This is a genomic window from Flindersiella endophytica, assembly GCF_054779015.1.
Genome location: NZ_BAAGYY010000042.1, coordinates 57,672 through 173,014, shown reverse-complemented (window position 1 = coordinate 173,014; position 115,343 = coordinate 57,672). Strand labels below are relative to the sequence as shown.

Genomic DNA, 115,343 nt, shown 5'->3' with positions numbered 1-115,343 from the left:
ACACCGCAACCACCGTTCGACATCTCGCTCGAGGCCGTGGTCCGGCAACGCGACCGGCGCCGGATCGCCGCCCGCACGACCATCGCCGTCACGGCGGCCGCCGCACTGCTGGCCGCCTTCGCAGGCCTGCCGGCGCTGCTGCAGCGCGGCACGCTGATCCGCGTGGCGGAGGCCACCGACAACCTGAGCGTCGAATACCACGGCGCCACGTTCAACGCTCCCGCCGGATGGCGGCTCGACGAAGAGCCGGCGTGCGGCCTGCCGGCCAACCAGAGCGTCATCTTGGGCACCCGGTCGTGGCCCACGGCGGCCTGCCCCGTGCCCGCGCCCAAGCAGGCGCCCACCTGGGTCTGGTTCACCAAGATCCCTACGGGGATCGACATGTCGGGCCTCGACACGACGTACGCCGGAAAGCCCAGCCCACGCAAGATCGACATCGACGGTCAGCCGGCATACCTGCAACAGCAGACCAGAGGCAACCTCGGATACGTCGTCACCTTGCCGTGGCTGGGAGTGCGGGCCGAGATCAGCTCGCCCTCCGACAAGACCGCGCGTCAGCTGCTCGGCCGGATCTCGGCGGCCGCGACGGAGAAGAGTCTGGCGGTACCCGAAGATGCCGACACAGTGGTGCTGCAGTCGTTCGACGACGGGGGACGGGCCAAGGCCGCCCGCCAGGTGACGGTCACCGGCCGGAAGGCCGCGGCCATCCTCGAGGAGCTGCGTGGTTTGAAGATCAGGCAGGAGTCCGACTCGCACTGCACGCCGGCAGCAGACCCCGGCAGGGTGCAGCTGACCGCCTACGGCCCCAGTCTCGAGCACCGTACCTACACCGTCCGTGGCGGTAACTGCACGGAAACCTACGCCGACACGGGCGTCGCCGGTGCCACGACCTCGACGCTGCGAGCACTGATCGCCCAGCAGCTGAAGTAACGTCCCTGGGCCCTGACCCCAGGGACTCATGGACAACGCGAAACGTGCCGGCCAGCTACACTCGATGCTCAGCTATGCGACTGCGCAGGTGCTGTTGTCGAGCATGAAGCTGGTCGGTTTCGCGTTGGTGTTGCCTGACAGGTTGGCCAGGAAGCCGAACGACTGCGACCCTCCTGGCGAGATGGTGCCGGTGTAGCCGGCATTCGTCACGGTCAGGTTGGCGCCGCTTTGTGTATAGGAGCCGCCCCACATCTGGGTGACGGTCTGGCCGTTGGCGAAGGAGAAGCGCAGCGTCCAGCCATTGATGGGAGCCGTTCCGGTGTTCTCGATCTTCACGTCACCCTGGAACCCAGAGCTCCACTGCCCGGCGATCGAGTACGTGACCCGGCAGCCACCAGGCTGCGGGGTCGGAGTCGGCGTAGGTGTCGGGGTGGTGGGCGTCGGCGTCGGTTCGGTCGGTGTTGGTGTCGGCTGGCCGCCGTTGCGGTCGGCGTAGAGGATGCCGCGGCCGTTCGTACCGAGGTAGACCCTGCCCCAGACCCGCGGGTCGCCGGTCAGAGCCTCGCCCATGTTGCCGTACTGATGCTGATCGTCGTTGATCCGCACCCAGGACGAGCCGCCGTTGTCGGAGCGGAAGACGCCCTTGACGCCGTCGATGGTCGCGACCGTGAACACCGCCGGATACGTCGAACCCGGTGCTGCCGCGCCGAACCCCACGTTGAGTGCATCGCCGGTCACGCTGGCCACCTTGGTGAAGCTCGCACCGGAGTTGGTCGAGTGGAACAAGCCGGTGCTGCCCGCGAGCCAGATGTCGCCCTCACGCCCGCGGACGGCCTTGAACTTGCCGCCGCTCGGCAGCCCGGAAGCCGCCGTCTGCGTGAAGGTCTGGCCGCCGTTGGTGCTGACGTAGAACTGGCTGCCGGAGAATCCGTAGAACTTCATCGGGTTCACCCGGTCCGACTCGACGATCGCGTTGGTCGGCAGGCCCTGGGCCTGCGACCACGAGGTGCCGAAACCAACGGAGTAGACCGGAGTCTGGTCCTTCGGAGCCCAGACGAACCGGCTGCCGTCGGCCGCCGCCGCGATCGTGCCGCCCTCGTTGATCCCGCCCGGCTCAGTGCCCTGGAACCAGTTCGCGCCGCCGTCGGTGGAGAACGCGGAGTGGCTGTCGTTCGGCCGGTCGGAGTCGGTGAAGTTGCCGGCCCGCACCATGATCGACGGGTTCAGCTCGGCGTAGTCGAGGCTGGTCGTCGTGGTGAAGATAGGCTGGGTGAACATCGCCGGCGGAACGGCGTCCAGGTTGGTGTGCCGGAAGCCGCCGATGTCGCCGAGCCCGGACACCAGCGGTGCGCCGGACGGCGGGCTGATCAGGTCCAGCACGGCGGTCTCCTCGAGCCCCGCTGCCATCGGCCGGATCGTGAACTGTGTGTTGCTGTCCCAGTTGGTGAGGTTGGTGGTGCCGTAGATGGTGGCACCCGTCCCGTACATCATCCGGTTGGAGTTGAACGGGTCGATCTCGAGGCCCTCGGTCATCCAGCCCAGCTTCGGCGTGACTTCCGGAGGCTGCGGGTTGGTGCCGAACGTCAGCCACGGTGAGGACGAGATGTCCATGGTGTAGCGGAACGAACGGTTCGGGTACGACGTCCAGTCCCACACCCTGGTCCACGTGGCGCCGGCGTCGGTGCTGCGGAAGAAGATGACGTCCGGCCACCAGGAGATCTGGGTGGCCACCATGATGGTGTTCGGATGTTGCCGGTCGATCGTGAGACCGCTGTAGCCGAAGTAGTCGTCCGCGCTGCTGGACGGGATCGGGCTGATCTGCGTCCACGCACCGGTCGAGGTGTTGTACTTCCAGACGTCCCCCTTTGCGCCGTCGTACGGCCCGCCGGTGTCGGAGGTGGTGATGTAGAGCACGTGGTTGACCGGATCGAGAACACCCTTGTGGGCAAGGTAACCCGTGGGCTGCCCCGCGATCCGTTCCCAGCTCGTCCCGCCGTTGGTCGAACGGTAGACGGTGTTCTGCTTGTCGGCGACACCGACGTAGATGCCCTGTGTGGCGTTCCCCGACGTGGCGGTCGACTTGTCGAACGCCACCCAGACGACGCCCGGCTGGTGGCTCAGGTAGCCGTTCGGATCGTTCGGGTCCTGTGCGTAGTTTCCGGCGTTGGGGAAGTTGGCGACCTTGGCCCAGGTGGCTCCGAAGTCGGTACTCCGCCAGAGCCCGTTGCCGTTCGGCGCGCCGAAGTAGACGACGCTGTTGCGGTTCGGGTCGACGGCGAGCCGTTCGCCCATCCCGCGGCCGGGCATGTTGCCGCCCAGCTTGAACGGCAGCGTCGTGGTCTGCCAGGTGTTCCCCTTGTCGGTCGAACGCAGGATCGCGCCGTTGTTGGGATCCCAGCTGTTGGTGTACATGCCGACCGCCGCGTAGACGCGGTTGGTCTGTACGGGGTCGGTCGCCATGCTGTGCACGCCGTTGTAACCCCAGTTGTTCCAGCCAACCCAGTCCAGCAAGGGAGTCCAGCGCCCGGTGCTCTGGTTCCAGCGGTACGCACCACCGATGTCGGTGCGGGCGTAGATGAGGTTCTGTTCGGTTTGGTTGAAGATGATCGACGGCACGAAACCGCCGCCGGCGATCTGGACGTTCTTCCACGTATACGCTTCGGACGGCGCCGCCGCTGCCGTGCGCGGCGGGGTGACGACCTGACTCACGGCCGCCACCGTTCCCGCCAGCACGACAGCGGCCACCGCACCGGCCAACTGCCGTCGTACAGACCTTTCAGTCAACAGGCCCTCCTTGCTTACAACCTCAGCGCGGGCCTATCCCGTGCTGCAGGTTTGACCATTGAGCGTGAAGCTCGCCGGACGTGTGTTGGTGCCGGTGTGGCTGCCGTTGAAGCCGAGGCGGACCGAGCTGCCCGAACCGATGACGTTGTTGTACGGCAGGTTGATGGCCGTGACGGCGGCACTACCGGTCGGCTGTGCCCAGGTGGCCTCCCAGCCGTTGGTGACGCGTTGACCCGACGGGAAGGTGAACCCGAGCGTCCAGCCGTTGATGGGAGCCGTGCCGGTGTTGGCGATCGTGACGCTCGCCCCGAAGCCGGTGTCCCACTGGTTGGTGACGGCGTAGGTCACGCGGCAGGAGACCGGAGCTTGCGTCGGCGTCGTCGTCGGACTCGGCGTCGGGTCGCCACCACCGGAGATCGCGATGAGGTACGGATCCAGGTAGGCCTGCTTGGCGGTGTTGACGGTCGTCCAGTCGCCGTTCAGGATGCCGCCGGTGTCACCGGAGTTGGGGTTCCACGACCAGAACGTGAAGCTCATACCGCCGCTGCCGGATCCGAGGTACTGCATGAGCATCCGCAGCCAGGTCTGGTCCTTCGGGTCGGCAAGCGTCGTGCCGAACTCACCGAGCATCACCGGCGCGATGTTCTCCTTGTGGATGTAGCCCCAGTTCTTGTCCCAGTGCGGCACCAGCGTGTTCGGGAAGTCCGGACTGGTGAACCACGGCTGGTTCGGGAACACCGACATCGCGTAGTCGTGCGGGGAGTAGACCAGCCGGTTCGCGACGTTCAGCCGCACGGGTGCGGTCCGTACGCCCTGCAGGTTGCCGCCCCACCAGTTGCCGTCGCCGTTGTAGTTGTCGACACCTTCGACGATGATCAGCCAGTTGGAGTTGACGGACAGGATCGCGTTGCCGGCGCGCTCGGCGGCCAGCCGCCAGTCGGTCGCCTGGTCGCCACAGCCCCAGCAGGCGGGCGCGTGCGGCTCGTTGTGCAGGTCGGCGCCGATCACCGTGGTGTTGCCGGCGTAGCGCCGGGCCAGCATCTGCCAGTCGCTGATCCATCGCGTCTCGGGGTATTGGCTGGTGTACCACAGCGCGGACTGGCTGCCGGAGTCCGGACGGTGCCGGTCGAGGACGACCTTCATGCCGATCTGGCCGGCGTAGTCGATGATCTTGTCCATGATCTGGATGCCGGAAAGGCCTTGCAGATCAGGGTTCTTGTTGAAGTCGATGCTGTTCGGCGTGCTGCCCGCATCGAAGAGCTGGCTGGCGTACGGCAGGCGAAGTGTGTTGTACGAAAGGCTCTTCATCTGGTCGAGCATGTCGCGGTAGCCGCGGGTCCAGAGGCCGTGCGGAACGTAGTTCGACGTCTCGAAGCCGAACCAGTTGATGCCTGTCATGCGTACGGGCTGGTTGGCCGCGTCGAGCAGCTGCCGGCCGTTGGTGTGCCAGTAACCCGCACCGGCGGCCGCCGCCGGCTTGGCGTGCTGGACGAACGGTATCAACGCCAGCACCAGCAAAGCTGGAAGCAGTGCGATCAGGAGCGCCCGGCGCCCCCGGGCCGCTTTCGCGTTCATTGACAAGACCTCCGGGTCCCGGTGAGTGCGACGGGCCGGGCGACGTGCCGCCCGGCCCGCCGGCTGGCCTACTGCGTGGTGCAGGTGGTGCCGTTGAGGGTGAAGGCGGTGGGGTTGGTGTTGGTGCCGGTGTGGGTGGCGTTGAAGCCGATGCTGGTGGTGTTGCCGGGGTTGATCGTGCCGTTCCAGGACAGGTTGGTGGCCGTGACGTTGGCGCTGCCGGACGGTTGGGTCCAGGTGGCGGCCCAGCTGTCGGTGATTCGCTGGCCGGAGGGGAAGGTGAACGCCAGGGTCCAGCCGTTGATGGCGGTGGTGCCGGTGTTGGCGATCGTGACGGTGCCGGTGAATCCGTTGTTTCCGCCCCAGTTGTTGGCGGAGTAGGTGATGCGGCAGGTGCCGGTTGTGCCGCCGCTTTGGGTGGTGAACGTGACGAGCGCGGAGTTGCCGGACAGGTTGCCGGCGCCGTCGCGGGCTCTGACGTAGACCTGGTACTGCGTGTTGGCGGTCAGCCCGGTCAGCTGGATGCTGTTGGTCGCAGCCGAAGCAAGCTGTGGATCGGTGGTGCCTTGTTCCCGGTAGACGTTGTAGCCGGCGAGCCCGCTGCCGCCGGTGTCGGTCGACGCGCCCCAGGTGAGGTTGGCCGTCGAACCTGTGATGCTCGATGCCGTTGGCGTTCCCGGCGTCGACGGCGGCGTGGTGTCGGTGGTGTTACCACCGCCGAGTGCCGTGTTGATCGTCGCGTACGCGGGCTTCTGCTGGTAGTTCTCGTTCCACGGCAGCGCCGCGCCCTCGCCCGGGAACGTGCCCGGAACCCAGGAGTACTTGTCGGTGAAGCCCCAGATCGTCACACCCGTGCAGCGCGTGACCGCGAGGCAGGCCCTGAACACGTTGCCGTAGTACGTCGCCTGCGTGGCGAGCTTGGTGGAGTCGCTCGGCGTCTGCATGCGCACGTCGAGCTCGCTGATCCGGACATCCACGCCCAGGTTGGCGAATCGCTGGAGGTTCTGCTGCAGGTCGTTCGGGAAACCGAACTGGATCGACAGGTGGCCCTGGAAGCCGACACAGTCGATCGGGACGCCCTGCGACCTCAGCGAGCTGACCAGGTTGAACATGCCCGTGCTCTTGGCGTTGACGCCCTCGACGTTGTAGTCGTTGATACAGAGCTTGGCGTTGGGGTCGGCCGCGCGGGCGAAGCGGAACGCGTCGGCGATGTAGCTCTGCCCCATGGTGTTGAGCCAGAACGACTGCCGCAACGAGCCGTCCTCGTTGAACACCTCGTTGACGACGTCCCAGGTGGCGATCCGGCCGGCGTAGCGGCCGACCACCGTGTTGATGTGGTTCTGCATCGCCGACCGCATCGCCGTCGCGGACAGGCCCTGCACCCAGCCCGGCGTCTGGTTGTGCCAGACCAGCGTGTGGCCGTGCACGGCCTGGTTGTTGGCCTGGGCGAACGCCATGATCTGGTCCGCGCCGCCGAAGTTGAACTGGTTCTGGTTGGGTTCGGTCGCATCCCACTTCATGGCGTTCTCGCCGACGACCAGGTTGAACTCCTGCCCGGCGAGCGTCCGGTACTGCGCCTCGTTCGACAGTTGAGCGGTGGCGACTGCCGTGCCGATCTGGAAGTTGCGTGCGGAGGCGCCGTCACGCAAGGCGGCAGCGGCGGGCGTTGCCGTCACCACCGCGGCGGCCAGACAGCCCAGCAGCAACCCGAACCCGGCCAGCGGGCTGATTACCTTCCTGTGCATGTGCTTGCTTACCTTTCTGCCCTCCGCGATTTCGGTGTAGCCGTGAACTCGCTAACCAGTCGTGCAGACCTGGCTGTTCAGGGTGAACTGCGCCGGCACGGCGTTGGAGCCGCCGTAGCTCCCGTTGAAGCCGAGCGTCCAGCTGCCGTTGGTGGGCAGGCCTGTGTTGCCGCTCGGGTTGGTGGCGGTCACGTTCCGGCCGCTCTGCGCCCAGGTCGCGCTCCAGCCCTGGTCGACCTGCTGGGTGCCGGAGAACGCGAACCCGAGCGTCCAGCCACTGATCGGCGGACCCAGGTTGGTGATGCTGATGTCGGCGGTGAAGCCGCTGCCGTTGCCCCAGTCCCGGATCGTGTACTGCACCCGGCACGCGCCGGTTCCGGTGGCGGAGGTGGTGAACGAGACCGGCGTGGACGGCGGCGAGCTGTTCCGGCCGCCGTCGCGTGCCACGACGTAGAACGTGTACATCGTCGACGGGCTCAGGCCGCCCAACTGGAACGAGGTCGTGCTCGGGCTGCCGAGCAGGACATCGGTCGCACCCGCCTCGCGGTAGACGTCGTAGGCCGTGACGCCCGTGTTGTCGGTCGACGGCGACCAGCTCAGCGTCGCGCCGACCGAGGTGACGTTCGACGCCGCCAGCCCGCCGGGCGTCGACGGCGGTGTCGTGTCGTCGTCCGGCGGCTGCTCCTCACCGGGAGCGCTGCCGTAGATCAGCGTGCTGCCGGAGTAGAGCGTCATGTTCCGTACGGTGACCGGCGTCGATCCCGGTGTCTTCGCGACATCGGCGTACGACCAGTCGTTGGCCGGGTCCCACGTGCCCGAGCTCGCGATCCGGAACTGCACCTCGCGCCGTGACTCCGACTGTCCCGCGGGTGCGATGTTCTGGCCCGAGCAGTTGATCGTGACGTAGTAGACGTTGCCCGAGAACTGCGTCGGCCCGGCCGGTGCCGTGCACTGGTTGTAGGCCGACGACAGGGTGATCTGGCTCGGCGTGGTGGCACCGTCGAGCGTGAAGTAGTAGCGGAACGCGCCGTTCGACAGCGAACGGGCCGGCCACGCCGAGTGGTTCACGACCAGTGTCTTGATCTCGGTGTAGTTGGTCCCGGACGAGTTGACCGAAGCCTGCAGATAGATCTCGGGGCCGTCCGGTGTCTCCGCTGCCGGGAAGTTCGCCAGCGGCGTACCACCGAACTCCGAGTACAACCGGGCAACCGCGCTGGTGAAGCCCGCGTTGTAGTCGGTCGCGACCTCGTTCTGCACGTAGTCGTTGCGGCTGTCTGTGTAGCCGTCCGACTGGTTCGGCCCGCCGACCAGCGCGCCGTACAGCGTGTGCCTGGTCGCGGTCGGCTCGTTGATGCTGTTGGACCACGAGCCGTGTGCCGTGCGGTGGTGGGGGCTGCGCGGCGAGTTGGCGCCGAAGCCGATGACGTAGGAGGAGCTACGCGGATTGTCGCCAAGTGCGTAGTCGATCTGCCGTTTGGCGAAGTCGTGGTAGCGCGTCTTGCGGGTGGCGTCGGTCGTCCAGTCGGAGTAGACCAGCGCGGCGAACGAGGTGTTGGCGGCATACCGCAGTGCGCCCCAGCTGTCCAGCCAGGCCAGGCCGCCGGGGGAGTAGGTCACCTTCGACCCGTTGAACCCGACAGTCCACCAGTCCAGCCAGCGGTTGGCGTCGTCGACGTACTTCTGGTTGCCGGTCAGCTTCGCCAGCAGGACATAGCAGCCGTACGACTTGTCGTCCCACGCGAGCGTCCACTTGTACGAGCGGTACGGCTCCTGCCCCTGCTTGCCCAGCAGGTCGTACTCCGTCTCGGCCTTGGTGAGGAACGAAGCCTCGTTGGTCGCGCGGTACAGCCAGATCGCGCCCCACACCAGCTCGTCCTGGTATCCGCTCCACGACTGGTAATAGCCGGCCGCGTCGGTGATGCACTCGCTGTACTTGCGGCGAACCGTGTCGGCGAAGGAGTACAGCTGCCGCGCGTGTGTCAGCAGCGTATTGGCGTACGTCGGATCGGTCGGCCGGAACACCATCGAGGAGGCCGCCATCGCGGCAGCCGTCTCGGCCGCCAGGTCCGAACCTCCGCAGGTGGCGTCGATCCGGTACGCCGGCCGGGTCATCGGCATCACCTCTGCCGGCCCCCACCACGCGTGGTCGGTCCCGCCGTTGCCCACCTGGCCGTAGAGCACGTTGGCCGACGGGTGCGCCTTGATGAAGTAGTCGTTGACGAACCTGAGGTTGTTCTGCAGCTCGTCGAGCTGGCCGGAGGCGCTGTAGGCACTGCGATACTCCACCGCACCCCACGCCAGCATGGTCGCCGAGAACGCCATCGGGAAGCCGAACTTCACGTGGTCGCCCGCGTCGTACCAGCCGCCGGTCAGGTTGACGCTGCCGCCGTCCGACATGCCGGAGTCACCGCGCCAGCCGACGCGGTTCCAGGCCGGCTTCGGTCCCGACTGCTGGGCTTCGTAGAAGAAGAACGACTTCTGCAGAACCTCGCCGTAGTTGAACGTCGCCGCCTGGGCGGGCGGTGCCGTCGCTGTCGTCATCCCACCAAGGACGCCGAGGGCGACCGTGACGGCCGCCCCCAGCGCTGCGTACTTGTACTGACGCATAATGCTCCGAGTTCTCTGTTATCCGAAGAGCCGGCCGTAGTCGGCCATGGCCAACGCGATGTCGGCCTGCGCCCAGAACCGGTGGTACCGGAAGCTGGGAACGGTTCCGTTGGTCAGGTAGGTCTGTACCTTCGACCACTGCGGATCGGACTGGTACCAGGAACGCAGCGACATGAACGTCGAGCTGCTGTTGATCGGGTCGCCGTTGGACATCGTTCCCGTGAAGTTCGACGGCACGAAGACCGGATCGTCGAATCGGTTGTAGTCGGAACGGGTCTCGGTGACCGTGACGCCGGCGGTGTCCTGGTTCGGTGCTGCCCACATGGCGTCGAGCAGGTTCTTGGCCAGGTCACGCGACGCGGTGTCGTTCGCCCGCGCGGCGTAGTACATCAGCGCCTTGGCGGTCGCCGCGGTGACGCCGACATCGTTGCCACGGTTGCGAATCGTCACGTGCAGGCCGGCGTTGGAGCCCGGAGTCGACGGGTTCCAGGTGTCGGGTGCGCCGGACCAGTCGAGCTCGTTCGGGATCTGCCAGGTGCCGGCGGCCACGTTGACCGTCGTGTTGGCGCGCACCCAGGCGGACCACTTGTCGAGCACGGCCTTGGCCGTCGCGTTACCCGTGACGTTGTAGTACTCCGCCACGCGTTCCATCGACCAGGCCTGCATACCGAACCACTGGTTGCTCGGTGGATCGTGGTAGACGGGCTGCCAGTCGTAGAACATGCCGTAGAACGTGGGCGTTCCGGTCGGCGGCTGGGCGTAACGTCCGGCCCAGCTGTTGCTCGCACCACCGGCGATGCCCCCCTCGGCGGACTGCAGCCAGCGGTAGAACTCGATCTGCCGTTGCAGGCTGCCGGTCCAGTCGGCGACCGCGGTCGGCGACTGCGGCCGCAGAGCGGCCGTGTTGACCAGCGCGTACGCCGCCATCGGGTTCTGGTAGCCGAAGTGCGCCTGGCCGGAGCCGATCCGCCAGGCCCAGCCACCGTCGACGGCGCCGCCCCACGCGTAGTACCACGTGAGCAGCTGGGTCGAGGCGTTCTTGCCGGTGCCCGCCGCACAGGTGGTCGGACCGACACAGTTGCCGACCTGCTTGAAGTACTTGTCGTAGAAGGAGTACCTCAAGTAGTCGCCGAGCTTGGCGGCCTTGGCCACCGTGGCCGCGACGTCGGCCTGCTTGCCCTGCTGGGTCGCCCAGGTCTGCGCCCAGTAGGCGGCCTGGATCGCGCGCGCGTCGGCGTCTGGCGCGTCGGTGTAGCGCCACTGCCGCGCGTACTGGCTGTCCTGAATGAACAGTGGCAGGAAGCCGTTCGGACCGCCCTGGCCGCTGTTGAACGGCTCCCAGGACGGCTGCGGGACGGTCTCCCACACCGACTCCTGCGGGCCGCGCTGGAACGTGTTGATGTAGGACGGGCTGCCGGTCCGGTTGCCGCGCCGCCCGTACCCGTACTTGTTGTCGACGTCGAGCAGCCAGTGCATGCCGTAGATGTCCCGGGTGCCATAGGTGCTCTGCAGCTCGCCGGCCAGCGGGTCCGGCCCAGTCTGGACGTTGTTGTCCAGCGGGACGGGATACTGGCTCGGCAGGTCCTGCTCGGGTGCGTAGGTCGCGGTGTCGGCCGGGTTGTACGCGGCGTTGCTCGGCTGGTCCGCGTTCGTCGGGATGATGTGCGTCTCCATCGACTGCCACGCCGTGTTGAAGCGGCTCCAGTCCTGGGTGGCCTGGCCGTAGGCGGCCTCGAGCCAGATCCAGTAGCTGTAGGCCTCGGATGTCGTGACGTGCCCGTAGTCGGGCGCCTCGACGATCAGCGTCTCGATGGAGTGATAGGGGATCGGCGGGCTGTGGCTGCTGAAGTAGCCGTTCCCCGGAGCCTTGATCTTGTTGTACTGCTGCATGAACCGCTGCGCGTAGTCGGACAGGTCGTTGTCGGACTCGGTGGCGGCGATCGGCGCGGACGTCCAGCCGGTGGCGCTCGAGGTGAACGTCGCCGTGCCGTTGGCGCTGTCGGTGTCCTCGGCCGCGGCCAGCGTGACGGTTTGCGGGGTGTTCCAGTTGGCGGTGGTGAACGTGCGGCTCGCTCCGGCCGACACGGTCAGGTCGGTGTCGCCGGCGGTTCGCGCGGTCGCCACGGTGACACTGGCGGTGGGCTGCTGAGAGAGCCGGATGGTGACGTTGGCCGTACTGCCTTCGGGCACGTTGGTGGCGGCGGGCTCGGCGATGATCGCCGGGCCGGTGTTCGGCCGGACGGTCACGTCGACCGGTGCCGACGTCGTCGACGCCCCGCCGTTGTCGAACGCGCGGGCGGTGAGTACGTAGCTGCCTTCGGCCACGTTGTTCCAGGCCGCGCTGTACGGGCTGGAGGTGTCGGTGCCGACCAGCGTGTTGCCGGCGTAGAACTCGACCCGCGAGACGGTGCCGTCGGTGTCGGCGGCGTTCGCGTTGATCGTGACGTTCTGGCCCGCGGTGAACGAGGCACCCGAGGCGGGCTGGGTGATCGCGACCGTGGGCGGCTGGTTGGCTCCGTTGCAGGTGTTGCCGTTGATGGCGAACGCGGTCGGAGCCGCGTTCGTACCGCTGTAGGAGCCGTTGAATCCGATCGTCTGGGACTGGCCGGTCGGGATGCTGCTGTTCCAGCTGAGGTTCTGAGCACTGACGTTGGCACTGTTAGCGGGCTGGTTCCAGGTCGCGCTCCAACCGCTGGTGACGCGCTGGCTGCCGGGGAAGGCGAACGTCAGCGTCCACCCGTTGATCGGATCGCCGAGGTTGTTGATGACCGCCTCGGCCGTAAAACCGGTGTCCCACTGGCTTCGTATCGTGTACGTCACCGAGCAGGCCGGCGCGGCCTCCGCCGGCTTGGCCGGCAGGCCCGCCGCGAACGGGGCAAGCAGCAGACCCAGCAATGGAACCAGGTATGGGAGCGCTCCCAAGCGCCTCCGTCGTTTCATTGTGACCATCCTGTCTGGCTGTGCCTGGCGTGTGCCTGGACTGTTCCTGGTCGGCGCCCGATGTCGACGGTCGGCGCGGCCGGCGTGAGCAAGGTGAGCGACCACACCCCGTGGTGTTGGGAGCGCTCCCAACTTCGCTATGAACAGTGTGTTAACAGCCCATCACCCGGCTGTCAAGGGGCCGGACCGTCTCCACTTGTTGGAGGTATCTCGGCTTAGAGGCCGAGATACCTCCAACAGGTCACGAAACGGGTGAAACGACCGGCCGGGCGAAGGAGGTGGGAAGGGCGGTTTTGCGACCTTCGCCCGGCCGGAGCCCTCAGCACAACCGAGGCGGTCAGAGTGGCGGGTAGGCGTTCCGCACCAGTTCCTGGAACTGCGCGGAGAACCAGTGACCGGACAGCGGGGCGTTCGGCAGTGCGCCGCTCATGTTCCAGCGGTTGCGTGCGTTGCCCTCGTAGGTCGGGTCGCACATCCGGTCGAAGCCCTTGCCCTCGTCGTTCGGGATCTCCTCGCTGGAGCCGTCGGACTCGCCCGGAGGCTTGATCCACACGTACGCGTCGACGCCCGTCTCCGGGTTGGCCCGCGGCCGCTCGCCGAGGCCGGCACCGGACTGGTTGCACCAGTTGCCGAGGTGGATCCGGCGGTCGGTCTTCGACTCGTTCACGAACGTGTTCGGGTCGGTCGACGTGCTGGCGCTGGTCGGACGATCCGCTCCGCCCCAGCCGTTGCGCGAGGTGTCGATGATCATGCTGACCGGGTGCCCGAGTGCGGACGCCAGCGTGGACTTGTACGCCTGCACGTACGAAACCTCGTCCACGTAACGGTTCCAGTCGATCCAGTCCGTGCCCTCACGGACGGGACGGCCGCCGACCACGGTGTTGGCGTTGAAGAACGGCTCGTGCAGCACGCCGTAGTTCGCGACGTTGGACGCGAAGCCGTGGATGTCGGCAGGCGTCGCGCCGTTGGCGGTCGCCGTCTGGCGGACCAGATCGGCGAACGGCTGGAAGTTGTCGTCCCAGCCGAGCCAGCCGTGGTGGCCGATGTCGATGTAGTTGTAGACGTTCGACGCGCCCAGCGTGCCGAGCGCGTAGCCGACACCGTTGACGTAGTTGCCGTTGGCCTTCATCACGTCGCACTCGGGCGTCGCGGTGTCGCGGCTGCCGGTGTTGGTGACCAGGTTGGGCAGTGAGTCGATCTCGACGATGTTGACGATCCGCAGGCTCGCGTACGCCGGGTCGTGCTCGATCTCCGCGATCGGGTCGATGTACTCCGATTGGTAGCGGCCGATCTCGGTCGGGCCGAGCTCGCCGTTGGACGCCAGTGCGGAGCAGTCGCGGCCGGGCAGGTTGTAGATGACGACCTGGATCAGGTTCGCGCCCTGTTCCAGCGCCGTGTCGAGGTGGTCCCGCAGGCCCCGCGCGCCGGTCGTGCCGTCGATCGCGGCGATCCGGTCCATCCACACAGCCGTCGGCTGGTTGGCGATCGCGCTGCCACCCGGCTCGGCCGCCGCCTTGGCCGACCAGTCGGGGTTGACGTAGACCTGCGCGCCCGCATACGGGTTGGCCAGGTCGCCGGCCGGCTCGATCGAGCCGGACCGTTCCGTGCTGACCGCGGCGCCGGCCTGGTTGCCCGCGAACAACAGGGCGAACCCGGCGACAGCAGTCGCGGACGCGAGGAATGCCTTGCGTCTACTCAGTTTCATGTGAGGTTGCTCCTCTCGAATCCTCGAGTGGTCAGGCTTCGAACAGCCGCGCGTACTCCGCGAGTGCGATGGCGATCTCGGCTTGCGCCCAGAACCTGTGGTAGCGGAACGACGGCGCGTCGCCGCCGGAAAGGAACGCCTGGACCTTCGGCCAGTTCTCGTCGTCCTCGTAGAAGGTCCGGATCGAGCGGAACGTCGACTGGCTGTTGATCGGGTCGCCGTTGGCCATCGTTCCGGTCCAGCCCGGTGGGATGTAGACCTGCTGGTCGAAGCGTTCGTAGTCGCCGCGCGTCTCGGTGACGGTGACGCCGGCGTCATCCTGGTTCGGCGTCGCCCACATCGCGTCCAGCAGGTTCTTGGCCAGGTCGCGGGCCGCGGTGTTGCCGGACGCGGCGGCGTAGAACGTCAGCGCGTGCGCGGTCGCCGCGGTGACGCCGACGTCGTTGCCGCGAGAAGTGACCGTGACGTGCAGGCCGGCGTTGCCGCCGGGGTTGGACGGGTTCCAGGTGTCAGGGGCGCCCGACCAGCCCAGCTCGCTCGGGATCTGCCAGGTGCCGGCGGCCGCGTCGACCGTCGTGTTCGCGATCACCCACGGAACCCACTTGTCCAGCAGGGCTTTCGCGGTCTGGTTCTGGAACGTGTAGTAGAGCTGCGCGACCCTGGACATCGACCACGCCTGCATGCCGAACCACTGGTTGCTCGGCGGGTCGTGGTAGACCGGCTGCCAGTCGTAGAACATGCCGTAGAACGTCGGCGTGCCGGACGGGGGAGTGCCGTACCGGCCGGCCCAGCTGTTGGTCGCGCCGCCGGCGATGCCGCCCTCGGCCGACTGCAGCCAGCGGTAGAACTCCAGCTGCCTTTGCAGGCTGGTGTTCCAGTCCTGCACGGCCGTCGGCGACTGCGGTCGCAGCTGGCTGACGTTCGACAGGACGTGCGCGGCGAACGGGTTCTGGTAGCCGAAGTGGGCGTAGCTGCTGCCGATCCGCCAGGCCCAGCCGGCGCTGGTGTCGGTCGCACCGCCCCAGGCGTAGTACCACGACATCAGGTAGTGCGCGCTGCTCTTGCCGTTGCCGGGTGCGCACTGGTTCGCGCCGACGCAGTTGCCGATCTGCTTGAAGTACTTGTCGAAGAAGGAGTACCGCAGGAAGTCGCCCATCTTCGCGGCCTTGGCGACCGTCGCGGAGACCTGCGAGGCGTTGCCCTGCTCGGTCGCCCAGGTCAGCGCCCAGTAGGCGGCCTGGATGGCGCGGGCGTCGGCGTCGGGCGCGTTGGTGTAACGCCACTGCCTGGCGTAGCTCTGGTCCCTGATGAACAGGTCGAGGAAGCCGTTCGGCCCACCGTCGTTGAAGGTTTCCCAGGATGGGTGGGTGACGGTCTCCCAGACCGACTCCTGCGGGCCGCGCTGGAACGTGTTGATGTACGACGGCGCCGAGGTGCCGTCGCCACGGCGGCCGTAGCCGTAGGTGTTGTCGACGTCGATCAGCCAGTGCATGCCGTAGACGTCCCTGGTGCCGTACGTGCTCTGCAGCTCGTTGGCGATCGGGTCCTGGCCCTCGTTGATGCTGGTGTCCAACGGAGTGGGGTACTCGTTGGGCGTGTCGAACTCGGGCGCGTACGTCGCGGGACTCGCCGGGTTGTAGAAGGAGTTGGTGGGCTGGTCCTGCGCGGTCGGGATGATGTACTGCTCCATCACCGACCAGGCCCGGTTGAACGGTGCCCAGTCGCCGGCCACTCGTCCGTAGACCGCTTCCAGCCAGAGCCAGTAGCTGAACGCTTCGGACGTGGTCTCGTGCCCGTGGTCGGGCGCTTCGACGATCAACGTTTCGACTGCGTGGTAAGGAACTCCCTGTGCGGAGAAATACCCGTTGGCCGGGTCCTTGATCTTGTTGTAGAGCTCGAGGAACCGTTCCTGGTAAACGGTTGTCGTGATGTCGCCCGCGCGAGAACGGATTGGAGGTTCTGCTCCGTTCGCCGCGCGGCTCAAGCCGGCGTGAGCCGCGGCGACAAGGGGCGCCATCAGCAAAGTTCGTCGTTTCACCGTGCCTCCAAATGCCTCTGCTGCCTGTGTGGCAAGGCAAGAGCTGGTACGGGCGACGCGAGCTTCGAGGTCGTCGTCCGTCAGATGCGGATGCGCGTGAGGGCGGCTGGCTTGTGAGGTGCCGCTGGTGCCACCCCCGGCAGAAGCCGGCGTCCCGGCGCTGCCCTGCCGACTCGCTCGGAGTCGGCTCGATGTGTGGCTGTCTATACGGGAGGCGACCCCCGCCCCCGGACTCCGGGGAGGTGGGAGCGCTCCCACTGCTGTAACACCGGTTTAACAGACCTCTGCACTTCGTGTCAACACCGAAAGTCCGTATGCGAATGGATGGGATCTCAGCGCTTCCGCGCACTTCGGGACCTCGGGCCCGCACAGGATCAATCCGGGCGATCCTGGCCGGGGCTGGACTCGATCGGGAGAAAGTTCGGTTCAAGCCTTGACAGGAGGGGGTCGATTCTGGCTTGCTAATGGGAGCGCTCCCACCCGTCGGCGGTGCGGTCACCCGCCGACGGGTGGTCCAACTGCCACAGCGGTGAGCGCGGGCCGGCCGGGCACCATGCAGCATTCGCACTTTCTGGGTTGGAGCTCCGGCGCGGCTCGCCACCGGTGGGCAGGGGCGGCAGGGACATCGCTGGAGGGCGGACGAAGACGTGGGCGAGACAGGTGACACACAGGGACCGACAGGGCAGGCGATGAACGGCGAGCGGAACGGGATGCGAGCGTTTCCCCCCACCTTCGTGTGGGGAGCGGCCACCTCCTCGTACCAGATCGAGGGCGCGGCGCAGACTGACGGCCGCGGCGTCTCGATCTGGGACACCTTCGCCCGTACGCCAGGCAAGGTGCTCGGCGGTGACACCGGTGATGTCGCCATCGACCACTACCGTCGTTATCGCGACGACATCGCGCTGATGGCCGGGCTCGGGCTCGAGGCCTACCGGTTCTCGATCGCCTGGCCGAGGATCCAGCCGACCGGCAGCGGTCCGGCTGACCAGCGCGGAATCGACTTCTACCAACGGCTGGTCGACGCGCTCCTCGAGGCGGGCATCCAGCCGTGGGTCACGCTGTATCACTGGGACCTGCCGCAGGCACTGGAAGACGCCGGCGGCTGGCCGAACCGGGATACGGCACTACGTTTCGCCGACTACGCCTCGATCGTGCACGACGCCCTGGGCGATCGCGTACGGGCGTGGACGACGATCAACGAGCCGTGGTGTGCGGCGTTTCTTGGATATGCCTCCGGTGACCATGCGCCCGGCCGGCACGACCCGGCGGCATCGATCCAGGCCGCACACCACTTACTTCTCGCGCACGGCCTGGCCGTCCAGGAGATGCGCGGGCAGCGTCCGGGCAACCGGTTCGGGATCGCGCTGAACCTCTACGCCGTCTCGGCGGCGTCCGACAACGAGGCCGACCACGACGCGGCCCGCCGGATCGACGGGTTGCAGAACCGGTTCTTCCTGGACGCGATCCACCACGGCAGCTATCCGATCGACGTGCTGCGCGACCTGGAGCCGTACGACGCGATGCATTGCGTCCAGGACGGCGACATGGACGCGATCAGCACCCGGCTGGATCTGCTCGGCATCAACTACTACACACGGCACACGGTGAGCGGGCAGCGCGAGCTCGGCGGCGAGGCGATCTCCTCGCCGTTCGCCTCCGCGTCACCGTGGCCGGGCAGCGAGCACGTCAGCTTCGTCTCCGCGGGACGACCCGTGACCGAAATGGGCTGGGAGATCGATCCCGGCGGGCTGCAGGAGACCCTCGTCCGGGTCGCGGCCGAGTATCCGCGGGTGCCGCTCTATGTCATGGAGAACGGCGCCGCGTTCCCCGACAAGCTGACGCCCGATGGGGTGCACGACCCGGATCGGCTCGACTTCATCGGCCGGCACCTGCTGGCCTGCCATGAGGTGATCGAGTCCGGAGTGCCGTTGCAGGGCTACTTCGCGTGGTCGTTGCTGGACAATCTCGAATGGAGTTGGGGCTACACGAAGCGATTCGGACTGGTGTACGTGGACTTCGAAACGCAGCGCCGTGTGCCCAAGAGCAGCGCGCTCTGGTACTCCTCCGTCATCCGGCAAGGAGGCGTGCACGCTCCCATGGAGTGACTCATCCGATAATTTCGTAGAGTGACGGGGATCGCGGATCGGATCGAGGAGCACGCGATGGACGGTCGGCCAGTCGAGAACTGGGTTACACGGGCGAACAATCGACCAACCCTGGAGGCCGTTGCGGCGCGCGCCGGGGTCGGGCGGGGCACTGTGTCCCGTGTGATCAACGGCTCGCCCAAGGTGAGCCAGAGGGCACGTGAGGCGGTCGAGCGTGCCATCAAGGAGCTGAACTACGTGCCGAACCAGGCCGCTCGCAGCCTGGTGACCCGGCGTACGAACACGGTCGCGCTGGTGGTGTCGGAGTCGGAGGACCGGCTGTTCGGGGAGCCCTACTTCGCCGGCATCATCCGGGGGATCAGCTCCGGCCTGTCCGACACCGGGTTCCAGCTGCTGCTGGCGATCGCACAGTCCGACGACGAGCACGCACGGCTGGAGCACTACCTCACCGGGCAGCACATCGACGGCGTACTCCTCATCTCCCTGCACGGCGACGATCCGTTGCCGCGCCACCTGGAGGACAGCGGCGTGCCGACGGTGCTCGGTGGCGCGCCGTCCGGGGTGGACCCCGTGGCGTGTGTCGACGCCGACAACCGAGGTGGGGCGCGGCAGGCGGTGTCGCACCTGCTGTCGCGCTCGCGTACCCGCATCGCGACCATCGCCGGGCCGCAGGACATGCGGGTGGGCATCCAGCGGCTCGAGGGGTACCGGGAGGCGCTGGGGCACTCTGGGCTTGGTGTGTCTGATGATCTGATTGCATTTGGGGACTTCTCCGAGGCCGCCGGCGCGGCGGCGATGCGTTCGCTGCTGGCGCAGGACCCGTTGATCGACGGTGTCTTCACCGCGTCCGACCCGATGGCGATCGGCGCGATGCAGGTGCTCAAGCAGGCCGGCCGGCGGATTCCCGAGGACGTGTCGGTGGTGGGCTTCGACGACTCGAGCACGGCGCGGATCTCGGACCCGCCGCTGACGTCGGTGCACCAGCCGCTGGAGGCGATGGGCAAGGCGATGGCTCAGGTACTGGTCTCCCGAATCCGCGGCGAAGAGGTGCCGGTCCGCCTGATGATCCTCGACACCCACCTGGTCGTCCGCGCCTCGTCGTAGGCCGTACTCACCTGCGACCGCTTCGGCCTCCGCGGACGTGACTGATCACCGCGCGCAGGTCGTCGAGCTGTGCCCACGGGTCGATGATCTGCCGGGGCGAGCCGGCGCCGGCGCCCCAGCCGCGGCACCTTGTGTCCATTTCGTTGACGGCGGCTCTGTGGCTCCGTAGGTTCCACGGCGAGAAAACGATTACTCGGTCGTGGCTCGGCTGGCTCTTTCGGAGGGTGAGTGGCCTATGCGTGCCTTTCTCGGGTTGGTTCTGGGCTTGCTCCTGGCGGTCTTTCCGGCCGCCGCCGGCTCGGCCGCCTCGCCGCCGTCGGAGACTCGTTCGGCTGGATCCGCGCCGTCCGAGTCGTCGCCGGGGAGCGCGTTCTTCTCGACCGTCGACCTGGAGTCGCACGCGTCGGCGAGCTCGGCGAGTGACGGCGACCTCTGGCCGTCGTGCTGGGCCGACGACGACAACCTGTACGCCGCCAACGGCGACGGCAAGGGGTTCAGCCTGGACCAGGAGCCGTCCGACGTCGCGGTCAGCCGGATCAGCGGCCTGCCGGGCTCGCTCGCCGGTACGACGATCGCCGCCGGCGACGAGGTGGGGCAGGTCTGGACCCGCGACCACACCCGCAAGCCGACGGGAATGGTCTGCGTCGACGGCGCGATCTACCTCGCCGTGCAGGATCTGGCGTTCGACTTCGACGACGCGCCGGCCGCGACGATCGCCAAGTCGACCGACCACGGGCAGACCTGGACGTGGGACCGTTCGGCGCCGATGTTCGGCGGCAGCGTGTTCACCACGATCATGTTCCTCGACTACGGCAAGGACAACGCCGACGCGATCGACGGCTACGTCTACGCCTACGGGCTCGACCACAACTGGCGCGACTCGTTCAGCAACCGCGTGCCGGATCCGGTCGACGTCTATCTGGCGCGGGTGCCGAGGACCGCGATCCAGGACCGTGGTGCCTGGGAGTTCTACGCGGGCACCGACAGCGCCGGCTCCCCGCGGTGGACGCCGGACATCGGCGGCCGGGTCGCGGTGCTGCACGACGACCGGCACATCTACCAGAACGTCTACACCACGGGCCGGGCCCGGGACCTGACGGTCGTCAGCCAGGGCGGAGTGGTCTACGACAAGCCGCTGAACCGCTACCTCTACACGTCGTGGACGGAGTACACCTTCGAGTTCTACGAGGCGCCGACTCCGTGGGGACCGTGGAAGCAGTTCGCCACGAAGGACTTCGGTGGCTATCCGTGGACGCTCACCAAGCATGGCGGTTACGCCACGACGATCCCGTCGAAGTTCATCAGCGCCGACGGCAAGTCGGTGTGGTTGCAGTCCAACGTGTGCGGTTGTGGCGGAGGCGGCATCTCGGTCTACGACTACGCGCTGCGCCGCATGCGACTGGAGCCGTACGCCGCGACCGTGCCGGACAATCCACCCGACGCCACGCGGAACCTCGCCCGCGAGCCCGGCACCGTGCCGATCGAACGGGTTGCTCACTTCGGGAATGTCGCGTACTACAACGACGGCGACCGCGCGCAGAACGAGGACGACTGGAACGACGAGCAGAAGTCGGCCAGTTGGTGGGGATACACCTGGCCGCGCACGTACGACCTGGATCAGGTGGTCTACACCACCGGCACGATGTTCGGCGACGGCGGCTGGTTCGCCGAAGGGCTCAGAGTGCAGGTCCGGCGCGACCACGAGTGGACCGACGTCACGAACCTGAGCATCTCCCCGGCGTATCCTTACGACAGCTCGGCCGGCCCGAATCGCACGTACACGTTGAGCTTCGACCAAGCGACGGGAGACGGCGTGCGCGTCATCGGGCGGCCCGGAGGCACGCGGACGTTCACCTCGATCGCCGAGCTCGAGGTCTATCACGGCGGCGCGCGATGAGTCGCCGGTTGACCGCGCTGGTCCTCGCCGGCGCGGTGGCAGTCGCTGCCGGTACGGCGGCGACGACGACCAGCCCGGCGCCCGCCGAGGCGGCACCACAGGCCGTGACAGCCCTTGCGGACAAGGGAACGGTGGGCTGGGAGACGTACCGGCGGCTCGACCGCCTGCCGTATCTCGCCTCCGGCGTGCAGAGCCTGCAGGTCGCGGGCACCGACGCCGGCGGTGGCAACATCGACGACGGCAACACGCGCCCGTGTCTCGCCTCGGGCGGAGCCGGCTGCGTGCTCGCGGAGGACCGTGGGGCTGGTGAGATCGCCTCGATCTGGGCGACGCGCTATCCCGACGGCAACGTGACCGGCGTCGGTACGTTGCGGATCGAGCTCGACGGCGTCACAGTCGTCGACGCCAACTTCCAGGACGTCGTGACCGGCCGGCTCGGCACGCCGTTCGTCTATCCACTGGTGGCGAGCTCGGCCCAGTCGTCGGGCGGTGTTTACATCAAGGTTCCGATGACCTACCGCACGTCGATGCGGGTCAGCACGCAGACCTCGCCCGGCTTCTACCACGTCGACTACAAGCACTATCCGGACGCTGAAGGCGTTCCGGCCTTCGACGGTGCCGACCAGGCGCAGGACGTCCTCGCGATGCTCGGCGCGGCGGGCACGCGGGACCCCAAGCCCGCGGCCCCCGACGCGCAGACGACGACCCGGACGGTCGACGTCCCGGCCGGTGGCAGCGCGACGCTCGCGCAGCTCGCCGGCCCAGCGAGCGTGTCCGGCTTGCGGATCAGGCTTCCAGGCGTCCCGTCGGCCGCCACCCTGTCCGGGCTGCGGCTGCGGATCAGCTTCGACGGTCAGGCGACCGTGGACTCGCCGGTCGGTGAGTTCTTCGGCAGCGGGCTCGGCGCGAGCGACGTACGCGCCCTGCTGTACTCCGCGGACGACGCCGCCGGCTCGTGGTACTCCACGTGGTGGCCGATGCCGTTCGCGCAGAACGCCGTTGTCTCGTTGGCGAACACCACAGGTGGCGCGGTCACGGGCGTTGCCGCCGAGGTGACGATCGACCCGGACACGCAGTGGACGGCCGCGCTCTCCGACGGGTCGGCCGGCTACTTCACCGCGCGCTCACGGTCGGGCGCCGTGACCGACGGCCGCGACTGGCTGTTCGCGGACGAGTCCGGCCACGGCAAGTTCGTCGGCGTCAACCAGACCGTCCGTGGCTCCGTGCCGTTGAGCCGCGAGTATCTCGAGGGCGACGAACGCGTCCACGTCGACGGCTCGCTGACGCCGTCGTGGTACGGCACCGGCACCGAGGACTACTACGAGTCGGGCTGGTATTTCGTCAACGGCCGTACGCGTGGCCCGTTCGCCGGTAACCCGGTGTTCCTGAACGGGACGGGCGGCTGCGCCAACGTGTGCGACGCGATGTTCCGCCTGATGCTCGCCGACGCCATTCCCTATCGAACGGCGCTGCGGTTCGGCATCGAGCACGGGCCCGACAACAACCTCCCGGCGACCTACGGGTCGACCGCCTTCCTTTACCAGCAAGCGACTTCGGCCACCCGCCGGACGGACAGCATCGAGGTCACCGACGCGGCCAGCCGGACCGCCCACGCCTACACCGACTCCGGCGCGAGCGAGGCCGACGTGCTGAGCGCGTACGAGGGCGACGACGACAACGTGCCGGTGCTGCGGCGTGTCCGTTCGACGACGCAGCCGCTCAGCTTCCGGCTGACGGTCGACGGCGCCAACAGCGGCGTGCTGCTACGGCGTACGTCCGACCAGAGCCCGGCCTACCAGTCGGCCTCTGTGCAGGTCGACGGTGTGGCTGTCGGCACGTGGCTTTCGCCGCTCGGCAACGCGCGGCAACGGCAGCGCGCCGACACGTTCGCACTGCCGCGAGCCGTGACCGCCGGCCGGACCGCGGTCATCGTCACGCTGACCCCGAACGCCGGATCCCTTGCCTGGAACGCCGGCCGCTACGACGCCGACTCCCTCGTGCCGGCCTATGTGGACACGGCCGGGCCTTCGGGAGTGTCGGGCCTTCGGGTGATCGGCACGCGGCACGGCATCCGGCTGTCGTGGTCCGACGCGGTTGACAACGCCGTGGTGCGGACGTACCGGGTGTACTCCTCGACCCGATCGGACGTGCCGATCTCCGACCAGACGCTGATCGGAACCGTGCGTACGCCAGGGTTCGTGCACGCGGGCCTGCCGGCCGGGCAGGCCAACTACTACCGGGTGATCGCGGTCGACGCGGCCGGGAACACCGGTGGGCTGTCCGGATCGTTCGCAGGCACGACGACGAAGTGGCTGCGGTCCGACCTCGACCGCGACGGCCGCGACGACGTGCTGACGTTCACCCGGGGGACCGCGGCGGATGTGTTCGCGGCGACGTCGACCGGGGTTGGGTTCGTCGGCGACAACGTGCGCTGGCACGACGACTTCGCCCGCGGCTCGGAGATCCCGCTCGCCGGCGACTTCAACGGAGACGGCCGTACCGATGTCGTGACGTTCACGCGTGGCACCGCGGCCGACGTGTACGTCGCGCTGTCGAACGGCAGCGCGTTCACCGGCACCGGCGCGTTGTGGCACGACCACTTCGCCGTGGGGGATGAGATCCCGGCGGTCGGCGACTTCAACGGCGACGGGCGCGACGACATCGTGACGTTCGTCCGCGGCAGCCAGGACGACGGTCCCGGGCCGGCCGGCGACGTGTTCGTCGCGCTGTCCGACGGCTCGCGATTCATCGGAGACGCGATCCGCTGGCACCTCACGTTCGGCTTCGGCGCCGAGGTGCCGCAGGTGGGCGACTTCAACGGCGACGGTATGGACGACGTCGCCGTCTTCACGCGCGGCTCGGCCGCGGACGTCTACGTCGCGTTGTCCACCGGTACGCGTTTCACCGGGAGCGGCGTGCTGTGGCACGGCTCGTTCGCCGGCGGGACGGAGAAGCCGGGCGTCGGCGACTTCAACGGCGACGGCCGCGACGACGTGGTGACGTTCACCGGTGGCACCGCGGCCGACGTCTACGTGGCGCTGTCGAACGGCGGCGCGTTCACCGGCACCGGCGGGTTGTGGCACGGCTCGTTCGCCGGCGGAACGGAGGTCCCGGGCGTCGGCGACTTCAACGGCGACGGGCGAAGCGATGTGGTCACCTTCGCCCGCGGCGACCAGGGGCGGGTGTACGTCTCGCTGTCGGACAGCGCGCGGTTCGTGGAGAACGGGTGGCTGTGGCATTCACACTTCGGCGTGCTGTCGGAATGGCCGCTGCCGAGCCTGCTCACGCCGGCCATCTCCGCTGCATCTACCTCGACAGCCGACTCGACGTCGACGTCGGCCCGGCCGAAGCGGGTGCTCACCGACCCGTGGCGGCCGTACCGGGTCGGTTCGTCGCCTAGTCGAAGTACGTCCTCATCGTCAGGAACTCGGTGAGGTCCGGTGCCCAGTCGAGGTCGTTGACCATCAGCCAGAACCGCCAGTAGGTCCGGAACGGCTCGAACCTCGGGAGCGGGAGGACTTCCTCGTACCCTCGGCGGAAGTCCTCCGGCCGCCGGAGGCACAGCTCGGCTGTCGTGAGCTCGAGCTCCCGGGGACCGGCTACGTAGGAGTCCAGGTCGACGACGCCGGCGATCCGCCCGTCGCGGTAGACGAACTGGTTGCCTGAGACGTCCGGCATGATCGGCGCCGGTGCGTGCTGGGCGAGTGCGTCGGGTTTGGCCGTGGCGACCCGCCGTTCGAAGAAGTCGACGACCTCGGGCCGGTGCGTCCAGTAACTGCTGACGATGGTGGCCATGCTTGCGTTCGCCCGCGCGATCAGCTCGCTCTGGTCGTACGGCTGGTGCGCGAGCGTCCCGAACCCGTCGAGCCGCTGTGTGTGAAGCTGAGCGAGGTAGCCGCCGAGCTGCTCATGAATCTCCGGCGAGTCGGGAAACTCGTCCGGCTCCCACGCTTCGCCGTCGACCCACGTGAAGACGTACGCCGTGGTGCCGTCGAACGCCCCACTCGCGACTGGCTGAGGCGCGCCGAGAATCCCGTCCCGCCCAATCTGCTCCGCGAGCGGCTTCACGTGGGCGAGCTGAGCGCCGTACCGCATCCCGAACGTGTCCCGCAGCTGCTGCCAGAACGCCGAAAGCCGATCCGGCCGCAGCAACGGGATCCGCAGCGAGTAACGATCGCCGGCGGCGGTGGTGACCCGGAAGACATCGTTCGAGCTCCGCGCGATCTGCTCGACCTCGGCGACCGGCTCACCGATCAACCGCTCCGCGAGCTCCCGTACGTCCGCATCTGTCACGCCCGGCACGTTACTGGAGCCGCTGTGCCGCCTGCAGTATCCCCGTCCCATCCAGGATCGTCGTGGTCTCCGCCACGCCGAGGTCCGGCCAGGCGAGCCAGAAGCGAACCTCGCCGGGTGGTGGCAATGGCGCCAGCCTCAGCTCGGTCTGTCCTCTGGAGTATCGGCCTCTGGGTAACCCGGGGTCACCACCCTCTCTCGACCGGACTGCAGGCGACCTGCCGTCGGAGAAGACGAAGCCGAACCGCGGTGTCAGGATCCGGCCGTCGACGTACGGCCCCGACCTCCGGAACATCTGCGGGATCGCCATCACATAAGGCGAACACCGGTCCGTCGTCCACGGCGTGATCCACTCGACCTCCAGCATGCACCACGCCCGGTGGACCCGGATGGCGTGGACGGCGACGGCCAGCCGGCTGGAACGCGCGACGACCTTACTGACCGGGACGATCGCGCTGATCGCGTCCTCCGACGGGTCTCCGAACAGCGGTCGCGGCCCTCTCGGTGGGGCGTCCGGTGTGCCCACGGCTTCCTCGATGCTGCCCGGCGGCGCGTCGTCGGCCGCGGACCCGAGTGTGAACGGGCGGACCTTACCGACGGCTGCCCGGATCGGCGTCGTGTCCAGCGCGACGGACGTACCGTCTGGGATCCCCGCACCCGGCCAGGCGATCGTGAGGTGCAGGTCACCGGGCGGAGGCAGCGGTCGCACGGAGACTCGGTAGCCGCCGAAGCCTTCCGACCACTGCAACAGCGGCACCTCGACACCGGGGTTGGCCATCATCTCCGCCACCCAGTCATGCCCGCTCGACCGCCCGTCCGCGAACCGCACGCCGGTCACCCGCAGCCCGTCCACGTCGTTGCTGGACAGCGGCTCCGACTCCAGGTCGATGACACAGCGATCGCTGTGGACGCGCACGGAGCTGACCACGACCTTCGCATCCGAAGCGGCGGGGACGACTTGCTCGTACGGAACGACGGCGGCGAGCTCAGGTTCCGGCGAACGGCCGCGCCGGCGGATCAACTGGCGCAGGACCTCGGTCCGCGGGTCGGCGGCGTTGCGTTCGGCCTGCTGCTTGAGCTTGGCCCAGCTGCTGAACCCATGGTCCCGGGCGACCAGGAGCTGCGCCGCGGTCAGCGACGGTTCCTTGCCGATCTCGTAGAACCGTTCCAGGCAAGGCACATCCCCGTCGAGTGCGGCTTCGAGGAGACGCTTCGCATCCCGGCGCAGCTCGTGCAGCAGGACGTGCGGTGGAAGCGAGTACGCGTTCACAGTGGCTGCACCCGCCTCGCCGCCTGGTTGATCGCGGTCGCGTCCAGGATCGTGACGACGTTGTGGATGCCGAACTCCGGCCAGTCGAGCGTGATACGCAGCTCGCCCGAAGGCGGCAGCGGCTCCAGAGCTGGACTCGCATCGCCATGTGACATCGATGTGGAGCCAAGGACCCCGCCTGCGAAGTCAGGAAGGATGCTTCCATCGGCGAGTTCAGCGATGCAGCGCAGCCGGCTGAACTCCGGGTCGCCCGCGTAACGTCCCTGGAACTGGTAGTCGATGTCGTCCGCGACGTGTTCCTGCCAAACCTTCAGCTCTTCGGGCGTGCGGCGCAGAGCCCAGGTCATGTCGAACTCGCAGTGGTCGCTGTAGACGTAGATGGCGCTGAGGTCGATCGTGGCCTTCGGCGAGTTCGCGAGGAACGTCTCGACCGGTAGGACGGCAGGCAGCTCACCGGCACTCATCGCGCACCTCCGGGAAACCGCCGGACCCGCCTCGTTGCCGCGTGGATCGCGGTGGCGTCCAGGACCGCGCGCAGGCCGCGGGCGCCGAACGCCGGCCAGTCGAACGTGAGCCGGAGCTCACCGGGCGGAGGTAGCGGCCACAGCAGGAGATCGCGCCTGGAGTACCAGGCTGTACCGCGGTGGTCGCGGGCGCCGCCGGAGCCCCGCGGCTGGGAAAACCGTGGTTTCGCCAACCAGGCATGGGCGTTCTCCAGGCCGGCCCAGTCGTCGCTCCGGTTGCTGGCAGATGCTCCGTCGGCGTACTCGACCGTAAGTGTCGCCGGCTCGACCCGGGCTTCGGGGCGTGGGAAGAACGGGTTGGTGAACAGCCACATGGTCCACCACCGCCACGCCTCGTCGGGCTCGGTGGTGCGCCGGTTGACCCAGCTCAGGTCGACTACGTAGCAGGTGCTGTAGACCCGGACGGCGCACACCGCGAGCGAGAACGCCGGCAGTCTCGCGACGACCAGCTCCACGGGTACGACCGCGCACCCCTCGTCGGATGAGATCTGGCCGCGATACCGGCGAGCCAGCCGGATCTCGCGGTAGTTCGGATCGGCCGCATTGCGTTCGATCTGCTGCCTCAGCTTCGACCAGCTGGCGAACCCGAACTCCCGGGCGACGAGCAGCTGGGCCGCGGTGCGGGAAGGGTGTTTCGAGATCTCCGCGAACCGCGCGAGAACGCCGGGTGCGCCCGCTTCCGCAGCGCGCAAGAGGTCCTTCGCGTACTGATGAACGTCGCGGAGGTCCACGTCGGGTGGGAGAGGATAGGTGTTCACAGTTGCCGCACCCGCTTCGCTGCTTCGTTGATGGCCGTCGCGTCGAGGACGGTGGTGGCGTGGTGGAGGCCGAACGCCGGCCAGCCGAACGTGAACGACAGCTCACCCGCCGGTGGCAGCGGAGAGAGGTACAGGTGCGTCGTCGCATAGTGGGCCGCGTCGTCCTCGGCCGACGAGCTGCCGCCGCCGACAGTGCGCAGGATCGGTACGTCGACGTCCGGCTCGGCCTGTGCCCGGCGAATCCAGTGGGCCGAGTCGCTGCAGACCTCGCGCCCGTCGGCGTAGGTCAGGGCGAAGAACGGGCGGCTGCCGCCGGTGTACTCCTCCCAGCCCGGCCACGGATCGGCCAGGTTGCAGAAGACGGTGCGGCTCAGCCCGCGCCACACGGCCGCGCTCTCCACGGTCCTGCGCGCCACCCAGTCGAGGTCGATCAGGCAGCAGTTGCTGTGCACCCGGATCGAACGGATGGCGAGCGTGAACCGGGGCGTGTCCGCGACGAACGCGCCGACCGGCACTACCGCCGGCAGCTCCTCCCGCGGTATGCGCCCGTCGCGCTTGCGGGTCCGCCGGACGGCCGCGCCCCCCGGGTCGGCCTCGTTGCGCTCGACGTGCTGCCTGAGCTTCGCCCAGCTCGCGAAGCCGAACTCACGTGCGACCAGCAGCTGTGCCGACGTCAGCGACGGCTCCTTGGCGAGCTCGGCGAACTTCGCCAGCACCCCCGCGTCGCCGGAGGCGGCGACCTTGGCGAGGCCCTTGGCGTACTTGCGAAGCTCACTCAGTCGTACGTCAGGTGGAAGCGAGAACGGGCTCATGGCTTCTCCCAGCACGGCCTGCGGTTCGCATCCAGGCCGAGGAGAAGTCACGGCCGGTGAGACTCATGCTGCTGTGAAGGTGGACCCAGTCCTATCCGCGAACCCGGAGGCGCCCTTCCGCGCGACGCTGCTCAGCGTACCTCCGTTTCGGCCGGCTTGACTCCCGGACAATCGGCGAGCTACCTTCATAAGTAATTGCTTTTGAAAGGAGTCAGTTATGGTTGAGCTCACCGCCGACCTCTTCGTCTCGCTCGACAACTTCGCCGGTGCGGTCAACGGCGAGGCCTACTTCGGCTTCTACGGACCGGATCTCGAACGCCAGATCGCCGACACGATGAGCACTCCACACGCGATCCTGATGGGCCGCGTGACGTACGAAGCGCTCGCGCCGATGGCCTCCGACGACGACAGCGGGATGAACGAGACCCCGAAGTTCGTGCTGACGAACACGCTCGAGGAGCCGCCGGCCTGGCAGAACACCCGCCTGATCAGGGGCGAGCCGGCCGAGGCGGTCCGGGCGCTCAAGCAGGAGTCGGAGCTCCCGCTCCGTACGATCGGCAGCCTCAGGCTGATCCGGGGCCTGCTCGAAGCCGGCTTGGTCGACCGGCTCAAGCTCACGGTGTTCCCGATCGTCCTCGGCGACGACGGGCGCGAGCCGTTCTCGGTGGGCAAGGCCCGCGGCGGTCTCGAGCTGCTCGACACCAAGGTGCTGGACAACCGGCTCGTCGTGCTGGAGTACCGGCCCGCGAAGGCCGGGCAGTGACGGCGCCCACCGACCCGCTCAGCCTGGTCTTCGGTGCGCTCGCCGACCCGACCCGGCGCGCGATCCTCGCGCAGCTCAGCCAGGGTGACGCCACGGTCGGCGAGCTCGCCAGGCCGCACGCCGTCTCGCAGCCGGCGATCTCGCAGCACTTGAAGGTGCTGGAGAAGGCCGGCCTGATCACCCGGCATCGCCACGCGACCGCCCGGCTGAGCCATCTCCAGGCCGAGCCGTTACGCGAGGCGACCGCCTGGCTGGCGGCCTACCAGCGCTTCTGGGATCTTCGACACCAACGGCTCGACGTCCTGCTCGCCGAGCTGCAAGCCGTCGACCGGGAAGAGCAGTAGCCATGAACATGACGCAGATCACCGCCGACCCCGGCGTGCCGCTGATCATCATCACGCGGCGGTTCGACGCCCCGCGCGATCTGGTCTACCGGGCCTACACCGAGCCGGAGATCCTCGCCCAGTGGCTGGCCGGCTGCGACGCGACGATGACGATCGAACGCTACGACCTGCGCGACGGCGGCCGCTGGCGCTACCTCAGCCACGATTCCGACGGAGGCGTCCACGCGTTCCGGGGTGTCTTCCACGGAACTCCGTCGCCGGACGGCATCGTGCAGACCTTCGAGTACGAAGGCAGTCCGGGCCACGTGTCGCTCGACACCACGACGTTCGACGAGCTCGGCGGGGCCTGGACGGAGGTGCGGTCGGTCTCGTGCTTCCAGTCGGTGGCGAACCGCGACCGCATCGTCGAGCAGGGCGCGGAGCTGGGCGCCCGTGCCTCCGCCGAGCAGCTGGCCCGCGTGCTGGCCCGGCTGCAAGCCGGCAACGACCAGGAGCCCTAGCCAGGTGACGCGGTGCACGGCACGCCCGCGCAGGTGTCGACGAGCTCGCCGGTGTCGAGGAAGTGGGCGATCATCGCGCGGATGGCGGGGGAGTTGCGGGGATGGCTGTGCGGGTCCGCGCCCTCGCGTGGTGGCAGGTTGGCCGGCGGGGGGAGCGGCGAGCCGCTGTCGACCATCACCAGGGCGCTTCCCGCGTACGGCGTCGCCGGCACCGGCGAGATGCCCCAGAACGGCGACACGTCCAGGCTGCGTCCCGGCGCCACCGCCGGTTGACGCACCCGCGCTCCAACGGTTCGCGCCTCGACCTCCGTTGCGGCGTTCGCCACCTGGTGGTCGCCGAGGGCCTCGATCAGGAGGACGCGGTGCGACGGAGTACGCGGGAGCGGAGCCGACGTCATATGTGCCGCATAGCCGTTCGCCTCGCCACGGTCCCAGACCATCTGCATGAGCGCGAACACGACCTGCTGGTCGAGCCGGTCCGGGTACGCCGGGTCGAAGACGGCGCGGAACTGGTCGAAGTCGACGCTGCGGTTGAGCAGCGTCGAGTAGTTCATCCCGGGTACGCCGAGCGCTGCCCGCCGGAAGTCCTGGGACACCGCCGTCAGCGCACCACCGAGGATGCCGCCCTGACTGTTGCCCAGGTACGCCAGATCCCGCCCCACCAGGGACCGACCCGAAGCGTCGGCGAACGCAGGCGACGCCACGAAGCCGCTCGCGTGAACGGCGGCCCGCCCCAGGAACAGGAAGTTCAGGAAGCCCTGCTGCGTCCGATCCGGAACCGACGGAAACCGCGACACGTCGGCCAGCGACGCGATCACGTTCGGGATGTCCTCGCGCGCCATCCCGATCCACGGCGTCGCGCACAGCATGGTGTTCGCCTCGAGCATGTAGCTCTGCAAGGCTCCCGAGTCGATCTCACTCGGGTCACCCAGCAGCCCGTGGCCGTACAGGACCGGCTTGGCCGGAGCGGCAGCACTCGCCGAACGCGGAATGCTGCAGACGAACCCCGCCAGTTGGACGTTCCCGGGCAGGTGTGCAGGCCGTCCCGACGCGTCGAGCAGCAGCCGGCTGCCGGGCGGACCCAACGGCAGGTTGAGGTACGACGGCACACTCAGCGTTCCCTGCACCTGCCGGGCGATCCGCGGGTTCTGCTCGGCTGTGTAGTCGGTCACCCGGTCGACCGTGAACGCGGGTGCCTGATCGCCCAACGCGGAGAACGCCTGGTCGCGCATCGACAGCATCCGCCGGGTCAGGCCCTGCCGGCTGGCGACCGTGAAGTCCCAGGCCAGATAGAGACCCGACGTGCCTACCCGCGCCTGGCGCAACGACAGCAGTGCCCGCTGCGTGTAGGCCCAGCGCTTCAGCAACGACCGGTCCGAAGGCGGTGTCCGGCTCAGCAACGCCGCGAACACCGGATTGGGGGAGAGCAGCTCGCCGGTCGCGGACCGGAGGTTCCGCAGCGCGACGACGTACCGCGCGCCTTCTCGCAGGTTGCGGGCCGGCCGGATGATCAGCGCTCGGTGCTGCGGATCGGACGCGTCGAGCTCGGCCCAGTACGGCGCCCGCTCGCCGGTACGGGCATCCAGCAGGACGATCGGCGCGTCAGCGGCGAGCGACCGCCCGATGTCGGTGACCGGAGCCGCGCCCGTACGCGCCAGGTCGATGCCCGGCACGTGGGTCAGCAGCATCGAACCCGGGCTGAAGCCGTCGGACCGGTTCCACTCCGTCGGGTCGATCGGCAGCCCGAGCGCGTTCCTCGGCATCGCTGACAGCGCGAAGTCGACGCGGACGCCGGTCGCGGTCGATCGGGAGGGAACGGTGAAGTAGTCGTTGGGGAACGGCAGCAGACAAGCCGCGGGATCGACCGGATCGCACGCGGGCGCCGCCGCGCGGACGGAAGCACCGAGCGCGGCGACCGGATCGCCCGTTCGCGCGGCACCCAGACCGGGCCCCGGACCGGCCACTGCCGAACCTGGCACGAGCACCGCGCCGAGCAACGCGGCGCTGAACAGCGCGACCCACCAGCGGACAACCGAACGGCGCATGCGTCCCCTCCCAAACCACGCAGCCGAGCGGCCTCGCCGGGGCGGCGCTCCCGATCAGTTGTGGACGGAAGCGGTGCTGTCGCGGACGATGAGCTCCGTGGCGAGGTCGACCCGCGGACTCTCCACAGTTTCGCCCTGCGCGAGCCGGAGTACAGTCCTGGCCGCGAGGCGTCCCATTTCGGCCAGCGGCTGCCGCACCGTGGTCAACGGCGGCGACGTCCAGCGCGCCTCCGGCAGGTCGTCGAACCCGACGACGCTGATGTCCTCCGGCACTCTCAACCGCCGCTGCCGCAGCGCCTCGTAGACGCCGAACGCCATCTGGTCGCTGGAGGCGAAGATCGCCGTGGGCGGCTCGGAGTGGGAGAGCAACGCGTTCGCGCCCTCGAACCCGGACTGGTGGTAGAAGTCGCCCTGGAAGACCAGCGAGTCGTCGATCTCGAGGTCGGCGGCCTCCAGGCCGGCGCGGTAGCCGTCGAGCCGGGCGCGGCTGCACCGCAGCAGCCGCGGGCCGGCGATCAGCCCGATCCGGCGATGCCCGAGCGACAGCAGGTGCTCGGTCGCCGACAGGCCGCCCGCCCAGTTGGTCGCGCCTATCGTCGGAACTTCCAGCGCCGGACTGCCGACCGGGTCGACCACGACCGTGGGGACGTTCAACCGGTCAAGCTCGGCTTGCAGCTGCGGGTCGGGAGCGGAAGCCACCAGGATCACGCCGTCGCTCGCGCGGGCGCGGAGGTTCTGCAGCCACTGCCGTGCCGACCGGGACTTCCGGTGGATCGCCGAGACGACCGTTCCGACGAACTCCGCGTGCGCGATGTCCTCCACGCCACGGATGATCTCAACGGCCCATGGGCTGTCGAGGTCGTTGAACACCAGGTCGATCAGGCTCGCCCGGTCACGGGACCGCGCGCTACGCCTGCGGTAGCCGTGCCGCCGGAGCAGCTCCTCGACGCGTTCCCGGGTCTTGGGTGAAACATCCGACCGGCCGTTGACCACCCGGGACACGGTCGGAACGGAGACGCCGGCTTCTTCGGCGATAGCGGTGATGGTCACCCGCCGGTTCTCGTCTGTGGCCACGGGCGCCTCCTCGTGTTGCTGGGTTTCCCCCAGGTTTGAGCACTGTTGAGCACAGGTAGAGCAATGGTTTCTCGCTTCCCGGCTCATAGCGTATGGCTTGACGCTACTGAAGCGGAGTTCTACGGTGCGAGATACCTTCCGGAAACATTCCGGAAACCATCTCTGCTCAGGCTACCTGAGCTTCCCAGGGAGGGAATCACCAATGACTCCGACTCGCCGCTTCGTCGTCGGCGCAGCGCTGCTTTCTTCGGCTGCCGCGGTCGCGCCGGCCGCGCCCGCGGCCGCCAGCACAAGGTCCGGTGCCCGTACGAACGACCGGGCCGGGACCAACGACCGAAGCCGGACGCTTGGGGAGCTCGGCAGCCGGGTTGGCCTGCGGATCGGAACCGCCGTCAACATGACCGCGCTGGAGGACGACCAGACCTACCGCGAGTGGGTCGCCAGGGAGTTCTCGTCGCTGACCGCCGAGAACGTCATGAAGTGGGGCCCGCTGGAGCCGCGGCGCGGTGAGTACGACTGGGCCCCGGCCGACGCGCTCGTGCGGTTCGCCCGGGCGAACCGCCAGGCCGTCCGCGGCCACACGCTGCTCTGGCACAACCAGCTGCCGGAATGGCTCGTTGCCGGCATCGCCGACGGCACGATCGGCGCCGACGAGCTGCGGCAGCTGCTCCGCAAGCACATCTTCGACGTCGCCGGCCACTTCCGGGGCAAGCTCTACCAGTGGGACGTCGTGAACGAGGTGATCGACGACAACGGCAACCTGCGCGACACGCCGTTCCTGCGCCTGCTCGGGCCGGACTACATCGCCGACGCGTTCCGCTGGGCGCACCAGGCCGATCCGAAGGTCAAGCTCTACCTGAACGACTACAACGTCGAGGGCATCAGCGCGAAGAGCGACGCGTACTACGCGCTCGTCAAGCAGCTGCTCGCCCGGCGGGTGCCGGTGCAGGGCTTCGGGGCGCAGGGCCACCTTGGCGTGCAGTACGGCTTCTACCCGGCCGAGGCCGTCGCGGAGAACCTGCGGCGGTTCGAGGCGCTCGGCCTCGAGACCTCGCTCACCGAGGTCGACGTCCGGATGGTGCTGCCGAACGACACCGTGAAGAACCAGGCGCAGGTGCAGGGCTACCACACACTGATGCAGGGCGCGCTGCTCGCCGATCGCTGCCGGTCGTTCACGGTCTGGGGCTTCACCGACAAGTACTCCTGGGTGCCGGGCGTCTTCGACGGCCAGGGCGAAGCCTGCCTGCTGGACGTGAACTTCCAGCCCAAGGCGGCACTCGGCGGGATCCGCGCCGACCTGATGCTGGCCGGGGGACACCGCTGACCCGGTGCAGGAGCCGGACCTGAAAACAGGAATGGCCGAGGCGCTGGGCGGCGCACTCGGCCTGGCCCAGATGCGACCGACTCGCTGCGGAGGGCGGTCGACAGGCGAGTCGGTCGCGGTCTGGGCGTTAACCCTGAAGGAAGGGTTCTGCGAAACTTTTCGGCAATCTGCCGATAACTTCCGCCACCGCTGACGTTACGGCCTCGCGAACTCCGGGTCAAGCGGTTCGGCCCTGGTTCCCGCCGTCATCCGGCGGTCAGCTCCGACGACCCGCTCCGGACCGGTGAGCCGGGCCCGCACCACGTGCCGCGCCTCGCCGCTCGACGGCCCCAGCCGCAGCTCGATGTCGCCCGGCTCCACGACCCGCCGGCCGCCCCGACCGGTGAACGAGGTCAGGTCGGCGTGCACCTCGAACGTCACCAGCCGGGCCTCGCCGGGCTCCAGCGTGACCCGTGCGTACCCGATCAGCTGCACCACCGGCCGGCTCACCTGCGCCACCGGATCGTGCAGGTAGAGCTGGACGACCTCGGTCCCAGCCCGCTCGCCGGTGTTGCGTACGACGACGGAGGCCGTGAGCGATCCGTCGGTCGGGATCTCGACGACCTCGGCCGGATCCGGATCCGACGGCGGAGCCTCCCATGCGAACGACGTGTACGACAGTCCGTGCCCGAACGGGAACAGGGCGGTGGGGTCGATGTTGCTGACGTCGGTCCGCCGACCGAGCCTCGGGGAGAGGTACGGCGCCGGCTGACCGCCCGGCACCCGCGGCACGCTCACCGGGAGCCGGCCGGACGGGCAGCTTCGGCCCGACAGCACCCCCGCGATCGCCGGACCGCCTTCCTCACCGGGGAAGAACGTCTGCACGATGCCCGCGAGCCGCCCGGCGAACGACCCGAGCGCGTACGGCCGGCCCGCGAGCAGCACCAGCACGACCGGCGTTCCGGTGGCCAGCAGCGCCTCCAGCAGCTGCTCCTGCTGGCCCGGCAGCCTGAGCTCCTCGGCGTCGCAGCCCTCGCCGGACGTACCGTTCCCGAACAGGCCCGACCGGTCGCCCAGCACGGCGACGCAGACCTGTGCCGCCGACGCCGCCGAGACCGCCTCGGCGATCCCGGCCTCGTCGATGCTCTCGACCGTTCCGGCCGCGACGTGCTTGATCCCGGCCGCGGGAAGCTCGGCTCGCAGCGCCTGCAGCACCGACGGGATGTCGACGCCGAGCGGCACCTCGGGGTGGTGCCGCTGGACGTGGCTCGGGAGCGTGTAGCAGCCGAGCATCGCCATCGGCTCGTCCGCGACCGGCCCGACCAGCGCGATCTCGGCGTCCGGTGCCAGCGGCAGGCCACCGTCGTTGGCCAGCAGCACCACCGACTCCTCGGCGAGCCTCCGAGCCAGCGCGCGGTTCTCCGGCGGGTCGAGGACGATCGGGCCGTCCGGTGGAGCGGCCGACTTCGCCCAGTCGGGGTCGAGCAGGCCGAGCTCGCACTTCTGCAGCAGTACGCGGGTGGCGGCGCGGTCGACCAGCTCCTCCGATGCCGCGCCGGAGCGGACGGCCTGCAGTAGCGGCTCGCCGTAGCACCGCATGGTCGGCAGCTCGATGTCGACGCCGGCGGCCAGCGCCAGCGCGGCGGCCTCGTCCGTGCTCCCCGCCACGCCGTACAGGACCTCGAGGAACGAGATCCCGAAGTAGTCGGCGACCAGCGTTCCGCTGAAGCCCCAGTCTTCGCGCAGCAGGTGGGTCAGCAGCTCGAGAGCGGCGTGGGCCGGAACTCCGTCGACGTCGGTGTAGGCGGCCATGACCGAGCGTGCGCCACCCTCGCGCAGCGCCAGCTCGAACGGCGGCAGCAGTACGTCGGCGAGCTCGCGCGGCCCGAACCCGGTCGGCCCGTGGTTGCGGCCCGCGCGGGACGCGGAGTAGCCCGCGAAGTGCTTCAGCGTCGCGATGATCCCGGTCGACTCCAGGCCGCGGACGTAGGCCGCACCGATCGTCCCGACCAGGTGCGGGTCCTCACCGATCGTCTCCTCGGTCCGGCCCCAGCGCGAGTCCCTGGAGACGTCGACGACCGGCGCCAGGCCCTGGTGGATGCCGACCGCGCGCATCGCGGTGCCGATCTGCTCGGCCATCTTCTGAACGAGGTCGGGGTCGAACGTCGCGCCCCAGGCCAGCGGCGTGGGATACGTGGTCGCCTGCCAGGTCATGAACCCCGTCAGGCACTCCTCGTGTGCGACGGCCGGTATGCCGAACCGGTTGGCCGCGGCGATCTCCGTCTGGGTCTTGGCCAGCACCCGGGCGCCGACGGCCGGATCGACCGGCGCGGTTCCGAACGGGCGGGTGAGCTGACCCAGCCCGCCGGCGATCACCGCCTGCCAGTCCAGATCGGGGTCGGACAGGTCGTGCTGGTGAGGTGCGACCGCTTCGCCGTCGGCGTCCACGCCGACCCACACGCCGTAGAGCTGGGAGACCTTCTCCTCCAGCGTCATCCGGGACAGCAGATCGGCAACTCGTTGCGATGGCGGGAGCGAGGTGTCCTGCCAGGGTTCGTGCGGCATCGAATCGGTCCCGTCCTGTCGGGTCTTCGTGAGGTAGGACTTACGGAAGACTTCCGGAAATTGTCGGAGCTGCCGCCAGGGTAGCCGCTCGGGGCCTGCCATGGTGCATCGCGACCAGGAGTTGGCCATGAGTGGGCATACCTGGCCTGGCATGGAAATGCGGTCGGGTGCTCGGGCAAAGCGGCGGTATTGTCCCGGCGTATCAGTGCGAGTACCAGTGCATACGTATGGAAAGGCCTTGGAGGCAGCGTGGTTGATGCGGCAGCGGTCGGTGAATGGCTCGGGCCGGGAGACGAGTACGCCGCCTGGGTGGCCGGGCTGGCCGGGAACAAGGAGCCGCGCCCGGTGCGCCTGCCGCAGGGCGAGGAGTTGCGCGCGCTGCTGGACCGGATGGCCGTACGCCCGGACGACGCCGAGGACCTCGTGGAGTCCCTGCCCTCGCCGGAGCGCGATCCGGAGCTGTGGTGGTTGCTCGAACGCACCCGCGACAGGCTGACCGGCTCGATGGGGCTCGGCCGCGGCGACCTCTGGGGCCCGGCGATGCCGCACCTGCCGGAGAAGCTCGGCGCCAAGGGCCGGTTCTTCTACGCGTACGTGATGCTGGCCGCCCTGCCGGACGTGCTGGCGTACTTCGGCGGGCGCGGCATCCCGGACGACATCGTCTGGGCGACCTTGGCCGATTTCGGTCGTCAGATCGCGATCTACCGGCGGATCCACGGCCGCGGCGGGCTCGACGTGCAGTTCTGGTTCGCGCTGCACTTCCGCGGCAACATCTACGACTTCGGCCGCCTACAGCTCAACCGCCAGCAGATCCGGAGCGACGACCAGGCCAAGGCCGGTGCGCCGTACGGCGAGGGCGACTACGTGCTCGGCGTCCACATCCCCGAGTCGGGCCCGATGACACCGGAGGCGTGCGACGAGTCGTTCCGGCGGGCGAAGGAGTTCTACGCGACGTACTTTCCGGAGGAGCCCTACCGCTACGCCAACTGCTCGTCCTGGCTGCTCGACGACCAGTTCGCGGAGTACCTCCCGGAGGACTCCAACATCGTGCGGTTCCAGCGCCGCTTCAAGCTGCTCGACGGCGACCACGAGGGCGACAGGGCGGTGTTCCAGTTCGTGTTCCGCAAGCTCGACCCGGTGATCGACGAGCTGCCCCAGCAGACGACGCTGGAGCGCGCGATCGTCCGGCACCTGAAGGACGGCCGGCACTGGAAGGTGCGTACCGGCTGGCTCGAGCTCTAGTCAGCCGACACTGACCGTGGTCATTGCGGGTCAGTCCGCGCGGGAGCGCGTCGACAGCGAGTCGCAGCTCTTCTCGTCGGGCAGCATCGGGCGGAACGACAGGACGTAGGTCGCCTCGCCGCTGTACCACGTGTCGCCGGGTGCTGCCCGTTCCGCCTCTCTCGCCACCGTCTGGACGTCGTTGCCGCGGTAGATCACGCAGTAGGCGCCGTCGATCCGAGTCTTGTCGATGCGCAGCGGGCCGAGTGGCCAGGTCCGGTCGGGCTGGCCGTCGATCGGGGTGGCCAGCACCGCGATCGCCGAGATGGGGTAGCGGGTGGCGTTGGGGTTGGCGGCGTACTCGAGCATCGTCTCGCGCAGCTCGCCGAGGTCGCCTCCGACCTTGGGGCCCAGCTCGGAGGTGCCCGAGCGCTCCTCGGCCGTCAACGTCATAAGGGAGATCGGTGCGTCGGGCGCGATGTCGGTGCCGGCCTCGCGTTCGTCGAGTACGTCGGCGTCGATCGCGTGGTCGACCAGCTGCTGGACGCGTTCCTTCGGCAGCCGGAGCTCGCGAAGCTCGGGCATCAGCCCCGTGCCGCGCGGTGCCAGCATGATGGTCCGGCCGTCGCCGTACATGGTGAACTGCGGAACGATCGATGCCGGCTCACCTGGCTTTAGGTAGCCCTGGATCTGGGTGAGTCTGAGCACAACCTGGTCAGCTCCGGTGGGGTAGTTGGGTCCGCTCTGGGCGCATCCAGTCACGATGAGCCCGAGCGCCGCCGCAGCGGCAACCACCTTGGCGCGGCCGACAATGCGCATGCATCCCTCGCTTCGCCGAGTGTCTCCCTGGTTGCGTTCAGCGTAATGGTTTTCGGCGCCGATCTGAGCCCCAGAACCGCCGCAATACACTTGCCGCATTATGAATTCTCCGTTCGGGCGTGTGCTGATCATCGGAACCGGCCTGATGGGCACCTCGGTCGGCCTCGCTCTCCAGGCGGCTGACGTCGAGGTGCTGCTGACCGACGCCGACGCCTCTCACCTGCGGCTGGCCGTCTCACTCGGCGCCGGCATCCCGTTGTCCGACGACTCGCCGGACCCCGACCTGGTGATCGTGGGCGTACCGCCGGCGCTGCTCGGCCGGATCGTGGCCGACGCGCTGCACCGCTATCCGAACGCGATCGTCACCGACCTCGGAAGCGTGAAGGCGCAGGCGGCGGCCGACGTACGCACGCTGGCCCCCGACGCCTCCGGCCGCTACGCCGGCGGGCACCCGATGGCCGGCAGTGAGCAGTCCGGGCCGCTCGCCGCGCGCGACGCGCTGTTCGACGGCCGCGCGTGGGCGGTGACGCCGCACCCCGGCAGTGCCGACCGGGCCGTCGAGACCGTCGAAGCGCTCGCGACGATCTGTGGCGCGTTCCCCGTCCGGATGACCCCCGCCGAGCACGACGAGGCCGTCGCACTGGTCTCGCACGTTCCGCAGGTCGCGGCGTCGGTCGTCGCCGGCCTGCTGACGACGGCGGCCGAGGACCACCTGCTGCTGGCCGGCCAGGGCCTGCGCGACGTCACGCGGATCGCGGCCGGCGATCCCGCGATGTGGACACAGATCCTGTCCGCGAACGCCCGTCCGGTGGCGCGCCTGCTGCACGAGGCCGCACAGGACCTGCAGCAGCTCGCGGTGACGCTCGACAAGCTCGACGCCACCGCGGCTGCGACCGCTGCCGCGACCCCTGCCGCGACTCCCGCCGACGACGACATCGACCCGCTGCGCGGCACCCTCGAACGCGGCGGCACCGGCGTCCGCCGGCTCCCCGGCAAGCACGGCGCCCAGCGTGAGGCGTTCGCACTCGTGCCCGTTCTGCTGCCCGACCAGCCCGGCGAGCTGGCCCGGCTGTTCGCGAACGTCGGCGAGGCGGGCGTCAACATCGAGGACATCCGCATCGACCACAGCCCGGGCACGCCCGCCGGTCTGGCCGAGCTGGCGGTCGCACCGAGCGCGCTGCCGAAGCTGCTGGAAGCCCTCGAGGAGCACGGCTGGTCAGTCCACGGGTAGGACGCCCGGCCGCCCACAGGTAGTCTCACCCAAACGATTGGAAGGGTGCGAAGTTGTCGCGGATCGTGATCGCTGTGGACGGGCCGTCGGGGTCGGGCAAGTCCAGCACTGCCAGGGGCGTGGCCGGCAAGCTCGGCCTTCGTTATCTCGACACGGGTGCGATGTATCGCGCCGCGGCCTGGTGGATGCTCAACGCAGGCGTCGACGTGCACGACGCCGAGGCGGTGGCCGCACATGCCACCGAGCCGGAGCTGTCGTCCGGCACCGACCCTGACCACCCGACGATCGCGGTCGACGGGCAGGACGTGTCCGGCCCGATCCGTTCGCGCGAGGTCACCAACGCCGTCAGCGCGGTCGCGGCAGTGCCTGCCATCCGCAAGCAGATGGTCAAGCTGCAGCGCGAGCTGATCGGCGAGGGCGGCATCGTCGTCGAGGGCCGCGACATCGGCACCGTCGTCCTCCCCAACGCCGACCTCAAGATCTTCCTGACCGCCGATCCCGGCGAGCGGGCCCGGCGTCGTTCGGCCGAAGGGCTGGCCGGCGTCCAGGTCGAGGTCCAGCAGACGCTGCAGGAGATGGCCCGCCGCGACCAGCGCGACTCCCAGCGCGAGTCCTCGCCGCTGAAGCAGGCCGACGACGCGATCGCCGTCGACACCACTGTCATGAGCCTGGACCAGGTGGTCGACCACATCGCGGGCCTGGCCGCCGAACGCGGAGCATGAACCTCTCGACGTACTGGCGGGACGCGCCAGGCCCGCCCCGGCACGGTGCCTGGCTGCTCGGTCCACTCGGCAAGGCCGTGATGCGCACCGCGTGGAACCTGCGGGTGCACGGCCGCGAGCTGATGCCGTCGAGCGGGCCGGTGATCCTGGCGTCGAACCACACAGGGTTCCTGGACGGGCCGCTCCTGTACGCCACGATGCCCCGTCCGGTGTACGCGCTGGTGAAGATGGAGATGTTCCACGGCGTGGTCGGGCGCGCGCTGACAGCCCTCGGGCAGATCTCCGTCGACCGCTTCCAGGTCGACGTGGCGGCGGTGCGGTCCTCGCTGGCCGTGCTCGAGCGCGGCGACCTGCTCGCGATCTACCCCGAAGGCGCCCGGGGCGCGGGCGACTTCGCCCAGATCAGGTCAGGGCTCGCCTACCTCGCGTTGTGCACCGGGGCGCCGATCGTCCCGGTGGCGTGCCTCGGCGTCCGGGCCGCCGGCCGGTCGACCGGCTCGGTGCCACCGCTGCGGCAGCGCCTGGACGTCGTCCTCGGTGAGCCGATCCGGCTGCCGCGGACGCCGTGGCCACGCCGGCAGGACACCGTGCGCGAACACACTTTGCAGCTGCGTGACACCCTGGTTGAGCATGTGCGGCGCGCCTGTGAGCTGACCGGGCGCGCTTTGCCGGGATCCGTCCACTCAGGGAAAGAACAGGCCAGTGAGCATTGACGACATTGAGGGCTTCGACGCCGGCGCGGTCGATGACGCGGGCGTGGAGCCTGACGCGCCGGTGGTCGCGGTCGTGGGCCGGCCCAACGTCGGCAAGTCGACGCTGGTCAACCGGATCCTGGGCCGGCGGGAAGCCGTGGTCGAGGACGTTCCGGGCGTCACGCGCGACCGGGTGGCCTACGACGCCACTTGGCGCGGCCGCCGGTTCACGCTCGTCGACACCGGTGGCTGGGACCCCGACGCGACGGGGTTCGCGGCCCGGGTGACTGCGCAGGCCGAGCTCGCGGCGGGCGCCGCCGACGTGGTCCTGTTCGTCCTCGACGTGACGGTCGGCGTGACCGACGCCGACGAGGGCGTGGTGCGAGTCCTGCGTAAGGCCGGCAAGCCGGTCGTGGTCGCGGCCAACAAGGCCGACGACCAGCGCGGCGACATGGAGGCCGCGGCGCTGTGGTCGCTCGGCCTCGGCGAGCCCGTGCCCGTGTCCGCGATCCACGGGCGGGGCAGCGGCGACCTGCTCGACGCCGTGTTCGACGTCCTGCCGGAAGCGCCGCAGGAGCGCGATCCCGAGGTCGGAGGGCCGCGCCGGATCGCGCTGGTCGGGCGGCCGAACGTCGGGAAGTCCAGCCTGCTCAACAAGCTCGCCGGCGAGGAGCGGGTCGTCGTCGACTCCGTGGCCGGCACCACCGTCGACCCGGTCGACGAGCTGGTCGAGCTCGGTGGCCGCACCTGGCGGTTCGTCGACACCGCCGGCATCCGGCGGCGGGTCAAGGACGCGTCCGGCCACGAGTACTACGCCAGCCTGCGCACGTCCGCCGCGGTCGAGCGGTCCGAGATCGCGGTCGTCCTGCTCGACGCGTCCGAGCCACTGGCCGAGCAGGATCTGCGGATCATCTCCTCGGTTTCCGAGGCCGGCCGCGGGCTGGTGCTGGCGTTCAACAAGTGGGACCTGCTCGACGACTACCGCCGCTCGCAGCTGGAGAAGGAGCTCGACCGGCAGCTGGTCCAGGTGACCTGGGCGCCGCGGGTCAACATCTCGGCGCGCACCGGCTGGCACGTCGACCGCCTCGTCCGCGGGATCGACGCGGCGCTCGAGGGCTGGTCCACCCGCGTGCCGACCTCGGAGCTCAACGGCTTCCTCGGCCGGCTGGTCGCCGAACATCCCCACCCGATCCGGGGCGGCAAGCAGCCGCGCATCCTGTTCGGCACGCAGCCGCAGAGCAGCCCGCCGAAGTTCCTGCTGTTCACGACCGGATTCCTGGAGGCGAGCTACCGCCGCTTCATCGAACGCCGGCTGCGTGAGGAGTTCGGCTTCATCGGCTCTCCGATCGACATCCAGCTGAAGATCCGGGAGAAGCGCAAGCGCAGCCGCTAGGTCGTGTTTCAGAAATAGGGCCGGTCAAGCGCGCGGCGCATGGCGCCGCGCTACCGGTTCCGTGGGCCGATGCTCGTGTCCGGCATACTCGCGAGGCGCCGCGGGGCCGGCAGCGTGGATGCCAGCCACGCGCCGGAGGCGCAAATTCAATAGAGCGCGTCCGACGAAGTCGCGTCAGGCGATATTGATGAAACACGGCCTAGACCTGGGGGTTGATCCCCAGGTCCGGTTGCCAATCCACGATCCAAGAATTTCTTCCAACGACATTTGAACCCTCGGCCACGCGCCCTCCGTACGGGAGGGCACAACGGCAAAGCTTCAGCACCGAGGGGATGTCATGTCGAAAAGCAGGTTCGTCCTACCGCTCGCCGTCATCGCGGTCGTGATCAGCTTGACCGTCGCCGCTGTCGTACTGGCGAAGGTGAACCAGCCCGGATCCGGCAACCAGTTCAAGTCGGTGCTGGGTACGGTCGACCGGCCGGACATGGGCGGCGACGAGCACGCGGCCCACGGTGGGGACAAGGGTCCGACCGAGCCGGTGATCGTGCAGGCCGCGCCGAACCGCAGCGATGTCTCGTTCTTCCGGGCGGAGCTCAGCGGTGACGAGGAAGTCCAGGAACAGGGCGGCCCGAAGGTCGGCGACGACAACGGCAGCGCCACCGCCTGGCTCCGGGTCACCGGCAAAGAGGTCACGTTCGCCCTTTCCTGGAAGGGAATCCAGGCGCCGACAGCCGCGCATCTCCATCTGGGCAAGGCCGGTCAGAACGGCGACGTGAAGGTGCCGCTGTTCGCCTCCAAGCTGCCGAACGGTGTCAAGGCTGTGACGGGGACGCTCACCGCCGATGCTGCCGTCGTGGACCAGCTGGTGGGTGACCCGGACGGCTTCTACGCCAACGTGCACACGGCCGAGTTCCCCGGCGGCGCCGTACGTGGCCAGCTGCGCCCGCTGGACAAGGCGTTCGACTTCAACAGCGTGCTGCAAGGTGGACCGCTCACCTCGCTGGACGACGGCAAGCAGGAGATCGCGCCGAAGGACGGCAAGGCCGCCGGCGACCCCGACGGGCACGCCACCGCGCTGGCCCGCGCTTGGGGCAACTGCGTGGCCTACTCGTTCAGCTGGTCCGGGATCCAGCCTCCGACCGTCGGCCACATCCACAAGGGAACGGCCGGAAACAACGGTGACCCGGTCGTCCCGCTGTTCGAGGCCACGCCGAACGGCCTGCCTCGCACGATCACCGGCATCGCCGGCCAGATCGAGGGCATCGACCCGGCGATCGTCGACCGGATCAACGCCAACCCCTCGAACTACTACACCAACCTGCACACCGGTGAGTTCCCCGGCGGTGCGGTACGTGGCCAGCTCTTCCGAGCCGGCTGACCTTTACCCGAACCAGCTTCCGAAAGGCCAACCATGCTTACGAAACTGCGGACCGCGGCACTCGTCTCCGTCGCCGTCATCGGACTGCTCACCGCCGGATGCGGCGCTGCCGACAAGCTCACCAGCTCCGCCAACGCCAACCAGCAGAAGGCCGCCTCGCCCTCGGCGTCCGCCGCCGACGAGCTCACCGCGGCACTGGGTACGGCCAGCAACGACCGGCTCGGCGACATCGTCACAGACGAGCAGGGTCGTACGCTCTACCGCTTCGACCAGGACACCAACAACCCGTCGGCCACGAACTGCGTCGACGCCTGCGCCGAGAAATGGCCGCCCGTCCTGGCCGGCGAGAAGGTCAACGTCGACGGCATCGAGGCCGATCTGGTCGGCACCGTCGACCGGCCGGACGGCAGCCAGCAGGTCACGCTGAAGGGCTGGCCGCTGTACCGCTTCGCCGACGACAAGCAGGCCGGTGACATCAAGGGCCAGGGCGTCCAGGGCACGTGGTTCGTCGCCGCGCCGGACGGAGCGAAGGCGCCGGCGGCCCAGCAGAAGCAGGACGACAAGCAAGACGACAAGCAGGAAGACAAGCAGGACGACCAGGGTAACCAGGACGACCAGGACAACCAGGACGATCAGCAGGACGACGATTCGGGTTACGGCTACTGATGGCACCAACCCCGGTGGACGTCGTACGATCTGCAGGCATGCCGCGGCTCGTACGACGTCCGGCTGTCGACGATGACCAGTTGATGGCTGCGCTGTATCGTCAATATCACGCCGGCCTGCACAGTTTCGTACTCCGACTGGCGGGCGGGGACCGCGCGTACGCCGAAGATGTCGTCCAGGAGACGATGGTGCGCGCATGGCGCAACGCCGCGCGGCTGGATCTGACCGGACCTTCGCTGATGCCTTGGCTCGCGACCGTCGCACGCCGTATCGTCATCGACGATCAACGACGTCGCCAAGCCAGGCCACCGGAAGGGGGTGACGGTCCGTTGGAGAACCTGCCCGTGCCCGACCAGACAGAGCACTTGCTGCGTTCGGTCGTGGTCGCGGACGCTCTCAACGAGCTGTCGCCCGCCCACCGCGAGGTGCTGACCGAGACGATCCTGCGCGACCGAACAGTCAACCAGGCATCCGAGGTGCTGGGAATTCCTTTGGGTACCGTGAAATCACGGGTCTACTACGCACTTCGTGCACTTCGGGTCGTACTCGAGGAAAGGGGCGTGACGTCGTGACGAGCAACGTCCAACACACAGATGTCGGCGCCTACGCCCTCGGGCTGTTGGAAGAATCCGACCGGCATGCGTTCGAGGCGCACCTGGCGACCTGCCCGGCGTGCCAGGCGGAGTTGCGTGAGTTCGGTGAGATGGCGCAGCTGCTGGGAGAGGTCCGGCAGAACCCTCCGCAGGCACAGCATCCCGAGCAGAGCGAAGTCTCCGGAAAGCACGTGGGCCCGGGCCCTACTGGATCCGGCGTTGCTGCTGACCCGCGGTCGGCGCCGGTGGTCGACCTGTTGCGCCGCAAGGCCACGGCTGACCGTTCCCGCAGGCGGGGGCGGGTGGCGCTGGCGATCGCCGCGGGCGTGGTGCTGGTGGCTGGTGGCGGCGCGATCGGCGTGGTCCTCGGCGGTGACGAGCCGGCCGGGCAGCACGACGTCGCCGGGCCGACCGGACCGGCCGAGCAACTGCTGATGACCGGTGCCCGGACCTCCGCGACCGATCCGAAGACCAAGGCCGCCGGTGTGATCGCGGTGGAGACGAAGCCCTGGGGCACGCATGTCGCGCTGCAGCTCGAGAACGTCCGCGGGCCGCTGGAGTGCGAGCTGGTGGCGGTCAGCACGTCGGGTGCGAAGCGAGTGGTCACCGGGTGGGCCGTCCCGCCGAAGGGGTGGGGTGTCCCAGGCTCACCGAAGCCGGGCATGCTCCACGGCGGCACATCGTTCAAGCGCGACCAGATCGCCCGGTTCGACGTCATGATCCTCGGTGGCGAGCGCGACGGTGAACGGCTGCTGAGCATCCCCGCCTGACCAGGACCGGGCATCCCGGGCAGGACCGGACCGGAATCCGGGAGAATCGGTCTCGGACGAGTGGTCGCGGACGCGTGGGAGGCGGCGGGATGCCGGTCAGTGTGGTGTACGAGCCCGCGTGGATCGACTGGCCGGTGTGCGTGAACGCGCGTGACCTCGGCGGGCTCCCGACCGCCTCCGGCGGCGTGATCCGGCGGGGCGCGCTCGTACGCACCGACGACCTGCGGCACCTCACGGCCGCGGGCAAGGCCGCGGTGACGGCGTACGGCGTGCGCCGCGTGGTTGACCTGCGCAACGTCGAAGAGCTCGAGCGCTGGCCGAACCCGTTCGCCGGCGACGCGTCGATGTACGCCCACCGCGCCGTCGCGCCGACCCAACAGGCTCCGATCGAGGACCTCGCGGCCGACTACGTACGGATGGTCGACATCCACGCCGAGCTCTTCGCCTCGGCGGTCGCCGCGATCGCGTCGGCGCCGGCAGGTGGAGTCGCGGTGCACTGCTCGGGTGGCAAGGACCGCACGGGTGTGGTGACGGCGCTGGCGCTGGCCGTGGCGGGCGTCGACGAGGCCTACCAACTGGCCGACTACCTCGCGACCGGCGACCGGCTGCACCTGATCAACGAGCGCAACTTCCCCAAGAACGACCCGCGCGGCCTGGCCCGCGCGGAACGGCTCCACGGCCGGATGGACGCGGCCGTCCTGACCGGCGTGCTCACCCACCTCCGCCGGAAGTACGGCGGCGCCGAAGGCTATCTCCGCCACGGGGGACTCGGTGCTGCCGACCTGGACGCGCTGCGGGCCCGCCTCGTCCAGCCGGGCTGACCGGCGAGACGAAGTGGCGCTCCGGCAGCGCCTGCCGCTGCCGGAGCGCCATCTCGCGAAGGCGGACGACGGGTATCGCTTGTCGCGGGTTGCCGGCGGCCGCTACGGGCTGGTGCAGGCAAGGGTCGGGATCGTCGGCGTACTGCCTGACGCCACGAAGCCGACCGTGGCCGTGCCGTTCGGTGCGATCGTGCGGTTCCAATCGGCGTTCCGCACGGTCACCGTACTCGCGGTCTGTGAGTACGTGCCGTTCCACAAGGAGTTGATCGTCTCACTGTTGGTGTACGACCAGCTCGCGGTCCAGCCGCTCATGGCTTCCGTACCGGTGTTGCGAACGGTGACCTCGCCCTGGTAGCCGCCGGACCAGGGGTTCGTGATCCGCATCGTCGCGCTGCAGGCGCCAGGTGTCGGGTCGGGGCCCGGTCCGGGGCCTGAGCCCGGTCCGATGCCGGTGACTTCACCGTTGCCACCGTCGAAGGTGACATCGGAGCAGCTGAAGAAGTTCTCGCTGCTGTCCGAACGCACCCAGCGCATGTAGATGATGTGCCGGCCGCTCTTACCGGACGGCAGGTTCCCGTTCCACCAGTAGTAGGTGTCGGCGTTACCAGGCCCACCGGTCGCCGGCGGGTTGGTGGCGGTGCCGAACTGCTCCAGGTCGCTCCACTTCAGACCCTGCGACGGGGTCCAGCCGTTCCGGGTCACGTACATGTAGAACGTGCCGGGGTGGTTGGCCCAGTTGTTGTACCTGAACTGCCAGGCCGCGCCCGAGGTCAGGTGGGTCAGCGGCCAGTCGTCGCGGTTGGCGTTGAACCCGGTGAAGTCGTACGGCCCACCGGTTCCGCCGCTGCACAACTGGTTGTCGGGGATGAACCCAGTCGTACGGCCGGCGGCGTCCGAACGGAGGACGGCGAACCAGTTGTACAACGGGGTGGCCCCGGTCTGGGAGATCGCGGCCGCGCATGCCGGGTTGTTCGGGACGATCTGACCGCTCTGCGTCAGGCCGTCCTTCCAGCACAGGTACGTGCGGCTGCCGGGTGAGACCGGCGTGCCGTGCGCTTGCGCGGACGGCGCGGCCCAGAACACGGTTGCGATCAAGGCGAAGAGGATGGCGGAAAAGCCGAGCACACGCCGCTCTCGCTTCCTCACAGCGCCTCCCTTCGATGGTTTCGATAGGTGAGGACCCTTGCTGACGCTGTATTGATCAAGTGTGTGGGAGCGCTCCCAAGTCGGAGTGTAGTGCGTCTGAATTCTTTTGTGAACGGTTTGTATCCGTCGAACCAAGGGTTGGCTTCGGGCCTTCGGGCAGGCGTTGGTCCGGATCGGCCATTCGCCCGTATTGCGCGAAACTCTCGCGACGGCGAACCTGGGGCGGTGGCTACCTCTGACTCTGTTTCTGACGCTGCCTCTGTCTCCAGCCCGGTCCAGCCGTGGCAGTGGGACGAACCGACCTGGCGCGGACACGTCGACCGCGTACGGGCGGGCCGCTCGCTGGCGCCGCCGGCCTGGCCGGGTGGCGCGCGGGTCGCGGTCGCGCTCTCGTTCGACCCGGACCACGAGACTCTTCCGCTGCGAGACGGTGAGACGTCGCCGGGCAAGCTGTCGCAGGGGGAGTACGGCAGCCGGGCGGCGGCGCCCCGGATCCTGCGGCTGCTGGAGGCCCGTGGCGTACGCGCGTCGTTCTACATGCCGGCGGTGTCGGCGCTGCTGCATCCGGCCGAGGCGCGGGCCTATGTCGCGGCCGGGCACGAGCTCGCGCTGCACGGGTGGATCCACGAGCGGAACGTCCAGCTGTCGGCCAAGGACGAGCGCGAACTGCTGTTCCGGTCGGCCGACACGCTGGAGCAGGTCGCAGGCGTACGTCCGGTCGGCATCCGTACACCGTCCTGGGACTTCAGCCACCACACGCTCGACGTGATCCGTGAGCTCGGCCTGCTCTACGACTCCTCCCTGATGGCCGACGACGACCCGTACGAAATCCTCGCCGACGGCGTGCCGACCGGCGTCGTCGAGATCCCGGTCGAATGGATCCGCGACGACGCCCCGTACTTCGTGATGGACCGGTTCACCGGCTCCCGGCCGTACACACCACCGCGTGCGGTGCTCGGCATCTGGCGGGACGAGTTCGACCAGGCGTATGCCGAGGGCGGGCTGTTCCAGCTGACCCTGCACCCGCACGTCAGCGGCCACCGTTCCCGAATGGTCGTACTCTCCGAGCTGCTCGACCACATCGCCGCCCACGAAGGCGTCTGGTACGCGACCCACGCGGAGGTCGCGGAGTACGTCAAGTCAGCCGCCGCCGGCTAGGCCGAGCACCTCCGGGCTCGGTCGGTCAGGTCTTGACGCTCGCGGATCGGCGCCGGTAACGTCGACCCCCCTTCGCAACGAGGCCTTCGTCGCTGACGGGTGGGGATTCACATCCACCACTCGCTCACCGGAGGCCAGGTTGACCGGCGACTTTCGCCTTCTCCTGTTCGGCCAGACCGCCAGCCAGCTCGGCGCGCAGGTCAGCGCTATCGCGATTCCGCTGCTGGCCGTGCTCACCCTGCACGCGTCCCCGCTGCAGCTCGGACTCCTCACGGCGTCCGGCACGCTCGCGTTCGCGGTCATCGGGCTGCCGGCCGGCGCCTGGATCGATCGCCACCGCCGCCGTCCGATCCTGATAGCCGCCGACCTGGCCCGGACCGCCTTGCTGGCAAGCATTCCGCTCGCCGCGATCCTCGGCGTCCCATCGATCGGGCACCTGATCGTCGTCTCGTTGCTGGCCGGCGTCGCCAGGGTGTTCTTCGACATCGGTTACCAGAGCTACCTGCCCACGGTCGTCGGCACGCGCGCGCTGGTCGAAGGCAACTCGGCCATGGAGGCGATCCGTGCGACGGGACAGGTCGCCGGACCCGGCCTCGGCGGCTGGCTCGTCACTCTGATCGGTGCCGCGAACGTCGTGCTGGTGCAGGCCTGCGCGTTCGCGGTGTCTGCCATCTCTCTGCTCACGATCCGCACCAACGAGCCGGACGCACCGCCGCGACAGGCGCGGCCGGGACTGTGGCTCGAGATCAGAGCCGGCGTCCGGTTCCTCGCCGGCCATCGGCTGCTGCGTGCCACCGCCCTCACCAGTACGGCCGGCAACGTCGCGTTCGCGATCGCCTCGGCTGTGAACGTCGTGTTCCTCGTCCGTGATGTACGCCTGTCACCGACCGCGCTCGGCGGCCTGCTCGCCCTCGGATCGGTCGCCGCGATGGCCGGTGCCGCTCTGACGCCACGCCTCACCAGGCGGTTCGGCGAGAGCACCCTCGTCTGGCTGGCGCTCGCCGTGACGGGACCCATCGCGCTGCTCGGGGCGTTCGCCCGGCCCGGCTGGGCGGCCGTTCTGTCCGTGGCCGGCATCGCGGCCGGCGAGTTCGGCCAGGTCGTCTACGCGATCACGAGCGTCAGCCTCCGCCAGCGGCTCTGCCCGGAGCACCTGCTCGGCCGCGTCAACGCCACCGTGCGCTTCGCCACCATGACGCCGTTCCCCGTCGGGGCGATGCTCGGGGGCGTGCTCGGCGAGCTGATCGGCCCGCGCCTGACGCTCCTCGCCGCCGGGGTGGTGGTCGCGCTGTCGCCGGTGCCGGTTTACCTCGCGTGGCGCGCGGATGGGAGGGGTCCCCGCCTACCACGCGTACAAAGCTGGCATGGACAGTGGTGGCCTCGTGGTTCTCGTCGTGCTCCTGGTGGTGGCCGCGGTGATCGTGCTGGTGGGGGGTAACGCGAGCCTCGGCAAGGTACGAACGCGGCGTTACGGCCGCCTGCACGAAGCTGCCGGCAGCGTGGAGCTGCTACGGCAGGTCATCGACAGCGGTACGCCGGTCGACCAGACCGACAAGCAGGGCAACACCGTGCTGCACTACGCCTACTACACCGGCAGGGAAGCCGCGATCGACAACCTGCGGGCGTTCGGCGCGGACGACAACCTGCGCAACAACGAAGGCCTCACGCCACCGGAGATGGCCGACGTGGCGGCCACGGAGCGCCTGCTGGCCGAGTGTGCCGAATACCTGGCCGCACACGGCACCTGGCGCGATCCGGCCGCGGCCAGGCCGATCTACGACCGCCTCCAGGAGCACGCGCCCCGGATCTTCAATCCCGCCTTGGTACGCCTGATGCAGCGATACGGCAGGCGCCGCAGGCTGCTGGTGCTCGCCATCAAGATCGGCATGCCCGGGTCGGAGGAACGACTGGAGCAGGTGCTGTTCGCCTACGGCGACCAGCACATGGCCGTCGACTACCTCAACGCCGGCTCCGCCGCGCTCCGGCGTTCGGCCGAGATCTGGGCACGCCGCAACGGCTACCAGGTCTACTACCGCCAGGGCCGGGCCGGCGTCGGCTGGGGAACGTTCTGAATAGCCTGGTCAGCAGCCCGGTCAGCAGCCGGTCAGCGCCCGGTCGCGCCGTCGATGAGCTCGCGGACGATGTCGGCGTGGCCGGCGTGGCGGCCGGTCTCCTCGATCAGATGGGTGAGAGTCCAGCGCAGGGCCGGTGCCGGGCCGCGCCGCCCACCTGGGCGCGGTCCGGCCGCGGCGAGGTCGGGGCAGCCGGCGATCAGCTCGTTCGCGCGGGCGCTCGTTTCCTGGTACGCCAGAACGACCTCCTCGACGCTCTCGGAACGGCCCGCCCGAAACGTCGCCGCCCAGTCGTCCACCGGTTCGCCGAGCAGCCAGTGCCGCTCGACGTACGTGAGGTGCTTGACCAGCCCGAGCAGGTTGGTCCCCGACGGCACGCCGGGCGTACGAAGCTGTGGTTCCGGCACACCGTCGAGCTTGGCGATCACCGAGGCGCGCAGGTAGTCGAGGAAGCCCAGCAGCACGGCCCCCTCTTCCGGTCCCGTGCCTGGAGGTCGGGCATCACGGCGGCGCGTTGTCGGCATGGGTCGTACCCTCGCCGCAGCCGCCCTCGAACGCACGAAATCTTGCCGAACCGGCAAACGCTCAGCGGACCGCGGTCGTCGACGGCCGAACCCCCAGCTCGTGCACAGCCCGGGAAAGCGGATGCGGCCGGTCCGCGCCACGCCGTGGACCGACCGAGGAAACGTCCGGCGCCACGAACCCCACCGCGAACGCCGGCGAGTCGTCCGGCAGCCCGAAGTCCCGCCCGGCAGCGGAGGCGAACAAGGGGTCGGCGACCACCGAGTGCCGGTCGTGGCCGAGCGCTCGCCAGTCCTCGTCGACCACCTCGACGAGCGACCAGCGCAGGTCGGCGTCCTTCCTCCCGTTGCCGGCCACCCGCACCGGCCCACCCACATCCCAGAAGACGTTGAGGTCCGACACCAGGCCGTACCCCCTCACGTCGCCCTTGCCCGGCCCGCCGCTGAACGCGGGAACGCCCTCGTCACACAGCACGACGTTGCGTTCGAACGTGAAGCCCACCTGCGGCTCCGGCCGCGTGATCGCCACCGCACCCTGCCGCCCGTACGCGAACACGTTGTGGCGTACGAGATTCTCCCGCCCGTAGTGCTGGTGGAAGCACTGGCTCGACAGGTCGTGGCACACGTTGCCCTCGACCACGACGTGCGACGATCCCTCGTCCAGATAGATGCCCCAGCCGCCGTAGTTGGCGCACGACACGTCGTGGATCAGGTTCCCGCGTACGACGGTTCCGGGCGCGACGCCGAGCAGGTAGACGCCGCCCATGTCGTTCAGCAACCCCTGCCCGAGGTTGTGGATGTGGTTGCCGACGATCTGGTTTCCGCTGGACGGACTGGCGTCGTAGCCCCAGACCCAGCCGCACGAGATGCCGGTGTAGAAGAAGTCGTGGATGTGGTTGTGCGCGAGCACGTTGTCGGCCGCGTGCCGCACCAGCACGGCCACACACTGTGGGTACATCCGCCCGCCCGCGACGATCTCGTTGTCGGAAACCTCGTTCCGACAGGTGAATTCCGCGGAGGACGGCTCGGGCGAGCCGCCCATCTTCACCCCGCCGGCGCCGAGGTCGGACAGCCGGTTGCCGCTCAGCAGGTTGTGCCGGCAGCCGTCGCCGAGGTCGATGGCGTACCCGCCGACCTGCTCGACCACGCAGCTCGCCACCGAGCAGCCGCGCGCGTCCGCGAACTCCAGCGCCGCGCCGACGTCGGCCGCGGCCTGCGGTGCCGCCGCGAACTCCACGTCGCGCGGCAGCAGCGGGTCCTCGCGGTGCCCGAACGGAGCCCGCGATCCAGGCGCCCGGGACCAGTCGGCGTGCTGGAACACCAGCCCCTCGAACCGCACCGAGCGGACCGAACGCGCCCGGACGAACCGGGGGAGTACGGGCACCGTCGCGGTGAAGCCGGCGATCTGCTCGTCGGGCAACGGCACGTAGAGGATCCGCCCCTCCGCCTGGTCGTGATACCACTCGCCGAGCACCGAGCCGAACGCCTCGCGCACGTTCTCCAGGTAGTACCGCGCGAACCGCCGGGCCGCGTCGTCGCGCAACGAGAAGATGCTGCGCAACTCGCAGTGGACGAACTGCTCGTCGATCCGCGCGACCGGCATCCGCTCCTGGATCCAGTAGTGCGGGATCACCACCTCGACCGCGCCCGGATCGCTGAGCTCGGGCAGATCGCCTTGCTCGTAACGGAAACGGTCGGTCCCGTCGAACAACGTGCTCACCATGTCGGCGCTCAGGTCGAGCCCGGGCTGCTCGGCGATCCGGAGGAAGCCTTCGCGCGGCCACCGAGGCCGCGGGCAGCGCCGGCCGCCGACGAACAACGAGCGCCCGCAGTGTTCGGCGGCGGGCGCCGGCGCCGCCCAGACCGTACGCCCGTCGACCTCGATCTCCTCCCACGAGGTCAGCCGGACGCCGCCGTCGAACACCGGCCGTCGGTCGGGATCGAGCGCCGCGAACGTGGTGTACGAGTCGTCCGGCCCGAGCTCCAGTGCTTCGGTCATGGGGTACCGGCCGGGCGCGATCCACACGATCGCCGGCGTTCCAGGGGTGCGGACTCGGCGGAGGTACGCGACGGCCGCGTTCAGGTCGCGCACGGGATAGCCCGGGCTGCCGTCGCCGTACGGAGATCCACCTGGCGAGACGAAGATCTCCAGCTCTGGAAGGGCGATGCTCACCTGGTCACGCTAGGTGGCAGTTCTTCCTGCGATCAAGCGGTTGAGCCCGGCCGGCCGGTTCGTGGCCAGTTTCAGTCATCAGTCCCGTGGTGGGCTGGAGGCCTGCGCCCAGAACCGTTGCGGGATCCGGCCGGCCAGCCGCGCCAGCCGGCCGGCCTCGACTGCGGCCCGCATCGCCGCGGCCATCTTGACCGGATCCTGCGCGCGGGTGACCGGCGTGGCCAGCATCACCGCGGCGCACCCGAGCTCCATCGCCTGCGCTGCGTCGGACGCAGTGCCGATCCCAGCGTCCAGCACGACGGGCACGCCTGCGTGCGCCACGATCAGCTCGATGTTGTGCGGGTTGCGGATGCCGAGGCCGGTTCCGATCGGCGAGCCGAGCGGCATCACCGCCACGCACCCGGCGTCCTCGAGCCGGCGGGCCAGCACTGGATCGTCGTTGGTGTACGCAAGCACGTCGAAGCCGTCAGCGACCAGTTGCTCGCAGGCGTCCAGCAGCTCGAACGGATCGGGAAGCAGCATCCGGTCGTCGTGGACGACCTCGACCTTGATCCAGGTGGTGTCGAGGGCCTCGCGGGCCAGCTGTGCCGTCAGCACGGCCTCCGCCGCCGTCCGGCAGCCGGAGGTGTTGGGCAGCGGACGGATGCCGAGCTTACGCAGGAGATCGAGCACGCCCGGCCCGCCGGAAGCGTCGACCCGGCGCATCGCGACCGTCGTCAGCTCGGTGCCGGACGCGACCAGCGCGCGCTCGAGGATCGCGAGGTTCGCGGCGCCGCCCGTGCCCATGATGAGCCGTGAGCCCAGCTCGGTGCCGGCGATCACCAGCGGATCGTCCATGGTGTCGGTCAACCTCCTTGTACGGCGGACAGGATCTCGACGACCGAGCCGTCTGCGAGGGTCCGGCTGGACCAGGCGGCACGGGGTACGACGGCGTTGTCGACCGCGACCGCGACGGACGGCGGCGCGTCGAGCAGGTCGAGCACGTCGCGTACGGTCGCGTCGTCGGCCAGCTCGCGGGTCGTCCCGTTGACGGTGACGTTCATGACAGCAGCTCCAGGACTTTCTCGGCGGTGATCGGTGCCAGCAGGAAGCCGTTGCGGAAGTGCCCGGTCGCGGCGACCAGCCCCGGCTCGAGCCGTTCGACGATCGGCAGGTTGTCGGGGCTGCCCGGGCGCAAGCCGGCGTTGCTCTCGACCAGGGCGTACTCCGAGATCCCCGGCAGCACGCGCTCGCCGTCACGCAGCAGGTCGCGTACGCCGGAGACCCGGACGCCGGTCTCGAAGCCGGCTTCGTACTGCGTGGCGCCGAGCACGACCTCACCGTCGCCGCGCGGGACGAAGTAGACCGGACGGCCCTCGACCGTGCCGCGGACCGTCGTGACGGGCGGCGGCAGCGAGCCGCGGCGGGCGCGCAGCCGGAGGATCTCGCCCTTCACCGGGCGGACGCGTTCGGCGAGTGCGGGGTGGAGCTGGCCGCTCCACGCGCCGGCCGCGATCACGGATTGGCCGCAGTGGATCGTCGTGCTGTCGGCCAGGTCGACGCGCCCGGCCGACACGGTGTGGGCGGCCGTCTCGCGTAGCTCGACTCCGGTCTTGGCGCAGGCCTGCCGGAGCGTCGCGAGCAGGGCACGGTTGTCGACCGAGAGGTCGTGGGGGAGCCAGAGCCCGCCGCGTACGGCCGGACCCAGCGTGGGCTCCAGACTGCGCAGCTCACGGGAGGTCTTGTGGTCGGCGTGGTGGCCGAGCTTGCCGAGGTGGCCGGCGAGCTCGTCGAGCTGGGTCAGGTCGGCGCTGTCGACGGCGACGACGATGGTGCCGTCCGTACGCAGGCCTGGCTCGGTGCCGGTGACCTCGCGCAGCTGCTCGGCGAAGCCGGGCCAGTGTTCCAGCGCGGCCACGCCGAGCGCCAGCAGGTCCTCCTCGCCGTGCCAGGCCTCCGAGACCGGCGCGAGCATGCCGCCGGCCACCCAGGAGGCACCGGACGCCGGTGCGGGGTCGATCAACGTGACGTGATGGCCGGCGGTGGCCGCCCGCCAGGCGACCGACAGGCCGATCACGCCTGCCCCGACGACAGCGACGGTGCTGCCGGAGATCGATGTGGTCATTCGCGCTCTCCCTGCGCCGGCATGATCCGGGTCAGGTTCGACGGTCGGAGCCGGTCGTGGCTCCCTCTCAGCCCGGCGTGCCTCCGGACTCCCGTGTCAACCGGCATCCACCGTAGCGCGGTCTTGTAGCGTGAACGACGTGCCAGGACTGAGCGGTGACCAGATCCGGATCCGGCTCGCGTCCGCGCGGTTGTATCTCTGCACCGACGCGCGCCGCGATCGCGGAGATCTCGCCGAGTTCGCCGAGGCCGCGCTGAGCGGCGGCGTCGACGTGATCCAGGTACGCGACAAGGGCGGCGAGGCGCTCGAGGCCAAGCAGGAGCTGGCCACGCTGTCGGTGCTCGCCGAGGCGTGCGCCCGGCACGACGCGCTGCTCGCCGTCAACGACCGGGCCGACATCGCGCTGGCCGCCGACGCCGACGTACTCCATCTCGGGCAGGACGACCTGCCGGTCCGCTGGGCCCGCCGGATCGTCGGCGAGGAGATGGTGATCGGGCGCTCGACGCACGACGAGGCGCAGGCCCTGGCCGCTGCCAGCGAGCCGGGCGTCGACTACTTCTGCGCCGGCCCGTGCTGGCCGACACCGACCAAGCCGGGACGGTCCGCGCCAGGGCTCGACCTGGTCCGATACGTCGCCGGGCTGGGCACCTCGCGCCCGTGGTTCGCGATCGGCGGCATCGACCTGGACCGGCTGCCGGAGGTCACGGCGGCGGGCGCGTCCCGCGTGGTCGTCGTGCGGGCGATCACCGACGCCGACGACCCGAGCCGAGCCGCGTCCGCCCTGGCAACCGGGCTACGCTAAGGTTTCCTCGGTCCTCCTTCATGGGGATCGGTACGGGCTGTGGCGCAGTTTGGTAGCGCACCTGACTGGGGGTCAGGGGGCCGTGGGTTCAAATCCCGCCAGCCCGACTACGGAGACAAGGAGAGTGTGCTCGCAAGAAAGCGCGAGCCACTCTCCTTCGTCGTTTACCCCGGGGGACGACCCCCGGACCCCCGCGGCAACCGTGGCTCTGCGCGTGTGCTCGCAAGAAGCGCGAGCCACTCTCCTTCGTCGTTTACCCCGGGGGACGACCCCCGGACCCCCGCGGCAACCGTGGCTCTGCGCGTGTGCTCGCCGAAGGCGCGAGCCACTCTCCTTCGTCGTTTCACCGGGGGACGACCCCCGGACCCCCGCGGTTTGTGGTGGCTTCGGGAAGCTCTCCGGCAGGTGTTGTGAAGATGCTGTCGAGAACGCCGGTTCGAGCCTCTCGCCAGTGCACGATGCCAAGCATGACCAGCTTCGACGTGCGGCAACGCGGCCCGCGTAACCTCCCGCAGTGGCCGCGGCCGTCGACGGCACCGCGTCGGATGGCGGTCTGGATGGTGGCGCTGCCGGCCTTTCCGGCTGCTGCCCTCGCGGCCGCGGCATCGCTCGCCGAGATCGAAGGCGCGTTCCTCACCCACCTCGAGTGCGGCGGCTCGGCCGCGCCCTCCTACGCGCTCTTCCTGCTGCTGTCGGCGTTCCCCGTCCTCTGGCTGGTGCAGACCGCACTCGTCACCGCTCCCGCGTTCGTGCTGGCGCTCGCCACCCGCCGCCGTCTGGTCGTGGTCCTCGCCGTCGGAGTGCTTGCGAGCCTGATGCTTCCCGCGGTGGCCAGCGGGTTCTTCGCCTGGTCGGGTCTGCCGGTCTACGGGGGCGTTTGCCCATAATCGTTCACACCGGGTATACCAGGCTTATACACTGTGTCCGGTATACGAGACAAGATCGTCACAGGCCTTGACGTGTCCTTATCTATCGGACATGTTCGCTCATATGGAGCGACGATTTCTTCTGGTTAGTCGCCTGCATGTGGATCTCGGCCGGCTCGCAAGCGGCCTCTGTACGCGTCGCTGAGCTCGGCTCGCACGACGCAATTCTCCTGCGCCACTGAAGTTTCGCGCGCTTTACTCCACCTCTTCAGCGGAGGGGCTCATGTCCTTCATCAGGGCAGTCCACCGACGAACGATCGCCGGTGTGCTCGGCGTCGCGGCGCCGATCGCCTTTATCTCGACACCCGCAGTCCAGCAAGCCCTGCCCAAAGACGGGCGGGGGGACATCGACGTTTTCACATCTACGGCCTCCGGTTCGGACGGCCAGAACTACACCGTCACCAACCACGTACGAAAGGACCTGCTCACCCAAATCCAGGACACCGGCCGGCGCCACGAATGGCTGCTGGTCTGGGCCGGCGACGAGAACGTCGCCGACACCGCCGTACGCGACGCCAAGCGGCTGCCGGGCGACCTGAGCCTGGCCGATCCCGCCAAGACACTCGGCAACCTCGCCGATCCGTTGCCCGGACCGGACTTCCTGGCGGTCATCGACGCCACCAAGGGCTCACCGACGTACGGCAAGGTGGTCAACACCGCCATCGTCGGCCCGTTGGTGGAGAACGAACCGCACCACATGCAGTACATCTGGCACAAGGGCGACCGGATCTACGCCGGTGGCCTGTTCACCGACACGACATACGTCTTCGACGTCAAGAAGCTGCCCGAGCTCAGCCTGGAAGGCATCAACCTGCCGACCGACACCTTGTGCGGCTCGGTGCCTGACGCCTACTGGGTGCTGAACGACGGCACGGCCTACGGCACCTACATGGGTGGGCCCGACGTACCAGGTCCGTGCCTCTACAGCGACGGTTCGGTCCGCAGCGGCAACGGATTCGCCGGCTCGCCCGGCGAGATCGTACGCATCGACCGCCACGGCAAGACGCTCTCCGAGATGCCTGCCGCGCTGCCACTGCTCGAGGCAGAGGACGCGAAGTACTGCGTCAACATCCCCGCCCTGTCGTTGCCGACCTGCGCCAACCCGCACGGCATCCAGGTACGCGAGGACCTCGACCGCATGGTGGCAAGCGACTACGCCGAGCCGAGGAACATCATCCTCGACCCGGTGAAGCCGTTGTCACCTCACATCGCACGCCCGACGATTCGCATCTTCGACATCTCCGGCCGCAACCGGGCCAAGCTCGTCTCCTCGACGATCCTGCCGGACGGCCCGCGCAAGGAGAAGAACCCCGCGCACGAAGAGAACATGGCCGTCATGGAGACCACGGTGACGAACCTGCCGCGGCACAAGGGCGCGTTCGCCGAGTCGATGTGTGGTGGTGCGATCTACTACACGCCGGACATCACCGACCCGACGCCGAAATGGCGTGAGGTCTTCGACGGTACGAAAGCGGCGTACGAGGTCGATCCGACGGTCACCGAAGGCGGCGCCTGCGCCGGCGGTGGCTGGGTGCAGACCAGCCTCGACGACAAGTACCTCTACCACGCCGTGATCGGCCGCAACGAGGGCTCGACCGGCGCCGACGACCCGGGTACGCCCAAGATCGTCTACTCGCTGAACATCGAGAAGCTCCTCGCGTCCGGCGGCGACCCGACGTGCGAGATCGACACCATCCAGGAGGTCAAGAACGGTGGAGCCGAGGCCGACTGCCCAAGCCTGGCAGGCGTCCTGGAGTTTCCCGACGTGACCGCGGGCGGCCCGCACTGGGGCGCGCTGGACAACTTCGAGCTCGGCGCGGACGGCTTCTACCACGAGACGACCGACGTACGCCGGATCGCGGTCTCCGACTATTTCGTCGCCCGCACCGGCATCGACGGCAACCACAAGGTCTACATCGCCGATGTGAGCCCGGACGGCAAGCTGTCGTTCGACACCTCGTTCATCGACGAGAACGAAGGCACGGTTGGCGTGAGCTTCAACCGCAAGTCGTGGCCACACGGCGACTTCGGCAACGCCAAGCCACACTCGCAACTGTTCGTCGTGGCTGATGAGGATCTCCGCTAGGAGGCCAGGGGTGGCGGTCGTCGCAGTGCTCGTCACTGGGGCCGCCACCCTGCTCTCTCCACTTTTCGCCAACCCCGCTTGGGCGAACGGCACGAGCCATCACGACCAGGCCGCGGACTCCGGCGTCGACCAGCTGGTCGTACGGATTGTCCTGCTCACGGCCGGTGTGGTCGTCGCGGGCATCGGCGTCTTCGCGCCGTTCACGAAGTCGCCGGCCGGGCGGCTGCGCCTGCCGGCGGGCATCGCAGCCGGCCTGGCGGTCGTGGCCGGGCTGCCCGGCTTCAACCGCACGGATCTGCGGCTGTTCGTGCTGTTCCTCCACCTCGCCCTCACCGTCGCGGTGCCGCTTCTCCTGCAGGAGGTGCGGTTGGCGTGCGCGGCGGGCCTGCTGCTGACCGGGTTGCTCGGCTTCGAGGCCGCCTTCGCGTACGAGGGACTCGCGCGCGGAGCCGGTGTCGCGCACGTGGTCGGCGCCGTGGCGTGGATCGGCGCCACGGCAGTGGTCGCGGCGGCGACTGCGAAGGAGCGCGGCCGGCTGGCGAAACGCCTGCTGCCGTACGCCGCCGGAGCCGCGATCGTCGTCGCCGGTACGGGAGTCCTGTCGGCACAGCTGTCCGGCCTGCGACTCGACGAGCGGTTGCTCACGTCGGGGTTCGGTCGCATCGTGCTGGTCAAGTGCGCGATCGTCGTCGTACTCGCCGGGCTCGGCGTCTACCTGTTCCGCCGCCGGGCAGCACCCGTGCACGCCGTCCGCTTCGCCGCGATCAGCCTGACCGGTGCGCTGGTCGCGGGCACCGCGCTGGCGGCCGTCCCGGTCGTCGCCGCCGATCCCGGCGTACCGCTGTTCCGCCAGGTCGACCTCGCGGGCGTCCGGACGCCCGTCCTCGTCACGCCGCATCGACCGGGCAGAAACCTCGTGCACATTGGCGGATCGGACCCGGCGTCGGTCGCTGCCGGGCTCGACACCGGCGCGCTGCGGCAGGCGGCGACCCGAGCCGGGTCGAACGGTGCCTGGGTGACGGTCGACCTGCCGGCCGGCCGGAGCACACTGCTGCTCCGCCGGAACGGCGAGACCACCAAGCTCGTCCTCGACGCCGGCCGGCAGGGACGTGCCCCGGCCGGCGCGACCGGCCCGGACGGTCCCGAGTGCGCGAGCGCCGTACTCGGTCGCCTGCTGGCCGGTGCACAGCCACCGCAGCCGCTCGCCTGCCCGGCCGATCGCCTCGACCCGCCGGACGCCGCCGCCGTACGTGGCATGGCGGCCCAGCTGGTCACTCGCAAGGTCAGGTCCGTCGTCCTGCTGGCCGACGACTCGCCGCGCTCGCAGCTGGCCGGGCAGGCGGTGCGGGCCGCACTGGCCCGTGCCCACGTCGCGGTGCGCACGTCCGGAACGCGGGGCGACGCGCTGATCGTCCTCACCGGCTGGTCACCCGCGGCCGTACGGCTGGCGGAGGTGAGCGCTCGGCAGGACCGCACGTCGACCTTCCCGTACGGCATCTACCTCGCGCCCTGGCTGCTGACCGACCCGGTCGTCGGCTCGGCGGCCAGCGTGCTGCTGCCGTTGCGCTTCGACCCGCATGCCCGGGAGCCGAGCACGTACGCCGCGCTCGTACGCGAGGCGTTTCCCGGCGAGGCGCCGTCGGCGGTGGGCCTCCAGGCCTGGCTCGCCGAGCGACCGGACCGCCCGGCCAGGCTCTACACCGCCTCTCGTCTGGCGTTCCTGCCCAAGCAGTTCCAGCACCACGAGAACGACCAGGGCTGGTTGCGCGGCGGAACGGTCGTGCCCGCGAGCGGACCTCTGGCACCCTGACTCCAGGGTTCGCCGTAGATCCGGACCGGACGCGAACGGGCGAGCTGTGGTAGTAACCCAAGGGTGAGCGACGAGTTTCCGAGACAGTACGCACGCACCCGCAGGTTCAGCAGCGGCGTGCCGAAGCAGTTCACGATCACGCCCGACGGCAGCCGGGTGGTCTTCATCAGGTCCGGTGGCAACGATCCGGTGCAAGCGTTGTGGACGCTGGATCTCGACAGCGCGACCGAGACGCTGGTGGTGGATCCGGCCACACGGGGCAGCGACGAGCAGGCCGTCACCGCGGAGGAACGCGCCCGCCGCGAGCGCGCTCGCGACCCGGGCGCGGGTATCACGACGTACGCCACCGACCGGGCCGTGCGGCTCGCGACGTTCGTCCTCGGCGGGTCGCTGTGGATCGCCGACCTGGAGAGCGGCGACGTCCGGCAGCCGCCGGTGTCCGGCCAGGTCGTCGATCCGCGGCTCGATCCGGGCGGCACCGCGATCGCGTACGTGTCCGAAGGCTCGCTGCACGTCGTCGACGTCGAGCGTGGCGGCGACCGCGTGCTCGCCGCGCCGGAGGCGCCGGACGTGACGTACGGTCTGGCCGAGCACGTCGCGGGGGAGGAGCTCGGCCGCACCCGTGGCTTCTGGTGGTCGCCCGACCGCGACCGGCTGGTCATCGCCCGGGTCGACGAGAGCGCTGTTGGCCGCTGGTACATCAGCGACCCGGCCAATCCGGGAGCCGAGCCGCGAGCGGTGCGCTATCCGGCCGCCGGCAGGCCGAATGCCGAAGTGTCGTTGTGGATTCTCGGTCTCGACGGTTCGCGGGTCGAGGTCGACTTCGACCGCACCGGCTACGAGTACGTCGTCGCGGTCGGCTGGAGCAAGGCGGGCTTGCGGATCGCGGTGCAGAACCGCGCGCAGTCGGTGTTGCGCGTGCTCGACGTCGATCCGGCAACCGGTGCCACCACTGTGCTGCGTGAGGACCACGATCCGTGCTGGGTTCCGGTCGTTCCGGGCACGCCCGCGTTCACCTCGAGCGGTGCACTGGTCTGGACCGTCGAGGAAGGCGAGACCAGGCACCTGCTGGTGGGCGACACGATCGTCACCCCTGTAGGCCTGCAGGTGCGCGGGATCGAGAGCGTCGACGGCGAGACGGTGCTGTTCCGCGCGTCCGACGAGCCGACCGAGGTCCACCTGTGGACCTGGTCGCCGACCGGCGGGCTCAGCCGGGTGACCGAGGTGGCGGGCGTCCACTCCGGCCAGCTGGCCGGCGGCACCCTGGTCGTCTCGTCCAACACGCTCGGGCAGCCTGGCACGCATGTGGGGGCGACGCGACCCGGCCGCGCGCCCGTCACGATCGAGTCCCGCGCGGAGGCGCCACTCATCACGCCGCACGTGGAGTTCGTCCGCTGCGGCGAGCTCGAGCTGCGAACCGCGGTGCTGTTTCCGCAGGGACACGTTCACGGGTCCGGCAAGCTGCCGGTGCTGCTCGACCCGTACGGCGGACCGGCCGGCCAGCGCGTGCTGGCCACCCGGCAGGCCTACCTCGTCTCGCAGTGGTTCGCAGACCAGGGCTTCGCGGTCGTCATCGCAGACGGACGCGGGACGCCTGGACGCGGTCCGCGCTGGGACCGGCTGATCTACCAGAACAAGATCGACCTCGCGGTCGAGGACCAGGTCATCGCGCTGCAGGGCGTCGCGGACGTCTACCCCGACCTCGACCTCGGCCGGGTGGCGATCCGCGGCTGGTCGTACGGCGGAACGCTCGCCACCGCGACGGTGCTGCGGCGACCGGACGTGTTCCACGTCGGGGTGGCCGGCGCGCCGAACATCGACCAGCGGCTCTACAACACGCATTTCCAGGAACGCTATCTGGGCCACCCGGACGAGTACCCGGACGTCTACGACGCCTGCACGTTGCTCGGCGACGCACCGAAACTGCGGCGACCGCTGATGCTGATCCACGGCCTCGCCGACGACAACGTGTCGGTCGCGCACACGTTCCGGATGTCGTCGGCGTTGGTGGCCGCGGGGAAGCCGCACACCGTACTGCCGCTGGGCGGTGTCACGCACCTGACCGCCCGCGACGAGCTGACCGTGAACCTGTTCAAGCTCGAGGTGGAGTTCATCCGGCAGGCGTTCGCCGAGCAGGCGTAGGTGCCGGTGTCGGCCTAGACGATCTATTCCAAGGGGTCGCCTGACGCGCGACGCCTGGCATCCACGCTGGCTGCGTTGTCGTCGATCGCCGGAGGCCCCTCCTGGCTCCTCCTCCGCCTTGCCAGCGCGGCGCCATGCGCCGCGCGCTTGACCGGCGACCCCTTGGAATAGATCGTCTAGGCGAGTAGCTGCTCGATGGCGCGCGAGCGTTCGAGCAGTTGCTCGCTCACCTGCGCCTGGATCGCCTTGACCAGCTTGGCCTTGTCGTCGTCGGTGAACCTGAACCAGCGGGTCCCTGGGACGCTGATCGCCTGAGCCAGCAGGCGTTCCCGCGAGGGCGGGAGCAGCCAGTCCGAGAACTTCGCGACCGCCCGGCCCACCGCGGTCTCGTCGAGCTTGTCCATGGCCGGGTCGAAGATCGGGTCGACGACCCGTTCGATGAACGTGTTGAGGTGCTGCATCACGCCCTGCGGCAGCACGAAGACGTCCGGCGGGAGCACGATCCTGGTCGACAGCGCCGAGCTCGGCAGCCCAGCGGCTGTGCACAGCGCCTCGGCCTCGGGCGCGATGGCGTTGTCGAGTTTCAGCTCGAACGGGCAGAAGATCCGGTCGCGGGTCTGCTTGCCCTCCGGTGTCGTCAACCAGTCGAGGAACAGCCCTTGGCGCAGTTTGAGACCGTCGAGGTCGTCCGGCGTTCCGGTCGAGCTGCCCCGGCCCGCGCCGAAGCTCCAGTCGATCCAGGCACGGTAGAGCTGGGCCGTGAACTCGACGATGCCGGCCTCGAGCACGTCGGTGAGCGCGGCGGAGCCGGCCAGCCGCTTGACGCCCTCGCGGAACGCGTCGACCCGGGCCCGCCAGCGTCCGTACGACGCCAGCCCTTTCGCGACCGCCAGCGACGGCTGGTCGATCGAAGCCACCTGGGAGTCCGGAAACGTTGCCACACAGAGATCACGGACGAACGGCATGCGAGAACCGCCGCCGGTCGTGAGTACCAGCGCCGGCCGCCGCGACTGGCCGAGGTGGTCGCACACCGCGGCCAGCTCGACGCGAGCTTTGTCTCGCCAGCCATCGGGGCGGCCGGCCAGTCCGGCTACGTCGACCTCGGACAGCCGGTTCCAGCAGGTCTCGACCACCCAGGCTCCGCGTTCCTCGAGCTCCGGCTTCGGAAGCTGGACTCCCGCGAACGCGGCCTCCTTGTGGCGACGGCAAAGCCAACGCAGCAAGGCCTTCTCGTCGTCCTGCCCGAGCCGGCGACGATCGTGTGGGTCGAGGACAGCAGCGGTCACGGCGGCCATGACCTCCTCGTCGATGGCGCGGCAACCGAGGTCCTGGCCGAACGGCAGGTTGTCCGCGCCCGCGTCGGTCACGAGGGTGAAGTCGGTGGTGGAGGAACCGATGTCGACCACGAGTACCGGCCGGACGTCCACCGCGACCTCGGCTTCGTCGTGTACGTGGAGGAACGCCGACTGCGACTCCGGTACGAGCCGGACCTCCAGCGGGCGCAGGCGGGCCTCGAGCTGTTCCGCGTAGATCCGAACCGCTTCGGGTGGCCAGCCGGCGGGATGGCCGACGTAGAGAACACAGTTGTCCGGCGCGGCGATGTCCGGGTGCTGTTCGGCGAACTCCTTGACGAACCAGTACGCGAACTCCGCCGAGTCGAGCGGCTCGACCAGGCCGACTCCGGTGCGCCTCGGCATCGTCTTGAAGTTGGTCAGGATCTCGCGTGCGTTGGGCAGGCGCAGGGCGCGCTCGCCGATCACTCTTTCGTTGCCCACTCTGGCGATCGCGGTGACGACACTGGTCTCGTCGCCTGCCCTGGCGTACGCCCGGATCCGGCCGGGCGCTGTTGTCCAGGCATCGGGGCCTACGGCCGCACGGGCCTGCCCCGTTCCTTCCCGGTCGGACCAGGCGATCGCGCTCTCGCCGTCGCCGAGGTCGAGCCCGATCGCGTACCGGGGGTTAGCCATCGGTCGTTCCGAGGGCGGGGAGCACCGGCCCGAGCGCGGCCAGCAGCTCGGCCACTTCGGTGGCGTTGGGCGGAACGGGATACGGCAGCGTCAGCAGCTGGTGCAGCTCGGGGGAGAAGAGGCCGGTCGGTGAGCTGACGGCCTTGTGCCAATGGTCGTGGTCGAGCACGAGCCGGCGGAAGAACTCGCGGTGCTCGTTGCGGAGGATCAGCAGCTTGGTCAGCTGGAGCGGGAAGATCTCGTCGTTCTGCCGCGGCGGCTGGTAGGCCATCGCGAGGTTGAGTACGTTGACGAACCGCTTGAGCCGGCGTGGGTTGGTGCCGAGGCCGACACGCAGCATCTCCCAGAACGGTTCGGCGCCGGCGAGTGCGCCGACGCTGCCGGCCAGCATCGTTCGTACGGCCGGAAACCCTGTCTCCGGCAGGAAGAACGGCAGCTGCACGATCTTCTCGAGATAGTGGAGGCCGGCGGTCGCGCCATCGCTTCCATTGCTCAGCGCGCCGCTGAACTTCTTCGTCGACACAGCGGTCAGGACGTCGAAGTCCAGCGCGAGCACGAAGACACAGCGGGCGTTGCCGAGGAAGAGCTTGAGCGACTCGAGTACGGCGATGGCCGCGTCCGGCGTGCACCGGTCGAGGTCGTCGATGAAGACGAACAGCCGCCCGTTGCCGGGGACGGCTTCGTCGACCAGACGGGCGAAGTCGTCCTCGAACTGGTTGATCCTGTGGTACTGCTCCGTGTCGTCCCTGGCGAAGTCGTCCAGCAGGGTGTTGATCTGCTCCTTGCCGATCACGCCGGCGGTCGCGAGCGAGGCGACGTTGCCGAGTCCGGCCCGAAACGACAGCCAGGTAGCGGATTTCGCGAGTCTTGTCGCGCGCTGGGCGAGGCTGGGCTGCTTGCCGAGTTCGGCGAGCATGGTGTGCAGCAGAGCCGACCAGACCTCGACCTTCTGGTCGTACTTCCAGGGGTTGAACCAGATCGTCGGCGTCTCCGGCTCGTTGGCGCGTAGCAGGTTCTGCCACATGCCGAGGAAGCTGGACTTGCCGGTGCCCCACCCGCCGAAGATCCCGACGGTCAACGGCAGCGGCGTGGCGTTGCGTACGGCTTGGTCGAGCTGCCTCACGTGCGGCGCGAAACCGAACGTGTCCTGGTCCAGGTCGGTGACGGGATTGTCGGTGAGCGGCATCATCCGGCCATTATCAGACGTTTGGCCACCAACGTGTAAGTGGGCAACATCCACCTAGGCGCGGATGCGAGGAGGCGACTGATGGATCGCGAAAGTTCCCTGGTCGAGCTGGTCGACGCGGCCGGGCATGCGATCGGTTCCACCACGGTCGCCGAGGCGCACCAGTTCCCCGGCCGCAGGCACCGCGCGTTCTCCGTCATGCTGCGCGATCGTGCTGGGCGGGTGCTGCTGCAGCAGCGGGCGGAGGTCAAGACCCGTTTCGCGCTGCGGTGGTCCAACACCTGCTGCGGCCATCCCGAGCCAGGGGAGGACGTGCCCTCGGCGGCCGCGGTGCGACTACGCGACGAGCTGGGGCTCAGCGCCCTGATGCTCGACGAGATCGGCGTCTATCCGTACCGCGCGACCGACCAGGCCACCGGGCGGGTCGAGGACGAATACGACCACGTCCTCATCGGCACCTGGGACGGCGTGGCTCCCCAACCCGATCCGGCTGAAGTCGCCGACTTTCGCTGGGTGCCGATGAACCATTTGCGCATGGACCTCGATCGGCACAAGGACTCCTACACGCCTTGGCTGGCCGGCGTCCTGTCCATCGTGATCGGCAGCATGCCGTTGAATCTCACGCATTGATATCCGTGTTTGGGTTCAACCCCCAGGAGCGAATGCCTTCTACACGCGGTGTTCGCGTGTTGTTAACGGTTCGTTCCGCGCTCTGAGGTCTGGTCCCTGGCACCATGCGTTGATTCCTTCCATGACCAGGCGCTGGACAGAGCGGAGACACGGATGGCGTCGCCTGACCCCAAGGCGGTATGGGCCGATTCGGTAGACCACGAGGTGTCCTACTGGGACCGGACGATCGGGAAGAACGTCGGGGCGTTCCAGTGGAGATACCGTCGTCCGAAGCCGGCGAACGACCTGCTGCCCGGCCTGGTCGATCTCGTACCCGACGACAAGGCCACAATCCTCGACGTCGGCTGCGGCCCGGCGCCTGTTGTGATCGGCACCTACTCCAAGCCGGTCGACATCACCGCGTGCGACCCGCTGGCCGATCTCTACAACTCGCTGCTGGAGAAGCACGGCGTCAACCCGTCGGTCGTCCTTACGGCGTGCGAGGGTGAGCAACTGGCCTCGACATTTGGTGAGAACGGCTTCGACATCGTTCACATCCAGAACGCGCTCGACCACTCCTACGATCCGGTCGAGGTCGTGCGGAACATGCTGCGCTGCGCCAAGCCGGGCGGCATCGTGGTGATCAAGACCCTGATCGAGACCGGCAAGTACGAGGACTACCACGGCCTGCACCAATGGGACATCCTGCCGGGCGCGAGCGACTTCTACATCCGCCACCGCTCCGGTGAGACGACGGCGATGGCGTCGGAGCTCGGCGCTGATGTGTCGCTGCTGCTGGCCGGCGTCCACGTGAGTGGCTCGGGGTCGAGCGCCCAGGAATGGCTGAACCTCGCCATCGTCAAACGCGGCGGCACCCTTGAGGGGGCGGAGGAGGCGGCGCGGCTGAAGGAGATCGAGGCGCACTTCTTCAGGACGCTGGTCGCCTTGGGGCGCGCACTGGCCGACCAGGCTTCACCTGCTTTGGGGGCGGAGCAGGAGAAGCTGGAGAAGCAGGTCGAAGACCTCAAAGCGCGCGAGGCTGCCCTGCGGGGGTCGACCTCCTTCCAGCTGGGGCGCGCGTTCGCGGAGGCTCGCAGCCCGGGGAAGCTCCTCGCCCTGCCGGGCCGCGTCATCTCCATCGCCCGCAGCGGTGGTCGCACGACGGCGTAGCCGGAGAGCAGCGGAAGATCGCAGCCGCAGCCCGGGTGCTGCGTTGACGGAGCTCCACGAGGCCACCAAGCCGGCCCGGGCCGCAATGCCCGATCTTGTGTCACCGTTCGCGGTGGACTTCTTCGCGTACCCGCTCAGATCGGTCAACGGCGCACCCGATAGCGCAGGTGAAGCACCCGGTTGCCCTGAATCATCACGTCAGGATCCTCCAACAGGTGCTGCGCGTGGACCGACCCGAAGTAGCGCTTGCCGGACCCGAACACCACGGGTACGACGTCCATGCGCACCTCGTCGACGAAGCCTGCGGCAAGCACCTGGCCACCGACATCGCCGGCGGCGACCTCGACCGTGCGGTCGCCCGCAAGTTCCTGTGCCTTGGCCATGGCGGCCTCGACGCCGTCGACGAAGTGGAACGGTGCCTCGGGGTCCCAGCCCTCGGGCTGCGGCCGGTGGGTCACGACGACCACGTGGTCGATCCCGCCCGGCGGCTTGCCGTCCCAGCCGTCGGTCAGGTCGAAGACGTGGCGGCCGACAACTGTCACCCCGATCTGGTTCCAGTACGGCCGGGTGTAGTCGTAGGACGTCTGCGACACCTTCACCTCGCCGCTCTCGTCCAACGGGACGTCACCGTTGGACAGCCAGTCGAACAGCGGTCCGGGCTGGTCGTTCTCGTCCGCGACGAAGCCGTCCACCGACACCGAGCTGTACATGACCACCTTGCCCACGGGGCTCTCCTCTGCTTTGGGGTGCCCCAAATTAGCGGGTCGTGAGCTGTCGCTCTTGTAAGAAATCAATCGGCCGGCAGCGGCCAGCCGTCCATCACGTGGCCGGGATGTTCGCGCAGGAACCGCCGCCGGACTTCGACGTACCGGGTCGGCGTGAGCCCGGTGAACGCCCGGAACTCGTGGCCGAAGTGGGCCTGGTCGAAGTAGCCTGCGCCACCGGCGAGGCCGGCCCAGTCGATCGGTGCGGCGGGGTTGATCGCGAACACGGTGGCGGCGAAGCGGTAGGTGCGGGCCAGCCGCTTCGGCGTGACGCCGATGAGCTCCTTGAACCGCTGTGCCAGATGAGTGCTGCTGACACCGGCTGCCACGCTCAGGTCGCCGATCGCCACCGCCCCGCTGGTCGCCGCGATGACACTGCTCGTATGGCGGACCAGCCCCAGGCCGGCGGTCTCGCCGAGCCGTCGCATCAGCTCGTCCTCGAGCAGCGTCAGCATCTCGTGCGGTCCGGCCGCCGTGGCCAGCCGGTCCCGCAGCTCAGCAACGGCGGGGCGGCCCCAAACCTGCTCTACCGTCACCGGCCGGTCACACAGCTCGGCCGCGGGCATCGGCAGAAACGGCGCCAGCCCCCACGGCTTGACGTGCACCCCGACCGACCGGGTCCCCGGCGGATAGCCGAACTCCAACGCGCGGGTGGGCATGGTGACCACGCAGCCGTCGGCGTACTCCGCCGTCTCGATGTCGGTGCCGCCGCGGATTCGGAACGGCGCCCCGAGGTTGACGATGAGCAACGCCGCCGGCATCGGCGGCAGCGTCAGCCGGGCGTACGGCGGCGCACCCTCCAGGTAGTAGAGGTCGTCGATCAGCCCGTCCAGCGGCGGTCGCGGCACTCTGGACACGTACTCCACGCCCACAGCATCGCCGACGCGCCGCTGGCATCGCGCGCTGGGACGGTCTGGCCGCGCTGCCGCCGGCATCGAGCCCGCGCAAAGCCCTGCCCGGACGCCTCGAGTCAGCGAGGGACCGGAGCAGGGCCGGTCCGCATCACGCGTCCGATCTGCCGGAACGCCTTGTAGATCTGGTTTTGCGCGAGTTCGACGACAATCGGCGCATCAGTGTCACCGAAGGCACTTTGCATTGTGAAGAGCCTGGAAAGCCGCTGTGCGCCGATCGACCATGCGCCGGCCGAAGTCGCCGGGCCAGCTTGAGATCATCGGCGACCGAGCGAGCCGGGGGATCGCACCGGCCGAGGCCGTGGCGCAGATCCATTGAGCCGGCCCGAGCCCATCGAGCCGGCCCGAGCCCATCGAGTCGGCCGAGCGCCATTCGGCGAGCCGAGGCCGTGACGCAGATCCAGCTAACGACCCGAGCCCATCGAGCCGGCCCGAGCTCAGCGAGCCGGCCCGAGCCCATCGAGCCGGCCGAGCGCCATTCGGCGAGCCGAGGCCGCAGTGCGGTGCGCCGAGCAGTCCGAGCCCGGATGCGCTCGCCACCGCATGAGCCGTGGCGACGAGCCCACCGTGCTAGTCGGCCACGCGCCGGCCGAAGCCGCCGGGTCGGCCAGGGTCGGGCCGCGGCAGTCGGTGGCCGGGCTAGTCGGCCGCCGCACGCTGTTCCGAATGGGCCCGTGCTGCGGTGACGAGCTTGCGCGGCGGCGCTCGCTCGGCGCCGCCGACCTGGTACTGAGTCCCATCTGGTACTGAGTCCCGCGCGGTACCCAGTACCAAACGGGACCCAGTCCCAATTGGTACCCGGTTCCATCTGGAACTCAGTACCACTTAACGCTCAGCCCTGCGCGGGACTCGGTCCCGTTTGGTACTGAGTCCCGTTTGGTACTGGGCGCCAGTTGGTACTCGGTACCAGAAGAGACTCAGTCCCGAGTGGTACTCGGTACCAGATGGGACTCGGTCCCACTTTGGCGGCTGCTCCACCTCCAGGTCATCACCGCGGGGAGCCGCGCTTCTCTCGGCAGCCGGGGTGGTCGCGATGGTGGCGCTCGGAATACGCTTTCCCGTAGGCTGAGTGCCGTCCACGCAGGGCCCGGGTAGGAGATACATCAAATGGTGAAGATCAAGGACGACCTGACGGCGGCGGACCTGCTGCCAGGGATCGACCGGTTGTGGGAGGCGTCCGCAGCCAAGATCGACTCGATCGAGAAGACCTGCCCGCCCGGCCAGCCGTCGCCCGTGTTCACGGTCGACGGGCAGTACACCGCTCGCGGCTGGACGGAGTGGACCCAAGGGTTCCAGTACGGCGCCCACATCCTCCAGTTCGACGCCACCGGCGACAAGACCTTCCTCGACAGCGGCCGCCACCTCACCGTCAAGGCCATGGCCCCCCACGTCAGCCACGTGGGCGTTCACGATCATGGTTTCAACAACGTCAGCACCTACGGCAACCTCTGGCGTCTGATGAACGAGGGCGCCATCGAGGACAACCAGGCCGAACGCGACTTCTACGAGCTCGCCCTCAAGGTCTCCGGTGCCGTCCAAGCCGCCCGCTGGACGAAGACCGCCGACGGCACCGGCTACATCTACTCGTTCAACGGCCCCCAGTCCCTCTTCGTCGACACCATCCGCTCCTGCCGCGTGCTCGGTCTGGCCCACCAACTCGGCCACGTCCTCCAAGGCGAGCACGACGCGAAGATCTCGTTGCTGGGCAGGATGCTCGAGCACGCGAGCAACACCGCCCGCTGGAACGTCTACTACGGCGAAGGCCGCGACTCCTACGACGTACGCGGCCGGACGGTTCACGAGGCACTGTTCAACGTCAACGACGGCCAGTTCCGCGCCCCCAGCACCCAGCAGGGCTACTCGCCGTTCAGCACCTGGACCCGCGGCCTCGCCTGGGCAGTCGCCGGGTATCCGGAGTTGCTGGAGTTCGTCGCCACGCTCGCCGACGAGGAGTTCGAGCCGTACGGCGGACGGCAGGCGGTTGAGGGCATGCTGCTCAAGGCGGCCCGAGCCACCTGCGACTTCTACATCGAGAACACGCCCACCGACGGCGTTCCGTACTGGGACACCGGCGCCCCGGGCCTGGTGCAGCTCGGCGACTACCTCGACCGCCCGTCCGACCCGTTCAACGCCCACGAGCCGATCGACTCCTCGGCCGCCGCGATCGCCGCGCAGGGCCTGCTGCGACTCGGCCACTACCTCGGCAACGCCGACGCAGAGGGCAAGCGCTACTGGCAAGCCGGTCTCACCGTCTGCCAGTCGCTGCTCGACGAGCCGTACCTCAGCGTCGACCCCGCCCACCAAGGCCTGCTGCTGCACTCGATCTACCACCGCCCGAACGGCTGGGACAACGTACGCCCCGGCCAGCAGATCCCCAACGGCGAAGCCTGCATGTGGGGCGACTACCACGCCCGCGAGGTCGCGCTCTACGTTCAGCGAGTGGCACAGGACAAGCCGTACTACACCTTCTTCGGCGGCAACCGATGAACGCCGGACGCAAGGTCGCGCTCGTCACCGGTGCCTCCCGCGGGATCGGCCGTGGCGTGGCGACCGCGCTGGCCGCCGAGGGGTTCGACCTCGTCGTCAACTACGCGAGCAACGCCGAGGCCGCGCAGGCCGTCGGCAAGGAGATCGCGCACATCGGTGGTCAGGCGCACCTCGTCCAGGCCGACATCTCGGTCTCCGAGGACCGGCAGCGGCTCGTCGCCGAGGCCCGCGAGGCGTTCGGCCGGATCGACCTGCTGGTCAACAACGCGGGCGTCGCGCCGAACGTACGGGCCGACCTGCTCGAGGCAGGCGAGGAGTCGTTCGACCGCCTGATCGGGATCAACCTCAAGGGGCCGTACTTCCTCACCCAGGCCGTCGCCAAGCAGATGATCGCGCAGGTCGAGGCCGGCGAGGTCGAGCGGCCGAAGATCGTGACGATCTCGTCGATCAGCGCGTACACCGCGAGCCTCAACCGCGGCGACTACTGCCTGGCCAAGGCGGGCCTGGCGATGATGACGTCGCTGTACGCCGCGCGGCTGGCGGAGTACGGCATCAACGTGTACGAGATCCGGCCGGGCATCGTCGACACCGACATGACCGGACCAGTGAAGGCGAAGTACGACAAACTGATCTTCGAGGACGGCGTGACGCCGATCCGCCGTTGGGGAACCCCCGACGACGTGGGCAAGGCGGTGGTCGCGGTCGCGAAGGATCTGCTGCCGTTCAGCACCGGCCAGGTGATCGACGTCGACGGCGGGTTCCACCTGCGCGTTCTGTAGGACGGACGGGGAATCAGGTAGTTTCACGGGTTCTTCTCGACGGACCGCTGCGTAGGGTCCGCGTGTGGCCGCATTCGTCGTCTCCCGACCGTTGCCGATCGAGGACCTGGGCGACCTCGCCGCCGAACTGACCCGGCTGCGCGAGACTGTCGCGGAGGCAGCGGCCGCGGGGGTCGAGGTCGACTACGGCTACTCGTTGTTCATCGCCACCGAACGCGTCTGCCTGTCGACGATCGACGCACCAGACGCGGCGACGGTACTGGAAATCGTGCGGCGCAGCGGCCTCCCGGCCACGTCCCGCGTGCTGCCGGCTGTCCGCTTCGATCACCCGCGGCCGGCATAGCGACCGGGCTCGGACCGCGAACCTACGCCGCACGTCCGGCCCGCCGTCGAAGCGGAGGACTCGGCTGGCTCCAGGCCATGCGTGCGCTGGGAGAACAGCCGCATGGTGGTGCCGCGGTTGGCCGGCGCGTGCGACTGCCGCTACGTCTCCGGGGGTGCCGGCTGTCCGCCTCGGTCGACCGGGGCGCTGGGCATGGCCCGGGCGAGTTCGGTGCGCGAACGGACCCCCAGTTTTCGGTACGCCGCCGCCAGATGCCCCTCGACTGTGCGGACGCTCGAAAACAGCTGCGCCGCCACCTCCCGGTTGGTCAGGCCCGCGGCCACCAGTTCGGCCACCCGGCGTTCGGTCTTGGTCAGTGCCGCGCCTGCCCGCCCCGGGTGGACGCGGTCCAGTTCGGCCTGCGCGAGGTCGGCGAAGGGCCGCGCCCCCAGCCGGGTGAAGCATTCCAGCGCTCCCTCGAACGCCCGCCGCGCCTGGGGTTTGGCACGCCGCCGGCGGTGGACTTGGCCCAGTGCCAGCAGGCTCCGCCCGTGCTCCAGCGGGAACTGCGACCGCGCGTGCTCGACGACCGCTCGCTCCAGCAGCGGCACCGACGCGTCCAGGTCGCCGCGGGCGGCGTGGACGAGGCCGTCGAGACGCGAGGCGAGGCCGAGCAGCATCGGGCGGGGCTGTGACGACCGCGAGCTCAGCGAGCGCAGCTCGTCCACCAGGTCGGACGCCTCGTCGAGCCGGCCGATGTCGATCAGCGCCTGGCCGTACGTGGCCTCCGGGTGCAGCCGCCGCCCAGGGTCGAGCCAGCCGATCCGGCGGGCGCCGGCCAGTGCGCGCGAGATCAGCTCGACCGACCGCCGGCTGTTCCCGCGCAGCCACGCGACCTGCCCGAGCACCGGAAGGTAGTGCAGCGCCTGGTGGTCGTCGGCCGGCCGGGTGGTTCCGCCGAGGCGTTCCTCCATCAACGTGGAAGCAGCGGTCAGGTCGCCCGTCAGCGCGTACAGCAGACCGCGGGCCGCATGCAGGACGTGAGTCGTCAGCTCACCGGAGTGGATCCGCCGCAGCCCTTCGTCGGCCGCCTCGGCCGCCTCGGCATAACGACCGGCCCAGCACTCGGTGAGCGCCAGGTGCCCGAGCAACACCGGCAGCGCCCCTTCGTCGCCGTGGCGGCGAGCGCAGGTGAGTGTGTGCGTGAGCGCCGACCGCGCGCCGTCGAGGTCCTCGACCACCCGCAGCCAGAACCCCCGGATCACGCTGGGCCGGTTGGCCAGCGGCATCCACGGCGCCCGCTGCTCGACGGCCTCCGCGCGTTCGACCAGGGCGTAGTCGAGCCCTTCTCCTGCGGAGAGCCGCAGCGATGCCTGCATCACCAGCGCGGTGATCAGGCCGACCGGGTCCGGCTCGCCGGGTACGCGGTCGAACTCCGCCAGTGCCTGCCGGGTGAGCTCGAGCTGCGACGTCCGCCCGTCCCCGACGTCGGCGGCCATCGCCAGGGCGACGGCGTGCAGGTGCCGGTCGTCGCCAGACTCGTCGACCGCCTGCCGTACGAGGGCCTGCGCGGCATCGCGGCCCTGGTGCCAGAACGTCGCCTCGACGTACATCGGCAGCAGCCGGCGATACTCGTCGGCCGTCACGTCCGTACGCCTGACCGCGGCCGCGTGCGCCTCGGCGCCTTCCAGCTCGCCGAGCCCGAACAGCAGCTCGGCGGCCCGCATCCGCCGGCGGGCCAGCTCACCGGTCAGGTCCGGCGGCGTGAACGAGATCGCCAGTTCGGCGAGCTCGACCGCCGCGGTGCCGGCTCCCTTGATCCGGGCGGCCTCCGCGCCGACGTCCAGCGCGGTCGCCACCTTGGCGTCCGGCCCGCCGTGGCCGGCCAGCGCGAGGTGCCGCGCGTGCTGCTCGGGATCGGACACGACCGCCGCGAGCCTGCGGTGCAGGGCGGCCCGGGACGAGCGCGGCAACCGGTCGAGCGCCGCGGAGCCCAGCAGCGGATGGCTCGGCCGCAGCCGTCCGGCCGACTCCGAGACGACGCCGGCGAGCACGGCGTCGTCGATCGCTTCCGGCGGATCGGGTACGACGCCGGCCAGCGCCCGCAGCACCAAGGAGGCCGGCGGGTGCGACAGCGCGGAAACCACGAGCAGCGCCTCGCGGGCCGGCGACGAAATCGCGGCGACCCGCTCGGCGACCAGCGCCGAAAGCGAGCCGGGGACGGGCAGCTCGCCGCTGCCCGAATCGTCGCCCGCGTCGTTGCCGGCCAGGGCGGCGCCGACCTCCAGCGCCCAGAACGGGTTTCCGGCCGTACGTTCGGCCAGCAGCCGGACCGACTGTGCGGGAAGCGGCGCGCCGAGCCGTTCGTCGAGCAGCCGCCCGATCGCCTTCGCGTCGAGCGGGCCGAGCCGCCGGCGTTCGATCATCTCGACCGGAACCAGCTCCTGCAGGGGAGCCCCGTCAGCCGGCGCGGCCTGTAGCCCGTCGGCGATCCGCCGGGTGACGAGCAGCCGGAGCGGCTCGGTCCGCAGCCGGCGCAGCGCGAACCGCAACGTGTCGGCCGTCGCCCGGTCGAGCCACGGCACGTCGTCGATCGCCAGCAGGACGCGGCGAGTGGAGCACAGCCGGCGAAGGGCCGACAGTGCGGCCGCGCCCACCGCTCGCCGGCTGGACGGGTGCCGGCCCGGCGAGCGCCGCAACAGCGCCACCTCCAGCGCGACCCGCTGCGGTTCGGGTAGGTGCGGCAGCACGTCGTCGACCACCTCGGCGAACAAGTCGCTGAGGCCGGCGAACGACAGCGCGGTCTCGCTCTGGCTCGCGCGCGTGGACAGCACGAGGTAGCCGCTGCGCATCGCGTGCGCGAGACCGGCACCCCAGACCGTCGACTTGCCGATGCCGGCTTCGCCTTCGAGTACGACGGCCCGCGGCGCCGATGCCTTGTCCTGGAGCACCCGCCCGATCGCCTCGAGCTCGTTCTCGCGGCCGAGACACCAGACGCTCGGCTCGGACGAAGGCCGGTTGGAGGGCATCGCGAGCATCGCGCTCTCGACCGAAGCGGCAGCGGAGACGACACCGGACGGCAACTCCGGTGACGTCGCCGCGCTCATACCGCTATTTTGGCGGATTCTGGACGCGCCGGCTGTGTTCCGCAGAACACAGCGAGCGCATTCCCAAAGGTTTCAGCGATAGACCGGCTGGCGTACACCTCCATGCTCGCCACAGACACCGCGAAAACCGCCCCACAGGCTGATCATGCCGTCGTCGCACAGCACGAGAAAGCCCCGCCCGGACGAGAAGTCCACGATGCAGGTGAAGTATTCGCAGACTTGCGGATCGGGGTCATATTCGAGCGAGCCGTCACAGAAGTTGTAGTCGTACGGGTTGTCCGGAGCCCCGCACAACCCGGCGCTGGTCGAGTCCGGGGTGGGCTCGGCAGCTGTCGTGGTCGGCGTCGCCGTCGGTCCGGGCTCGGCCGGGGTTGTACGCGTCGTTGCCGGCGTGGGCCTCGCTTTCGTTCCGGCCGCGGTGGCCTGCGACGTGACGGTCACCGGGTTGACCGCGGCCGCGGGCGCGTTCTGGTATGTCGTACGCAGCCAGAAGAATCCCAACCCCGCAAGGACGGTCGCCACCACGGCGGCGGCGATGACCGCCGTCCTCGGCGCCCGGCGTTGGGGCGGAACCGGAGCAACCGGCCGGACCATCCGATGCTCGGCGAGCAACCGATCCATCCGGCTGGCGAGCACGTGCCGCGCCTTCGCCCGATCGGCGAGCGCCAGTCCCAGCAGGAACCGGAACTCGATCGCGATCGGCTCCGGTGGCAGCAGACCGAACACCTTCGGCACGGCCAGCCGGAAAAGTGTCGCCGGCGCGTCCGGAACGTGTGAGATGCCTTTGATCCTGGAGTACGACCATTCCCTGCGATGCTTCGAACCCGCGAAGAGCACCCGGGTGGTGGTGATAACGGCCAGCCCCGTATCGATGACCCGCACATCGGCTGGCAGCTCACCGTTGAACGGGCCGAGCAACTGCGGCAACGTGATCTCGGAATAGGCGGTATAGACCGTATAGACAGCCGGCGTCGGCTGCTCGTTGGAGACCAGCCGTACGCCAGAGCCCGACCAGATCACGGTTTCGCGGCGTTGCAGCCGCAGCCACGGCGGTGGGGGCTCGCTCGGCTGCTCGGTGGCACCGCTGGCCGTCTTGGCCAGCAGCTCGAGAAGATTGTGGTCGCGCAACCAGGTCGAAGTGGCAGCCTGATACGCGGCCTTCTGCAATTGGATCGTCTTACGGCGGGAGTGCCGGCCAGGGGATGGGCTCGGGCTCGTTGGCACAATTGTCCCTTCTCGCCAACGTGTGCATGGGGGCCCAATCCCTTTGCCAGGCAAGCAAACTAGTGGCCGTCAGCCCTCCACGTCAGGCGATTCGAAGAATTGCGGACCGCATCGTTGTCACACATCGTCAAGAACCCGGACCCTCACTTGCGCGACAACCCGTAACAAGTACGTCGAGAACCGGCATCGGCGCTGGGACTGGGCTATTGCCTAATCGGTACCGCTGCTCCAAGATGGTCGAAAGAAGTCTGTGGGAGCGCTCCCATTCATCGAACCACGTCGAACCCTGAAGGGAAACCCATGAGACGCAGCTATCGCGCCCTGGCCGGAGGGCTGCTCGTCGCAGGCTTGCTCGGCGCCGGTCTCAGTGCAGCGATTCCGGCGCAGGCCGACACCCTCACCTGCGAGAAGTTCGCGAACCTGTCCATCCAGTCCGGGCGATACCGCGTGCAGAACAACGTCTGGGGTGCGGACACCCAGCAGTGCATCAACGTCACGAACACCGGCTTCCAGGTCACCACCGCCAACCACAACAAGCCGACCAACGGAGCGCCCGCGTCGTACCCATCGGTCTATTTCGGCTGCCACTACGCCAACTGCTCGGCCGGCTCCGGCCTCCCGATGCAGGCCAGCAACAGCGCGTTCAACAGCATCCGCACCAGCGTCAGCATGACCTACCCGGGCGGCGGCACCTGGGACGCGGCGTACGACGTCTGGTTCGATCCCACGCCGCGTACCGACGGGCAGAACACCGGCGCCGAGATCATGATCTGGCTGAACCGGCAGGGCTCGATCCAGCCGGTCGGCTCGCAGGTCGGCACCGCGACCATCAACGGCGCCACCTGGAACGTGTGGTTCGGCAACATCGGCTGGAACGTCGTCTCCTACGTACGCCAGTCGTCGACCAGCTCGATGGACTTCCTGGTCAACGACTTCTACGGCGACGCGATCAACCGCGGGTACGCCCAGCGCAGCTGGTACCTCACCAGCATCCAGGCGGGGTTCGAACCCTGGGTCGGCGGCGCGGGTCTCGCGGTCAACAACTTCTCGGTCACGTCGTCCGGAGGAGGCGGCGGCGGGGGAGGCGGCGGTGGCACGACCGCCTGCCGGGTCGGCTACCGGCCGACGAGCTGGAACAACGGGTTCACCGCTGACCTCACTCTCACCAACACCGGATCGTCGACGATCAACGGCTGGACCGCGGGCTTCTCGTTCCCCGGCAACCAGCAGGTCACCAACGCCTGGGGTGCTACCGTCACACAGAACGGGCAAGCGGTCACCGCGCGAAACATGGCGTACAACAACACGATCGCACCCGGTGCCAGTCAGACGTTCGGTTTCCAGGGCACCTACAGCGGTACCAACGCTTCGCCCACGAACTTCACGATCAACGGCACCACCTGTTCCACCGGCTGACGCAGTACCTGCTTCTTCCCAACGCTGAAGGAGGAATCGTGCGTAAGACCCTGACCCTCGCCGCCGTCGCGGTGACGGCCGTCGCGTTCGTCGCGGCGACCGTCGACACCGCGTCGGCAGCGGTGCCACCGACACCGACGGTGGCCTCGACGATCACGACCGGCCTCGATGTTCCATGGGGTCTGGCGTTCCTGCCCGATGGATCCGCTCTGGTCTCCGAACGCAACTCCGCCCAGGTCAAGAGCATCGCGACCAACGGAACGGTGACAACCATCGGTACAGTGCCGGGAGTCGTTCCCGGCGGCGAGGGCGGGCTGCTCGGCATCGCCGTGGCACCGACGTTCACCACCGATCGCTTCGTCTACGCCTACTTCACCGCCGCGGGCGACAACCGGATCGTGCGGATGCCGTACGACACGACGCTCGGCCAGCCGCAGGTCATCTTCAGCGGCATTCCCAAGGCCACCATCCACAACGGCGGCCGGCTCGCGTTCGGACCCGACGGCATGTTGTACGCCTCGACCGGCGACGCCAACATCAGCAGCAACTCCCAGAACCCCAACTCGCCCGGCGGCAAGATCCTGCGTCTCACGCCGGCGGGCCAGCCGGCGCCCGGCAACCCGACCGCCGGCAACCCGATGTACAGCATGGGACATCGCAACGTCCAAGGGCTGGCCTGGGACGGCGAGGGCCGCCTGTGGGCCAGCGAGTTCGGGCAGAACACCTGGGACGAGCTCAACCTCATCCAGGCCGGCCGCAACTACGGCTGGCCGACCGTCGAGGGGCAGGCCGGCAATCCGAACTTCGTCGACCCGGTGGCGCAGTGGACCACCGCCGAGGCGTCTCCGTCCGGGATCGCGTTCGCCCAGAACACGATCTGGATGGCGGCGCTGCGCGGCACGCGGCTGTGGGGCATCCCGATCGCGAACGGGCAGCGTGACGGCGACCCGATCGCGTTCTTCAACGGGACCTACGGTCGGCTGCGCAACGTCGCGACCGCACCGGACGGTTCGTTGTGGCTGGTCACCAACAACACCGACGGGCGTGGCACGCCGCGTGCCGGCGACGATCGCATCCTGCGGTTGACGTTCTCCGCCGGGCCGGATCCGACTCCCACGCCCGGACCGGCCGGCTGCCGGGTGACGTACACGCCGACGACCTGGAACGACGGCTTCACCGCGAACGTCACCGTCGCCAACACCGGCTCGGCCCCGATCAACGGCTGGACGCTGGCGTTCGGGTTCGCCGGCAACCAGCGCGTCACGAACGCGTGGAACGCCACCGTCGCGCAGAACGGCTCGACGGTGAGCGCCCAGAACGTCGGCTACAACGCGACGATCGCGGCGGGCGGCAGTCAGTCGTTCGGCTTCCAGGGCACCTACAGCGGTACGAACGGCACGCCGGCGAGCTTCACGTTGAACGGCACAAGCTGCAGCTAGCTGGCAGCTTGGTGTCGTGACCCTCCCGCGCTTCTCCCTTCCGCCTCGATAGTCCGGAGCGGAAGGGAGAGCCCCGGATGTCTCGACGGTGGTTGGCAGTCCTCGCCCTACTCGCCTGCACGCTGCTCGTGCCCAACGGTGCGGCCGCTGACGTGGGGCCGCTCGCCGGACCCACGGCAGCGGAGCTGAAGGCGAAAGTCCAGCAGTGCGGCACCCAGCTGAGCAACGGCCTGTACGCACACGACGCCGGCGGCTCGCGTACGGCTGCGGTGTGTTCCAGGAGCGGCGGCGTCTTCTGGACAGCCGACCTGGACATCGACTGCGACGGCCAGCGCACGACGCAGTGCAACGAGAACACCGACCCGTGGTTCCAGCCGGAGACGGCCTGCGTTCAGTCCGACGGCCTGCCGCTGAACTCCGCGGGCCTGCCGTTCATCGTCGTACCGCTCGCGAGCTCGACGTGGGACTACCGGACGGCCGGCATCGGCTGCGGCACCGTCGCGGCCGTTGTCTACGGCGACCGGGTGGCGTACGCGGTGGTCGGCGACCTCGGTCCGGCCGGAGCGATCGGCGAGGGATCGTACGAGCTCGCCGAGCAACTCGGCGTCGATCCCGACCCGCGGGTGGGTGGGGCGAGCGGCGCGGTCGTGAGCTCCATCCTGTTCCCGGACGTGAAGATCTCCCCGATCCAGGACGCCACCAAGGCCCGTACACAGGGCGAGGCCGCCGCGACGACGTTCGTGCAGAGCACGGTCGCATGCGACAGCGTGTCGCTGAACTTCACGGCGTACCCCACGATCCGCAGCGGCTCGACCGGCGGGCTGGTGAGCGCCGCACAGTGCCTGCTGCGTGGTGCGGGCCAGGATCCGGCGGTGTACGACGGCACGTTCGGCGCGTCGACCGAGCAGGCGGTGAAGGCGTTCCAGACCGCGAAGGCACTCCCGTCCGACGGCGTGGTGGGTGCGCGCACGTGGACGGCGCTGCTGTCGGCCGGCCCGACGCCGACCGTGCAACAGGGCTCGACCGGCGAAGCGGTCCGCCGCCTGCAACGCGCGCTGACGGCGGCGCTGGCACGTACGGTCTCGATCGACGGCGACTTCGGCCCGCTGACCAGGCAGGCGGTGATCGACTACCAGAGCTCCCGCGGCCTCGGCGCGGACGGCATCGTCGGCGCGCAGACGTGGGGCGCACTGCAGGCCGGCCGGTAACGGCCCGGGTCAGCCGGTGGTGAGGAGGCCTCGGTCGTAGGCGATCGCGACGGCTTCGGTACGGCTGCCGGCGCCGAGCTTGGCCATCACGCGCGACAGATGGACGCTGACGGTCTTCTCGCTGATGTAGAGCTGCTCACCGACCTGCCGGTTGGTCTGCCCAAGCGCGACCTGGTGCAGGACGGCGAGCTCCCGGGGCGTCAGCGTCTCCTGCTGTCCACCGGCGCCCGCGGGACCGGCTTGCTCGTGGGCGAGCCCGATCCGCCCGCGCCTGGCCAGCTCGGCGATCGCCTTGGCCAGTGGCGCGGCGCCCAACTGGTCGGCCATCGACTGTGCCTGCCGGAGCTCGGCCGCGGCATCGTCGCGGTGCTCGGTCGCCAGCAGGGCTCCGGCCAGCCGCCAGCGGGCCAGTGCCTGCTCGTAGCGATGGCCGTACCCGAATCCCTCGACCACCGCGGCCCACAGCTTCGGGTCGCCGGCACCGTCGAGCCGGCTGGCCTCGGCCTCCACGCGGGCGATCCAGGCCAGTCCTTCGGGTCCCATCTCGCCCGTACGCGGCTTGCCCTTCTCGACAGTCGTCCGCGCGTGTGTCAGCAGTCGCGAGCCGGCGTCCTTGGCCTGCTGTTCCGCATCGGTACCGCGCCGCCGCCGGGCGCGTTCGGCCAGGTCGGCGGCCGCCGCGATGCCGAGCGCCGCGAGCCGGATCCCGCCGAGCATCCAGGGCTCACCGAGCTCGGCGAACCTGCGTAGTCCCTCGTCGACGAGCTCCACAGCTCGTTCCGGCCGGCCGCGCCAGCACTCCAGCTCCGCACCGGCCGCGCTGGTCAGCATCGAGATGATCGTGTCGGGATAGCGGCCGGCCCGCAGCCGGGCGATCAGCCTCTCGGCGGCGTCGTTGACGCCACGGCCCACCAGCACCGGCAGACCCGCCGACGCCACGGTCGCACCCGCCAGGCCGAAGTCGACATCCTGGAACGCCTCCGCCGCCTCCTGGGCACCGTCCCAGTCGCCCGTGACGTACTTGACCGCGGCCTGGTGAGCGCGGAGCACCAGGCCGTACGGGCTGAGCGACAGCCCGGTCTCCTTGGCCCGCCGGACGCCTTCGTCGAACGTCCGCAGCGCCTCGTCGAAGCGGGCCTGTTCGTACTGGCCGGTCGCGAGGACGAACAGGACACGGAGCTCGGCGGTCAGCGCGCCTGCCTCGACCGCCCGGTCGCGCGCCTCGAGCAGTCGCTGGTCGGCCAGCTCGAGCCGGCCCTGGTTGTTCTCGATGGACGCGAGCGTGATCAGCGCGTCGGCCTCGGCTCCGCGGGCGCCGGTGAGCCGGGCGATCCGGACGGCGTTCTCGACCGACTCGCGAGCCTGGGGCAGCGTCTCGACGTTCCATTTCTGGATCGCGCCCAGCGTCGCCAGCACCCACGCCGAGGTCTCGCTCGGCTCGCGATCCTTCAGCAGGTCCCACGCCTCTTCGATGATCCTGGTGGCCTCGGCCTCGGTGCCGTCGAGGGAGAACAGGCTCTGCACCAGGATCCGTCGCGCCAGTGCCGCCTTTTCGGGAATGCCCGCCTGGTCGGCCGCGCGTACGGCCGAACGGGCGTAGGCGATCGCACGTTCGGGATCGCCCGAGCTGATGGCGTAGTGGCTGGCGCGTCGCAGCAGGACGAACTCGCCCGGCTCGGCGTTGGCTACGGCGTGCAACAGCTCGAGCGCCCCTTCGATGTGGCCGAGCGCCTCGGCCGGTGCACCGACGTCGCCGGCCTCGTCGGCTGCCTGAACCGACGCGTGGAACGCCATCGGCAGGTCCTTGCTCTGCAGCGCGTGGTGGGCGAGCTCGGCCGCGGCGCCGGGCGTGCCGGCGTCGACCTCGCGGGCGAGCAGCCGCGCGTAAGCCGCGTGCAACCGGACCCGCTCACCCGGCAGCAGGTCGGAGTAGACCGCCTCGGCGAGCAGCGCGTGGCGGAAGGCGTAGGCGTTCTCGGCCTCGACCGTGACGAGCACGTTGTGCTGGACGGCCTCGCGCAGCGCCTCCTCCAGCTCGAGCTCGGGCAGCCCGGCGACCGCGGGCAGGCGGGAGTACCGCACGCGTGGCCCGGCGACCGCCGCGACCCGGACCACCTGCTGGGCGGGCGGGCTCAGCCGTTCGACCCGGGACAGCAGGACGTCGGCCAGTGCGGCGGGCAGCGCGTCGGCGCCACAGTCGGCGAGCGCGGCGACCAGTTCCTCGGCGAAGAACGGGTTGCCCTCCGACCGTTGCACGGCCTGCTGGACCAAGTCTTCCGGCAGGGCTTCCTCGGCGAGCGCGGTGATGAACGCACGGGTGTCGGCCGGCGTGAACGGGGCCAGGTCGAGTCGCTCGACGGCCGGGAGCCGGAACAACTCGGCCAGCAGCGGGCGCAACGGGTGCCGGCGGTGGAGGTCGTCGCTGCGATAGGTCGCGACCACGAGCAGCTGCTGTGTGCGCAGCCGGGCCAGCAGGAACGACAGCAGGTCACGGGTGGAGCCGTCGGCCCAGTGCAGGTCCTCGATCGCGAGCAGGACACAGCCCTGCTCGGAAAGCTCGGTCAGCAGGCTGTGTACGGCGTCGAAGAGCTGCAGTTGCGCCATGTCGGGCTCGGGACGGCGCCGCCCGCCCGGCCCGATCGGGACCGGCTGGGAGGTGTCGGCGAGAAGTGTGCGGCCGCTGCTCAGCGGGCCGGACTCGGCGGACGAGCTCGACGTGGCGGGCTCGCCGGCGGCCATGCCGGGCAGCAGCCGGGCCAGGGCGGGCCGCGAGCGCAGCGCGTCGGCCGAGCCGTCGGGGAACGCGTCGGCGATGGCCTCGGCGAACGGGAGATAGGGCAGGCCGGACTCACCCACGTCGAGACAGCGGCCGGTCAGCACGACGGCGCCCTCCGAGCGGGCCAGCGCGACCAGCTCGTCGAGCAACCGCGACTTGCCGACACCGGCGTCGCCCGACATGAGTACGGCGCCGGCCGTACCCGTGGCCGCACGCGCCAAGGCGGCCCGCAGGCGGTCGATCTCCGCGCTGCGGGCCATCAAGGGAACTCCGGAACCTAGACGTGGCACAGTTGGCATGCTACGCACACCTCACGCGGCTTCGCGGTGCTCTGCCTTCGTGCTCTGTCGTTCCTGCTCCGGCCGTTCCTTGTCGAGGGGCTTCCGTTGCCGGGGCACCTGGTTGGTCTTGGCGCCGAAAGCGAGCGCTGCGGCGGCCTTCCGAGCCCGCCGCAGCCGCCGCAGCAGCCGGTGGTTCTCGGCGTCGGCCAGCCTGCGCTCGATGCGGTAGTTGGCCTCGCTGGTCACGATGTAATCCGTGAACGTCATCTTCTTCTCCGTTGTCCTGTTCAGCTCTTGTTCTCGATGTACTAAGAGCTTCGCCGTGAGGGCGGGGTCCGGACATCGGACGATCACGTGGGTTCGGCTCGCGGACCCCTTACTAAGGGGCCTCAGTTCGCGGATCCGGGGGAGTAAGGGGCCTCAGGACCTCAGGCCACGGCGCTGTCCCGGACGTAAGCAGGGAGGTTCAGCCACCACGACGCGGCAGCGCGGATTTCGGCGGGCAGCTCGAGATCGTCGCGCACGGTGACCAGCAGCTGGGTTCGGCCCGCTATGCCCAGGCCGTAGACCAGGCCCTTGAGCACGGACAGTTGCGATGCGGCGTGCTGGTGGTGCCAGCCGGCCCGGGAGTGGGCGATCAGGCGTTCCCATGGCCGGTCGTCGCCTTCGCGGTCGAGGTGGCCGATGGTGTAAGCCGCGGTCCGGCTCACGTTCGGATCGATGCCCGGCCGGCCGATGTAGCGCGCGACCGGACCGGCCGCCGATCGGTCACCGACGATGCGGATGGCGTCGATCATCGCGCAGGTGAGTGCGGCGTCCAGCGGCTGCCGGCCGGCCAGCTCCTCGACCAGGGCCCGGGCGATCGGCCGGCTGTACGGGCTCGCGGAGATCAGCATCGTGGTGTAGAGCCGCTCGTCGAAGCTGTCGTTGAACAGCATGTCGTGGGCCAGCGCCGGCAGCATGTCGTCGAAGAAGCCGGAGGGCATGCCGGCCCGGGCGATGTCGGCGAGGGTCGCCGAGATCCGGCGCTGCGCGAACGACGGGTGGGCGAGCGTGTTCGAGCGCTGACCCGCCGCGGCGAGCCGGCGTAGGAACGCGACTTCTTCCGACGCGATTCCGGCCGGCAGATGTGTGACAATTTCGCGCGCGATGAGATAGGCGACGTCGAGGAACGTCGGGTCGGACCGGGTCTGATGCAGAGTTTGAACGATGTACCTGGTTTGCAGCGCGGTGAACTGGCGGTTGCGCGACTTTCGCACACACGCGAGCAGCGCGCCATAAAACGTACGGTCGTTCGTCGGCGTCTTGAGCTGCCGCAACACGTGGTTGCTCGCCTCGGCCGCGTTGCTGCCGTCGAGGATGCTGATGGGTTCGATCGAGATCGGGTTGGCCTTGTCGGCTGCCAGTCCGACGCAGGCGTCGATCGCGGCGTTGTGCGCCATCGGATGCGCCAACAGGCGGTTGAGCGACTCGTATCGCTGCATCCACGCGAGGTTGTGCGAGATCATGCTTTCGGCTGCCAGCCGCTCGGCGACGATCGACCAGGTGCGCCGCGGCAGCAGCACGGACTCCGAGCCGGCGGAGAGATAGGCGGTCAGCTCGTCCCACTGCTGGCCGGTCATGGTGGCGCTCGACATCGCTTCTTCGAGCAGCGACTGGATGCGCTCCTGGGTCTGCTCGCTCGTCAGGTCGGCTTGCCTGCCGAGGACGAGCCTGCCGTCCGAACCGGAGTCCCAGTAGCGATAGATACTGTCGATGACCGACGTGAGCTGGTTGGGTGCGAGACCGAGGAGTTCTTCGTAACGCCGGATCGCGAGCATCGGTGCGCGGGTGCGGGCGTTCTCCCAGCGGGAGATGGTGCTCGCGCTGATCTGCCGGTGCCAGCTCCCACCCAGAAACGCGGCAGCGAACGGCTCGAGGCGGCGGAGTTCTTCGTCTTCGCTGAGCAGCCGATTCACCCGCAGCAACCACGCGACACGATACTGTTGAGTAGGCCAGCCAGGACGGAGCGAAATTGGCTGAGCCTGGTGATATGGGCGCCCTCGACGCGTCTTAGGTGACTCCTCACCCGTTCGCATGGCCGCCATCGTACGGGAGGATGCCCCCACCCGTTGCTTGATTTGTTGCATCGCGTATCCCGGCTGCAAGAAATCGGTATCGCCGGGGAGGCCGGCCCTAGACTGCGACCGTGCCCCGCAGGAGCCGCTGAGCCTGCTCGACCAGGAGCGGGAGCAGGCGATTTGCGGTGAATGCGGTCGGCGGATCATTGGGTCGGCGCGGAGCCACGCGCAAGGGGCGCCAGCCGTGGCCGGCTCTTCCGGCGGTCTCGCGGACGAGCGTACGGCCGCGCCGGCCTGATCCGTCGTCCGGCTGTCAGTAAGGCGATCAACTGTTGGGCCGCGGAACACCTGGGCGGGGTGTTCCGCGAGGTGAGGCGGCGTCCTGCCCGCCGAGGGGCGGTCAGGCCGCCGCCGCGCTGCTGCGTTCCTCAGCGCCGGGCACGTGGAGTGTCTGCGATGTCCGCGGTGCCACGCCGGTCGGCGGCTCGGCCGGCCAGGACGAACGGCATGACGGCAATGCCAGCCGCGGAGGCCAGCAGCCAGCCCGGGGTTTGGAAGAGCCGAGCCTGGACGCTCGCGAGCTCGTACCCGACCGGCAGTGCCAGGATCGCCAGGCTCCGGCGACCCAGGCCGGAGCTGAGCGCGTAGCCGCAGGCGATCGCGCAGAGCGCGAGCATCGGTAGCGCGGCGGACATCTGGTCCGGCGCCCGCCCGAACCAGAACAGGACCTCCTCCCACAGCGTGACGACCGCCAGGAGGGCGGCCCACGGCAGCAGGCGCAGGGGGCTGACCAACTCCAAGCCACGCCGCGGCGACCGGGTCAACGTGAGCACGACGGCCGTGCCGGCGACCAGCACCATCCAGCCGTCGATCGCGAACGGCCCGGCCGAACCGTTCTCGTCCCAGCCGGTCCAGGGCAGCAGGTTGAGCCACAGCGCCCAGGCCGCGAGAACCGCCAGCCAGCGCTGGTTCGCGACGATGGCCATCGTGACGACCAAAGTCAGCAACGGGTCGAAAAGCCGCGCGGGCACCCAGTATCCGGCCACTGACGCGAGCACTGTGGACGTCAGCACCTGGACGAGCAGGGCCAGCGTCCCGACGACGCCGGCCACGGCGAGCGCGTCCCGCCAGGCCGATGCGGAGGCCCGGCCGAACGTTCGGCGGGCGTGCAGCTTCAGTCCGCCCCAGGCCAGGTCGGCGCACTCACTCAGTCCGGGCTTGTACTGCCCCGGCTCGGAGCTCGCGAGCAGGACGCCGACCATCTCGTCTTCGTGGGCGGCCCGGTGGTCGCGTGGGTACCAGGCCAGCAGCCGGCGGTAGTGGTCCTCGAGCGTGCTCATGCCGGATCGCCCGCGGCCGCGCCGCCGCCCGCGTTGGCCTCCTTGCCCCGCTTGCTGATCATCCGGCCGGCGACGGCGAACGGCACGACAGCCAGGCCGAGCAGGGCCGCCATCAGCCAGCCGTCCATGCTGAGGAGCAAGGCCTCGCTGGCCACGAGCCCGGCGACGAGCGGTAGCGCGAGAATCGCCAGGCATCGGCGACCCAGGCTCGAGCTGAGCGCGTATCCCGCCGCGAGCGCGCAGGTGGCGACCAACGGGAAGTGCTGGAACCTTGGCTCCAGCCCCAGACCGACCCCGAACATGGCCGTCTCCCACGCCATGACCATCGTCACCAGCACCGCCAGCGTCAGCAGGCCCCGGGCACCCGCGAGCCGCAAGCCACGCCTCGGCGATCTGGTCAACGTGAGCGCGACGGCGGTGCCGAGGGCCAGCAGGGTCCAGCTGTCGATCTCGTACGGCCCCGGTGAGCCGACGGCCCACGGTGTCATGGCGGGCAACAGCAGCCAGGCCGCCGGAGCGGCCACCCACCGTTGGTTCGCGGCGACGCCCGTGGCGACGGCGACGATCAGCACCACCTGGATCAGCTGGGTGGCCGGGGGAACTTCCCACCTCAGCCAGAGTGCGGTGGAGATCAGCTCCGGGATCATGAGGACGAGCGTGCCGAGAACGCCGGCCACGGCGAGCGCGTCGCGCCAGGACGGTCCCGATGCGCGGCCGAACGTCCGGCGGGTGTGCAGTTTCAGCCCGCCCCAGAGCAGGTCGGCGCGTTCACCGGCAGTCGGCCTGGTCTGTTCCGGTTCGGCGCTCGCCAGCAGGACGCCGACCATCTCGTCCTCGTGCGCGGCCCGGTGGTCGCGCGGATACCAGGCCAGCAGCCTGCGGTAGTGGTTCTCGAGTGTGCTCATGCCTGCCCTCCCGTAAGTCCTATCCGAAGTCTCGCCCTGGCGGCCTTCACGTGGTGGCTGAGCCGGTCCGCCTCCTCCGCCAGGCGGGTGGCGCCGGCGCCGGTGAGCCGGTAGTAACGCCGGGCCCGGCCTTCGTGGATCTCCTCCCGATCGAGCTCGATCAGGCCTTCGTCGGTGAGCCGCTCCAGGGCGGCGTAGAGAGTGCCGGCGCGCAGCCGGACCCGCCCGTCGGAGATGCGCTGGACGTCGGTGATGACGCCATACCCGTGCTGCGGCCCGGCCGCGAGCGCGGTGAGGATCAGGAACGTCGGCTCCTGCATTGGACGGCTGCTCATGCCGTCAGTATATATCGATGACTTGACTATGCAAGTCGCCTGAGCGCCCAGCGGTCACAGCACGAAGCCGACGGGATCTCCGCTCTCGAACGTCAGGAGCCGGACGAGCCGCCTGCCTCCCGGATCGCGGCCTCGACCGCGCTCACCTTGTCGGCCAGCAGGCCGACCGCGCCCACCGCTCGCGCCATGGGGTCGTCCTCCGCGCCGCCGAGGGCCCGCGACCGCAGGTACGCCGCCTTCACCTCGGCCCAGCGCGCGGTCTGGGCGTCCGACAGCCGCCCGCGCAGCTCGGCCAGCTTCAGCAGGTTCGCCTCGGCGCCGGAGGTCAGCGTCTGTGCCTCACCGAGATAGTGGTCGTCGATCACCGCTTCGAGCTCGGCGTCGTTCATCGCCGGCACGATACGTTCGGCCAGCTTGTTCAGGTTGCGGTACGAACCCTGCAACAGGAACGGAGGCTCCGTACGCGACGACTCGGCCTGGCCCGCGGACGCGATGTAGGCCCGGTTCACCGACAGCACGACTTCCTGCACCCGCGAAAGCTTCCGCAACACCGACAGCACCTGCTCCAGCTCCACCGCGGAGTACGGATGCGACAGCCGGTCCGGCTGCACGGACTCGTCCCCTGCCGCCAGCCGGACGAGCAGCGGGACGTCCGCGCGGTCGCGCGTGGACAGCGGCGAGAGCACGGAGTTGGATGTCAGCGCGTTCTCGACATAGCTCAACGCGAACAGCTCGTCCCGCCCCGACAAGACGTCGCCGAGGTTCCAGACGTCGGCCCGGTTCGCGAGCATGTCGGGCACCCGGAAGCGCTGGCCGGACTCGGTGTACGGGTTGCCGGCCATGCACACCGCGAACCGCTTGCCACGCAGGTCGTACGTGCGCGCCGCGCCGTCCCAGACGCCTTCGATCCGGCGCTGGGCGTCGCACAGCGAGATGAACTTCTGCAACAGCTCCGGCGACGTGTGCTGGATGTCGTCGAGGTAGAGCAACGCGTTGTTGCCCATCTCCAGCGCGAACGAGATCTTCTCGATCTCCTGCCGCGCCGTCGCGCTGCGTGCCTCCGCGGGATCCAGCGACGAGACGGAGTGCCCGAGCGCCGGCCCGTTCACCTTCACGAACACCAGGCCCAGCCGGTTCGCGACGTACTCCATCAGCGTCGTCTTGCCGTACCCAGGCGGCGAGATCAGCAGCAGGAGCCCCATCTGGTCGGTGCGCTTGGCATCGCCGGCGGCGCCGAGCTGCTTGGCGAGGTTGTCGCCGATCAGCGGCAGGTAGACCTCGTCGAGCAGCTGGTTGCGGACGAACGAGCTCATCACCTTCGGCTGGTACTCCGGCAGCCGCAGCCGGGCGCGCTCGCGGGTGACCAGCTCGGTCCGTTGCTTCTGGTACGCGCGGTAGGCCGGCACCCGTTTCGCGCGGAAGCGGCGGACGCGCGCCAGTGTCTCGTCGAGCCGGATCGAGAGTCGGCGTTCGGAGATCCGCGGATGCGAGCCGAGCAGGCCCTCGACCGTCGCGGTCAGCGCGGCGGAGGAGTCGTGCCGCGGCAGCTCGGGTCCCCCCAGCTTGACGGCGGCTGCCTCGGCCAGCTCCGGCGAGCCGGTTCCGCCGTCGAACGCCTCGAGCCAGGCCGACACCAGCTGGTGCCGGTCGCCCAGATCGTCGAGCGCCAGCAGGTCGGCGTCGAGCTGCTGGCGGGCGGTGCCGGCTGCGCGGTCGAACTTCTCCAGCAGCGCGCGTACGCCACCGCTGGTGACGAACGCCAACGGCGAGTCGGCCAGCTCCTCGAAGAGGTACTCACCGGCCAGCTCGACCTCGAACGGCAGACCGTTCGTGCCGCAGAACTCCGCGATCGCCGTGCCGAGCTCGGTGCGCAGCTCGTCGATCGCGGGGGAGCCTCCGAACGTCGCCCGTGCCCGGCTGAGCGATCCGGCCCGCGTCGTCCAGACCTGCCTGGCCGCCTCGTCGGTACCGAATGCCCAGAACAGCTGCGCGGCCGCGCGTGCCGCCGGCGGATAGCGCAGCAGGCCCGCGCCGGCCCGCAACCGCAGCAACGCCGCCAGGATCTGCGCCGCGTCGTGGTCGTGCACGCCGAGCTCGTAGCCCTCGTCGTAGCGCGACTCCGCGACCTTGCGTACGGCGCCGAGCAGGTCGTCCTCCACCAGCGATGGCAGGTTCTCCAGCACGCTGACGGCGAGGAACTCGGCGCGGTAGATGTCGGCCGTCTCCGAGACCAGCGACTGCTCCCAGAACGGCTTCGTGGCCTCGAACGTCTCGTCGCGCACCGGCCCGCGGTAGTCGGTGCCGGTGATCGCGAACACCAGCCGGCCGTCCTGCGGCACCAGCGTGAGGTCCAGCGGCTGCGTGTTGACCGCGAAGTCGTGCTTGCCGAGCCGTATCGTCTGACCGCCGGCGCCGAACAGGTCGAGCCGGTCGCGCAACGAGCGGCCGGCCTCCTGCCGGGCGGCCTTCACCCGGCCGTCGAGCTCTTCGGCGCGTACGGAGTCGCCGAGCGCCCGCAGCTCGGCCGCGACCGAACGCAGCTTGGCGATCATCGGGTCGGAGGCGAAGTAGGTGTTGACGTCGTCGAGCGACGCGAGCCCCGCCGCCCGTCGCTGGACGGTCGACAGGATCCGCTCGGCCGACTCCACCAGCCGGTCGGTGCGACGCGTCCGCTCGTCGAGCAGCCTCTGCTTGCGCGCGGACAGCGCTTCGTAGATCTCCGTACGTTTCGCCGTCAGCTGGCTCAAGAAGTCGTCGAACTCCGCGAACCGCGACTCCAGGTTCTCCAGCGACAGCAGGAGCTTCCCGAGCTGCTCGTCACACGCCTCGGGCGTGGACGCCATCGCGAGCGCGCCGGTCACCGACTGCGCCAGCAACGCCAGCTCGGCCGTGAACTCCGCGCGCCCCTCGGAGTCGAGCAGCTCGCGCCGCCGTCCGTCGAGCGTCGCCCGGGCCTGGTTGACGCCGGCCAGCACCTCGCCGATGCGCTGCAGGATCGCCGTGCGTACGGTCGCATCGGCGATCTCGAGCGAGCCGACCACCTCGGTGACCACCTGCAGGCCTTCCGCCTGCGCAGTAAGGCTTTCGGCGACGGGCGCCGCCGCCGCGACCGTCGCGATCGCACCGGCGTCGGCCGTCAGGCGGCCGACAGCCTCGGAGTAGCCGGTGAACGCGTCGGGCTGCTCCAGGAACGCGACCGCGCGCTTGGCCGCCTCGCGGAGCTCGGTGTCCAGCCGCTCGGCCAAGGAGCCGATCCGCGCGGTGTCCACATACCGCAGCTCGCGCAGCGTCTCCAGCTGCCCCTGCGCCTTCCGCAGCTCGGCCAGCTGCGCGACCCAGTCCTGCGCTCCCTTGGGTGCCTCGCCGCGCACGCGCCGGGCCAGCACCTCGACGTTCGCCGCCGCGTCGTCGAGTGCCTTCACGGCCTGGGCCGTCAGCGTCTGGACGTTCTCGAACTCGTCGAGCACCTGCTCGGCCGTGCCGCGGATCTCCGTCAGCGGCAGCCGCAGGTCGCCGAGCTCGGCCTCGCCGAGCCAGTGGTAGCTGTCGAACACCCTGGTGCAGGCCGCGATGATCGCCTCGAAGACCGCCGTCGAAGGTGCCATCTCGCCGATCATCCGCTGCACCGACAGGCAGTCGGAGATGCCGCGGACCAGCTCGGCGTTGCCGATCCGCTCCAGCGGCCCGGTGCCGACCGGCTGCGCGGCCGCGAACGTGTCGGAGACGTACGGCGTGCGCCACACCTGCATCGGGTGTACGCGGGTCGGTTCGTCGTTGTCCGCTCTGAAGACCACGAGCGTGCCGTCGTCGAACAACGAGTAGCCGTGGCAGGGGATCGGGGTGGCGACCTCCTTGCGGATCACGTTGTACGGCAGCAGCAGCGACCGCCCGTCGGCCCGCGCGTGGAAGACGTAGAGCACGTCCTCGCCGTTGGGGGAGCGGATCGCGCGCTCGAACTCCAGGTCCTCGACGTCGGCGTCGAACGTCTTCGCGATGCCGGTGGAGAGGTAGTAGCCGCCCGGGAAGATGAGCCCCTGGTCCTCGGGCAGCCGCTGGCACGCCTGCCCGATGCCGTCCAGGCGTACGACGCTCTTCGTCCTGGTGTTGAAGACCAGGTGCCGCCACTCGGTCTCCTTGTACGGGCGGATCCGCAGCAGCACAAGGGGGCCGACCCGGGCGTAGTGCACGTCGGCGTCGGCCAGGCTCTGCAGCGCTTCGGTCACCGGCTCGCTGTAGATGCCCTCGCCGGTCTCGGTGTTGTTCTCCACCTTGATCGTGAGGTTGCCGCCGATCGTCTCGACGAACACCAGGTCCTCGACCGAGATGTGCGGATGCCGTCCGAGCACGTGTTGTTCGCGGGTGGTCTCCACCCACTCGAAGTCGTGGGCGGGCGGAAAGACGTGGTCGCGTTCGCCCCGGTTGTCGAGGTAGGTGACGCTGCCGTCGACCGCGACCTGCCAGCGCAGCACGCGGATGTCGTCGGCCGCCGCACCGGTCTGGAAGACCGCGAGCAGTTTGCCCTCGACCTGCCGCAGGTGAATGAGGCGCGTTTCCTTGTAGTAGCGATAGAGCTCGCCGAACTCCCTGACGAACGCCTCGTCCCTCAACAGCGCAAGGGACTCCGCGTCCGAAACGACGTCGAACCGGAACGCGTCGCCGTCGCGTACGAAGCGGTGCAGCGAGAACACGTCGTCGACCGTGGTCTCCGTACGCAGGCCGATGAAGACGTTGTAGCCGAACAGCATCGCGTCCGCCCCGGAAACGGACAGAGCGACGATGTCGCGGGGCACGCAGTTGTTCTCGGTACGGATCCGCTCGGTGCCGATCAGCGTCAGTTCCGTGCTGCCGAACGCCGAGAGCCGTTGCTGGTTGAGCGCCTCGGCCCGGCGGGCGAGCTCGGCTGCCTGTTCGGACAGCCGGGCCCGCAGCACCTCGTACGTGCCGGCGTCCAGCCCGGGTTCGGGCTCTGAGGGTGTTACGGCCTGCGCGGTGGTCGTCGTCATCGCTTGGCTGTGGTGATCTCAGCGACCGGCTGGTCGGCGAAGCCGAGTCGTTGCGCCGTCGCCAGCAGTTCCTGCAGCCGGCCGGCGTTCGGCCCGCCGGACTGGATCAGCCGCATCAGCGCGGCCGACACCGTGAGGTTCTTGATGTCGTCGGTGTTGATCTGGCCGAGCAGCGTCGCGAGGTCCTCGGTGAAGCTGGCCGAGCCGTTCAGCCACGGTTTGGCCAGCGTCGACGCGATCTGCGAGTGCTCCATGAAGCCGTCGACGCTCTTGCCGAGGCTGATCGAGCCGACCAGCCGGTCGAAGAACACGCTGTCGCCACCGACGATGTCGATGTCGGCGTTCTCCAGGCCCTTGGCGACAACCGAGGCCTGCGCCTGCGCGATGTCCTTGTGCACGTTGATGCTGGCCAGGCGAATCTCCTTCTCGGCCTCCAGCCGCAGGCGGTACTCCTCGTGCTCGCGGCTCGCCGAATCGAGGGCGGCCATCGCCGCGGCCTTCTCGGTGAGACCTTCGGCCTCGGACTTGAGCCGTGCGCCGACCGCTTCGGCCTCGACCAGCACCTTCTCCTTCTGCACGGCGGCTTCGGCCAGGCCGACCTTCTGGATCGCCTCGGCGTCGCGTTCCTTGACCTGCACCTCGGCCAGGCCGAACGCGGCGGCCTCGGCCTGCGCACCCTCCGCCAGCCGGATCTTGGCACGCGCGTCGAGCTCGGCGGCCTGGTTGCGCGCCTCGGCCAGGGTCAGCTCCTCCTGGGCCTTGTGCTTGGCGGCGGCTTCGGCGGCCTCCGCGGCCTTGATGTCCTTGACCAGTTGCTCCTGCGCCTCGGCCTCGGCCTGGATCACGGTCGCCTGACGCAGCCGCTCGGCCTCCTCGACCGCGCGCAGCCGCTTGATGCTCTCCTCCTGCTCGGCCACGGTCTTGTCGACCGCGATCCGCTCCCGGACGACCTCGGCCACCAGCCGCTTCTCGGCCTCGACCTCCTTGTCCTTGGCGATCGTGGACAGGCCGGTCTCGCGTTCGCGGGCGATCACCTCGAGCTGGCGGTCCTTCTCGATCCGCTCGGACTCGATCGCGATCACGCGTTCCTTGTTCTTGGCCGCGACCGCGATCTCACGCGCCTGGTTCTCGGTCTGGATGCCGAGCTGCTCCTCGGTACGGATGCTGGCGGTCTGTGCCTTCAGCTTCTCCTCGGCGGCGACGCGGGCGATTTCAGCCTCCTCGCGGGACCGCATGGTCTCGATCTCGCGGCGCTGCTTGATCTCGGCGTCGGCCTGCCGGCGCTGCAGTTCGAGGATCGCCTCACGGGCGTCGACGTCCTGCCGGGTGATCTCCTTCTCCCGGTTGCGCTGGTACTCGTTGGTGCGTACGTGCTCGATCGCCGTCAGCTCGGTGATCTTGCGGATGCCCTGCGCGTCGAGGATGTTCGCCGCGTCCAGCTGGTGCATCGGCGTCTGCTCGAGGTAGTCGATCGCCGCGTCCTCGAGGCTGTAGCCGTTGAGGTCGGTGCCGATGACCTGGATGATCCGGTCGCGGAACTCCTCGCGCTTGGTGTAGAGGTCGACGAAGTCGAGCTGCTTGCCGACGGTCTTCAGCGCTTCGGAGAACTTCGCGTTGAAGAACTCCTGCAGGGTGGTCTCGTCGGACGCGCGGGCCGTGCCGATCATGCCGGCGACCTTGATGACGTCCTCGATGGTCTTGTTGACGCGGACGAAGAACGTGATCCGGATGTCGGCACGGATGTTGTCCTGGCAGATCAGGCCTTCGTTGCCGGTGCGCTGGATCTCGATCGTCTTCACCGAGATGTCCATCAGCTCGGCCTTGTGCAGTACGGGCAGCACGACGGCGCCGGTGAACGTCACGTCGACCTTGCGGACCTTGGAGACGATCAGCGCCTTGCCCTGCTCGACCTTGCGGAACAGCCGCGCCACGAGGAGCAGCAGCCCGAGCAGGATGAGTACGACAACGGCGATCAGCACGCCGAAGCCGCTGAGGATGACGTCCATGCAACCCCCTGGTGGTGGTTCAGAGTTCTCAGGTGACAGTTCGATCTGGGTCGAGGCTCTGGTCGTACGGCGTGACCCAGAAGAACTCGCCGTCGATGTCGTACTCGAAGATCAGGGCGGCGCTGCCCGTGGCCAGCAACTCCTGGGGCTCGTCGGCCGCGTGCCGGCGAACCTGGATGAGGGCGGTCGAACCGTCCGCGGCCGTGACCTCGGCCTGTCCGAACCCCGTGTCGACCCGGCTGGTCTTGATCAGGCACAGCTTGCCGACGAAGTCGTGCCGAGAGGGGGCCTTGTCGTCGGGGAACAGGCGGCGCAACGGGAGCACGAGCACGCGCGCGGCCATCCAGCCGACCACGAGCGCGCCGACGACGATGGCGACGCCGATCAGAATCAGCACCACCGTGCCCACCCCGGTGCCGCGCAGGACGACCGTGCCCGCCAGCCCGGCGAACCAGGCGAAGGCGACCAGCAACGACAGGGAGACCGTGACGGGTACGCCGCCCAGTCCGATCCCGGAGATCAGGCCAGCGATGCCCGTGCCGGAGTCCGCGTCGGCGTCAGTGCCGGCGTCAGTGCCGGCGCCGATGTCAGTGCCGATCTCTGGGTCGAGCAGGTCGATGTCGAGCGCGCCGATCAGCACGATCAGCCAGTAGACGATCACGAGGATCATCGCGACGCTGAAGATGACGGCAGGAAAGGAGAACGACGCGTCCAGTAGCTTTTCCACCGACTGCCCTCCCCGGCTGCCCCGGCCCATAGCGTCCCCGAAACGGCCTACGAGCAGGGCAGGAGTATAGCCGTACCCAGGGCCGATCACGCGTGGGCTTTCCACAGCCCAGAAATCGGGCCGAATCTGTCCGAGCCGCCCCAAGCGCGCGAACGTGACACACCGTAGGATGACGGGGATGACGACCGGAAACGACTCCGGCGCCACGGATCCTCAGGGCGCAGCCGATCACAACACCCCGGCCAGCCGGCTGCTGGCGGGTGGTCGCTATGACCTGGGCGAGGTAGTCGGCACAGGTGGCATGGCCGAGGTTCGGCTCGGCACCGACCGCCGACTCGGTCGTGTCGTCGCGGTGAAGATCCTGCTGGCCGGGCTGGCCACGGACGTGACGTTCCAGGAGCGCTTCCGCCGCGAGGCGAAGGCGGCCGGAAAGCTCAACCACCGCAACATCGTCGCTGTCTACGACACCGGCGAGGAGCCCGTCCCGGGCGACGGGACCGGCTCCGCGGTGCAGTACATCGTGATGGAGTACGTCGAGGGGCGCACCCTTCGCGACATCCTGCGCGCGGAGAACAAGCTGCCGCCGGAGCGCGCGGTCTCGATCGTGTCCGACGTGCTGGCCGCGCTGGCCTACTCCCATCGCCAGGAGATCGTCCACCGCGACATCAAGCCGGGCAACGTGATGGTGACGCCCGCCAACATCGTCAAGGTGATGGACTTCGGCATCGCCCGCGCGCTGGGCGACGGCGGCGCCACCATGACCAAGACGTCGGCCGTCATCGGCACGGCGCACTACCTCTCGCCGGAGCAGGCGCGCGGTGAGAAGGTCGACGGCCGCAGCGACATCTACTCCACCGGCTGCCTGCTCTACGAGCTGCTCACCGGCCGGCCGCCGTTCGTCGGCGAGTCGCCGGTCGCCGTTCTCTACCAGCACGTACGCGAGGATGCCGCGCCGCCGTCGTCGATCGAGCCGCGGATCCCGGCGGCGATCGACGCGATCACGCTGAAGGCCCTGCGCAAGATTCCGGGGGAGCGCTACCAAACCGCCGAGGAGATGCGGGCCGACATCGCCCGCGCGCTGTCCGGGCAGGCTCTGCTGCCGTCGGACCCGCGCGGCATCGCGGTGCCGCCGCCCGGCGACGCTCCGACCGGCGAGCTCGACGCGGCCGGCCTGCCACCCGGCGGTGGCGCGGCCGGCTATCCCGAGCCCGCGTACCCCGATGAGGAGCCCTATCCGCAGCGCAAGCGCAGGGCGTGGATCGCGGTCGCCGCCGCGGCCGTGCTCGTGCTGGGCATCGGCGGGTTCATGTTCGACCAACTGCGTCCGCAGGGCGGTGGCGGCAGCACGCCGGGCGGTGTCCAGGAGACCACCCAGGGCTCCACGCAGCCGCGGGAGACCGACACCGGCAACGTCGACGACGGCAAGACCACCGAGCCGAGCCCGTCCGAGACCAGCGGCAACACCTATCCCGACGATGACGACGAGGACACGCCGAAGCCGACACCGACTCCGACGTCGAGCGACACGCCCTCGCCGTCGGACACTCCGACCGACAAGCCGGAGCCGTCGGACACGCCGACCAACACCGACACCCCGGAGCCGTCGGACACTCCGACCGACACGCCGGAGCCGACCGACCCGCCGACCACCGAGCCGATCACGACACCGCCGACCCAGGATCCCGGAGTCGTCCCGAACCGCGCGGTGTGAAGCGGGGCTCGATCCGCCATAGTGTCCGGCATGGACTTTCCTGGGCTGAGGGCTGTCGCCGACCGTGCTGCGCTCTATTCGGGGCTGCGCCAACTGCTGATGGGCGAGTATCTCGAAGCAGAGCTCGGCGAGTACCGCTGGAACATGGACACCGAGCAGGGCACGTTGACGTTCTCGCCGACAGGTGGTGGGCAGCCGATCGTCACCAGGGCCCACCTGGTGGCCAGCATCGCGCCCGGGCCGCGGTCGATGTTGTGGGGCTGGGCGCATCCGCAGGCGGGCCCGGACAGCCCGGTCGGGCGGATCCGGGAGCTGGGGGAGCAGCACGGCATCCGGGAGCTGACCGAACCGGAGCTCCCGTTCGCGACCGATGCGGTCGAGGAAGCACTGCTCGACGAGATCGCGGCGCTGGCGCATGTCGTCGGAGCGGTCGCGGTCGAGGCGACGCGGATGAGCCCGTACTACTCCGTGCCGGCCGGTGGTGGCACCCGGTTCGTGTTCCTGCTGGAGGGCATCGAGGTGCCGGAGCCGCAGATCCTGCAGGTCGTGAGCCGGACGGTCCACGTCCTTGGCGCCAGCGGTGTACTCGACCAGCGGTCGGCGGTGATGGGGCTGGCGCAGCACACCGGCTGGCGCATCGCGTGGACCACGGACGGTTCGACCGTCCGCCTCACCGACCCAAGCTCAGGCGAGGCGACGTTCGGCTTCGACGAGCACGGCCGCGTCGGCGAAATCACCGGCGACCTGAAGGCGGCCGGACAGCACTGAGGCTGTTCGCACAGCGGCAATCCAGCGGCAACCCGGCAGCTCTTGAACCGCGCCTGGCTCTGTGATTGTTTTTCAAGTATGCGCAGAAGACTGTTGGTTCTTGCTGCCACCGTGCTGGCGGTCGCCGGCGTGGCACTCACACCGGCCGCGGGCAACACCGCGGAGCCGTTGTCGTACGCGGGTTTCCGGATCGTGCGGGCCGTCCCCGGCGAGCCGAGCGCGCCGGAGATCACGCTGCCGGAGGGGTACGCGTTCGTGTCCGGGGCGCAGTACAGCGTCGCCAGCCGGGCGGAGTACTACACGTTCGTCCAGGGGCCGCGCAGCGACGCCGGCATCCCGGTGACCGTGAGCTGGCCGGGCGTACGGGTCAGCGACATCGTGTGGCGCGACAGCCACCTGGGGATCGAGCGGGTGGAGGGCGAGCCGTACACCTTCTCGTTCACCGTGCCGGTGACCGCGACGTCGACGAACGCCGAGCAGCCGACGATCCAGGTCTGGAGCTCGATCCCGACCGCGCCCGGCATCCAGTGGCGGATCGAGCACAACGACCCCGATCGGGCGGCCGGGCCGTGGACCACGGTGCCGTGGCCGGCCGGTCAGGTGAAGTCGGTGATCAGCTACCTCGTGGCGAGCGAGGCGATCCTTCGCGACTCCGGTCTGGCCGCGACGGCGGCCGCGAAGGGGCACACGTGGTACCTCATGGGGTTCGAGACCAACAACACGCTGCACGCCGACAACCCGCCGCACTGGCACCTGGCGTACTACGCCGGTGCGAACACCAGCGCGCGGGCGTACCTGCCGCACTTCTGGTTCGACGAGCAGGGCAGGAACTTCTACAACGGCATGGACGTCAGCGGGCAGGGGCGGCAGAAGTACTACGCCGGTGATCCGTCGCCGATGTACGACTTCGCCGGCAACCTGGTGGCGACCACGATGATTCGTTCCGACGGTGGGCTGGACATCACCGCGCCGGACGGGCGGGCGTACTCGATCACGCCGGGGCGCGACGGCACGTTCCTTCGCGAGGTCAACGTGGTCCGGGACGGCCGGGCGTGGCTGCGGATCCAGACGTGGGACGAGGTACGCGCCGGAGTGATGGCCTTCGCGGTCACCGACGTCCAGCGGCCGCGGGACAGCCGGGTCGAGGTGCATCGCTACGACCGGCTGACAGGCGTGCTCGCTGGGTAGGCTCCGGGCGTGAGCACCTCCAACCCTGTCGTGGCCCGGCTGATCGACGCGATCAACGCCGGCGACCGAGATGCGTTCCTGGCCACCCTCACCCCGGACGCCACGTTGTCCGACGACGGGACGCAGCGCGACCTCCAGCAGTGGATCGACCGCGAGATCTTCACCGTCGACGGGCACTTCACCGTCGAGCGCGAAGAGCCGGGCGGCCTCGCGATGCGAGTGCGCTTCCGTAACGACACGTGGGGCGAGATGGCGACGTTCTGGCGCTTCGAGGTGACGGGCGACAGGATCAGCCGGATCGAGACCGGGCAGGCGTAGGGGCTTTACAGCAGCTCGGACGCCTTCGCTCGCAGCGACTCCAGGATGCCGTCGACCCAGCCCTCGGACAGTGACTCCGTACCCCGCCAGGCGGCCTTGTCGCAGACGTGGAACCGCAGGTTGCCGATGTTCCCCACGATCGTCAACCAGGGAAGGGCCTCCAGCGCGGCCGGTTTCAGCTCGCGAACCCGGGTGTAGCCGGCAAGGAACGCGTCGGCGAACGGTGTCGACAGGCAGCCGGCCAGGTCCGCCACCCGCCAACCCTCGGCGGCCAGGTCGAAGTCGTGGATCGTCAGGCCCTGCGGGGTGAGATGCACGTTGTCGAGCGAGACGTCGCCGTGCCGGATACCCCACTCCAGGCCCTGCTCCGCCAGCTCTCCGATGCGGTTCCGCGCCAGCGCGCCGAGCTCGCTCACGACGGCCTGGTCGTCCGGCCGGCCGGCGAGTGCGGGGAGGACTTCGGCGAGTGGCTCGTCGAGGGTCTGCTCGAGGTCGAACGGCCTTCTGTAGCGGGTGGTCCGGAAGCTGTCCGCGGCGTCGTGCAGGCGTGCGAGGAGCGTGCCGTACTCGTCGTAGAGCTCGTCGGTGAACGGCTTCCGCGGCTTCCGGCCGTCGACGAACTCCGTCATCGCGAACGGGCGTGGGCCTTCGGAGGCGTCGAGCACATCGACGAGCTCGCCGCCGGTGAGCGGCACGGCTCCGGACACCGCGATCCCGCCGGCCGCGAGGTGGGCGATGAGCTCCTGCTCCCACGCCACTTCTTCCGCCGACCAGCCGCCGTGGTGGTAGATCTTCAGCACGTACCGCCGGCTAGTTGTCGCGACCTCGTAGACGTCGTTGACGAACGAGCGGATCAGGGTGCAGCCTGTGACGTCGAGGCCGTAGGCGCCTCTGACGGTCTCGGCCACCGTTTCCGGCGTGAAGAGCGAACGCAGGACTCGCGACATAAGGGCCGACGATAGGCGTGCTGCCGACGTGGGCGCAGCTGGTTTTACTAGAGTCGGCGGCATGAGCGCACCGTTCGACTTCAATCCGTACGATTTCCTGGCGCCGGTTCCCTCGTTCACGCTGACCAGCGAGGACCTCGTCGACGGGCAGCCGATTCCCATGCGGCACGTCTCCGGAATCTTCGGCGCGGGCGGTGAGGACATCTCGCCGCAGCTGTCCTGGAGCGGGTTCCCGGCGGAAACGAGGAGTTTCGCGGTCTCCGTCTACGACCCCGACGCGCCGACGACGAGTGGGTTCTGGCACTGGGCTGTCTACAACATCCCGGCGACCGTCACCGAGCTGCCCGCGGACGCCGGCGGCGAGGACGGCGCCGGCCTCCCGGAGGGCGCCAAGACGGTCGCGAACGACCCGCGGATGAAGCGCTACATCGGCTGCTTCCCGCCCGCGGGGCACGGTCCGCACCGCTACTTCTTCGTCGTCCACGCGCTGGATGTCGAATCGCTGGACCTGCCGGACGAGGCGAGCTGTGCGTACTTCGGATTCAACATCAACGCGCACGCCATCGCCCGGGCCACGATCGTCGTGACGCACGAGCAGAAGTAGATGCTGAGCGTTGGTCTCACAGGCGGCATCGCCTCCGGGAAGAGTACGGTCGGCAAGCTGTTGGCGTCCTACGGCGCCATCCTGATCGACTCCGACGTACTCGCGCGCGAGGTGGTCGAACCGGGCACCTCCGGCCTGAGCGAGATCGTCGCCGCGTTCGGCCCGGACGTCCTGGCGGCGGACGGGTCGCTGGACCGCGCCAAGCTCGGCGCGGTGGTGTTCAACGACAGCGCTGCCCGGCGCCGCCTGGAGTCGATCATCCATCCACGGGTGCGGGCGCGCGCCTCGGAGATCCAGGCGGCCGCACCTGAGGGCGCTGTGGTCGTCCAGGACATCCCGCTGCTGGTGGAGACCGGCCAGGCCAGCCGCTTCGACGCCGTCGTAGTGGTCGACGCGCCGGAGGAGGTGCAGCTCGCCCGGCTGGCCGAGCGCGGCTTGTCAGCCTCGGACGCGAAGGCCCGCATCGCCGCCCAGGCCACCCGCGAACAACGCCGGGCGGTCGCCGACCACGTAATCGACAACTCCGGCGACCTGGAGTCGCTCGAACGCCAGGTCCGCGCGGTCTGGGAGCGCCTCACCGGCGGCTAGGCAGTGTTTGTTCGACCGCCGGGGTTGCGCCTGCGAAGACGACGGTGCGATCGGGCTTGATGGTGAGCGGCGCGTGGAGGATCCGCTCACCGGCACCCCGAACCCATCGCGCTGCGAGTGCATCCGGCGGCCGCACACCGTTCGGTCGGCGCGGGAGCTCAGCCGGGGCTGCCGCAGCCTCGCCACCCGCGACGCGACGAACCTCGGTCGTGCGTTCGGAGCCGCGCCGCCCAGGTCGCCGCAGCCTGCCAGCACGGCCGATGGAGCTCATGCGGCTGGCTCGGCCCGCGCATGCCGGCTTGCCGGGCAGCGTCGGCGGGCAGCCTGACCGGCCACGGCGGAACGCAACCAGGCCAACTGTTGCCTCGTCACCGGCGGCGTCGCGTGGTGGCGGCCTCGGCCGATCCGCGGCAGCTCGACCGACCATGCTCGGACTCGCCGGAGCGTAGCCGGGCCGCCGTTGCCTCGCCACCGGTCGCGTCGCCAGGTTGCGGCTCCGGCTGCTCCGCGGCCGCTCCGACCGCGCGGACTCAGGTCGGCGCTGTCCGCCAACGCGGTCGGTGCGGCTCGTACGGCTGCGCTGAGACCGTGCGGTCCCCACCCGCGCGGAACCGGGCAGCCGCCTGCCGCTTCGAGCTTCCGCGCGGCCGTGCGCTGCCTGCGCGCTGCTACTTCAGGCCGGCTTCGTGCATGGAGCGGAGCTCGCGCTTCAGTTCGGAGATCTCGTCGCGGAGGCGGGCGGCCAGTTCGAACTGGAGTTGTTCGGCGGCCTCGTGCATCTGGTTGCTGAGCTCCTGCACCAAGTCGGCGAGGTCGCTGGCCGGCATGGACACCAGGTTCTTCGCGTGGGCGCCGGCCTTGCTCTTGCTGCCCAGCTCGGGCACCGGGGCCTTGCCGCGGCTTTGCTGGCGTGCGGCGCCGCCGAGGACCTTTTGGGTGTCGGCGTCTTCGCGGGCCAGCATGTCGGTGATGTCGGCGATCTTCTTGCGCAGCGGTTGCGGGTCGATGCCGTGTTCGGTGTTGTAGGCGACCTGCTTCTCGCGGCGGCGGTTGGTCTCGTCGATGGCGTTCTGCATGGACGGGGTGATCGAGTCGGCGTACATGATCACCGTGCCGGAGACGTTACGAGCCGCGCGGCCGATGGTCTGGATCAGCGAGGTGCCCGAACGCAGGAAGCCCTCCTTGTCGGCGTCGAGGATCGCGACCAGCGACACCTCGGGCAGGTCGAGGCCCTCTCGCAGCAGGTTGATGCCGACCAGCACGTCGAACTCGCCCATCCGCAGCTCGCGCAGCAGCTCGACCCGGCGCAGCGTGTCGACCTCGGAGTGGAGGTAACGGACCTGGATGCCCTGCTCCATCAGATAGTCGGTGAGGTCCTCGGCCATCTTCTTGGTCAGCGTGGTCACCAGCACGCGTTCGTGCTTGGCCTCGCGCATCCGGATCTCGTGGATCAGGTCGTCGATCTGGCCCTTCGTGGACTTCACCACGACCTGTGGGTCGACCAGTCCGGTCGGGCGGATGACCTGCTCGGTGAACACGCCCTCGGTCGCGTTCATCTCGTACGAGCCCGGCGTCGCGGACATGAAGACCTTCTGGTCGATCCGCTTCAGGAACTCATCCCATCGCAGCGGCCGGTTGTCCATCGCCGACGGCAGCCGGAAGCCGTGCTCGACCAGCGTGCGCTTGCGGGACGCGTCGCCTTCGTACATGCCGCCGATCTGCGGCACGGTCTGGTGCGACTCGTCGATCACCAGGAGGTAGTCGTCGGGGAAGTAGTCGAGCAGGGTGTACGGAGGATCGCCGGCCGACCGGCCGTCGATGTGCCGTGAGTAGTTCTCGATGCCGGAGCAGGTGCCGATCTGCTGCATCATCTCGATGTCGTACGTGGTGCGCATCCGCAGCCGCTGCGCCTCCAGCAGCTTGCCCTGCTTCTCGAGCTCCTTCAGCCGGTGCTCGAGCTCCTCCTCGATGTCCTTGATCGCCCGCGTCATCCGCTCCTCGCCGGCGACGTAGTGGGTCGCCGGGAAGATGTGCGCCCGCTCGTCCTCGCGGACGATCTCGCCGGTCACGGGGTGGAGCGTGGTCAGCCGCTCGACCTCGTCGCCGAAGAACTCGACCCGGACGGCCATCTCCTCGTACGCCGGGAACACCTCGAGCGTGTCGCCGCGCACCCGAAACGTGCCGCGCGTGCCGGCGGCGTCGTTGCGGGAGTATTGGCTCTCGACCAGCCTCCGCAGCAGCCAGTCGCGGTCGATCTCCTCACCGACCCGCAACTCCACCGCGTGGCGGTAGTACTCCTCCGGCGTCACCAGGCCATAGATGCACGACACCGTGGCGACCACGATGGTGTCGCGCCTGGTCAGCAGCGAGTAGGTCGCCGAGTGGCGCAGCCGCTCGACCTCGTCGTTGATCGAGGAGTCCTTCTCGATGTAGGTGTCGGACTGCGGGACGTACGCCTCGGGCTGGTAGTAGTCGTAGTAGGAGACGAAGTATTCGACGGCGTTGTTGGGGAAGAACTGGCGCAGCTCGTTGGCGAACTGCGCGGCCAGCGTCTTGTTGGGCGCCATCACCAGCGTCGGGCGCTGCACCTGCTCGACCACCCACGCGATCGTGGCGGTCTTGCCGGTGCCGGTCGCGCCGAGCAGCACGGTGTCTTTCTCACCCGCGACGAGCCGCTCGGTGATCTCCTTGATCGCCTGCGGCTGGTCGCCGGATGGCTGGAACTCGGAGACCACCTCGAACGGGGTCTTCTTGCGGAGGATGTCGGTGTCCGGGCGCATGGTTCACACCGTACGCCGGGGCACCGACATAGCTTGCGGGAGCGCCTGGGCGGCTGCTCAGAGCGTGACGTCCGGGCTGCCCTTCGCGCGTACCACGGGCCGAGCCAGTAAAGACCGTCGTTGTCCTCGTTCCACTGCACGTAGCCGTCGGCGGTCCAGGCGCCGGAGGCCGGCGAGCTGATCTGGTACGCGCACGACGTCGAGCCCGCCGATCCTGCTGAGAAGCCTGTGCATGCTGCCCACCTCCAGTCGCAGAGACGGTCATGTTCCGTTGACAATCGTCTACGGAAATAGGCTAAGGTTCGGAAAAAAGTCACGAGCTGCTAGTTCAGTCACCATCCGGCCCGGAAGTCGGGCCGCTTCCTCTCACATGGAGCAGCTCGGGAACGATGCGGAGGCCGCGAGCAGCCGCACGACCTCCGCCGACCATGCTGGCAGGCTGCGCCGACCTGTGTGCCCGAGTCCGAGGACGGTCACCAGCGCGGCCCTGTCTGCGCTCCGGCGAAGTCCGAGCGTGGTCGACCAGCCGCGGGACGGCCGCAGCCGCGACACCGCGGGTGGTGAAGTGGCCGGCCATGACCGCGGGAGGCTTGGCGGAAAGCCGGCTCCGGCTTGGCTGGCCGCGCTGCCTGGCTCTCGACCGGCCTAGAGCTCCGACAGGTCGTGGATCAGGATGCGGTGGGCGAACTCCAGCAGCCCCGCCTGCGTGACCGGCTCCAGCGGGTCGTACGCCTGCCCGTCCTGCCGGTACGAGCGCGGCGGCATTCCGTACGCCCCGCGGAAGCGGCGCGAGAAGTGGTAGGGGTTGGCGAAACCACACGCCGACGCCACCGCGAGCACCGGCAGGTTGCTGCGCTGCAGCAGCGTCGCCGCGCGGGCGAGGCGGATCATCTCGACCGCCGCGACCGGGCCGAGGGCGTACTCCGCGCGGAAGAGGCGGCTCAGGTGGCCCGGCGAGACGCCCGTCGCCGCGGCCATGGCCGCGAGTGAGAGCGGCGGCGTCTGGCCGCCCCGCCAGGCCGAACGAAGGTGGTCGGCCAGCCTGGCCAGGTGCTCGGGCAGTGGGTCGCCCGAGGGCAGCGGGCCCCGGACGAACAGGTCGAGCAGCCACCCCAGTACGTCACAGGCCCGGCCCAGCCCCGCGGGCGTCCCCGCCAGCCACAGCAGGTGCCGGCACAGCGCCGCGAGCGGGTCCGACGCGGTGAGCGGCCGCGTCAGCGGCCAGTCGCGAGCCACGCCCAGGCCACCCGGCCGCAGCAGCCGGAAGTGGACGAATCCGTGCTTGGTCGGCCCCGAGGTGTCCCACTGGAACTCGTCCCGCATGCCCGGCTGGGCCAGCAGCAGCACCCCCGGATGCAACAGCTCGTCGCGCCCGTCGCACAGCCAGCGAGCCTGCCCCTCCAGCAGCCAGACGAACTCGAAGTTGTGCAGCGTACGCGGGCCGAACGTCGCGCCCGGTGGGTAGTGCGCGATCTCCGGTCCCGCTTGGATTTCCAGTCGGTAGGTCACTATCAGATAGGTTATGGCGCCTCGTGGGCATGGCGTTCCGCAGCCCGGCCAAGCGACACTGCAAACGACAGGTATTCGCGATGGAAGGATCAGGCATGTCGGCTGCGACCACCACGACCCCCTCGGTCGTCCTGCACCAGGACGTGTCGGACGCGTTCGTCGAGCAGTTCCGGCGCGACGGTTTCGCCGTACTCGAGGGCGCCTTGACGCCTGCCGAGGTCGCCGACATCAACGCCGAGATGGTCCGGCTGTGCCGCGGCGAGCTCGGTGCGGTCGGCGGTGAGTTCCAGGCCGACCAGGCCGGCCCCGACGAGGACGTGCTGCGCCGCTACCTCTGCATCCACCAGCCGCACAAGATCTCCGACGTCTACCTGCGGGCGCTCGCCACGCCGCGGATCGTCGAGGCGCTGACGAACGTGATCGGGCCCGACGTGAAGGCCATGCAGTCGATGGTGTTCATGAAGTCCGAAGGCAAGCCCGGCCAGGCCTGGCACCAGGACGAGTTCTTCATCCCGACCCGCGACCGTTCGCTCACCGCCACCTGGATCGCGCTGGACGACGCGACGATCGAGAACGGCTGCCTGTGGGTGCTGCCGGGCTCCCACCGGCCGGGCATCATCTACCCCGACCGCGACCAGGACGACGCGCGGTTCGACTGCTCGATCGAGGCGTTCGACTTCCCGTACACCGACGCCGACGCGGTTCCCGTGGAGATCCCCGCCGGCGCGGCCGTGATCTTCAACGGCTACCTCCTGCACCGCTCGCTGCCCAACTCCGGCAAGCACGCATCTCGGGGTCCGGGGTCGCCCCCGGGATGGAACGGTCGGCGCGCGCTCGCCAACCACTACATGAGCGCGTCGTCGCTGCTGCCGTGGTTCTCGCCGAAGGACGGCACGCCGATCGGTCAGCTCGACTACCGCGACATCGTGCTGGTCGCCGGTCGCGATCCCTATGCCTACAAGGGCCTCACCGACGTGGCCAAGCCCCACGTCCGCCCCGACGGCGAAGGTGGCTGCGACCGCTAGGCCGACCCCTGGATGGCAGCCGGCTCGCCCTCCAGCACCACCTGGAGGGCGAGTTCCGGCGTCTGGTCGAGCAGCTCGAACGCCTGCCCGGCCTGGCCGAACGGCAGCACGTGACTCACCAGCCGCCGCAGCTCCAGGCGTCCCGGCACCGCGAGGTCCATGACCGTACGCGAGAGCCGTAGAGCGTCCCAGCGGTACGACAGCGCCGGTGCCACGCCGCTGATCTGCGAGCACACCACCTGCACACGGTTGTGGTGGAACTCCTCACCGAGTGCCAGCGCCTGCGCACCGCCCTGGAAGAAGCCCGCGGCGACGACCCGGGCGGAGTACGCCGTGGAGCGAATCGCCTCGTGCAGTGCGGCGTAGTGCCCGCTCACCTCCAGCGACACGTCGGCACCGCGCCCGTCGGTGAGAGCATGCACCTGTTCGGCCACGTCGCCCGAGCCCGCGTCGACGGTCTCCGAGGCGCCGAGCTCGCGGGCCAGCTCCAGCCGCGCCGGCAGCGTGTCGACCGCGATCACCCGGGCGCCGTTCAACCGGGCCAGCTGGGCCGCGATCTGCCCGGGCACGCCGAGCCCGAACACCGCCACGGTCTCGCCGACGTGGATGTCGGCGTCCAGCACGACGTTCAGCGCGATCGCGCCGATCTGTGAGAAGACGCCGAGCAGGGGATCGGCCCCGGGTGCGAGCAACCGGTCCTTGACGTACTCCTCGCTCTTCACCGTGAGCCCGCGATGCCCCCACACGCCCCAGACCACCTGCCCGGGCCGCACCGCCGTGACCGCCGATCCGACCTCGACGATCTCGCCGACCTCCTCATAACCCCAGCCGTCGACGGGGTACTCCATCGACGTCGAGCCGGGTACGAACAGCCGCTGCCCGGAGTCCCAGCGCTTGTTGAGATAGGGATTGGAGCCGCGGTACGCGGTGAGCTCCGTGCCCGCCGAGATCCCGGAGTAGAGGGTGCGCAGCCGCACCTCGTCGGCGGCCAGCGGTGGATCGGGCTCCTCGACCAGGCTGACGGTACGCGGCGCCTCGAACCTCACGACTGTGCCCATGGCCGAATCTCCTTGTCACCAAGCCGATTCCGACCATCGCAGCTCGCCGGTGAGCGCGGCACCCGGCTGACCGGAGCCGGACCGGCCAGTGCCGGTCAGTGCCGGTCAGAACAGGCTCAGGCCCGCAGGCCCGCGAAGATGATGGCGAGCGTACGTTCGCGCAGGTTCTGGTCCCAGCCGGCAGCCAACGCGGCCTGGCAGGTCCCGGTCAGCAGCGCCATCACCTCCGGCAGCTGGACTTCCGCACGAACCGCGCCGGCGGCCTGCGCCCGCTCCAGCAGCCCGCCGACCGCCTCCTTGAAGCGGCCGATCGGCTTGTCGGCCTGAAAGTCGGCTCCCGATCGGACCAGCAGGTCGACCACGGTCTTCCGGCGCGCGGCCAGCTCGACCAGATGGGTGAAGAACTCGAAGAACGCCGTCCCCGGATCGCCCTCGTCGGCCAGCCGGCCGGCGGCGACGAAGACGTTCTGCAGGCTGGCCTTCATGATGGCCGCCAGCAGGTCTTCCTTGGTGGGGAAGTGGCGGAACACCGTGCCGATCCCGACACCGGCCCGGCGTGCGATCTCCTCGGTCGACGCCGACGGGCCGAGCTCGTCGAACACCGCCTCGGCGGCTTCCAGCACGCGCGCCCGGTTGCGCCGGGCGTCGGCCCGCAAGGGCTTCTCGGACACGATCGCTCCCATCTTGACAAACGGAGTCGCCACTCCGTATTGTCCGACAGAAGCGGAGTGACCACTCCGACTATAGCGAGCTGGAGGACCGAGAGCTATGACGCCCAAGGAGATCTACCAACGACAGCTGCGGCTCGCCGCCGATGGGGACCGCGCAGCGCAGATGGAGTTCTACGCACCCGACGCGGTGATGGAAGCACCGTTCGCACCGCCCGGGGCACCCAGCCGACTCGAGGGCAGGGACCAGATCCTCGCCATGTCGGTGGCGCTGGACGAGGCCCGCCCGCAAGGTATGGAGCTGGTGCTCGGCGAGTCGAACGTCGTCGTGCACGAGACCACCGACCCTGAGGTGGTCATCGGCGAGGTCGACGCGAAGGTGGCGGTGCCCGGCACCGGCCAGCGCCTGGATGTCCGGCAGGTGCACGTCGTGAGGGTTCGGAACGGGCAGATCGTCCATTTCAAGGACTACTACGCCGGGCACAGTGCCGCATTCGTCCAAGAGGCGCTGGGAACCGCACCGTCGGCATGAAGTGTGCGGGTGGCCACCTCTAAAGTAGCCCGGTGATGGCCACCGACCTAAGCACGCAGATTCGTCAGGCATGGGAGCACGTGTGCCGTCTGGAATACCTCAACCGCCGGCAGGTCATGCTGACCGAGTTGGTGAGCGATCTGGACGCCGAGCTGGCCGGGCTCGAACGCGACCTCGCGTCGGAAAACCGTGATGTCGCCCGCCTGGAGGGCACCTCGTTCAGCGGGCTGATGGCCTCGCTGTCCGGCGCCAAGAACGCCCGGCTGGCAAGGGAACGGGTCGAAGCCGAGGCCGTCCGGCTGCGGGTCCAGGGCCACCGCAACCGGCTGGCCAAGGCCACCGAAAACCTCACCAAGACCAGAGCCGAGCTGGCCACCGTGCAGAACGCTCGCGCCGACTACGACAACGTCATCCGGCAGGCGCAGCACCGCGAGCTCGCCGACCTCGGTCAGCGGCTGGCCAGCGTCGAGGCCGACCTGTGGGAGTACGAAGAGGCTCGCTCGGCGGCCAAGACCGCGGAGAACGCCATGATGGGCGTGCTGCAGTGCCTGCGCGACATCGGCAACGCCTCCAACCAACGGCTGTGGCAGATGAGCTTCGTCGACGCGATCCGGTTCGCCCGGCTGGGTCAGGCCGACCAGGCCGCCTGGCGGGCCGAGATCGCGCTCGACGACTTCACCCGGCAGCTGGGCGACATCGGCGTGGAGACTCGCTTCGAGCTCCCGCCGGCCGACCTGCGGTGGTTCACCGCGCTCTTCTTCCAGCCCGAGGCCACCGAGCAGTCGCGGCACGAGCAGATCTTCCAGACCTACCAGCAGGTCGAGGCCATCCTGCGCTGGGTCGCCGGCATGTCGGAGCACCTCGGCGGGCGGCAGTCGGTGCTGCTCAGCAGCCGCACCCGCTTGCGTACCCACTGGGAGAACGCGCTGACGTCCTGACGCCCGCGCGGCAAAACCCGCCCTGAGACGGCGTCACTCGTTCGGGCGGACCACGGGCTTGATGGTGTGCTCGTCGCGGGCGGCGGCGGTCAGCGCCTGCTCGACGTCGGCCAGGCCGTACTTGTGGGTCACCAGCCGGTCCAGCTCGACCTCGCCGGAGCTCGCCAGCGCGATCGCGGTCGGCCACGTGTTGGCGTAACGGAACGTCCCCGTCACCACGATCTCGCGCGACTGTACGTGGTCCAGCGGCAGCGGGATCTCACTGCCGCCCATGCCCACCAGCACCACGCGACCAGCCCGGCCGACCTGCCGGATCGCCTCTCCGATGGCGGGCGCGAACCCCGAGCACTCGATCAGGACGTCGGGGTCGAACCCCAGCTCCGCGAGGGAATCCGGCAGCGAACGCGCACTGACGTCGACGGCGGCCGTGGCGCCGAGCTCGGTGGCGACCGCGAGCCGCGCCTGGCGTACGTCTGACATCACGATCTCGCTCGCGCCGAACGCGCGAGCGGCCTGCAGCGCCACCAGCCCGATCGGGCCGGCGCCGGTGATCAGCACCCGCGAGCCGGGGGAGACGGAGGCCTTGCGTGAGCTCCACACGCCCACCGACAGCGGCTCGAGCAGGCCGGCGGCGTCGTCGGACAACGTGTCGGGCACCGGGTGGGCGAACGACTCGTGCAGCACGACGTACTCGCTGAACGCGCCGTCGATCGGCGGCGTGGCGAAGAAACGCATGCCGGGACAGAGGTTGTAGCGCCCGGCCCGGCACTGCGCGCAGGTGAAGCACGGCACGCCCGGCTCGAGCGAGACCCGCTGCCCGGGCTCGAGCGAGCGGACGCCGGACCCGAGCGCCACCACCGTGCCGCCCGCCTCGTGGCCGAGGACCAGCGGCTCGCGCACCACGAAGTCGCCGATCCGGCCGTGTTCGTAATAGTGCACGTCCGACCCGCAGGTGCCGACGGATCCGACCCGCACCAGCACCTCACCGGGTCCGGGATCCGGCACCGGCCGTTCCTCGAGGACGAGATCGTGTACGCCGCGCAGGACCGAGACCCGCATGCTCTCCGGAATGTCGCTCACGATTCGAACCTACCGGCAATCTCGCGGCAGGCCGTGGCACGATCGGCCAAGTGCCGTCCTCGCAACCGATCCTGGAGCCCGCCAACCCCGGCGACGCCGAAGCGCTCGCGGCCCTACGCGACGAAGCCGCCGCGTGGCTGCTCGAACAGGGTTACGTGCAGTGGATTCCCGGCGAGTTCGACGCCGAGCGGTATGCCCGGTCGATCGACCAGGACGAGGTGCTGGTCGTCCGCGACGACGGGCAGATCGTGGCGACGGTGACCGTCGCGTCGAACGACGAGCTGATCTGGGCTGACCGGCATCGGCCAGACGCGGTCTACATCCACCGGCTCATCGTCGCGCGGAGCCGGAGCGGCCGAGGGCTCGGGACGGCCGTCCTGCGCGAGGTCGAGCGCCGCGCCCGCGCTCGTGGTCGCCGGTTGCTGCGCCTCGACATCGTCGAGCTCAACGCGGATCTCGCCGCCTACTACGAGCGGCACGGGTTCCGTCCGGTCGGCCGCCAACACTATCCACCCCACCTCGGTTTTCATCCCAGCCTTTTGATGGAGAAGATAGTCATCGATGGAAACCAGACAAGCTGAACTTGACGTCGCGCTCGAACTCGCTGCCTGGGCGAGCGCCCGCATCCTCGCCCGCCCGGCCGAAGTCACCACGAAGGCGAACGCGGCAGATCACGTGAC

91 protein-coding genes and 1 tRNA gene (2 of these 92 cut by a window edge) are annotated in these 115,343 nt (G+C 69.4%); 47 read left to right on the top strand and 45 right to left on the bottom strand.

All coding sequences use genetic code 11. The annotated features are described in order from the left end of the window. Positions 1 to 930: the 3' portion of a hypothetical protein gene (locus ACYVF6_RS42975; RefSeq protein WP_460531756.1), read on the top strand. 57 nt of this gene lie to the left of the window's left edge; 930 of the gene's 987 nt are visible here — the last part of the coding sequence; its start codon lies off the left edge, out of view; the stop codon is at positions 928 to 930. Between the two features lie 72 nt (positions 931 to 1,002). Here the strand turns inward: ACYVF6_RS42975 and ACYVF6_RS42970 are convergent, their stop codons facing one another. From ACYVF6_RS42970 to ACYVF6_RS42940, 7 genes are all read right to left on the bottom strand, one after another. Then, positions 1,003 to 3,714, bottom strand: coding sequence for a cellulose binding domain-containing protein (locus ACYVF6_RS42970; RefSeq protein WP_460531753.1), 2,712 nt, complete (start codon positions 3,712 to 3,714; stop codon positions 1,003 to 1,005). A 33-nt stretch (positions 3,715 to 3,747) separates the two neighbouring features. Then, a complete protein-coding gene (locus ACYVF6_RS42965) occupies positions 3,748 to 5,289 on the bottom strand; it encodes a cellulase family glycosylhydrolase (RefSeq protein WP_460531750.1) in 1,542 nt (513 codons plus the stop codon). A 68-nt stretch (positions 5,290 to 5,357) separates the two neighbouring features. After that, the gene (locus ACYVF6_RS42960) at positions 5,358 to 7,034 is read right to left on the bottom strand and encodes an endo-1,4-beta-xylanase (RefSeq protein ID WP_460531748.1); all 1,677 of its coding nucleotides are present in this window, start codon (positions 7,032 to 7,034) and stop codon (positions 5,358 to 5,360) included. Positions 7,035 to 7,085: 51 nt separating this feature from the next. Further along, positions 7,086 to 9,641, bottom strand: a complete 2,556-nt coding sequence (locus tag ACYVF6_RS42955) for a glycoside hydrolase family 9 protein (RefSeq protein ID WP_460531745.1) — start codon at positions 9,639 to 9,641, stop codon at positions 7,086 to 7,088. 18 nt (positions 9,642 to 9,659) lie between these two features. Next, positions 9,660 to 12,581 carry a glycoside hydrolase family 48 protein gene (locus tag ACYVF6_RS42950; RefSeq protein WP_460531742.1) on the bottom strand — a complete coding sequence of 974 codons (2,922 nt, stop codon included), beginning with the start codon at positions 12,579 to 12,581 and terminating at the stop codon, positions 9,660 to 9,662. 337 nt (positions 12,582 to 12,918) lie between these two features. Further along, complete coding sequence (locus tag ACYVF6_RS42945; protein WP_460531739.1) at positions 12,919 to 14,286, bottom strand: glycoside hydrolase family 6 protein; 1,368 nt, start codon at positions 14,284 to 14,286, stop codon at positions 12,919 to 12,921. Between the two features lie 31 nt (positions 14,287 to 14,317). Next, complete coding sequence (locus ACYVF6_RS42940) at positions 14,318 to 16,324, bottom strand: glycoside hydrolase family 48 protein (RefSeq protein WP_460531736.1); 2,007 nt, start codon at positions 16,322 to 16,324, stop codon at positions 14,318 to 14,320. A gap of 647 nt (positions 16,325 to 16,971) precedes the next feature. Here ACYVF6_RS42940 and ACYVF6_RS42935 point away from each other — a divergent pair. Further along, on the top strand, positions 16,972 to 18,429 hold the full coding sequence (locus tag ACYVF6_RS42935) for a glycoside hydrolase family 1 protein (RefSeq protein ID WP_460531733.1): 1,458 nt from the start codon (positions 16,972 to 16,974) through the stop codon (positions 18,427 to 18,429). 57 nt (positions 18,430 to 18,486) lie between these two features. After that, positions 18,487 to 19,533 carry a LacI family DNA-binding transcriptional regulator gene (locus ACYVF6_RS42930; protein WP_460531730.1) on the top strand — a complete coding sequence of 349 codons (1,047 nt, stop codon included), beginning with the start codon at positions 18,487 to 18,489 and terminating at the stop codon, positions 19,531 to 19,533. Positions 19,534 to 19,540: 7 nt separating this feature from the next. On the opposite strand, the gene ACYVF6_RS42925 is transcribed toward ACYVF6_RS42930, so the two are convergent. Further along, positions 19,541 to 19,672: a hypothetical protein gene (locus tag ACYVF6_RS42925; RefSeq protein WP_460531727.1), complete on the bottom strand. Its 132-nt coding sequence runs from the start codon at positions 19,670 to 19,672 to the stop codon at positions 19,541 to 19,543. 96 nt (positions 19,673 to 19,768) lie between these two features. On the opposite strand from ACYVF6_RS42925, the gene ACYVF6_RS42920 reads away from it, so the two are divergent. Continuing rightward, positions 19,769 to 21,430 carry a DUF4185 domain-containing protein gene (locus tag ACYVF6_RS42920; protein WP_460531724.1) on the top strand — a complete coding sequence of 554 codons (1,662 nt, stop codon included), beginning with the start codon at positions 19,769 to 19,771 and terminating at the stop codon, positions 21,428 to 21,430. Then, positions 21,427 to 24,864: a DUF2961 domain-containing protein gene (locus tag ACYVF6_RS42915; RefSeq protein WP_460531721.1), complete on the top strand. Its 3,438-nt coding sequence runs from the start codon at positions 21,427 to 21,429 to the stop codon at positions 24,862 to 24,864. Before ACYVF6_RS42920 ends, ACYVF6_RS42915 begins: the two co-directional genes overlap by 4 nt. On the opposite strand, the gene ACYVF6_RS42910 is transcribed toward ACYVF6_RS42915, so the two are convergent. Genes ACYVF6_RS42910 through ACYVF6_RS42890 form a run of 5 tightly spaced genes read right to left on the bottom strand, consistent with a single transcriptional unit; the run spans position 24,827 to position 29,087 of the window. Continuing rightward, positions 24,827 to 25,723: a phosphotransferase family protein gene (locus tag ACYVF6_RS42910; RefSeq protein WP_460531718.1), complete on the bottom strand. Its 897-nt coding sequence runs from the start codon at positions 25,721 to 25,723 to the stop codon at positions 24,827 to 24,829. The two genes, ACYVF6_RS42915 and ACYVF6_RS42910, sit on opposite strands and share 38 nt — an antisense overlap. Before the next feature lie 10 nt (positions 25,724 to 25,733). Continuing rightward, entirely contained in the window at positions 25,734 to 26,993 is a 1,260-nt protein-coding gene (locus ACYVF6_RS42905; protein WP_460531716.1) for a hypothetical protein, read from the bottom strand. Beyond that, the gene (locus ACYVF6_RS42900; RefSeq protein ID WP_460531713.1) at positions 26,990 to 27,457 is read right to left on the bottom strand and encodes a hypothetical protein; all 468 of its coding nucleotides are present in this window, start codon (positions 27,455 to 27,457) and stop codon (positions 26,990 to 26,992) included. Before ACYVF6_RS42900 ends, ACYVF6_RS42905 begins: the two co-directional genes overlap by 4 nt. Then, a complete protein-coding gene (locus ACYVF6_RS42895; RefSeq protein ID WP_460531710.1) occupies positions 27,454 to 28,275 on the bottom strand; it encodes a hypothetical protein in 822 nt (273 codons plus the stop codon). The genes ACYVF6_RS42900 and ACYVF6_RS42895 overlap by 4 nt, the downstream gene beginning before the upstream one ends. Then, on the bottom strand, positions 28,272 to 29,087 hold the full coding sequence (locus ACYVF6_RS42890; protein ID WP_460531707.1) for a hypothetical protein: 816 nt from the start codon (positions 29,085 to 29,087) through the stop codon (positions 28,272 to 28,274). The genes ACYVF6_RS42895 and ACYVF6_RS42890 overlap by 4 nt, the downstream gene beginning before the upstream one ends. Before the next feature lie 217 nt (positions 29,088 to 29,304). Here ACYVF6_RS42890 and ACYVF6_RS42885 point away from each other — a divergent pair, with 217 nt between their 5' ends. From ACYVF6_RS42885 to ACYVF6_RS42875, 3 genes are read left to right on the top strand one after another with little or no spacing between them, the layout of a single operon-like run. Further along, complete coding sequence (locus ACYVF6_RS42885) at positions 29,305 to 29,850, top strand: dihydrofolate reductase family protein (protein WP_460531704.1); 546 nt, start codon at positions 29,305 to 29,307, stop codon at positions 29,848 to 29,850. Next, positions 29,847 to 30,194, top strand: coding sequence for an ArsR/SmtB family transcription factor (locus ACYVF6_RS42880; protein WP_460531701.1), 348 nt, complete (start codon positions 29,847 to 29,849; stop codon positions 30,192 to 30,194). The genes ACYVF6_RS42885 and ACYVF6_RS42880 overlap by 4 nt, the downstream gene beginning before the upstream one ends. A 2-nt stretch (positions 30,195 to 30,196) precedes the next feature. Continuing rightward, positions 30,197 to 30,694: an SRPBCC family protein gene (locus ACYVF6_RS42875; RefSeq protein ID WP_460531698.1), complete on the top strand. Its 498-nt coding sequence runs from the start codon at positions 30,197 to 30,199 to the stop codon at positions 30,692 to 30,694. Here the strand turns inward: ACYVF6_RS42875 and ACYVF6_RS42870 are convergent. Continuing rightward, a complete protein-coding gene (locus ACYVF6_RS42870) occupies positions 30,691 to 32,739 on the bottom strand; it encodes a hypothetical protein (protein ID WP_460531695.1) in 2,049 nt (682 codons plus the stop codon). The two genes, ACYVF6_RS42875 and ACYVF6_RS42870, sit on opposite strands and share 4 nt — an antisense overlap. Positions 32,740 to 32,793: 54 nt before the next feature. After that, positions 32,794 to 33,813, bottom strand: a complete 1,020-nt coding sequence (locus ACYVF6_RS42865; protein ID WP_460531692.1) for a LacI family DNA-binding transcriptional regulator — start codon at positions 33,811 to 33,813, stop codon at positions 32,794 to 32,796. A 202-nt stretch (positions 33,814 to 34,015) separates the two neighbouring features. Between ACYVF6_RS42865 and ACYVF6_RS42860 the strand changes: the two genes are divergently transcribed. Continuing rightward, positions 34,016 to 35,137 carry an endo-1,4-beta-xylanase gene (locus tag ACYVF6_RS42860; protein ID WP_460531689.1) on the top strand — a complete coding sequence of 374 codons (1,122 nt, stop codon included), beginning with the start codon at positions 34,016 to 34,018 and terminating at the stop codon, positions 35,135 to 35,137. Positions 35,138 to 35,332: 195 nt separating this feature from the next. On the opposite strand, the gene ACYVF6_RS42855 is transcribed toward ACYVF6_RS42860, so the two are convergent. Then, positions 35,333 to 37,681, bottom strand: coding sequence for a beta-xylosidase/alpha-l-arabinosidase (locus ACYVF6_RS42855; RefSeq protein WP_460531686.1), 2,349 nt, complete (start codon positions 37,679 to 37,681; stop codon positions 35,333 to 35,335). Positions 37,682 to 37,930: 249 nt separating this feature from the next. Here ACYVF6_RS42855 and ACYVF6_RS42850 point away from each other — a divergent pair, with 249 nt between their 5' ends. Then, the gene (locus tag ACYVF6_RS42850) at positions 37,931 to 38,923 is read left to right on the top strand and encodes an acyltransferase domain-containing protein (RefSeq protein ID WP_460531683.1); all 993 of its coding nucleotides are present in this window, start codon (positions 37,931 to 37,933) and stop codon (positions 38,921 to 38,923) included. A gap of 30 nt (positions 38,924 to 38,953) precedes the next feature. Here ACYVF6_RS42850 and ACYVF6_RS42845 read toward each other — a convergent pair whose 3' ends face one another. Then, positions 38,954 to 39,721: a hypothetical protein gene (locus ACYVF6_RS42845; RefSeq protein WP_460531680.1), complete on the bottom strand. Its 768-nt coding sequence runs from the start codon at positions 39,719 to 39,721 to the stop codon at positions 38,954 to 38,956. 100 nt (positions 39,722 to 39,821) lie between these two features. Here ACYVF6_RS42845 and ACYVF6_RS42840 point away from each other — a divergent pair, with 100 nt between their 5' ends. The 9 genes from ACYVF6_RS42840 to ACYVF6_RS42800 all read left to right on the top strand — a co-directional run bounded on the left by ACYVF6_RS42840 (position 39,822) and on the right by ACYVF6_RS42800 (position 47,987). Further along, positions 39,822 to 40,952, top strand: a complete 1,131-nt coding sequence (locus tag ACYVF6_RS42840) for a prephenate dehydrogenase (protein ID WP_460531677.1) — start codon at positions 39,822 to 39,824, stop codon at positions 40,950 to 40,952. Between the two features lie 53 nt (positions 40,953 to 41,005). Next, on the top strand, positions 41,006 to 41,674 hold the full coding sequence (gene cmk / locus ACYVF6_RS42835; RefSeq protein ID WP_460531674.1) for a (d)CMP kinase: 669 nt from the start codon (positions 41,006 to 41,008) through the stop codon (positions 41,672 to 41,674). After that, entirely contained in the window at positions 41,671 to 42,387 is a 717-nt protein-coding gene (locus tag ACYVF6_RS42830; RefSeq protein ID WP_460531671.1) for a lysophospholipid acyltransferase family protein, read from the top strand. Before cmk ends, ACYVF6_RS42830 begins: the two co-directional genes overlap by 4 nt. Next, a complete protein-coding gene (der, locus tag ACYVF6_RS42825) occupies positions 42,383 to 43,759 on the top strand; it encodes a ribosome biogenesis GTPase Der (protein ID WP_460531895.1) in 1,377 nt (458 codons plus the stop codon). The genes ACYVF6_RS42830 and der overlap by 5 nt, the downstream gene beginning before the upstream one ends. Positions 43,760 to 44,096: 337 nt before the next feature. Continuing rightward, positions 44,097 to 45,137, top strand: coding sequence for a CHRD domain-containing protein (locus ACYVF6_RS42820; protein ID WP_460531668.1), 1,041 nt, complete (start codon positions 44,097 to 44,099; stop codon positions 45,135 to 45,137). 33 nt (positions 45,138 to 45,170) lie between these two features. Then, positions 45,171 to 45,803 (top strand): hypothetical protein, encoded by a 633-nt coding sequence (locus tag ACYVF6_RS42815; RefSeq protein WP_460531665.1) that lies wholly within the window; start codon positions 45,171 to 45,173, stop codon positions 45,801 to 45,803. Positions 45,804 to 45,841: 38 nt separating this feature from the next. After that, the gene (locus ACYVF6_RS42810) at positions 45,842 to 46,375 is read left to right on the top strand and encodes a sigma-70 family RNA polymerase sigma factor (RefSeq protein ID WP_460531662.1); all 534 of its coding nucleotides are present in this window, start codon (positions 45,842 to 45,844) and stop codon (positions 46,373 to 46,375) included. Beyond that, positions 46,372 to 47,166, top strand: coding sequence for an anti-sigma factor family protein (locus ACYVF6_RS42805; protein ID WP_460531659.1), 795 nt, complete (start codon positions 46,372 to 46,374; stop codon positions 47,164 to 47,166). Before ACYVF6_RS42810 ends, ACYVF6_RS42805 begins: the two co-directional genes overlap by 4 nt. Positions 47,167 to 47,255: 89 nt before the next feature. Then, a complete protein-coding gene (locus ACYVF6_RS42800) occupies positions 47,256 to 47,987 on the top strand; it encodes a tyrosine-protein phosphatase (protein ID WP_460531656.1) in 732 nt (243 codons plus the stop codon). Between the two features lie 102 nt (positions 47,988 to 48,089). Here ACYVF6_RS42800 and ACYVF6_RS42795 read toward each other — a convergent pair whose 3' ends face one another. Next, on the bottom strand, positions 48,090 to 49,082 hold the full coding sequence (locus ACYVF6_RS42795) for a lytic polysaccharide monooxygenase auxiliary activity family 9 protein (protein ID WP_460531653.1): 993 nt from the start codon (positions 49,080 to 49,082) through the stop codon (positions 48,090 to 48,092). 276 nt (positions 49,083 to 49,358) lie between these two features. Here ACYVF6_RS42795 and ACYVF6_RS42790 point away from each other — a divergent pair, with 276 nt between their 5' ends. The 3 genes from ACYVF6_RS42790 (at position 49,359) to ACYVF6_RS42780 (ending at position 52,363) form a co-directional block, all read left to right on the top strand. Further along, on the top strand, positions 49,359 to 50,291 hold the full coding sequence (locus ACYVF6_RS42790; protein WP_460531650.1) for a polysaccharide deacetylase family protein: 933 nt from the start codon (positions 49,359 to 49,361) through the stop codon (positions 50,289 to 50,291). A 139-nt stretch (positions 50,292 to 50,430) separates the two neighbouring features. After that, the gene (locus tag ACYVF6_RS42785; protein ID WP_460531648.1) at positions 50,431 to 51,729 is read left to right on the top strand and encodes an MFS transporter; all 1,299 of its coding nucleotides are present in this window, start codon (positions 50,431 to 50,433) and stop codon (positions 51,727 to 51,729) included. Then, positions 51,656 to 52,363, top strand: a complete 708-nt coding sequence (locus ACYVF6_RS42780) for a hypothetical protein (protein ID WP_460531645.1) — start codon at positions 51,656 to 51,658, stop codon at positions 52,361 to 52,363. The genes ACYVF6_RS42785 and ACYVF6_RS42780 overlap by 74 nt, the downstream gene beginning before the upstream one ends. 32 nt (positions 52,364 to 52,395) lie before the next feature. Here the strand turns inward: ACYVF6_RS42780 and ACYVF6_RS42775 are convergent, their stop codons facing one another. The 5 genes from ACYVF6_RS42775 to thiO all read right to left on the bottom strand — a co-directional run bounded on the left by ACYVF6_RS42775 (position 52,396) and on the right by thiO (position 57,161). After that, complete coding sequence (locus tag ACYVF6_RS42775; protein ID WP_460531643.1) at positions 52,396 to 52,827, bottom strand: DinB family protein; 432 nt, start codon at positions 52,825 to 52,827, stop codon at positions 52,396 to 52,398. Between the two features lie 121 nt (positions 52,828 to 52,948). After that, a complete protein-coding gene (locus tag ACYVF6_RS42770; protein ID WP_460531640.1) occupies positions 52,949 to 55,057 on the bottom strand; it encodes a right-handed parallel beta-helix repeat-containing protein in 2,109 nt (702 codons plus the stop codon). A 78-nt stretch (positions 55,058 to 55,135) separates the two neighbouring features. Beyond that, positions 55,136 to 55,894 (bottom strand): thiazole synthase, encoded by a 759-nt coding sequence (gene thiG, locus ACYVF6_RS42765; protein WP_460531637.1) that lies wholly within the window; start codon positions 55,892 to 55,894, stop codon positions 55,136 to 55,138. 8 nt (positions 55,895 to 55,902) lie between these two features. Beyond that, positions 55,903 to 56,100: a sulfur carrier protein ThiS gene (gene thiS, locus ACYVF6_RS42760; RefSeq protein ID WP_460531634.1), complete on the bottom strand. Its 198-nt coding sequence runs from the start codon at positions 56,098 to 56,100 to the stop codon at positions 55,903 to 55,905. After that, entirely contained in the window at positions 56,097 to 57,161 is a 1,065-nt protein-coding gene (thiO, locus tag ACYVF6_RS42755; RefSeq protein ID WP_460531631.1) for a glycine oxidase ThiO, read from the bottom strand. The genes thiS and thiO overlap by 4 nt, the downstream gene beginning before the upstream one ends. Before the next feature lie 139 nt (positions 57,162 to 57,300). Between thiO and thiE the strand changes: the two genes are divergently transcribed. The 6 genes from thiE to ACYVF6_RS42725 all read left to right on the top strand — a co-directional run bounded on the left by thiE (position 57,301) and on the right by ACYVF6_RS42725 (position 64,927). After that, positions 57,301 to 57,963 carry a thiamine phosphate synthase gene (gene thiE / locus ACYVF6_RS42750; RefSeq protein ID WP_460531626.1) on the top strand — a complete coding sequence of 221 codons (663 nt, stop codon included), beginning with the start codon at positions 57,301 to 57,303 and terminating at the stop codon, positions 57,961 to 57,963. A gap of 33 nt (positions 57,964 to 57,996) precedes the next feature. Next, positions 57,997 to 58,070 (top strand) — tRNA-Pro (locus tag ACYVF6_RS42745). A 360-nt stretch (positions 58,071 to 58,430) separates the two neighbouring features. Further along, positions 58,431 to 58,850 (top strand): hypothetical protein, encoded by a 420-nt coding sequence (locus ACYVF6_RS42740; RefSeq protein ID WP_460531624.1) that lies wholly within the window; start codon positions 58,431 to 58,433, stop codon positions 58,848 to 58,850. A 262-nt stretch (positions 58,851 to 59,112) separates the two neighbouring features. Beyond that, positions 59,113 to 60,975: a hypothetical protein gene (locus ACYVF6_RS42735; protein WP_460531621.1), complete on the top strand. Its 1,863-nt coding sequence runs from the start codon at positions 59,113 to 59,115 to the stop codon at positions 60,973 to 60,975. A 10-nt stretch (positions 60,976 to 60,985) separates the two neighbouring features. Continuing rightward, positions 60,986 to 62,785, top strand: coding sequence for a hypothetical protein (locus ACYVF6_RS42730; protein WP_460531618.1), 1,800 nt, complete (start codon positions 60,986 to 60,988; stop codon positions 62,783 to 62,785). A gap of 63 nt (positions 62,786 to 62,848) precedes the next feature. After that, positions 62,849 to 64,927 carry a S9 family peptidase gene (locus ACYVF6_RS42725; protein WP_460531615.1) on the top strand — a complete coding sequence of 693 codons (2,079 nt, stop codon included), beginning with the start codon at positions 62,849 to 62,851 and terminating at the stop codon, positions 64,925 to 64,927. A gap of 176 nt (positions 64,928 to 65,103) precedes the next feature. Here ACYVF6_RS42725 and ACYVF6_RS42720 read toward each other — a convergent pair whose 3' ends face one another. Together ACYVF6_RS42720 and ACYVF6_RS42715 are read right to left on the bottom strand one after the other, a co-directional pair. Then, positions 65,104 to 66,894 (bottom strand): Hsp70 family protein, encoded by a 1,791-nt coding sequence (locus ACYVF6_RS42720; RefSeq protein WP_460531612.1) that lies wholly within the window; start codon positions 66,892 to 66,894, stop codon positions 65,104 to 65,106. Beyond that, the gene (locus ACYVF6_RS42715) at positions 66,887 to 68,083 is read right to left on the bottom strand and encodes a KAP family P-loop NTPase fold protein (RefSeq protein ID WP_460531609.1); all 1,197 of its coding nucleotides are present in this window, start codon (positions 68,081 to 68,083) and stop codon (positions 66,887 to 66,889) included. Before ACYVF6_RS42715 ends, ACYVF6_RS42720 begins: the two co-directional genes overlap by 8 nt. A gap of 78 nt (positions 68,084 to 68,161) precedes the next feature. Here ACYVF6_RS42715 and idi point away from each other — a divergent pair, with 78 nt between their 5' ends. Both idi and ACYVF6_RS42705 read left to right on the top strand, forming a co-directional pair. Then, positions 68,162 to 68,710: an isopentenyl-diphosphate Delta-isomerase gene (gene idi, locus ACYVF6_RS42710; protein WP_460531606.1), complete on the top strand. Its 549-nt coding sequence runs from the start codon at positions 68,162 to 68,164 to the stop codon at positions 68,708 to 68,710. Between the two features lie 153 nt (positions 68,711 to 68,863). Continuing rightward, on the top strand, positions 68,864 to 69,859 hold the full coding sequence (locus ACYVF6_RS42705; protein WP_460531603.1) for a class I SAM-dependent methyltransferase: 996 nt from the start codon (positions 68,864 to 68,866) through the stop codon (positions 69,857 to 69,859). Between the two features lie 143 nt (positions 69,860 to 70,002). Here ACYVF6_RS42705 and ACYVF6_RS42700 read toward each other — a convergent pair whose 3' ends face one another. Next, the gene (locus tag ACYVF6_RS42700; protein ID WP_460531600.1) at positions 70,003 to 70,584 is read right to left on the bottom strand and encodes a dihydrofolate reductase family protein; all 582 of its coding nucleotides are present in this window, start codon (positions 70,582 to 70,584) and stop codon (positions 70,003 to 70,005) included. Between the two features lie 65 nt (positions 70,585 to 70,649). Further along, complete coding sequence (locus ACYVF6_RS42695; RefSeq protein ID WP_460531597.1) at positions 70,650 to 71,489, bottom strand: helix-turn-helix domain-containing protein; 840 nt, start codon at positions 71,487 to 71,489, stop codon at positions 70,650 to 70,652. 1,152 nt (positions 71,490 to 72,641) lie between these two features. Here ACYVF6_RS42695 and ACYVF6_RS42690 point away from each other — a divergent pair. The 3 genes from ACYVF6_RS42690 to ACYVF6_RS42680 all read left to right on the top strand — a co-directional run bounded on the left by ACYVF6_RS42690 (position 72,642) and on the right by ACYVF6_RS42680 (position 75,143). Continuing rightward, positions 72,642 to 74,021, top strand: coding sequence for a hypothetical protein (locus ACYVF6_RS42690; protein WP_460531594.1), 1,380 nt, complete (start codon positions 72,642 to 72,644; stop codon positions 74,019 to 74,021). Continuing rightward, entirely contained in the window at positions 74,018 to 74,800 is a 783-nt protein-coding gene (locus ACYVF6_RS42685) for a 3-ketoacyl-ACP reductase (protein ID WP_460531591.1), read from the top strand. Before ACYVF6_RS42690 ends, ACYVF6_RS42685 begins: the two co-directional genes overlap by 4 nt. 64 nt (positions 74,801 to 74,864) lie before the next feature. Further along, a complete protein-coding gene (locus tag ACYVF6_RS42680) occupies positions 74,865 to 75,143 on the top strand; it encodes a hypothetical protein (RefSeq protein ID WP_460531588.1) in 279 nt (92 codons plus the stop codon). A 140-nt stretch (positions 75,144 to 75,283) separates the two neighbouring features. Here ACYVF6_RS42680 and ACYVF6_RS42675 read toward each other — a convergent pair whose 3' ends face one another. Together ACYVF6_RS42675 and ACYVF6_RS42670 are read right to left on the bottom strand one after the other, a co-directional pair. Further along, positions 75,284 to 78,229 carry an ATP-binding protein gene (locus tag ACYVF6_RS42675; RefSeq protein ID WP_460531585.1) on the bottom strand — a complete coding sequence of 982 codons (2,946 nt, stop codon included), beginning with the start codon at positions 78,227 to 78,229 and terminating at the stop codon, positions 75,284 to 75,286. Between the two features lie 72 nt (positions 78,230 to 78,301). After that, positions 78,302 to 79,396 carry a hypothetical protein gene (locus ACYVF6_RS42670; RefSeq protein WP_460531582.1) on the bottom strand — a complete coding sequence of 365 codons (1,095 nt, stop codon included), beginning with the start codon at positions 79,394 to 79,396 and terminating at the stop codon, positions 78,302 to 78,304. Between the two features lie 357 nt (positions 79,397 to 79,753). On the opposite strand from ACYVF6_RS42670, the gene ACYVF6_RS42665 reads away from it, so the two are divergent. From ACYVF6_RS42665 to ACYVF6_RS42655, 3 genes are all read left to right on the top strand, one after another. After that, positions 79,754 to 80,869, top strand: coding sequence for a GH12 family glycosyl hydrolase domain-containing protein (locus tag ACYVF6_RS42665; protein ID WP_460531579.1), 1,116 nt, complete (start codon positions 79,754 to 79,756; stop codon positions 80,867 to 80,869). A gap of 38 nt (positions 80,870 to 80,907) precedes the next feature. Beyond that, positions 80,908 to 82,308, top strand: coding sequence for a PQQ-dependent sugar dehydrogenase (locus ACYVF6_RS42660; protein WP_460531576.1), 1,401 nt, complete (start codon positions 80,908 to 80,910; stop codon positions 82,306 to 82,308). Positions 82,309 to 82,385: 77 nt separating this feature from the next. Beyond that, a complete protein-coding gene (locus tag ACYVF6_RS42655; RefSeq protein ID WP_460531573.1) occupies positions 82,386 to 83,516 on the top strand; it encodes a peptidoglycan-binding protein in 1,131 nt (376 codons plus the stop codon). Positions 83,517 to 83,525: 9 nt separating this feature from the next. Here the strand turns inward: ACYVF6_RS42655 and ACYVF6_RS42650 are convergent, their stop codons facing one another. From ACYVF6_RS42650 to ACYVF6_RS42610, 9 genes are all read right to left on the bottom strand, one after another. Then, positions 83,526 to 86,582 carry a helix-turn-helix transcriptional regulator gene (locus ACYVF6_RS42650; RefSeq protein WP_460531570.1) on the bottom strand — a complete coding sequence of 1,019 codons (3,057 nt, stop codon included), beginning with the start codon at positions 86,580 to 86,582 and terminating at the stop codon, positions 83,526 to 83,528. A 21-nt stretch (positions 86,583 to 86,603) separates the two neighbouring features. After that, entirely contained in the window at positions 86,604 to 86,840 is a 237-nt protein-coding gene (locus ACYVF6_RS42645) for a hypothetical protein (protein WP_460531567.1), read from the bottom strand. Positions 86,841 to 87,001: 161 nt separating this feature from the next. Beyond that, the gene (locus tag ACYVF6_RS42640) at positions 87,002 to 88,531 is read right to left on the bottom strand and encodes a hypothetical protein (protein WP_460531564.1); all 1,530 of its coding nucleotides are present in this window, start codon (positions 88,529 to 88,531) and stop codon (positions 87,002 to 87,004) included. 530 nt (positions 88,532 to 89,061) lie between these two features. After that, positions 89,062 to 89,973, bottom strand: coding sequence for a hypothetical protein (locus ACYVF6_RS42635; protein WP_460531561.1), 912 nt, complete (start codon positions 89,971 to 89,973; stop codon positions 89,062 to 89,064). Continuing rightward, positions 89,970 to 90,878 (bottom strand): hypothetical protein, encoded by a 909-nt coding sequence (locus tag ACYVF6_RS42630; RefSeq protein ID WP_460531558.1) that lies wholly within the window; start codon positions 90,876 to 90,878, stop codon positions 89,970 to 89,972. The genes ACYVF6_RS42635 and ACYVF6_RS42630 overlap by 4 nt, the downstream gene beginning before the upstream one ends. Next, positions 90,875 to 91,213, bottom strand: a complete 339-nt coding sequence (locus ACYVF6_RS42625; protein ID WP_460531555.1) for a PadR family transcriptional regulator — start codon at positions 91,211 to 91,213, stop codon at positions 90,875 to 90,877. Before ACYVF6_RS42625 ends, ACYVF6_RS42630 begins: the two co-directional genes overlap by 4 nt. Positions 91,214 to 91,305: 92 nt before the next feature. Continuing rightward, complete coding sequence (locus tag ACYVF6_RS42620) at positions 91,306 to 96,216, bottom strand: DNA repair ATPase (RefSeq protein ID WP_460531552.1); 4,911 nt, start codon at positions 96,214 to 96,216, stop codon at positions 91,306 to 91,308. Next, on the bottom strand, positions 96,213 to 98,222 hold the full coding sequence (locus tag ACYVF6_RS42615) for a flotillin family protein (protein WP_460531549.1): 2,010 nt from the start codon (positions 98,220 to 98,222) through the stop codon (positions 96,213 to 96,215). Before ACYVF6_RS42615 ends, ACYVF6_RS42620 begins: the two co-directional genes overlap by 4 nt. Positions 98,223 to 98,250: 28 nt before the next feature. Next, the gene (locus ACYVF6_RS42610; RefSeq protein ID WP_460531546.1) at positions 98,251 to 98,949 is read right to left on the bottom strand and encodes a hypothetical protein; all 699 of its coding nucleotides are present in this window, start codon (positions 98,947 to 98,949) and stop codon (positions 98,251 to 98,253) included. A gap of 178 nt (positions 98,950 to 99,127) precedes the next feature. Between ACYVF6_RS42610 and ACYVF6_RS42605 the strand changes: the two genes are divergently transcribed. The 4 genes from ACYVF6_RS42605 to ACYVF6_RS42590 all read left to right on the top strand — a co-directional run bounded on the left by ACYVF6_RS42605 (position 99,128) and on the right by ACYVF6_RS42590 (position 102,934). Next, positions 99,128 to 100,660 carry a protein kinase domain-containing protein gene (locus ACYVF6_RS42605; protein ID WP_460531544.1) on the top strand — a complete coding sequence of 511 codons (1,533 nt, stop codon included), beginning with the start codon at positions 99,128 to 99,130 and terminating at the stop codon, positions 100,658 to 100,660. Between the two features lie 30 nt (positions 100,661 to 100,690). After that, positions 100,691 to 101,428 carry a DUF6882 domain-containing protein gene (locus tag ACYVF6_RS42600; protein WP_460531541.1) on the top strand — a complete coding sequence of 246 codons (738 nt, stop codon included), beginning with the start codon at positions 100,691 to 100,693 and terminating at the stop codon, positions 101,426 to 101,428. A gap of 78 nt (positions 101,429 to 101,506) precedes the next feature. After that, positions 101,507 to 102,616: a hypothetical protein gene (locus ACYVF6_RS42595; RefSeq protein WP_460531538.1), complete on the top strand. Its 1,110-nt coding sequence runs from the start codon at positions 101,507 to 101,509 to the stop codon at positions 102,614 to 102,616. Between the two features lie 9 nt (positions 102,617 to 102,625). Then, positions 102,626 to 102,934, top strand: coding sequence for a nuclear transport factor 2 family protein (locus tag ACYVF6_RS42590; protein ID WP_460531535.1), 309 nt, complete (start codon positions 102,626 to 102,628; stop codon positions 102,932 to 102,934). A 5-nt stretch (positions 102,935 to 102,939) separates the two neighbouring features. Here ACYVF6_RS42590 and ACYVF6_RS42585 read toward each other — a convergent pair whose 3' ends face one another. Beyond that, positions 102,940 to 103,881, bottom strand: coding sequence for a phosphotransferase enzyme family protein (locus tag ACYVF6_RS42585; protein ID WP_460531532.1), 942 nt, complete (start codon positions 103,879 to 103,881; stop codon positions 102,940 to 102,942). A 61-nt stretch (positions 103,882 to 103,942) separates the two neighbouring features. Between ACYVF6_RS42585 and ACYVF6_RS42580 the strand changes: the two genes are divergently transcribed. Then, positions 103,943 to 104,485, top strand: coding sequence for a YbhB/YbcL family Raf kinase inhibitor-like protein (locus ACYVF6_RS42580; protein ID WP_460531528.1), 543 nt, complete (start codon positions 103,943 to 103,945; stop codon positions 104,483 to 104,485). Continuing rightward, a complete protein-coding gene (coaE, locus tag ACYVF6_RS42575; RefSeq protein ID WP_460531525.1) occupies positions 104,486 to 105,073 on the top strand; it encodes a dephospho-CoA kinase in 588 nt (195 codons plus the stop codon). 668 nt (positions 105,074 to 105,741) lie between these two features. On the opposite strand, the gene uvrB is transcribed toward coaE, so the two are convergent. The 3 genes from uvrB to ACYVF6_RS42560 all read right to left on the bottom strand — a co-directional run bounded on the left by uvrB (position 105,742) and on the right by ACYVF6_RS42560 (position 109,362). Then, positions 105,742 to 107,853, bottom strand: a complete 2,112-nt coding sequence (gene uvrB, locus ACYVF6_RS42570) for an excinuclease ABC subunit UvrB (protein WP_460531522.1) — start codon at positions 107,851 to 107,853, stop codon at positions 105,742 to 105,744. A 57-nt stretch (positions 107,854 to 107,910) separates the two neighbouring features. Continuing rightward, positions 107,911 to 108,087, bottom strand: a complete 177-nt coding sequence (locus tag ACYVF6_RS42565; protein WP_460531519.1) for a hypothetical protein — start codon at positions 108,085 to 108,087, stop codon at positions 107,911 to 107,913. Between the two features lie 411 nt (positions 108,088 to 108,498). Next, positions 108,499 to 109,362, bottom strand: a complete 864-nt coding sequence (locus ACYVF6_RS42560; RefSeq protein ID WP_460531516.1) for a helix-turn-helix transcriptional regulator — start codon at positions 109,360 to 109,362, stop codon at positions 108,499 to 108,501. A 95-nt stretch (positions 109,363 to 109,457) separates the two neighbouring features. Here ACYVF6_RS42560 and ACYVF6_RS42555 point away from each other — a divergent pair, with 95 nt between their 5' ends. After that, positions 109,458 to 110,387 carry a phytanoyl-CoA dioxygenase family protein gene (locus ACYVF6_RS42555; protein WP_460531513.1) on the top strand — a complete coding sequence of 310 codons (930 nt, stop codon included), beginning with the start codon at positions 109,458 to 109,460 and terminating at the stop codon, positions 110,385 to 110,387. Here ACYVF6_RS42555 and ACYVF6_RS42550 read toward each other — a convergent pair. Together ACYVF6_RS42550 and ACYVF6_RS42545 are read right to left on the bottom strand one after the other, a co-directional pair. Then, the gene (locus ACYVF6_RS42550; RefSeq protein ID WP_460531510.1) at positions 110,384 to 111,445 is read right to left on the bottom strand and encodes a zinc-binding dehydrogenase; all 1,062 of its coding nucleotides are present in this window, start codon (positions 111,443 to 111,445) and stop codon (positions 110,384 to 110,386) included. The genes ACYVF6_RS42555 and ACYVF6_RS42550 overlap by 4 nt on opposite strands. Before the next feature lie 116 nt (positions 111,446 to 111,561). Continuing rightward, positions 111,562 to 112,116 carry an SbtR family transcriptional regulator gene (locus ACYVF6_RS42545; RefSeq protein ID WP_460531507.1) on the bottom strand — a complete coding sequence of 185 codons (555 nt, stop codon included), beginning with the start codon at positions 112,114 to 112,116 and terminating at the stop codon, positions 111,562 to 111,564. A gap of 97 nt (positions 112,117 to 112,213) precedes the next feature. Between ACYVF6_RS42545 and ACYVF6_RS42540 the strand changes: the two genes are divergently transcribed. Beyond that, positions 112,214 to 112,645 (top strand): nuclear transport factor 2 family protein, encoded by a 432-nt coding sequence (locus ACYVF6_RS42540; protein WP_460531504.1) that lies wholly within the window; start codon positions 112,214 to 112,216, stop codon positions 112,643 to 112,645. A gap of 35 nt (positions 112,646 to 112,680) precedes the next feature. Continuing rightward, entirely contained in the window at positions 112,681 to 113,583 is a 903-nt protein-coding gene (locus tag ACYVF6_RS42535) for a hypothetical protein (protein WP_460531501.1), read from the top strand. 33 nt (positions 113,584 to 113,616) lie between these two features. On the opposite strand, the gene ACYVF6_RS42530 is transcribed toward ACYVF6_RS42535, so the two are convergent. Next, the gene (locus ACYVF6_RS42530; protein WP_460531497.1) at positions 113,617 to 114,663 is read right to left on the bottom strand and encodes an NAD(P)-dependent alcohol dehydrogenase; all 1,047 of its coding nucleotides are present in this window, start codon (positions 114,661 to 114,663) and stop codon (positions 113,617 to 113,619) included. Between the two features lie 50 nt (positions 114,664 to 114,713). Here ACYVF6_RS42530 and ACYVF6_RS42525 point away from each other — a divergent pair, with 50 nt between their 5' ends. Continuing rightward, the gene (locus tag ACYVF6_RS42525; protein WP_460531494.1) at positions 114,714 to 115,244 is read left to right on the top strand and encodes a GNAT family N-acetyltransferase; all 531 of its coding nucleotides are present in this window, start codon (positions 114,714 to 114,716) and stop codon (positions 115,242 to 115,244) included. Further along, positions 115,225 to 115,343, top strand: the beginning of a protein-coding gene (locus tag ACYVF6_RS42520; RefSeq protein WP_460531491.1) for an inositol monophosphatase family protein. The gene runs 658 nt beyond the window's last position; the window shows 119 of its 777 coding nt (coding positions 1–119); its start codon is at positions 115,225 to 115,227; its stop codon lies beyond the right edge, outside the window. The genes ACYVF6_RS42525 and ACYVF6_RS42520 overlap by 20 nt, the downstream gene beginning before the upstream one ends.

Coding starts and splice junctions, on each gene's coding strand:
- coaE (WP_460531525.1), top strand. CDS start 104,486: ATGCTGAGCGTTGGTCTCACAGGCGGCATCGCCTCCGGGAAGAGTACG.
- ACYVF6_RS42715 (WP_460531609.1), bottom strand. CDS start 68,083: ATGATGCCGCTCACCGACAATCCCGTCACCGACCTGGACCAGGACACG.
- ACYVF6_RS42675 (WP_460531585.1), bottom strand. CDS start 78,229: ATGAGCGCGGCGACGTCACCGGAGTTGCCGTCCGGTGTCGTCTCCGCT.
- ACYVF6_RS42960 (WP_460531748.1), bottom strand. CDS start 7,034: ATGCACAGGAAGGTAATCAGCCCGCTGGCCGGGTTCGGGTTGCTGCTG.
- ACYVF6_RS42890 (WP_460531707.1), bottom strand. CDS start 29,087: ATGAGCCCGTTCTCGCTTCCACCTGACGTACGACTGAGTGAGCTTCGC.
- ACYVF6_RS42615 (WP_460531549.1), bottom strand. CDS start 98,222: ATGGACGTCATCCTCAGCGGCTTCGGCGTGCTGATCGCCGTTGTCGTA.
- ACYVF6_RS42860 (WP_460531689.1), top strand. CDS start 34,016: ATGACTCCGACTCGCCGCTTCGTCGTCGGCGCAGCGCTGCTTTCTTCG.
- ACYVF6_RS42565 (WP_460531519.1), bottom strand. CDS start 108,087: ATGCACAGGCTTCTCAGCAGGATCGGCGGGCTCGACGTCGTGCGCGTA.
- ACYVF6_RS42665 (WP_460531579.1), top strand. CDS start 79,754: ATGAGACGCAGCTATCGCGCCCTGGCCGGAGGGCTGCTCGTCGCAGGC.
- ACYVF6_RS42600 (WP_460531541.1), top strand. CDS start 100,691: ATGGACTTTCCTGGGCTGAGGGCTGTCGCCGACCGTGCTGCGCTCTAT.
- ACYVF6_RS42950 (WP_460531742.1), bottom strand. CDS start 12,581: ATGAAACGACGGAGGCGCTTGGGAGCGCTCCCATACCTGGTTCCATTG.
- ACYVF6_RS42635 (WP_460531561.1), bottom strand. CDS start 89,973: ATGAGCACGCTCGAGGACCACTACCGCCGGCTGCTGGCCTGGTACCCA.
- ACYVF6_RS42580 (WP_460531528.1), top strand. CDS start 103,943: ATGAGCGCACCGTTCGACTTCAATCCGTACGATTTCCTGGCGCCGGTT.
- ACYVF6_RS42810 (WP_460531662.1), top strand. CDS start 45,842: ATGCCGCGGCTCGTACGACGTCCGGCTGTCGACGATGACCAGTTGATG.
- ACYVF6_RS42800 (WP_460531656.1), top strand. CDS start 47,256: ATGCCGGTCAGTGTGGTGTACGAGCCCGCGTGGATCGACTGGCCGGTG.
- ACYVF6_RS42555 (WP_460531513.1), top strand. CDS start 109,458: ATGTCGGCTGCGACCACCACGACCCCCTCGGTCGTCCTGCACCAGGAC.
- ACYVF6_RS42735 (WP_460531621.1), top strand. CDS start 59,113: ATGTCCTTCATCAGGGCAGTCCACCGACGAACGATCGCCGGTGTGCTC.
- ACYVF6_RS42965 (WP_460531750.1), bottom strand. CDS start 5,289: ATGAACGCGAAAGCGGCCCGGGGGCGCCGGGCGCTCCTGATCGCACTG.
- ACYVF6_RS42540 (WP_460531504.1), top strand. CDS start 112,214: ATGACGCCCAAGGAGATCTACCAACGACAGCTGCGGCTCGCCGCCGAT.
- ACYVF6_RS42690 (WP_460531594.1), top strand. CDS start 72,642: ATGGTGAAGATCAAGGACGACCTGACGGCGGCGGACCTGCTGCCAGGG.
- ACYVF6_RS42925 (WP_460531727.1), bottom strand. CDS start 19,672: ATGGACACAAGGTGCCGCGGCTGGGGCGCCGGCGCCGGCTCGCCCCGG.
- ACYVF6_RS42780 (WP_460531645.1), top strand. CDS start 51,656: ATGGACAGTGGTGGCCTCGTGGTTCTCGTCGTGCTCCTGGTGGTGGCC.
- ACYVF6_RS42875 (WP_460531698.1), top strand. CDS start 30,197: ATGAACATGACGCAGATCACCGCCGACCCCGGCGTGCCGCTGATCATC.
- ACYVF6_RS42550 (WP_460531510.1), bottom strand. CDS start 111,445: ATGGGCACAGTCGTGAGGTTCGAGGCGCCGCGTACCGTCAGCCTGGTC.
- ACYVF6_RS42630 (WP_460531558.1), bottom strand. CDS start 90,878: ATGAGCACACTCGAGAACCACTACCGCAGGCTGCTGGCCTGGTATCCG.
- ACYVF6_RS42645 (WP_460531567.1), bottom strand. CDS start 86,840: ATGACGTTCACGGATTACATCGTGACCAGCGAGGCCAACTACCGCATC.
- ACYVF6_RS42915 (WP_460531721.1), top strand. CDS start 21,427: ATGAGTCGCCGGTTGACCGCGCTGGTCCTCGCCGGCGCGGTGGCAGTC.
- thiS (WP_460531634.1), bottom strand. CDS start 56,100: ATGAACGTCACCGTCAACGGGACGACCCGCGAGCTGGCCGACGACGCG.
- ACYVF6_RS42920 (WP_460531724.1), top strand. CDS start 19,769: ATGCGTGCCTTTCTCGGGTTGGTTCTGGGCTTGCTCCTGGCGGTCTTT.
- thiO (WP_460531631.1), bottom strand. CDS start 57,161: ATGACCACATCGATCTCCGGCAGCACCGTCGCTGTCGTCGGGGCAGGC.
- ACYVF6_RS42955 (WP_460531745.1), bottom strand. CDS start 9,641: ATGCGTCAGTACAAGTACGCAGCGCTGGGGGCGGCCGTCACGGTCGCC.
- ACYVF6_RS42585 (WP_460531532.1), bottom strand. CDS start 103,881: ATGTCGCGAGTCCTGCGTTCGCTCTTCACGCCGGAAACGGTGGCCGAG.
- ACYVF6_RS42855 (WP_460531686.1), bottom strand. CDS start 37,681: ATGCCGCACGAACCCTGGCAGGACACCTCGCTCCCGCCATCGCAACGA.
- ACYVF6_RS42820 (WP_460531668.1), top strand. CDS start 44,097: ATGTCGAAAAGCAGGTTCGTCCTACCGCTCGCCGTCATCGCGGTCGTG.
- ACYVF6_RS42900 (WP_460531713.1), bottom strand. CDS start 27,457: ATGAGTGCCGGTGAGCTGCCTGCCGTCCTACCGGTCGAGACGTTCCTC.
- ACYVF6_RS42705 (WP_460531603.1), top strand. CDS start 68,864: ATGGCGTCGCCTGACCCCAAGGCGGTATGGGCCGATTCGGTAGACCAC.
- ACYVF6_RS42815 (WP_460531665.1), top strand. CDS start 45,171: ATGCTTACGAAACTGCGGACCGCGGCACTCGTCTCCGTCGCCGTCATC.
- ACYVF6_RS42535 (WP_460531501.1), top strand. CDS start 112,681: ATGGCCACCGACCTAAGCACGCAGATTCGTCAGGCATGGGAGCACGTG.
- idi (WP_460531606.1), top strand. CDS start 68,162: ATGGATCGCGAAAGTTCCCTGGTCGAGCTGGTCGACGCGGCCGGGCAT.
- ACYVF6_RS42620 (WP_460531552.1), bottom strand. CDS start 96,216: ATGACGACGACCACCGCGCAGGCCGTAACACCCTCAGAGCCCGAACCC.
- ACYVF6_RS42625 (WP_460531555.1), bottom strand. CDS start 91,213: ATGAGCAGCCGTCCAATGCAGGAGCCGACGTTCCTGATCCTCACCGCG.
- ACYVF6_RS42720 (WP_460531612.1), bottom strand. CDS start 66,894: ATGGCTAACCCCCGGTACGCGATCGGGCTCGACCTCGGCGACGGCGAG.
- thiG (WP_460531637.1), bottom strand. CDS start 55,894: ATGGACGATCCGCTGGTGATCGCCGGCACCGAGCTGGGCTCACGGCTC.
- ACYVF6_RS42930 (WP_460531730.1), top strand. CDS start 18,487: ATGGACGGTCGGCCAGTCGAGAACTGGGTTACACGGGCGAACAATCGA.
- ACYVF6_RS42685 (WP_460531591.1), top strand. CDS start 74,018: ATGAACGCCGGACGCAAGGTCGCGCTCGTCACCGGTGCCTCCCGCGGG.
- uvrB (WP_460531522.1), bottom strand. CDS start 107,853: ATGCGCCCGGACACCGACATCCTCCGCAAGAAGACCCCGTTCGAGGTG.
- ACYVF6_RS42595 (WP_460531538.1), top strand. CDS start 101,507: ATGCGCAGAAGACTGTTGGTTCTTGCTGCCACCGTGCTGGCGGTCGCC.
- ACYVF6_RS42655 (WP_460531573.1), top strand. CDS start 82,386: ATGTCTCGACGGTGGTTGGCAGTCCTCGCCCTACTCGCCTGCACGCTG.
- ACYVF6_RS42845 (WP_460531680.1), bottom strand. CDS start 39,721: ATGCGCATTGTCGGCCGCGCCAAGGTGGTTGCCGCTGCGGCGGCGCTC.
- ACYVF6_RS42840 (WP_460531677.1), top strand. CDS start 39,822: ATGAATTCTCCGTTCGGGCGTGTGCTGATCATCGGAACCGGCCTGATG.
- ACYVF6_RS42885 (WP_460531704.1), top strand. CDS start 29,305: ATGGTTGAGCTCACCGCCGACCTCTTCGTCTCGCTCGACAACTTCGCC.
- ACYVF6_RS42870 (WP_460531695.1), bottom strand. CDS start 32,739: ATGCGCCGTTCGGTTGTCCGCTGGTGGGTCGCGCTGTTCAGCGCCGCG.
- ACYVF6_RS42830 (WP_460531671.1), top strand. CDS start 41,671: ATGAACCTCTCGACGTACTGGCGGGACGCGCCAGGCCCGCCCCGGCAC.
- ACYVF6_RS42740 (WP_460531624.1), top strand. CDS start 58,431: ATGACCAGCTTCGACGTGCGGCAACGCGGCCCGCGTAACCTCCCGCAG.
- ACYVF6_RS42605 (WP_460531544.1), top strand. CDS start 99,128: ATGACGACCGGAAACGACTCCGGCGCCACGGATCCTCAGGGCGCAGCC.
- ACYVF6_RS42945 (WP_460531739.1), bottom strand. CDS start 14,286: ATGAAACTGAGTAGACGCAAGGCATTCCTCGCGTCCGCGACTGCTGTC.